General features: G+C 65.7%; 83 protein-coding genes and 1 tRNA gene. 30 read left to right on the forward strand and 54 right to left on the reverse strand.

Annotated elements, in window-relative coordinates; translation table 11 throughout:
• Nucleotides 1–146 precede the first annotated feature (146 nt).
• The 5 genes from RMO51_RS20630 (at nt 147) to RMO51_RS20650 (ending at nt 6,530) form a co-directional block, all read left to right on the forward strand.
• Nucleotides 147–2,462, forward strand: a complete 2,316-nt coding sequence (locus RMO51_RS20630; RefSeq protein ID WP_310397871.1) for a glycosyltransferase — start codon at nt 147–149, stop codon at nt 2,460–2,462.
• Nucleotides 2,459–3,460, forward strand: a complete 1,002-nt coding sequence (locus RMO51_RS20635; protein WP_310397872.1) for a glycosyltransferase family 4 protein — start codon at nt 2,459–2,461, stop codon at nt 3,458–3,460. Before RMO51_RS20630 ends, RMO51_RS20635 begins: the two co-directional genes overlap by 4 nt.
• Nucleotides 3,461–3,644: 184 nt before the next feature.
• The gene (locus RMO51_RS20640; protein ID WP_310397873.1) at nt 3,645–5,516 is read left to right on the forward strand and encodes a DUF4209 domain-containing protein; all 1,872 of its coding nucleotides are present in this window, start codon (nt 3,645–3,647) and stop codon (nt 5,514–5,516) included.
• Nucleotides 5,497–6,066, forward strand: coding sequence for a hypothetical protein (locus tag RMO51_RS20645; protein WP_310397874.1), 570 nt, complete (start codon nt 5,497–5,499; stop codon nt 6,064–6,066). Before RMO51_RS20640 ends, RMO51_RS20645 begins: the two co-directional genes overlap by 20 nt.
• Nucleotides 6,063–6,530, forward strand: coding sequence for a hypothetical protein (locus tag RMO51_RS20650; RefSeq protein WP_310397875.1), 468 nt, complete (start codon nt 6,063–6,065; stop codon nt 6,528–6,530). Before RMO51_RS20645 ends, RMO51_RS20650 begins: the two co-directional genes overlap by 4 nt.
• Nucleotides 6,531–6,625: 95 nt before the next feature.
• Here the strand turns inward: RMO51_RS20650 and RMO51_RS20655 are convergent, their stop codons facing one another.
• The 5 genes from RMO51_RS20655 to RMO51_RS20675 form a co-directional block, all read right to left on the reverse strand.
• Nucleotides 6,626–8,134: a glycoside hydrolase family 130 protein gene (locus RMO51_RS20655; protein WP_310397876.1), complete on the reverse strand. Its 1,509-nt coding sequence runs from the start codon at nt 8,132–8,134 to the stop codon at nt 6,626–6,628.
• A 219-nt stretch (nt 8,135–8,353) separates the two neighbouring features.
• Entirely contained in the window at nt 8,354–9,271 is a 918-nt protein-coding gene (locus tag RMO51_RS20660) for a universal stress protein (RefSeq protein WP_310397877.1), read from the reverse strand.
• A gap of 147 nt (nt 9,272–9,418) precedes the next feature.
• The gene (locus RMO51_RS20665; RefSeq protein ID WP_310397878.1) at nt 9,419–9,853 is read right to left on the reverse strand and encodes a BLUF domain-containing protein; all 435 of its coding nucleotides are present in this window, start codon (nt 9,851–9,853) and stop codon (nt 9,419–9,421) included.
• A gap of 237 nt (nt 9,854–10,090) precedes the next feature.
• Entirely contained in the window at nt 10,091–10,369 is a 279-nt protein-coding gene (locus RMO51_RS20670; protein WP_310397879.1) for a hypothetical protein, read from the reverse strand.
• Nucleotides 10,370–11,192: 823 nt separating this feature from the next.
• Complete coding sequence (locus RMO51_RS20675; RefSeq protein WP_310397880.1) at nt 11,193–11,555, reverse strand: hypothetical protein; 363 nt, start codon at nt 11,553–11,555, stop codon at nt 11,193–11,195.
• Between the two features lie 740 nt (nt 11,556–12,295).
• On the opposite strand from RMO51_RS20675, the gene RMO51_RS20680 reads away from it, so the two are divergent.
• On the forward strand, nt 12,296–13,177 hold the full coding sequence (locus RMO51_RS20680) for a phage integrase SAM-like domain-containing protein (RefSeq protein ID WP_310397954.1): 882 nt from the start codon (nt 12,296–12,298) through the stop codon (nt 13,175–13,177).
• 162 nt (nt 13,178–13,339) lie between these two features.
• Here RMO51_RS20680 and RMO51_RS20685 read toward each other — a convergent pair whose 3' ends face one another.
• From RMO51_RS20685 to RMO51_RS20715, 7 genes are all read right to left on the reverse strand, one after another.
• On the reverse strand, nt 13,340–16,957 hold the full coding sequence (locus tag RMO51_RS20685; protein ID WP_310397881.1) for a hypothetical protein: 3,618 nt from the start codon (nt 16,955–16,957) through the stop codon (nt 13,340–13,342).
• Nucleotides 16,958–17,058: 101 nt separating this feature from the next.
• Nucleotides 17,059–17,703 (reverse strand): HlyD family efflux transporter periplasmic adaptor subunit, encoded by a 645-nt coding sequence (locus RMO51_RS20690; RefSeq protein WP_310397882.1) that lies wholly within the window; start codon nt 17,701–17,703, stop codon nt 17,059–17,061.
• 156 nt (nt 17,704–17,859) lie between these two features.
• Nucleotides 17,860–18,309, reverse strand: a complete 450-nt coding sequence (locus tag RMO51_RS20695) for a nuclear transport factor 2 family protein (RefSeq protein WP_310397883.1) — start codon at nt 18,307–18,309, stop codon at nt 17,860–17,862.
• 412 nt (nt 18,310–18,721) lie between these two features.
• Nucleotides 18,722–19,390: an NAD(P)-binding domain-containing protein gene (locus RMO51_RS20700; protein ID WP_310397884.1), complete on the reverse strand. Its 669-nt coding sequence runs from the start codon at nt 19,388–19,390 to the stop codon at nt 18,722–18,724.
• A 40-nt stretch (nt 19,391–19,430) separates the two neighbouring features.
• Nucleotides 19,431–19,892: a hypothetical protein gene (locus RMO51_RS20705; protein ID WP_310397885.1), complete on the reverse strand. Its 462-nt coding sequence runs from the start codon at nt 19,890–19,892 to the stop codon at nt 19,431–19,433.
• 56 nt (nt 19,893–19,948) lie between these two features.
• A complete protein-coding gene (locus RMO51_RS20710; protein WP_310397886.1) occupies nt 19,949–20,221 on the reverse strand; it encodes an alpha/beta fold hydrolase in 273 nt (90 codons plus the stop codon).
• 154 nt (nt 20,222–20,375) lie between these two features.
• A complete protein-coding gene (locus RMO51_RS20715; RefSeq protein WP_310397887.1) occupies nt 20,376–20,807 on the reverse strand; it encodes a nuclear transport factor 2 family protein in 432 nt (143 codons plus the stop codon).
• 69 nt (nt 20,808–20,876) lie between these two features.
• Between RMO51_RS20715 and RMO51_RS20720 the strand changes: the two genes are divergently transcribed.
• Nucleotides 20,877–21,059: a hypothetical protein gene (locus RMO51_RS20720; protein ID WP_310397888.1), complete on the forward strand. Its 183-nt coding sequence runs from the start codon at nt 20,877–20,879 to the stop codon at nt 21,057–21,059.
• Between the two features lie 19 nt (nt 21,060–21,078).
• Here RMO51_RS20720 and RMO51_RS20725 read toward each other — a convergent pair whose 3' ends face one another.
• The 3 genes from RMO51_RS20725 to RMO51_RS20735 form a co-directional block, all read right to left on the reverse strand.
• Nucleotides 21,079–21,222, reverse strand: coding sequence for a hypothetical protein (locus RMO51_RS20725; RefSeq protein WP_310397889.1), 144 nt, complete (start codon nt 21,220–21,222; stop codon nt 21,079–21,081).
• Between the two features lie 353 nt (nt 21,223–21,575).
• Nucleotides 21,576–22,475, reverse strand: coding sequence for an SDR family NAD(P)-dependent oxidoreductase (locus RMO51_RS20730; protein WP_310397890.1), 900 nt, complete (start codon nt 22,473–22,475; stop codon nt 21,576–21,578).
• 184 nt (nt 22,476–22,659) lie between these two features.
• Nucleotides 22,660–23,373 (reverse strand): SDR family oxidoreductase, encoded by a 714-nt coding sequence (locus tag RMO51_RS20735; protein ID WP_310397891.1) that lies wholly within the window; start codon nt 23,371–23,373, stop codon nt 22,660–22,662.
• A gap of 543 nt (nt 23,374–23,916) precedes the next feature.
• Between RMO51_RS20735 and RMO51_RS20740 the strand changes: the two genes are divergently transcribed.
• Nucleotides 23,917–24,312, forward strand: a complete 396-nt coding sequence (locus RMO51_RS20740) for a hypothetical protein (RefSeq protein ID WP_310397892.1) — start codon at nt 23,917–23,919, stop codon at nt 24,310–24,312.
• Nucleotides 24,313–24,339: 27 nt separating this feature from the next.
• Here RMO51_RS20740 and RMO51_RS20745 read toward each other — a convergent pair whose 3' ends face one another.
• From RMO51_RS20745 to RMO51_RS20805, 13 genes are all read right to left on the reverse strand, one after another.
• Nucleotides 24,340–25,242, reverse strand: a complete 903-nt coding sequence (locus RMO51_RS20745) for a DUF4249 domain-containing protein (RefSeq protein ID WP_310397894.1) — start codon at nt 25,240–25,242, stop codon at nt 24,340–24,342.
• A gap of 210 nt (nt 25,243–25,452) precedes the next feature.
• Entirely contained in the window at nt 25,453–27,819 is a 2,367-nt protein-coding gene (locus tag RMO51_RS20750; RefSeq protein ID WP_310397895.1) for a TonB-dependent receptor, read from the reverse strand.
• Nucleotides 27,820–27,885: 66 nt separating this feature from the next.
• Complete coding sequence (locus RMO51_RS20755; protein WP_310397896.1) at nt 27,886–28,722, reverse strand: DUF4386 family protein; 837 nt, start codon at nt 28,720–28,722, stop codon at nt 27,886–27,888.
• A gap of 21 nt (nt 28,723–28,743) precedes the next feature.
• Entirely contained in the window at nt 28,744–29,385 is a 642-nt protein-coding gene (locus tag RMO51_RS20760; RefSeq protein ID WP_310397897.1) for a hypothetical protein, read from the reverse strand.
• 131 nt (nt 29,386–29,516) lie between these two features.
• Nucleotides 29,517–30,167 (reverse strand): hypothetical protein, encoded by a 651-nt coding sequence (locus RMO51_RS20765; protein WP_310397899.1) that lies wholly within the window; start codon nt 30,165–30,167, stop codon nt 29,517–29,519.
• 118 nt (nt 30,168–30,285) lie between these two features.
• Nucleotides 30,286–30,879, reverse strand: a complete 594-nt coding sequence (locus RMO51_RS20770; RefSeq protein WP_310397900.1) for a Crp/Fnr family transcriptional regulator — start codon at nt 30,877–30,879, stop codon at nt 30,286–30,288.
• 163 nt (nt 30,880–31,042) lie between these two features.
• Nucleotides 31,043–31,432, reverse strand: coding sequence for a hypothetical protein (locus RMO51_RS20775; protein WP_310397901.1), 390 nt, complete (start codon nt 31,430–31,432; stop codon nt 31,043–31,045).
• Nucleotides 31,433–31,627: 195 nt separating this feature from the next.
• Nucleotides 31,628–34,861 (reverse strand): multidrug efflux RND transporter permease subunit, encoded by a 3,234-nt coding sequence (locus tag RMO51_RS20780; RefSeq protein WP_310397902.1) that lies wholly within the window; start codon nt 34,859–34,861, stop codon nt 31,628–31,630.
• A gap of 24 nt (nt 34,862–34,885) precedes the next feature.
• Entirely contained in the window at nt 34,886–36,046 is a 1,161-nt protein-coding gene (locus tag RMO51_RS20785; RefSeq protein ID WP_310397903.1) for an efflux RND transporter periplasmic adaptor subunit, read from the reverse strand.
• A 12-nt stretch (nt 36,047–36,058) separates the two neighbouring features.
• On the reverse strand, nt 36,059–37,363 hold the full coding sequence (locus RMO51_RS20790; RefSeq protein ID WP_310397904.1) for a TolC family protein: 1,305 nt from the start codon (nt 37,361–37,363) through the stop codon (nt 36,059–36,061).
• A gap of 65 nt (nt 37,364–37,428) precedes the next feature.
• Nucleotides 37,429–38,238, reverse strand: a complete 810-nt coding sequence (locus RMO51_RS20795) for a cyclic nucleotide-binding domain-containing protein (protein WP_310397905.1) — start codon at nt 38,236–38,238, stop codon at nt 37,429–37,431.
• A gap of 108 nt (nt 38,239–38,346) precedes the next feature.
• Complete coding sequence (locus RMO51_RS20800) at nt 38,347–39,018, reverse strand: superoxide dismutase (protein WP_310397906.1); 672 nt, start codon at nt 39,016–39,018, stop codon at nt 38,347–38,349.
• 56 nt (nt 39,019–39,074) lie between these two features.
• The gene (locus RMO51_RS20805) at nt 39,075–39,341 is read right to left on the reverse strand and encodes an acyl carrier protein (RefSeq protein WP_310397907.1); all 267 of its coding nucleotides are present in this window, start codon (nt 39,339–39,341) and stop codon (nt 39,075–39,077) included.
• Between the two features lie 478 nt (nt 39,342–39,819).
• Here RMO51_RS20805 and RMO51_RS20810 point away from each other — a divergent pair, with 478 nt between their 5' ends.
• Nucleotides 39,820–44,706, forward strand: coding sequence for a sigma 54-interacting transcriptional regulator (locus tag RMO51_RS20810; RefSeq protein WP_310397908.1), 4,887 nt, complete (start codon nt 39,820–39,822; stop codon nt 44,704–44,706).
• 257 nt (nt 44,707–44,963) lie between these two features.
• On the opposite strand, the gene RMO51_RS20815 is transcribed toward RMO51_RS20810, so the two are convergent.
• The 15 genes from RMO51_RS20815 to RMO51_RS20885 form a co-directional block, all read right to left on the reverse strand.
• Nucleotides 44,964–45,467 carry a DoxX family protein gene (locus RMO51_RS20815; protein ID WP_310397909.1) on the reverse strand — a complete coding sequence of 168 codons (504 nt, stop codon included), beginning with the start codon at nt 45,465–45,467 and terminating at the stop codon, nt 44,964–44,966.
• Between the two features lie 37 nt (nt 45,468–45,504).
• Nucleotides 45,505–45,858, reverse strand: a complete 354-nt coding sequence (locus RMO51_RS20820; protein WP_310397910.1) for a nuclear transport factor 2 family protein — start codon at nt 45,856–45,858, stop codon at nt 45,505–45,507.
• 101 nt (nt 45,859–45,959) lie between these two features.
• The gene (locus tag RMO51_RS20825) at nt 45,960–46,565 is read right to left on the reverse strand and encodes a Crp/Fnr family transcriptional regulator (RefSeq protein ID WP_310397911.1); all 606 of its coding nucleotides are present in this window, start codon (nt 46,563–46,565) and stop codon (nt 45,960–45,962) included.
• A gap of 264 nt (nt 46,566–46,829) precedes the next feature.
• The gene (locus RMO51_RS20830) at nt 46,830–48,236 is read right to left on the reverse strand and encodes an alginate export family protein (RefSeq protein ID WP_310397912.1); all 1,407 of its coding nucleotides are present in this window, start codon (nt 48,234–48,236) and stop codon (nt 46,830–46,832) included.
• A complete protein-coding gene (locus RMO51_RS20835; protein ID WP_310397913.1) occupies nt 48,233–48,985 on the reverse strand; it encodes an SCO family protein in 753 nt (250 codons plus the stop codon). The genes RMO51_RS20830 and RMO51_RS20835 overlap by 4 nt, the downstream gene beginning before the upstream one ends.
• Before the next feature lie 29 nt (nt 48,986–49,014).
• Nucleotides 49,015–50,448 (reverse strand): tyrosinase family protein, encoded by a 1,434-nt coding sequence (locus RMO51_RS20840; protein WP_310397914.1) that lies wholly within the window; start codon nt 50,446–50,448, stop codon nt 49,015–49,017.
• A gap of 49 nt (nt 50,449–50,497) precedes the next feature.
• Nucleotides 50,498–51,016: an ester cyclase gene (locus RMO51_RS20845; protein ID WP_310397915.1), complete on the reverse strand. Its 519-nt coding sequence runs from the start codon at nt 51,014–51,016 to the stop codon at nt 50,498–50,500.
• 87 nt (nt 51,017–51,103) lie between these two features.
• Nucleotides 51,104–51,817, reverse strand: coding sequence for a hydrolase (locus RMO51_RS20850; RefSeq protein WP_310397916.1), 714 nt, complete (start codon nt 51,815–51,817; stop codon nt 51,104–51,106).
• A 63-nt stretch (nt 51,818–51,880) separates the two neighbouring features.
• On the reverse strand, nt 51,881–52,324 hold the full coding sequence (locus tag RMO51_RS20855; protein WP_310397917.1) for a DMT family transporter: 444 nt from the start codon (nt 52,322–52,324) through the stop codon (nt 51,881–51,883).
• A gap of 42 nt (nt 52,325–52,366) precedes the next feature.
• Entirely contained in the window at nt 52,367–52,822 is a 456-nt protein-coding gene (locus RMO51_RS20860) for a DoxX family protein (RefSeq protein ID WP_310397918.1), read from the reverse strand.
• Nucleotides 52,823–52,862: 40 nt separating this feature from the next.
• A complete protein-coding gene (locus RMO51_RS20865; protein ID WP_310397919.1) occupies nt 52,863–54,887 on the reverse strand; it encodes an amidohydrolase in 2,025 nt (674 codons plus the stop codon).
• 350 nt (nt 54,888–55,237) lie between these two features.
• On the reverse strand, nt 55,238–56,140 hold the full coding sequence (locus RMO51_RS20870; RefSeq protein ID WP_310397920.1) for a hypothetical protein: 903 nt from the start codon (nt 56,138–56,140) through the stop codon (nt 55,238–55,240).
• Nucleotides 56,141–56,148: 8 nt separating this feature from the next.
• Nucleotides 56,149–57,093, reverse strand: coding sequence for a DEAD/DEAH box helicase family protein (locus RMO51_RS20875; protein ID WP_310397921.1), 945 nt, complete (start codon nt 57,091–57,093; stop codon nt 56,149–56,151).
• Between the two features lie 112 nt (nt 57,094–57,205).
• Nucleotides 57,206–57,370: a hypothetical protein gene (locus tag RMO51_RS20880; protein ID WP_310397922.1), complete on the reverse strand. Its 165-nt coding sequence runs from the start codon at nt 57,368–57,370 to the stop codon at nt 57,206–57,208.
• Between the two features lie 359 nt (nt 57,371–57,729).
• Nucleotides 57,730–57,801, reverse strand: a tRNA-Glu gene (locus RMO51_RS20885).
• Nucleotides 57,802–58,103: 302 nt separating this feature from the next.
• Between RMO51_RS20885 and gap the strand changes: the two genes are divergently transcribed.
• The 3 genes from gap (at nt 58,104) to RMO51_RS20900 (ending at nt 60,616) form a co-directional block, all read left to right on the forward strand.
• On the forward strand, nt 58,104–59,111 hold the full coding sequence (gene gap / locus RMO51_RS20890) for a type I glyceraldehyde-3-phosphate dehydrogenase (RefSeq protein ID WP_310397923.1): 1,008 nt from the start codon (nt 58,104–58,106) through the stop codon (nt 59,109–59,111).
• Between the two features lie 181 nt (nt 59,112–59,292).
• On the forward strand, nt 59,293–60,162 hold the full coding sequence (locus RMO51_RS20895; protein ID WP_310397924.1) for a diacylglycerol kinase family lipid kinase: 870 nt from the start codon (nt 59,293–59,295) through the stop codon (nt 60,160–60,162).
• 118 nt (nt 60,163–60,280) lie between these two features.
• Complete coding sequence (locus RMO51_RS20900; RefSeq protein WP_310397925.1) at nt 60,281–60,616, forward strand: translation initiation factor; 336 nt, start codon at nt 60,281–60,283, stop codon at nt 60,614–60,616.
• A 201-nt stretch (nt 60,617–60,817) separates the two neighbouring features.
• Here RMO51_RS20900 and kdsB read toward each other — a convergent pair whose 3' ends face one another.
• The gene (gene kdsB / locus RMO51_RS20905) at nt 60,818–61,576 is read right to left on the reverse strand and encodes a 3-deoxy-manno-octulosonate cytidylyltransferase (RefSeq protein ID WP_310397926.1); all 759 of its coding nucleotides are present in this window, start codon (nt 61,574–61,576) and stop codon (nt 60,818–60,820) included.
• Nucleotides 61,577–61,758: 182 nt separating this feature from the next.
• Here kdsB and RMO51_RS20910 point away from each other — a divergent pair, with 182 nt between their 5' ends.
• The 6 genes from RMO51_RS20910 to RMO51_RS20935 all read left to right on the forward strand — a co-directional run bounded on the left by RMO51_RS20910 (nt 61,759) and on the right by RMO51_RS20935 (nt 72,345).
• Complete coding sequence (locus RMO51_RS20910; RefSeq protein ID WP_310397927.1) at nt 61,759–62,754, forward strand: LysM peptidoglycan-binding domain-containing protein; 996 nt, start codon at nt 61,759–61,761, stop codon at nt 62,752–62,754.
• 24 nt (nt 62,755–62,778) lie between these two features.
• Complete coding sequence (locus tag RMO51_RS20915) at nt 62,779–63,579, forward strand: TIGR02757 family protein (protein WP_310397928.1); 801 nt, start codon at nt 62,779–62,781, stop codon at nt 63,577–63,579.
• Between the two features lie 152 nt (nt 63,580–63,731).
• On the forward strand, nt 63,732–66,173 hold the full coding sequence (locus RMO51_RS20920; protein WP_310397929.1) for an endonuclease MutS2: 2,442 nt from the start codon (nt 63,732–63,734) through the stop codon (nt 66,171–66,173).
• A 389-nt stretch (nt 66,174–66,562) separates the two neighbouring features.
• On the forward strand, nt 66,563–69,535 hold the full coding sequence (locus tag RMO51_RS20925) for a S8 family serine peptidase (RefSeq protein WP_310397930.1): 2,973 nt from the start codon (nt 66,563–66,565) through the stop codon (nt 69,533–69,535).
• Nucleotides 69,536–69,567: 32 nt separating this feature from the next.
• On the forward strand, nt 69,568–71,253 hold the full coding sequence (locus RMO51_RS20930) for a hypothetical protein (protein WP_310397931.1): 1,686 nt from the start codon (nt 69,568–69,570) through the stop codon (nt 71,251–71,253).
• 165 nt (nt 71,254–71,418) lie between these two features.
• Nucleotides 71,419–72,345: a hypothetical protein gene (locus RMO51_RS20935; protein WP_310397932.1), complete on the forward strand. Its 927-nt coding sequence runs from the start codon at nt 71,419–71,421 to the stop codon at nt 72,343–72,345.
• Nucleotides 72,346–72,436: 91 nt separating this feature from the next.
• On the opposite strand, the gene RMO51_RS20940 is transcribed toward RMO51_RS20935, so the two are convergent.
• The 3 genes from RMO51_RS20940 to murB form a co-directional block, all read right to left on the reverse strand.
• Entirely contained in the window at nt 72,437–74,806 is a 2,370-nt protein-coding gene (locus RMO51_RS20940; RefSeq protein WP_310397933.1) for a phospholipase D-like domain-containing protein, read from the reverse strand.
• 121 nt (nt 74,807–74,927) lie between these two features.
• On the reverse strand, nt 74,928–75,899 hold the full coding sequence (locus RMO51_RS20945) for a fibronectin type III domain-containing protein (RefSeq protein WP_310397934.1): 972 nt from the start codon (nt 75,897–75,899) through the stop codon (nt 74,928–74,930).
• 121 nt (nt 75,900–76,020) lie between these two features.
• Nucleotides 76,021–77,076 carry a UDP-N-acetylmuramate dehydrogenase gene (gene murB / locus RMO51_RS20950; protein ID WP_310397935.1) on the reverse strand — a complete coding sequence of 352 codons (1,056 nt, stop codon included), beginning with the start codon at nt 77,074–77,076 and terminating at the stop codon, nt 76,021–76,023.
• A gap of 115 nt (nt 77,077–77,191) precedes the next feature.
• Between murB and RMO51_RS20955 the strand changes: the two genes are divergently transcribed.
• Nucleotides 77,192–77,647 carry an NUDIX domain-containing protein gene (locus RMO51_RS20955; RefSeq protein ID WP_310397936.1) on the forward strand — a complete coding sequence of 152 codons (456 nt, stop codon included), beginning with the start codon at nt 77,192–77,194 and terminating at the stop codon, nt 77,645–77,647.
• Between the two features lie 18 nt (nt 77,648–77,665).
• Here the strand turns inward: RMO51_RS20955 and RMO51_RS20960 are convergent, their stop codons facing one another.
• Nucleotides 77,666–79,069, reverse strand: a complete 1,404-nt coding sequence (locus RMO51_RS20960) for a sugar MFS transporter (protein WP_310397937.1) — start codon at nt 79,067–79,069, stop codon at nt 77,666–77,668.
• A gap of 125 nt (nt 79,070–79,194) precedes the next feature.
• Between RMO51_RS20960 and RMO51_RS20965 the strand changes: the two genes are divergently transcribed.
• The 4 genes from RMO51_RS20965 (at nt 79,195) to RMO51_RS20980 (ending at nt 85,401) form a co-directional block, all read left to right on the forward strand.
• Nucleotides 79,195–80,433 (forward strand): THUMP domain-containing protein, encoded by a 1,239-nt coding sequence (locus RMO51_RS20965; protein WP_310397938.1) that lies wholly within the window; start codon nt 79,195–79,197, stop codon nt 80,431–80,433.
• A gap of 127 nt (nt 80,434–80,560) precedes the next feature.
• Nucleotides 80,561–83,290 (forward strand): DNA helicase RecQ, encoded by a 2,730-nt coding sequence (gene recQ, locus RMO51_RS20970; RefSeq protein ID WP_310397939.1) that lies wholly within the window; start codon nt 80,561–80,563, stop codon nt 83,288–83,290.
• Nucleotides 83,291–83,719: 429 nt separating this feature from the next.
• Nucleotides 83,720–84,547, forward strand: a complete 828-nt coding sequence (locus RMO51_RS20975; protein ID WP_310397940.1) for a LexA family transcriptional regulator — start codon at nt 83,720–83,722, stop codon at nt 84,545–84,547.
• Nucleotides 84,548–84,678: 131 nt separating this feature from the next.
• Nucleotides 84,679–85,401, forward strand: coding sequence for a pirin family protein (locus tag RMO51_RS20980; RefSeq protein WP_310397941.1), 723 nt, complete (start codon nt 84,679–84,681; stop codon nt 85,399–85,401).
• Nucleotides 85,402–85,523: 122 nt separating this feature from the next.
• Here RMO51_RS20980 and RMO51_RS20985 read toward each other — a convergent pair whose 3' ends face one another.
• Nucleotides 85,524–86,429, reverse strand: coding sequence for a hypothetical protein (locus tag RMO51_RS20985; RefSeq protein ID WP_310397942.1), 906 nt, complete (start codon nt 86,427–86,429; stop codon nt 85,524–85,526).
• A 219-nt stretch (nt 86,430–86,648) separates the two neighbouring features.
• Between RMO51_RS20985 and RMO51_RS20990 the strand changes: the two genes are divergently transcribed.
• Both RMO51_RS20990 and RMO51_RS20995 read left to right on the forward strand, forming a co-directional pair.
• Nucleotides 86,649–87,623 carry a fasciclin domain-containing protein gene (locus RMO51_RS20990; RefSeq protein ID WP_310397943.1) on the forward strand — a complete coding sequence of 325 codons (975 nt, stop codon included), beginning with the start codon at nt 86,649–86,651 and terminating at the stop codon, nt 87,621–87,623.
• Between the two features lie 97 nt (nt 87,624–87,720).
• Nucleotides 87,721–89,301, forward strand: coding sequence for an alpha/beta fold hydrolase (locus RMO51_RS20995; protein WP_310397944.1), 1,581 nt, complete (start codon nt 87,721–87,723; stop codon nt 89,299–89,301).
• Between the two features lie 193 nt (nt 89,302–89,494).
• Here RMO51_RS20995 and RMO51_RS21000 read toward each other — a convergent pair whose 3' ends face one another.
• On the reverse strand, nt 89,495–90,436 hold the full coding sequence (locus tag RMO51_RS21000) for a zinc-dependent peptidase (protein ID WP_310397945.1): 942 nt from the start codon (nt 90,434–90,436) through the stop codon (nt 89,495–89,497).
• Between the two features lie 174 nt (nt 90,437–90,610).
• On the opposite strand from RMO51_RS21000, the gene RMO51_RS21005 reads away from it, so the two are divergent.
• The 4 genes from RMO51_RS21005 to RMO51_RS21020 all read left to right on the forward strand — a co-directional run bounded on the left by RMO51_RS21005 (nt 90,611) and on the right by RMO51_RS21020 (nt 97,404).
• Nucleotides 90,611–90,949 carry a hypothetical protein gene (locus tag RMO51_RS21005; RefSeq protein ID WP_310397955.1) on the forward strand — a complete coding sequence of 113 codons (339 nt, stop codon included), beginning with the start codon at nt 90,611–90,613 and terminating at the stop codon, nt 90,947–90,949.
• A gap of 438 nt (nt 90,950–91,387) precedes the next feature.
• Nucleotides 91,388–92,620 carry a hypothetical protein gene (locus tag RMO51_RS21010; protein ID WP_310397946.1) on the forward strand — a complete coding sequence of 411 codons (1,233 nt, stop codon included), beginning with the start codon at nt 91,388–91,390 and terminating at the stop codon, nt 92,618–92,620.
• A 362-nt stretch (nt 92,621–92,982) separates the two neighbouring features.
• A complete protein-coding gene (locus RMO51_RS21015; RefSeq protein WP_310397947.1) occupies nt 92,983–94,680 on the forward strand; it encodes a T9SS type A sorting domain-containing protein in 1,698 nt (565 codons plus the stop codon).
• Between the two features lie 129 nt (nt 94,681–94,809).
• Nucleotides 94,810–97,404, forward strand: coding sequence for a T9SS type A sorting domain-containing protein (locus RMO51_RS21020; RefSeq protein ID WP_310397948.1), 2,595 nt, complete (start codon nt 94,810–94,812; stop codon nt 97,402–97,404).
• A 684-nt stretch (nt 97,405–98,088) separates the two neighbouring features.
• Here RMO51_RS21020 and RMO51_RS21025 read toward each other — a convergent pair.
• From RMO51_RS21025 to RMO51_RS21035, 3 genes are all read right to left on the reverse strand, one after another.
• Entirely contained in the window at nt 98,089–98,451 is a 363-nt protein-coding gene (locus tag RMO51_RS21025) for a protein tyrosine phosphatase (protein WP_310397949.1), read from the reverse strand.
• Nucleotides 98,451–99,902: a DEAD/DEAH box helicase gene (locus tag RMO51_RS21030; RefSeq protein WP_310397950.1), complete on the reverse strand. Its 1,452-nt coding sequence runs from the start codon at nt 99,900–99,902 to the stop codon at nt 98,451–98,453. The genes RMO51_RS21025 and RMO51_RS21030 overlap by 1 nt, the downstream gene beginning before the upstream one ends.
• Before the next feature lie 91 nt (nt 99,903–99,993).
• Entirely contained in the window at nt 99,994–100,947 is a 954-nt protein-coding gene (locus tag RMO51_RS21035) for a YihY/virulence factor BrkB family protein (protein ID WP_310397951.1), read from the reverse strand.
• A gap of 106 nt (nt 100,948–101,053) precedes the next feature.
• On the opposite strand from RMO51_RS21035, the gene RMO51_RS21040 reads away from it, so the two are divergent.
• On the forward strand, nt 101,054–101,605 hold the full coding sequence (locus RMO51_RS21040) for a DUF2062 domain-containing protein (RefSeq protein ID WP_310397952.1): 552 nt from the start codon (nt 101,054–101,056) through the stop codon (nt 101,603–101,605).
• Here RMO51_RS21040 and RMO51_RS21045 read toward each other — a convergent pair.
• On the reverse strand, nt 101,582–101,840 hold a 259-nt coding region (locus RMO51_RS21045), incomplete at its 5' end, for a hypothetical protein (protein WP_310397953.1). The two genes, RMO51_RS21040 and RMO51_RS21045, sit on opposite strands and share 24 nt — an antisense overlap.

Genomic DNA, 101,840 nt, shown 5'->3' on the forward strand with positions numbered 1-101,840 from the left:
GTTGGGGTACTACCCCCTTCCCCGTTTTGTAATTAAATTTTAACGTTTGGGGTTTTGGATCGCCCGGGCTCGGCTGGACGTCCTTCTACTTTCTGACGGGTTTCTAACGGGCCAGTTCAGCGGACATTCACCCCCTAAAACGCAACATGAAAGTCGCCTATATCTCCACCTACCTGCCCCGCGAGTGCGGCATTGCCACCTTCAACAGCAACGTGGTGCAGGCCATTCTGACCAACCTGCAGCGGCAAGGCCAGAGCCGGCAGGCCAGCGGGTTTGGGGTGGCGCTGAACGACTCGGACCGGCTGGACGCGTACGAATACCCCGAGGACGTGCGGTTCGTCATCCGGCAGGAGCGGCAGAAAGACTACGTGCAGGCCGCCAACTTCCTCAACACCAGCGACGCCGACGTGTGCCTGCTCGAGCACGAGTTTGGCATCTTCGGGGGCGAGAGCGGCATCTACCTGCTGCCGCTGCTGCACCGGCTCGAAAAGCCGCTGGTGACGGTGCTGCACACCATTCTGCGGGAGCCCTCGCACACCCAGAAAATCATCATCCAGGAAATTGCCCGCCGCTCGGCCCGGCTCATTGTCATGAGCCTCCGGGGCATCGACTTTCTGACGGACATCTACGACATCGCGCCCGAGAAAATTCAGCTCATCGAGCACGGCGTGCCCGATTTGGAAGCGCCCGCCGTGAACCCACTGCTGCGCGTGTCGCCCTTTCGGGGCCGGCGGGTGCTGTTCAGCTTTGGGCTGCTGAGTCGTAATAAGGGGCTGGAAACGGTCATCCGGGCGCTGCCGGCCATCGTGGCCCGGCACCCGGACGTGGTGTACGTGGTGCTGGGCAACACCCACCCCGGCGTGGTGCGCCACTCCGGCGAGGAGTACCGCGAGCAGCTCCGGCTGCTGGCCCTGCAGCTGGGCGTGGACCGCCACCTGGTGTTCATCAACAAGTTCGTGGTCGAGGCCGAGTTGATGCACTACCTGTCGGCCGCCGCCCTCTACATCACGCCCTACACCAACGAGGCGCAGATTACCAGCGGCACGCTCTCCTACGCCGTGGGCGCGGGCGCGGCCGTGGTGTCCACGCCCTATTGGCACGCCCAGGAGCTGCTGGCCGAGGGCCGGGGCCGCCTGTTTCCTTTCAAAGACGCGGGGGCTCTGGCCGAAACCGTGAACGAGCTGCTGAGCGAGCCCGCGCAACTGGCCGCGCTGCGGCGCAAGGCCTACGAGTACGGCCGCCACCTGCGCTGGCCCACCATCGGGGCGGAGTTTCTGCTCGTGCTGGAACACGCCCGGGCCGCGGCCGCAACCGCCGGGCTGCCGCCCCGCCCCCTGGTGGACCCGGAAATCATGCCCGAGTTTAGCCTGGCCCACGTGCGCCGCCTCACCGACGACACCGGCATCGTGCAGCACGCCAAGTACGGCATCCCCAACCTGAAGGAAGGCTATTGCCTCGACGACAACGCCCGGGCCCTGACCATGGCCCTGATGGCCTACCAACAGCACAAAAGCCAGGAAGCGCTGGACCTGCTGCCCATCTACCTGAGCTACCTCCACTACATGCAGCGCGACGACGGCAACTTCCGCAACTTCCTCAGCTTCCGCCGCGAATACCTGGACGACATCGGCTCCGAGGACTCGTTCGGGCGCACGGTGTGGTCCCTGGGCTTTCTCATCCACTGCGCCCCCAACAACTCGTACCGGGAATTTGCCCGGGAGCTGTTCTGCCGCTCCGTGCCCCATTTCCGGCAGCTGACTCACCTGCGGGGCCAGGCCAACACCATGATTGGCCTGGCCTACTATCTCAAAACCCACCCCGACGACGAAGGCATGCTGGCGGAGCTAAATCTGCTGACAGCCAATTTGCTGCGGGCCTACGCCGCGCACGACGGCCCCGACTGGCACTGGTTCGAGGAAAAGCTGACCTACGACAACGCCATTCTGCCGCTGGCCTTGCTGCACGCCAGCGAGGTGAGTGGCGACGAAGCCGCCCGGCGCGTGGCGCTGGAGTCGCTGCGCTTTCTGGAAGGGCTGAGCTTCCGGGGCGGGCTGCTGAGCCCGGTGGGGAATGAGGGCTGGTACCACCGGGGGCAGGCGGGCGAGGTGCCGCTGTTCGACCAGCAGGCCATCGAAACCATGGCCATGGTGCTGCTGTATTTTCAAGCCTACCGGGCCACCCACGAGCCGGCCTTCATCGGGCGGATGTTCGTGAGCTACCAGTGGTTTCTGGGCGAGAACATCCTGCGCGTGCCCCTCTACGACCAGGAAACCAAGGGCTGCTGCGACGGCCTCCAGCCAACCGCCCTCAACCGCAACCAGGGGGCCGAAAGCACGCTGGCCTACCTCATTTCCCACCTCACGGTGCTCAACGCCCTGGCCCTGGAGCACGAGTACGACCCGGCCCGCTCGCAGGCCGCGCCCCGCGAGCCCGTGTCCCAGGAGCTGGTGCTGACCGCATGAAAGTGGCCGTGCTGGCCCCCGTGGCCTGGCGCAGTCCGCCCCGGCACTACGGGCCCTGGGAGCAGGTGGCGTCCAACGTGGCCGAGGGCCTGGTGGCCGCCGGCGTGGACGTGACCCTGTTCGCCACCGCCGACTCCGAAACGGCGGGCACGCTGGCCGCCGTGGTGGCGCGGGGCTACGAGGAAGACCGCACCCAGGACGCCAAGGTGCTCGAATGCCTGCACATCAGCCACCTGATGGAGCGGGCGGCCGAATTTGACCTCATCCACAACCACTTCGACTTTCTGCCGCTCACTTACTCGCGGCTGATTCGGACGCCCATGGTGACGACCATCCACGGGTTTTCGTCGGCGCGGATTCTGCCGGTGTACCAGAAGTACGCCGCCACCTCGGCCTACGTGTCCATCAGCCACGCCGACCGCCACCCCTCGCTGCCCTACGCCGCCACGGTGTACAACGGCCTGCGGGTGGCCGATTTCAGCTTCGTGGCCCAGCCCGACGACTACCTGCTGTTCCTGGGCCGCATTCACCCCGACAAGGGACCGTTCGAAGCCATCCAGATTGCCCGGCAGAGCGGCCGGCGGCTCCTGCTGGCCGGCATCGTGCAGGACCAGGCGTATTTCGACGAGTGTGTGCAACCGTATTTGAGCGACACCATCGAATTTTTGGGCCCTGTGGGGCCGGAGCGCCGCAACCTGCTGCTGGGCCACGCGGCCGCCCTGCTACACCCCATCCGGTTCGAGGAGCCGTTTGGGCTGAGCGTGGCCGAGGCCCAACTGTGCGGTACGCCGGTCATTGCCTTCCGCCGGGGCGCCATGCCGGAGTTGATTCAAGGCGGCCAGACGGGCTTTTTGGTCTCCAATGTAGGCGAAGCCGTGGCAGCGGTAGGGCAGCTGGAGCAGCTTGACCGTGCTGCCTGCCGAGCGTGGGCGGCGGCCAGCTTTTCGCAGGAGAAAATGGTGGCCGACTACCTGGCGGTGTACCGGCGGGTGGTGTAGATTTTGTCAGTACAACCTCTTGACACAGTGATTTAAAGACCGTCTTCACTATAAATGTGCAGATTTACACGCTGAACAACTGGCCACATTAAGCTTTCTGCACACTCTTATTCTGAGCCATGTTATGCGCAACAGCTTGCATCCGTAACTTCAAGCTGCTCTCCGGTTAACTTTGGTCACTCTTATGCCCGATACACTCGCCAGCTATTTAGTCGCCTTGGATGCTGCCTCCGTGACTGCCTTGCAGAACCGGGATATTGTAGCCGAATTTGGGCAACTGGCCCAACAGTTGGAAGCCGGCCCCGACCCGGAAGCCGCCCGGCCCGCGCGCATAGAACAAGAGGTGTTAGCGGCCAGCAAGAGTCTGGACGATAAAATCAGCTTCCATATTTCGGGGATGCGGCAGGATGCACAAGGCAATGAAGAGTCCTTCGGCTGGCCTGATACCTCCGGATATGGTGAGGCAGAGTATACGTACCTCAAACACCGGTTTCAGGCCACGGGCAACCTGTACCTAAAAAGTGAATACGGCCTGTTCCTGTACCTGCGTAAGCAGGCAGGCCGGCCGGAGGAAGTAGCGGCCCTGGTGCAGGTTCTGTTCGAGCTAAGCCAACAGTATTTCACGCTGGAAGCCACTGAGGATGCTTCCAAGCACTACGTTTTGTACGCGGTGCAGACCCTGGCACTGGCTTTTCGCATCGCCACCAGCCGCCAGCGCGACCCGGCCGTTGCGACTTTTTTGCCGGTCTTGGTTGACTATATCGTCGCCACGCAACAGCGCTGGAACGCGAGCCGGACGGGTACGCCCATGCTGTTGGGTACGTTTACCAGCCTGGTAGCGGAACAACTCACGTTGTTTCAGGAGGCCGGTCGGCTGCCCGATTTCCTGGCCAGGAACCGGCAGTTGATAGACGAACTGAGTGCTTCGTACCGGTACGGCGCGATGGAACTCGCGCAAGCAACGGCCAACGTAGCCCGGCAGGCCAAGCTGGATGCCCGGCCCTGGCAGCTGCTCGTGGCCGAGCTGTACGAGAAGCTGGCTGAGGAGGCTGAGGCTTCTGGTAACTCCGCCGCCGTTTCGTTCACGCAACAGGGCTTGCGCCTGTACCAGGAACTCGGCGAGGCAGTCGCCGTGGAGCGGCTCAACCGGCGCTACCAACAACTTCGCACTTCCTTTGGGCTGAATACCGTTGTCACGGAGGTGCCCGCAGCGCATGCCCGCGCCCAGGCCGCAGAGATTCAGCAGCAGGTGGCGCAAAGTACGGAGGCGCAGATAGTGCTGCTCGTTGCCGCAACGCCCATGTTTGCCACCATCCAGTCGGTCCGAGATTACGAAGAGACGGCAGCGAAGTCTTTTGCTGATTTCTTTCCTACCACCGTGGAGGATAAGCACGGCAACCCAGTACAGATTTTTGCCACCGAGGAGGAAAAACAGCAGTTCCGCATACTTAATGCGTATGGCATGCTGGGACAACTTGGCACCCAAACCCTTGTTCAGCTGATGTTGGCGGCGTACAAAGCCGGCAAGCTGAACCAGTCCGGCGTAATGGCCTACCTGGCCGACAGCTGGTTGGGCCAGCCTCGTCCGGTGCGGGAACATGGCGTCACCAGCCTCACGCATCCATTACGGCTGCTGGAATCCGGCATCCGCATCATCTTCCAGGAGCTGAACCGCTGGCGCGAAGGCGAAACCGATGACCCGGATTTTATCGCGGCCATTGACTCCTTGGTCTTGAAGGTGGAATACATCCTGCGTTACATGTGCGACCTGCTGGGAATAGCAACCTTCCGCCCCAAAAAGGATGGCATCGTCCATGAAAAACTGCTCGAGGAACTGCTGCGGGACCTGACGCCGCACCTTGACCCGGAGGATTTATTTTTCGTCCGGTTTCATCTGCACGAAAAGGCCGGGCAAAACCTGCGTAATCGGGTTGCCCACGGGCTACTCGATGATAACGAGTACGGGGTAGAGAAGGCGTTTCTCATTTTGTCGGTGCTGCTGAAGCTTGCCAGCTACGAATTCAAACCCAGAGAATATGTCACCGACAATCAATAGCCCCAACCCGATAAAACGCAAGACGGGGGGCGGGGCCATCCGCCCGCTAAGCCTCGCCTATGCTGACGTGCTGGAACGCCAGGCAATGCGGCGTAATGTTGCCTACCCGGTGCAGTATTTTGACGTGCGGGGTGCCGGCCTTCCGGAATTGCCCTCAGAATCGCCGCCTAATGTCGCTTTCCTCCTCCAGCGGGAGTTAGCCAAGCTCCGCGCTTTTGAGCAACTTCTTCCCAATTGGGATTCCTACGGCGCGCCGGCTATTCAGGCGGCGGCGGTACAAAGCGCCACCGAGTTGGTGCAAGACCCGCTCTTTGTGAAGCTACTGCCCTACCATCATCCAAGATTAGCCGCTTTTCCGTTGCGCAACGGCGGTATTCAGCTTGATTTAAACGGCGGAAAGGCACCCCTGGAAATAGAAATATCTCCGGATGGCGAACGGGAATTTACCCTATTTGGCCCGGATGACGAAGTCATTTGGGAAAAGCCTACGCTGGCAATGGCCATCGAGTTGTATCACGACTTTTCCCCTGTTCTACTGGGCGTGGCATGAGTTACCACATTACCGAAGCAAACTCCCTTATTCGTCGGGTGCCCGAGCTTCCCTCGCACGTAGAACAAGACGGGGCGGGTGCTTTTATCCGCGATGCCGCTGGCCGTCCGCAACTCACCAGCACGGTATTCAAATACAGTCCCAAGGGGGCGGGTGACGGTGTATCGGTGGATGTGCTGGAAATTTGGTTAGGGCTTGTTCCCTACGAGCAGGCGTTGGCCCGAGCGGCCTTTAACCTCGTGACGAGGACGGGCGCTGGCCACCTGGCGGCCATTCTGCCTGCTGTGGTACCGCTCGGCTTGGGCCTGCTATGCGTGCATGACCCAGTGGCTGAAACGGAGGATTTACCCGCCAACCCCGCCCATGCGCTCATTCAGGGGGAAATAACCAAGAGCTTAGCCCGTAGGCTGGCTAAGGCCTGCCAGCTTGTCGAACGCCCGAACACTGCTTCAGCACTCGTGTGAAATTAAGCCCACTGAGAGGACTCGGTTGTGTAGCATTTCACGTTTGCTGAACGGTTGGATAATTTCAAAAAAGCCGAGAATCTCCTGAAAACCGCTTACGACACAGCTGCCACCAGCGGCGCCGCCGGAGCCGCCACCGCCGAGCACTCGTCCAGGAGCTTTTCCAGCAGCCGCTTCAAGTCCACGGTTACGAACGAGGAGCAGTAGTCGGACAGGCCGTAGGGAATGACCAGCTTGCCGTTGTGGATGATGGAGCCGCAGGAATAGAGCACGTTGGGCACGTAGCCTTCGCGCTCCTCCTTGTTGGGAATGAGCAGGGGCTCGCTCAGGCGGCCGATTTCCACGGCTGGGTCGTTCAGGTCCAGCAGGCTCACGCCCAAGCAGTAGCGGCGCATGGGGCCCACGCCGTGGGTGATGACCAGCCAGCCCTCGCTCGTTTCGATGGGCGGGCCGCAGTTGCCAATCTGAATGAATTCCCAGGGGCTTTGAGGCTCCTGAATCTGCACCGCGTGCTCCCAAAGGGTCAGGTGGTCGGAGAACATGAGGTAGTTGCGCCAGCCGTCGATGCGCGAGAGCATGGCGTAGCGGCCGTTCACCTTGCGTGGGAACAGCGCCAGGTTTTTGTTGTGGGCGCCGGCGCCGTGCAACGGCATGCCCCGGAAGGTGTAAAAGTCGCGGGTCATGAGCAGCTTGGGCGCGATGCCGAGCCCGTCGTAGGCCGTGTAGGTGGCGTAGTACACGATGCTGCCGTCGTCTTCCACGAAGCGCACGAACCGGGCGTCTTCCATGCCCTTGCGCTCAAAGTCGGACACCGGAAACAGCACCCGGTCCGAGAGGTCGGTGTCCAGCGAAAACGTCAGCTCGTAGTAGGTGTCGGCCAGCCACAGCACCTGGTCGTAGCCGCTTTTCAGGGCGGCGTCGGGTTGGGCGGCCTGGGCTTCGAGCACCACTTTCTGAAACTGGTTGTACTCGAACCGGTCGGCGAGCCGGGCGGCGACTTCGGCCACCGCTGCCGCGGGGAGGCGGGCGGCGAAGTCCTGCGCGAAAAACGCCTCCTTGGTGTACACCGCGCTGCGGACCGTTTCGGCCTCGTCGATGTAGTTGCCGGCCGGCAGCACGTGGATGTTGGCGTCCTGGTCGAGCACGGCCCGGCGAAAGACGATGGACGAAATGTGGCCTTCGCCCACCGCCCGGAAGCTGACGATGATGCGCTTCTGGCCCGCTTCCAGCTCCGACTGGTCGGGGTCTTCCACGATGGACGGGTTGAAAAAGGCCGCCGACTCGATGGAGTACTCGTGGGTGAAGTAAGAGCCCAGCAGCAGCTTGCGGTAGGGCGCGGTTTTCTCGAAATCCAGCCCCAGCGCCGGAAACAGCTCCTGCAGCCGGGCACAATGGCGGTTGAGCACCCGGGTGATGTTGCGGTGGCGCTTGGAGTACTCCTGCAAAATGGGCGATATGGTGCTGAACACCTCTTCCTCGCTCAGCGCCATCACGCGGCCGATGACGTGCCGGGCCCGCTCTTCGCCGTAGAAAAAAAAGCGGGCAATGACCCGCTTCATGTCCGGGTACACCTTTACGGCGGCTCTCTCAATGGTTAAGCGCATGGAATTTAAGTAAAAGAATACGAAAAAATGGCTGTAAATGGTTAGCCAGCGGCCCGCCCCGGGGCGTTTAGAAGCTGTTTAAGTTAGTAAAAACGGTCATGCTGAGCTTGTCGAAGCATATCGCCCGCATCGTTGAACGAACCAAACGAAGCGGGCGAGATGCTTCGACAAGCTCAGCATGACGTTCAAACATGATTTTTAGCTAACTTAAACAGCTTCTTAGGAAGCCGGGGCCAAGCCGTTGAGCAGGGCCGTGGCGTTCTGAACCGCAGTATCGAAGCCGGTGCCTCCCCCGCTGGGCACCTCGGCGGCCACGGGTAGCACCAGCACCGGCACGGGGCAGCGCGCCAGCAGCTGGGCCGTCACGCTGCGGTGAAACAGCTCGCCCACGTAGCTGCGCTGGCGGGCCAGCACCACCACCAGGTCGGCCTGGAGGTCCTGCACTGCGGCCAGTAGGCCCTCAGCGCAATCGTCGTGCTCGTAGCCGCGCAGCTCCGGCACGGGCCGCCCGTCCACGAGGCTACTGGCTTGCACGGCCCGCAGGGCCAGGGCGCAGCCTTCGTCGTCCTCGGCGCGGCTCGACACGTGCGCCACGAACACTTCGGCACCGGGCAGAGCCAGCAGCGGGCGCAGGGCCTGTACTTCGGCGGCCAGCGCGAAGGACTCCCGGTCGGCGGCAATCAGGATGCGGCGGGGCGGGTGGTCGGTGGGGGCGTTGGGCGCCACCACCAGCAGCGGGTAGTTGCCGGCGCGCAGTATCTCGGCGCAGGCCGTGACCAGGTCGGCGGCGGCGGGGCGGGCCCCGTCGGGCTGGCTGAGCACGAACAGGGCCGGCTGGTAGCGGCGGGCCAGGTCCTGGGCCACGGCCGGCAGCAGGTCGGTGGCCACTTCCACGGTGGCTACGGTGCGCAGGCCCTCGGCCTGCTGGTAGAGCATGGCCGCCGTATCGGTCTGGTGTCCCAGCTCCTCCTGCTCGTAACTCTGGGCGACGCGGTCGTTGGGGTCAAAGAGCGCGGCGCGGTTGACGTGCAGCAGCACCAGCCGGCCATCCACGGCCTGGGCCAGGGTGTCGGCGTACTGAATGGCGCAGCGGGCGGGCGGGTAGAAACCCGCGAAGACAATCAGGCTAAGGGACATGGGGCAAGGCGTTTGGCCCGGCGAAACCGGGGGGTGTGCATTAGTCAGAAGCTAAGGAGCTATTCCCCGGCGCGCAGTTCGCGGATGTTGCGTCAGGTGGTGAGTTTGTAAGTAGGTCCAGGGGCTAAGAAGGCCGCGGCCAGCCCGTTATCGAATGGTTTTGGTGCCCACAAAATCCAACAGTTGCTTCATCAGCTCGGGGCGAATGCTGGGTTGGGTGCTGGGGCGGGCCGAGGGGGGCAGGGCATTGCTTTGCAGCAGGGCGTTGATATCCTTGGCCTGCGCGATGCGGCAGCCCATGTCCCACTTGGTGAAGCTGCGTTCCGCGCAGCGGCCCTCCCCGAGGACCTGGCAGTGATAATGCCGCGGGTCGGACCGAATGTGCTCGTAATAGAGCTGCCGCACGTCGGCCTCCTCGCCTTCCAGCACTTGCAAAAAGCGGCCGTCGGGCGCGTGCAGCAGCACGCCCGTGACGAGCAGCTGCCGGTTATGGGCGCGGGCCTGCTTCAGCAGTTGGGCCAGCTCCGGGGCGGTGAGCGGCACCAGGGCCCGGCTTTGGTATACAAGATGATACAGGCTCATGGCAAGGACTAAGAAAACGGTACGACAAGCTCCCGCCCAAATGCGCCGGGCATGTGCCGGACCGGAGGGAAGCTGGCAGGAGCAACCTGGGGCAATGACCAGTTGCTCAACGCAATGGCGGCGAGCCGATGCCCCGCGCGGGCAAGGCATCGGTCAGGACCTTGATGACGGATTTCCTGGCAAAACACGGGAACGGAGCAGGGAGAAATGGCCGGTCCGGCGGCCACCAGTTGCGGGCTAGTGCGCCAGGGCGGCCCGAATTTTCAGAAATTCATCAATGCTGTTTTGGTCGATGACGCCGCGGAAGCGCTGGTTTTCCAGCACCGGGTAAAAGGGGTTGAGCGTGCGTTGGGCGTGGTCGCACACCCCGCTCAGGCCCGCGCCGATGGCCACCGTTTCAAACTCCCGGCTCATCACCTCGGCCACGGGCACGGCCGCCCGGCTGGCCCGCAACGACCCAATTGTCAGCAGGCGGGTCATCGTTTGAGGTCGGCGAATGCGTTTGAGAGAAGCCATTTGAAAGAAGTTAAAAGTTGAGAGGTAGAAGCTAAAACAACACTCGCAAGCGTCTTAGCTTTTAACTGAAGTGACAATTCGGGTTAATATACGCTTATCTTTGGCAACGGCACTCCATACAAAAGGCGGCCTTGACCGTTCGGCAACGCGAGCAGACTTAATAAGCGGTGGCCGCCAAGACCAAGGACCAGCAGCTACCGGCACTTGGCCCGGCGCCACGGCGGGAGCTTGCCCACGATTCAACGCTGGGCGCGGCGTTCCGACGGGCAGAAGCGCCGCGGGGCGTTCCCCGGGCGCCGTGCCCGCACGCCGGCTTGTGGGGTGGCCGTCCTCGACTACCCCGTCCAACAGCTTGGCTAAGGCCCCGTGCGCATCGCCCGCGAACTGCGCCCGCGCTTTGCCCAGCCCCATCGCGGCGCGGCGCTGGCCATCCCGCAAGCCCACAGGCTGACGCGCCCGGCCGGCCCTAAAAAGCCCCACCCGCTGCCGGTGGGCCACCACCGGGCCCAGATGGACGGGCAGTTCCCGCCCAAACTGCCCGTCCATCTGGGCTCTGACCACAAGCTCTCGGTCATCCACCGGGCCGCTCGCCTCACGTGTAGTGAGATTCACAACAACCAGGACGGCGCCACCCTGGCCCAGGTGCTGGGCCGGGCCCAGCAGCAGCGGCCCCTCTTCTGGGTCGTGGTCACCAACAATCACACGGTCTTTACGAGGAAGTACACGGCCCACCCGCAGCGTCTGACGGCGTTTGCCCGCCAGTGCCAGGCCCTGGGCATTGCCTACGCGCTCATTCCCAAAGGCCAGCCCCGGTGCAACGGCTTCATCGAGCGCAGCAACCGCACCGACAAGGCCGAAGGTCTCGCCCGCCCAGCGCCGCTTTGCCGACAACGAGGGGCGCCGCTACTGCCAACGCCTGTGGGAAATGGGCTACAACCACGACCGCCCGCAGCTTGCGCCACCACGCCAGCACATTCCCCGCCATCAGTTTCAGCAAGTCATTGGCTTCCTCGGCCAGCGGATAGGAGGTCCGAAACTTCTGCTTGTCGGCGTTCCAGTCGGCCGGCTTGCACTTTTCACCGGCGGCACATTTCAGGCGGGCACCGTCAAAGTAGACCACCAGATGCACCGGGCAACGCCCGGCAGCATCTTTCTTGTCGCTTCGCAATACAAATTGGGTAACCATACAGGGGGGCGTAAGGGGGGAGTCCCTCGGATGGGGAACCCCCGGTTTCGCGTCGGGAACCACCGTGCGGGCCCAACGCAAAAAACCCGGAAAACTGCTTTCACGACGTGAGAAGCGGTTTTCCGGGCCTTCCGGTTGTGGTGTATTGTAGTCCGTAGGGGAATAATACCAATACCCCTGAGCCGATTAAGTTATGGCAGGCGTGAGTGCTAAAATACGTCATAAGAGCCCATATAGGCCGTTTTGTGAATAATTGGTCTGAAGTTGTACTGGACACTCAGTTGCCTCTTACGGAATTCTTGTACCCTATTCTGTACCCTGAATTCAATTTCTCTGTATCTTGAACTCTCAATTAATCAGTTCCGCATATGGCGACGGTTTCCTTTCAGTTGAAGGAGCCTAACGGTGAGAAGCCCACGGCAATCTTTATTTGGTTCAACCCTAAGAATGGAAGTGACCGAATTCGCATCTATACGGGAGACAAGATACGGCCAAACTAGTGGGAGGGAGGAGATGAGCAACGGGCTAAGACACCGAGACTGGGCGCTGATACACAACGTAATAAAGCAATTAACGCCAACAACGAGCGCATGCGGAACCGGCTGCTCGATTACTGGCAGGAATGCTGGGCTGCTGGCACCCTACCCACGGCCGAGTAGCTTCGGGCGGTTGTCGAACCAGAAACCCCTGCTGCTCCTGCGCCCGAACGTCCCCGGCCTCTTTCTGATTTCGCTACCTATCTGGAACGGATGGTAAAAAAGAACAGCCCTAACACTGTACGTTCCCATCGCACCACGTGTAGTCATTTGTCCATATTTTCTGCAAAGCTCCGTCGCACGTTGGAATACACAGACTTCACTCGGGAGTGGAAAAACTACTTCGCTGAATACCTAGCCGAAGAAGTATGCTTGGCCGATAGTAGTGTTAACAAGCAGCTGAAAATTCTGAAGGAGTTCCTAGCAGATGCTGCTGACCATGGACGGACCCCACGAATTGATATAAAGGGGTGGAACTGGAAATTTGCAGAGCTCGAAGTTCTGGCGCTGACAGTTGCCGAGATGGCACGCCTCGAAGCGTTGGAGGGTTTACCGTCTTATCTCGAAAATGCCCGGGGGCTTTGGTTACTGATAGCATATACGGGCTTGCGCTATTGCGACGCTATGTCGCTCAAGCCCGAGCACGACAAAGGTGACGTCCTGCAGCTTGTTCCAAAGAAAACCACTGACATAGCGGCGACGATTTATGTGCGCAAACCAGCACGAATGTTGTTGAATCGGTTATGGAAAGGCGATTTGCGTCCGATAAGCAACCCCAAGCTCAACGAGTACATCAAAAAAGTTTGCGAACAAGCCGGGATTGATGAGCTAACGGAGCAAATATCTTATTACTCTCAAACCAGCCGCCCCAAGAGGAAGCCCGTGAAAAAGTACTTGCGCATTACCTGTCATTCGGCCCGGCGTACGTTCACCACACTTTCATTCGCCAAGAAAATACCACTGGAGCTGATAATGCAAGCCACCGGGCACGTCAACGCCAAAACCACCCTGCGATACAATCAGAATACGGTAGCCCCTCAAGTAGAGGTTTCCCGTGTGGCTTGGGGTGAAGATGAGGCAGTTTAGAAAGAATATCAGCCGTGCCGGATGTCTTCACAGACAATACTCTGCCGGGTGAGGCGGAGCACAGCCAACCATGGTTTAGCTTGCTATCCAAAAAACGATTACAGCACAGCGGCCGATGCTGTTGCCAACTCTAAGCATCAGATTCAAGCTCCTCTGTATTGGCTAAAAGAAGAACCCCAGCCGAGCCATCGGTAGGGTGTCTTCCCGGGAGAATCCCAGCATGGCCGATAGGACGACCTGCTGAAACGGCGCTAGCCAAATGCCCCCGCCGTAGCCGCGGTGCCAGGTGCGAGAGGTTTCAGCCGGCACCCAGACCCGGCCCACGTCGTGGAAGGCCAGCAGGCCGTAGGTGGCCGGAAACAGGTAGCTGCGAAACTGGCCCACCTGCACCCGCACTTCGGCGTTGTTGTAGGCCCGCTGGCGGCCGGCGAAGCGGGTACGCCGGTAGCCGCGCAAGTTGGCGAGTCCATCGAGCGTGGCGGCCTGAAAAAATTCGAAGTCGCGGCTCAGCACGGCGGCCCCGCCGAAGCGGGTGGCCAGCGTGAGGCGCAGCGGAAAGTGTAGGCTGCGGTAGAGCGCCAGCTCGGAGCTCAGCAACGTGAGCGGGCGCGCCGCGGCGTTAAGGGCGCGAAAGGCCGTGAAATCAGTGCGCCAGGTGAGCCCGTGGGGCAGCAAGAGCGGGTCGGCGCGCCGGTCGTAGGCCACGCGGGCGGTGGCGCCGCCGTACTGCTTTAGCTCGAAGAGCTCGGCCGGGCGCACGCGCGGGTCGGTGACGCGCGCGAGAAAGCGGTTCGCGGTGTTTTCCACGTCTACGGCCTGGTAGGCGGGGCCCGCGCCCAGTTGCCAGTGGTCGTCGAGGCGGCGCTGCACTTGCGCCTCTGCGCCCAAGTGACGGAAGCGCACCCGGTAGTCGCGAATGTTTTCGCGGGCGTCATAAGGCGTGTCGTTGCCCAAGCCGAAAAAGTTGCGCACGTAGTTGGGCGCCTGCACGTCGGCCGCCAGCACAAGGTCCAGCGGGCCCAGCACGTGGGTCAGTTGCGCCTGGTAGGCGAAGCTGAACGCGCCGGTGGCCAGGGCCACGTTGCCGGTGAGGCGGTGGGTGGCCGCCCAGGGCTCCTTGCGAAAACCCGGCCGGCGCGCCAGCACGCCCACGCCCACGAACACGCCGTCGTCGAGGTTGAAGGCCAGCGGGTAGAGCGGGCCCGTGTAATCGTAGCGGAAGCCGGTGCGGTTGTAGGCATTGCCCCCAGCGGCAGAACTGGTCAGCGCGCGGGCGTTGAGGCCAGCGGCCAGCTGCACCCCGCCGGGCTCGTCGTAAACCAGGGTTTTACGGCCGTGGTGCCGGTCGCTGGGTCCGTTCGTGACGCTGTCCGCGCCCGCTCCACCGATGATGCGCACGCGCATTTCGCCCCACCCTTCCGTTCCGAGCAGCCGAAAAACGTCGGCGCCGCCCTGGCCAAATAAGCGTACTTCCCGGGTTTCGTCCGTGCGGAAGACCCGCTGATAGAGCGCGGGGCCGCGCTGGCCGGGGTCTGCGAGCGCAAACACCGTGACCCGGGTGCGGTCGGGCCCCAGGCGCTCCACGGTGAAGGTTTCCGCCTGGTTGCTGCCCACGACGTCGACCTCGCGGGCCAGAAAGTGGTAGTATTCGCGGGCCCATTCCGGTAGCCGGTCGCGGTGCGCCTTCAGCTTGGCCAGGATGGTGGGACCCGAAAGCTGCCGCACGGCCCCCGGCAGCCGGCTCACGGCGCGGGCCAGGACGGAGTCAGGCAGGCTGGCGCGCACCGAATCCGCAATGGCCAGCCAGTCGGCCTGGCTCAGCGCAGTCAAGAAAGAGCGGTCGAAGTGGCGGGCCTGGAAGTTGAAGGTCCTGACGTTGCGAAAATCGTAGGCGAAGCCCTGGAACTTGGGCAGGGTCCAGTCGGTGCTGACCTGGCGCGGCAAAAAGCCCTGGTTGACGAAATAGGCCTGGTCGCGGTCGCGCGGGGCGGCCCGGAACAGGCGGCCCCCGTTGGGCAGGCGGTAAGCCAGCCAGCGCCACTGGTCGTCGTGCCGGTCCCAGTCGGCCAGCAGCAGGTCCAGCAGGCGGGCGCGCAGCACCTGGCGCTGGTCCACGCGGTGGCGGGGGTCGGCCCGCAGCTGGTCGAGCACGTCCTGGGTGCTGTACGCCTTGGGCTGGGGCGCCCCCCGGAAGGCCGCGGGGGAGAAGGGGTCGCGAGTTTCCAGCACGGCCAGGGTGCCCGCGAAGGCCCGGCGGTAGGGACCCAGGCGCGAGTCGTCGGGCACGAGCACGATTTGCGGGCGGGTGTGCGGCACGCCTGCGGCTTCGGCCAGCACCGGCACCGTGAGGGCGGCGTAGGGGTGCGAGGCCGAAATCTGGTCCTGCACCACATCGGCGGCCAACGTGCGCCGCAAAAACGGGGGCACAGCCCGGTCCACTTCCTTGCTCACCGAGCGCAGCACGTACTCCCGGCCGTCGGGCGCGCGCAGGCGCAGCGACTTGGTCTGGAGCCCGCCGCCGCGCTTCACCGGCACAAGCCCGCCATGGGCCCGGCCCAAATCAAGGACCGGCACCCGGACCGGCTGGGCCCACTCGGCGCGGTAGTTTTGGCCCAGCAACCAGGTTTTCAGCCGCCCGGCCCGGTACTGTTCGCCGGCTTTGACCACGGCACTGTCGGGGCCCCGGTCGTCAGTATTCGCGGTGGGGAGCGGGCGCAGGGCCGCGGTGGGCTCGACCCAGCCCTGGCGGTAGAGCACCTGGCCGTTGGCGCTGCGCAGCGTCAGCATCACGCTGTCGGCCGTGCTGTAGTCGAGGCGGCCAAAGCCCACGGTGCGGGTGGCGAACAGGGCCGAGCGGCGCGGGGTCCGCCCCCCGGCCGTGGCCCCGGCGCCGCTCACCACGTAGTGCCGGCCGGGGGCCGGTTCGAGGTACTGCAGGCTGGTTTCGTGCCCGCCCGCGTAGGTGAGGTGGGGAAACCGGTCGAGCACGCCGAGCAGGGACCGGCGCAGCAGGCGGTTGCGGGGGTTGGGCAGGGCGGCCTTCCAGAAGCGGTATCCCGCGCTGTGCAGCGGGTGGTGCCCGGCCACCAGAATGTGCTTGTCCTGGTTGCGGCCCAGCACGTCGTCGAGCTGCACCACCACAGCCGCCGGGTCGCGGGCGTCGCAGGCCGACTCCTCGGCGGGCTTGTCCCAGGCGTGCAGCCACCATTGGGTGTCGAGCACGACCAGGGCGTGGGTAGCATCGAGGGCAATTTCCGTGGGGCCGGGACAGCCGCCCGCGGGTGCGAGAATGGCGCCGGGCACGGCAGCCCGAATGTACGCTTCCTGCTCGCGCACGCGCGCCCACCCGCGCGGGCCGCCGTTCTGCCACTCGGCCCCGCCCGGCACTACCACCACCCGGCCGGGAAACTCGCGCAGGGTCCTCAGCAGCGGGCGCAGCACCAGCTCCGCCGCCGCCCGGCCCGGCTCCTGCGCGGTGGGCAGGCCGCTGGCCGGCAAGTAGTCGCCGAGGACGACCAGCACGCTGCCGGGCCCGGCGGCCCGGGCCTGGTCCAGCAGGGCCGGCCCCGCGGCCAGGGCCGGGCCCGGCGCCGCGTGCCCCGTGCCGCCCAGCAGGAAAACCGACAGTGGCGCGGATGCGGACGCCTGCGCGGTGGCTCCCTGGGCCAGCCCGCCCAGTAAGGTGGCCAGTGTCACGCGCCGCGCCGCCAGGCGGCCAAATCGGCAGCCCCCCGCGGCCCGGGCCGCCAGGCCGCGCCCCAGGCAGCAAAGGGCTGTCACAAGAGAGACAAGATGAGTCAGCATTATCCTGAAGACAGTGTAGTTAACCAGCCTCAGCCTCAGCCGCAACTGGCATTATTACCCGGCGAGCCGTGGCCCGGCTAACGGGCGGGTGTTTTCGTGGCCACTGCGCCCGTCGCCGCTGGACGGGGCAGCGGGGTCCGGTCCACGCAGACCCGTTCGCCGAGGCGAAAGGGGGCGCCGGCCGCGAGTCGGACTTCCAAGGCCCCTAGTGGTGCGCCGATGGCCACCGAGTTCACCACTCCTGTCACCACGCGGGCCGGGCGGCTGGCGACCCACACCCGCACCGAGTCGCCGGGCCGGACGCGGCCCCGGGAATCTGCGGAGGTAATGCTCACGGCCAGGGTACGGTAGCGGGAGATTGTGGTCACCAGGGTAGTGGGCGTCAGGTACTGGCCCACCGCCAGGCGGCGGCTGCCCAAAAAGCCGTCGCGCGGGGCCAGCACGAAGTTGTAGTTGTAGAGCTTGGCCAGCACATCACCTTGATGTACATACTCGCCGCCCGTGAAGTAGAGCTTGCGCACTCGTCCGCGCGTCCCGGCCCGCAGGGGCTGTTCGCCCCCGGCCCCGACAAGGCCGGCGCTGGTGAGCAGCAGCGAATCCGGAACGCTGCTAGTTGGTACGGCCCCCCGGGTGGCTACGGTCGCGCGTGGCGGGCGGGTGCCCCACCAGCCACCCAGCAGGAGCAAGCCCAGGACGGCCACGGCGAGTAAGGTTTTTTTCATGGTTGAGGCGGTTTGTCTTAAGCCTTGGTTTGAGCACCGTCTTCGGGGACGTGGTCGGCCAAGTTCTGCTTTACCATGCCCTGGTATGTCGACGCTGCCGTTGGGGGATTCGGAAGGGCAGCTTTTTCGGTCCGGGCGCTGGTAGCAGCGAGGCCTTCACCGAACTTTAAACGCCGACCCAGTGAGGGGTTTTTGGTCCAGATACAGGACTTGGTAGTCTCGCTTCTTGAAGAGCCAGGTGCCGTCCACGCGCACCAGCTCGTCGGAGTAGCGCGCGAGGTTGTAGTTGCTGTTGGTGCCGTCGGGCCGGGCGCGGGCTATTTCGTTGACGTAGAAGTTGGCCGTGGCCGTGTCGCCGGTCACGGTGATGGCCGCGCTGGTGGAGAGCTGCACGAAAAAGTCCCAGGAGCCCAGCAAATGGGTGAAGGCAACCAGCACCTGCTCCCGCCCCCGAAAGTGCTGGTTGATGGGCGGGCCGATGAGCCATTCGGCGTCCGGCGTCCAGAGGGAGGCGAACAGGCCGGCGTCCACGCGGTTGGCGGCGTCGGCGTAGTGGTCGGCCAGGCGCCGGATTTCAAACTCGGCGAGCATTTGGGTTACGTCCATAACAGTGCGCTAAGAGTAGGGTGGCAAATCAGATTTTATTCTGGCAAGGGAGCTGCCGCCGGGACCGACAGCCCCGGTAACGCCCCGTTGATTTTATGGCCTTGCCCGGCAGGTGGGCGCGGCCGGGGCAGGCGTTTGGGAATTGGGGCAGCGCCCCAGGTAACGGGTGAAGAAAGGCCGGGAGACTACGCCGCCGCGTGGTGTAAGCGTCCGTCCAGTCGACCAGCACCCCGATTTCTGCGAGCAGCAGGTCGGCCAACACGACTGCCCAGAAGTGGATTTCGCGAGCCGCCCTCGCCCACGAGGGCTGCGCAAAGGCGCTGATTTTTACGCGGTGGTCGGGCACCGGGGCAGCGGGAGAGCAGATAAAAGCGAGCATGGCAAACCGGCCGGGGCCGTGGTTTAATCGGGGTTATTGGGGCGGGGTGGTCGGTGGCACCTCGTGCAGCACCCGCAGGCCCGCCAGCGGAAACAGCCCGGTCACGACCGCCAGTTGCACCCAGCTCGTGGCCAGGGTTTCCAGCACCCGCGCGTGCACCAGCGGCCCGGCATCTTGGGGCTGGTAGCCACACTCGGCGATGAGAGCGGCCGCCTGCGCGTTGGCGGCCGGGTGGTCGCCGCAGTAAAATACGGAGGGCGTCTCGCCGCCCAGCTGGCGCGAGGGGGCTTGCAGCACCTCGGCAAACGTGGTGTTGAAGGCTTCCACCACCTGGGCGCCGGGCAGGCGGCGTGCGATTTCCTCAGCCACCGACTCGGTGCGGGGGCTGGGCAGGCCGGTGGTCTGGCCGCTGAAATCGGGCCGCAGGCCGCTCACGCAGGTCAGCAGCACTTTGCCCGCGAAGGCCGGGGCCTCGGCCAGCACTTCGTCGAGGGAAGGGTAGGGCACGGCCAGCAGGAGCACCTCGCCGAAGGCGACGGCCTCGGCCACGGTGCCGGCCCGCGCCTGGGGCAGGCCGGCGGCCAGCGCCTGCAGCTGCCGGGGGTCGCGGGCGTAGCTGAGCAGCACCCGGTGGCCGGCGGCGGCCCAGAGCCGGGCCAGGGCCGCGCCCATGTTGCCGGCTCCAATAATTCCAATGTTCATAAAAAGGGAGAGAGGGTAAGGTGATTGTTTAAGTGCCGGCTCATTGCTTGAACCACTGCGGGTCCACGAAGCCGAAGTACTCGCGCATGCCCACCAGCTCCCCGCCCGCGACTTCAAAGGCCAGCACGTTGTAGCCCCGGTAAGGGTAGCCGCCGGCCACCTCGCCCGCCGAGTCGAACTGGTAGAGAAACGTGTTGTCATTGGCCGTAACCACCACGTTGGTGAACGCGAGGCGGTTGGGCTTCTGCTCCCGCTCTGCGACGAGGCCGCGGAGCTTCTGCGCGGCCTCGGGGCCGGCGAAGCGCCCCAGCAGCGGGTGCGAAAACGTGCGGTACGACGGCCCCAGCAGCGCCCGAAAAGCGGCGTAGTTGCCGGTGGCCTCGCCGGCGGCCCAGGCCGCAAACGCGCGGTCGGCCACGGCGCGGGGGGTAGGAGGGGCCGTCGAACCAGGATTGGCAACGGCCGCCAGTAGCAAGCCGGTGAGCAGGGTGGGGAGGAGCATGTGGGTTGGTGGGTGAGGAGGGGTTTTGGAAAGAGTTGAGAGTTAAAAGTGGAGAGTTAAAAGTTAGAATTCAAGCCGCGTAAGTCTTCCACCAAGGCGAGCCCGTCGTAACCCGACGCGGGCTTTTCCGAGTCGCCGTAGCCGCGCATGTCGGGCACCAGCACCCGGTGGTGGGCGGCCAGCCGGGGCGCCACGTGCCGCCAGGTGTAGGAGGTACCCAGCCAGCCGTGCACCAGCACCACGGTGGGGCCGGTGCCAGCCGAGCGGTGGTGCAGCTTCACGCCGCCGTTCACGTAAGCCCGGGCGTGGTCGAAGTCAGAAAAATTCATGGGGTTTAGAGAAGATGGTTGCGAGCCAATGAAACTGTTGGGCAGGTCGCGCTGAACTCAACGACGCGTTGCGCCGCGCGCAACCCAAGCACCACGGCTCCCGATTGCCTAAGTAGCCGGGAACCCTACGAGCGGCGGCCTGGCGGCTGGTCAGCTAGCCGCCCGCCAGCACGGCTAAATCCTGGTCGACGTGCAGCACGCGGCGGGTAAATTTCCACTGCCCGTTGAAGCGGCGCAGGGTGTCCTGGCAGGTGGTGGTGGCAATGATGCTGCGCTGCTGCCGGTTCAGGATAGTCAGGTAGCAGAACATGGTGGCTTCGTCGCCCCGCACCTCAATGTCGCAGTTGTTGATGAGGTGCCTGGTGCCCCCCATGGCCCGGGTCTGCTCCACGAAGCTGGCCACCCAGGCGCGGTAGGCCTCTCGGTTATCGTAGTTGCCGAAGGGGCTTTCGAACTGCATCTCATCGGCCCAGGTGGCCATGTGTGCGTCCACGTCGCCCGCGTCAAAAGCGTTTTCGAAGCGGTGCACCAGCTGCTGGATAGCCAGCTTGTCGGCCACCACATCCTGCAAATCAGTAGTAAGCATGGGAGGGAAATGTTAAAGTGAAAAAAGGGTATTTGACTAGATTTTCCGAACTGCTGCCGGGGATGAGCCGTGTCGAACGGCCCACGAAAAGGCGGGCAGGGCGCCCATTTCCTGGCCCACCACGTGCACCGGGCCGGCCGCGGCTGCGCCAACGGCTGGCGCAGGTCTTCCACCAGCGTGAGCCCGTTGTGGCCCGGCGCGGGTTTTTCTAAGTCGCCGCAGCCGCACACGTCGGGCACCAGCATCCGGTAGTGGGCCGCCCGCCGGGGCGTCATGTGCCGCCGGGTGTGCGAGCGTGCACCAGCCAGCCGTGCACCAGCACCACGAGCGGGGCGCCGGATTGCCCGCCGATGCGCTGGTGCAGCCGCACGCCGTTGACAAAGGCCCGGCCGTGCTCAAACGTCTCGAATTTCATTAAGATGGGATTTGGGGAGTGGAAGGAGGACTTAAAACGCCTTGCCAAAGCCGGTGCCAGCTTATTTGGTTTGCCCGCTTGCATGCGGTAAGCTGCTCATTTCAGATGCCAGCGGTTTTTTACCTTTTTGGCAAGGGGAATAGCCTGGCAGTGGGGGCCAGGTGCTACTCTGATATATTGGAGTTCTGGCCGGGGGTCTCCCATATGTCCCAGCGGCCCTATTTTTCGAACGTTGGCGGCGCGGCGCCAAGGCAGCAAAACGGGAAAAGGAATTTTGAGAAATGGGCAGAACCCTGCCCAAGGCAATGGTTTCGCCGAACCCCACCCTTGTTTTTGCCAGCGCATTTCATCCATTAATTCGTCGCGGGCGCTTCCACAGCCGGGGTCAGCAGGTGCGTCAGGCCCATCCAGTTGAAGAGCGCGGCCTGCATCTCCGCTTGCAATTGGTTTATTTGCTCAATCTGCGGGAAAGGACTTTGGACCGTCACGCGCAGCGGCCGGGAGCCCACGGGGGCCGCCATAATCTGCGCCACTGCCTCGGCCACCGTGTGCGGGTCGCCGGCGCGCGTGGCGTCGGGGGTGAGGTAGGCCTGCCGGATGTACTCCCAGGTGGGCGCGCCGTACTGGTCAATCACGGCCTGGTCGGCGGACTGGTACTGGGGCGCTTTGTGCTTCATCTCGGTCAGGATATCGAAGGGCTCGACGATGCTGAACTCCACGCCAAACGGGGCCAGTTCGTATTTGAAAGCTTCCGTCGCGGCATCCAGGGCCCACTTGGTGGCCAGGTTGGGGCCGCCGTAGGGCAACACGAATCGGGCCTGCAAAGACGAGAGCGTCACCACCAGGCCCCGCTGCTGCTGCCGCATCAGGGGCAGCACGGCCTTCAGGGTGCGGATGCAGCCGAAGAAGTTGGTGTCGAAGTAGTGCTGCCACTGCTTCATGGTAAAGGCTTCCATCATGCCCGGTCCCCAAATCCCGGCGTTGTTGACGAGCACATCCAGCTGCCCCTCCCGCTGCCGGATGACTTCCACGGCTGCCGCCACCGAGGCGTCGCTGGTCACGTCCAGTTCGAGGGGAACAATGGCCAGGTGGTTGGCCTCCGCAAATTCGCGGAGCGCGGCGGCGTGGGGCCGGTTGCGCCCTGGCAGCTCACGCATGGAAGCGTAAACCGTGGCGCCGGCCTGGGCCAGGCGCTGCGCGGTGAGAAAGCCAATGCCGGTGCTGCTGCCGGTAATTAAAACGACGTGCTTCATCTGAAGAGGTGGATTACTGAAAAAAGTGGAGGTGGATTTTCAGAAATTGATAGAGTAGCGCAATCCCAAGGCCCACCGCCGCCGCCGTTGGGTCGCAAGCAATAAGTCGCTCCAATGCTGGACGGGGAAGCGCGCAATAAGAAATGCCCGAAGTCCGGCCTCAGAAAAAACTGTTTCAACCCGTTTACTGAACCACGGTGGCCATGTGCAGGGCCTGAATCGCCGGGGTTTGGTCCTTGTGTTGGGCGGCCAGCAGCTCGGCTACTTTGCCGGCCACTTGCGCCGATGTGACCTGGCCGGCCTGCGTGGCGGCCTCGTGGCGAGTGGCCACCCGGCTGTGAATGAGCAGGGAGTGAATGCTGACCGCACTCTTCGCGTGCTCGGCCAGCAGGCCCTTGGTCATCATCAGTTGCGCGGCGGCCATCATCGACATGTAGGTAAGGCCGGGGTACACGTGCTCGGCCGCGCCCCCGTTTATCATCACGTAGTGCCCGGCATCGCGGGCCAGCAGCTCGGGCAGCAGCACCTTGGCCGTCATGAAGTGCGCCGTCAGGTAGTTGTTGACCACGTCGAGCCAGTCGTTTTCGCTCAGCGTGAGCAAGGGCTGGTAGAGCTGCCGGCCGTTGAGGGCCGCCACTATGCCGTCGAGGCCGCCCGCCTGGGTCAGGACTTGGTCGCGCAGGGTTTCGGCCCCGGCCAGCGTGCTCACGTCGGCCACCACCGGCAGGAGCCGGCCCGGCGCCCCAGCGCAGTAGTCCTGCAAGCGGGTCAGGTGCTCGGCCCCGCGCGAGGGCACGACCACGGTGGCCCCGGCCAGCAACAAGGTTTTGACGATTTCCTCGCCAATGCCGCCGGTGCCACCGGCCACAACCAATACTTTGTTGGCAAACTCGCTCATGGCAAAAAGGAGAAAAGGAGGTGGGGTGAAGCGTCGGTTATCAAGTTTGAGAAGGGTCTTCAGCAGCTGCGCGCTGACTGCGCGCACTGAGCGGCTCTGGCGCCGGAGCAAGCGCGGCCGTATCAGCTGTAAGGGCCTGCCAGCAGCGCTGCGCAAGCCACCGGCCAAAATAGTGGCCCGCCCCGCCGCTGCCTGTAAAGTGGCCCCAGTTCCCGGAATTCGGGCAGTTGGGCGGGTTGCCGCCCGTGGGAAGTACGGCCGGTCCGTGGGAAACTCCGGCCGGTCGGAAGGACCCGGCAATCAATCTGATATCTCGGAGTCGTGCTTACATGAAAGGCTTGCTTGAAAAGGGGGGCGTTGCCCGGTTAGGGCGGTAGTAGGGCAGCGGTACCGAATACTCATTGCCGGCGCAGTTGCGACAATCCGGCGCACAGCTCATTTGCAATAACTTAGACAACCCAGGCAGCCAACCGAATGCCCAATTCCAAACCTATGGCAGGCCCATCCTGCGGGTGAGGCCAGCTACCCAAACCAACCCACGTCATGAAACTGCTGCTTCTTTTTCTGTTACACGTTGTCGGCAGCCACCTCGCCGCCGCGCAAAAGACCGCCGGGGCCGCGGCTGATTCGGCGGTGATTACGGTGTTTCTCAAGCACCAGCAGGACAAGAACCTGAAGCAGCTGCAGGAGATTCAGGAGAAGAACGGCTTTTGGGAGGTGTTTCCGCCTAAGGAAGCCCGGGTCGTGTCGTGGTACGTGATGATGGGCATCGGTCAGGTGGTGACGCTCAAAGTGGCCGCCAAGGACGTGCGGGCGCTGAATCTGGCCGTGGAAAACGGGGCCTGGGGGGCCTTCACCACCGAGTTCTACCCCACCTACGACTTCGTGCCGATTTGGCGCGAGACCCTGCGCAAGCGCAGGTCCGCCGAGAAGAGGTAGCGGTTGGCGCTTGGTGCTCGACTGCGGCTACCGCACCACCAGTTGCCGCCGGTCGTAGTTGAGTACCGTGAACACGCCCAGCCCGCCCTGCACCGTGCTGCGGATGGCGGACGGCTGCGCAAACGGGTTGCCGTTGGCGTTGATGGCCTCGCCGGTGGAAGCCCGGAACTGGTAGTAGGCCGCGTCGAAGTGGAAGAGCGTGGCAATGAGGGTGTCGCCGGCCACGAAGTCGTAGCCGGTGCCCAGCGTGAAGGGCCGCCCGTCGTTGAACCGGTCCTGCACGTCGTAGTCGACCTCGGCCAGGGTGCGGACGCTGGACTTGTGCACCAGCAGGCGGTAGTAGTCGCCCACGCCGGGCGGGTCGCGGAAATTGGTCAGGAAGTAGGCCTTGCGGTTGGCCGGGCTCAGGTTGTTGAACTCGTACTCCACCGAGTCGATGGGGACGCGCGTGGGCGCGGTGGCCGTGCCCGTGACGGTGCGCCCGCGCTGGTCGCGCACTTCCAGGGCGAAGGTGGCCCCGGGCGGGGCCACCAGGGCCGGGCCGCCGCCGTGGGTGTAAAACCGGTTGGTCGACGCGTCCACGCCCGGCTGAAAGGGCAGGTCGCGCCGGCTGCCGTCGGGCAGAATCAGGGTGGCCGTCACGTCGGTGGGCAGCAGCACGCGCTGGCCGTTGGGCAGGGCGAAGGCCTGGCTGCCGGCGGGCGCGGGCTGGTTGTTGTTCAGGTAGGGCACCGACTCAGTGACGGCCAGGCGCGGCACCTGCCCGTCTTCGAGGTAGCACTCGGTCACGAGCTGGGGCGGGTAGTTGGGCAGCGGCACGTTCACGTCGTTTTGCAGCGCGCCGCAGCCGGCCAGGAGCAGGGCTAGGAGCAGTCCCAGGGCCAAAGTTGCTTTCGGGCGGCCGGGAGTTTTGGATTTCAAGGGCTTCATGAGGCAAGCGGGATAAAGCGCGGAGGTTAGATAGTTGGCCAGGCGCTAGGGACCTCACCCCCGGCCCCTCTCCCGCGGAGAGGGGAGCCACGGCGGCGCGGCCGTCTGCAATCGTCAGGCTCCCCTCTCCGCGGGAGAGGGGCCCGCCCCGCAGGGGTCTCGTGAGGTTGACGCCAGGTGGCGAAGCACACCAAAGAAAACGGCATCCACCTAAAAGTGAAAATTATACGTCACCGACGGAATTACCGGGAACAGCGACACCTGCTGGGCTTTGAAATCCACGATTTGCTCGTTGGCGTCGCGCACCGTATCAAAGAAGATGAAGTAGGCGTTGCGGCGGTTGTAGGCGTTGTACACGCTGAAGGTCAGGTCTGACTCGCTGAAGAGGCGGGTGGGTTTGAGCTTCCACACCAGGCCCAGGTCGAGGCGGTGGTAGGGGATGAGGCGGTAGGTGTTGCGGTCGGGGTACACGGGCACGGCCTGCGGCTCGGTACCGCCCACGTCCTGGTAGGCGAAGCGGCCCAGTGGTAGGGTGGTGGGCGCCCCGCTCGCGTACACGAAGCTGGCCGTCAGGCTCACCCGCTCCGTCAGGTTGTGGATGAGCACGGCCGTCAGGTTGTGGCGGCGGTCGTAGCTGGGGAAGTAGGCCTCGCCCCGGTTGATGCCCGTGGTGCCGCGCTGGGGCGGAAACCGGCGCGTGGTCCAGGCCAGGGTGTAGCCCAGCCAGCCGGTGGTGCGGCCGGTTTTCTTCTCCAGGTACAGCTCGTTGCCGTAGCTCTGGCCCCGGCCAAACAGGAACTCGCCGTCCAGCTCCTCGTTCACGAACAGCTGGGCGCCGTCCTTGAAGTCAATCTGGTTGGTGCCCCACTTGTAGTATGCCTCGTCAGTGAGCAGAAACTTGCCGCCGCCCAGCAAAAAGCTCACGCCCGTGCTCACCTGCTGCGAGCGTTGGGGCTTCACGCTCAGCCGCGAAGGGTACCAGATGTCGGTGGGCAGCGTGGCCCCGGAGTTGGTCACCAAATGCACGTACTGGTACATCAGGGCGTAGTTGAGCTTGAACGAGGTGCGGTCGTTGAGCGCGTAGCGGGCGGCGGCGCGGGGCTCCAGCCCGGCGTAGCGGTCGGTGCCGCTCTGGAAGCCCGACAGGCGCAGGCCCCCTTCGAGTTGGAGCTTGTCCGAAGCCTTGAAGTTGTCGGACACGTACAGGCCGGCTTCCTCGCCGCGGTAGCGCACGTCGGCCCCGAAGCTTATCCGGTTGTCCTCGGAGCCGGCCTGCAGGCGGCCCACGCCGAAGCGGTGCTGCGTGACCACGGCCCCCAGCTTGAGGCTGTGCCGGTCATTGGGCAGCCAGTCCAGGTCCACCCGCCCGGTGTAGTCGCGGATGGTCGAGCCCAGGTTGAAGCTGAACTGGTCGAGCTTGTTGCCGAGCTGGTACTGGTAGTCGGTCACCGACACCGACGTGTTGGCAATCAGCTTGGGGGTGAAGGTGTGCTGCCAGCGCACCACGCCCAGCGTATTGCCCCAGTTGAAATCGAAGTTGAAGCTGTTGGGGCTGGCAAACCCGAACACGTCGCGGCCCAGGTAGCCGGTGGCGAACACCTCGTCCTTGTCGCCGAGGCGGTAGCTGGCCTTGGCGTTGAGGTCGTAGAAAAAGTAGTCGGGGATGGGGTCGTAGTTCTCGTCGCCGGCATTGCGCTCGTTGATGGCCCGGGTGAACACGTCGAAGTAGGTCCGGCGCACCGACACGATGAACGAGCCCTTGGCCGGGGTCCCCCCGGCGGCCCGGCCCAGCGGCCCCTCCACCGTGAGGCGCGAAGAAATGAGGCCCATGCCGCCCGTAACCCCGATTTTCTCCCGCGAGCCGGCCCGCAGCTTCACGTCCACCACTGACGAGAGCCGCCCGCCAAACTGCGCCGGGAAGCCCGACTTGTAGAGGTCCACGCTTTGCACGGCGTCGGAGTTGAACACCGAAAACAGCCCGAACAAGTGGTTGGGGTTGTAGACCAGCGCGTTGTCGACCAGCACCAGGTTCTGGTCCGACGAGCCCCCGCGCACGAACAGGCCGCTGGTGCCCTCGCCGCCGTTCTGCACCCCCGGCTTCAGCTGCAGGGTTTTCAGAATGTCGACTTCTCCAAACAGCGCCGGCAGCAGCTTGGCCTCGCGGATGCTGAGGCTTTCCACGCCCATCTGGGTCGATTTCAGCTTTTGCTCCAGGGTCACGCTGCCTTCCACCACCACTTCGCCCAGCTCGTTGCCGTCGGCGTTCAGGCCGAAATTCAGGCGCTGGTCGCGGGTCAGGTTCACGTCCCGCGTCACGGACTGGTACCCGATGAAGCTGACCACGACCTGGTGCCGGCCGGCCGGCAGTTCCAGGGAAAACACGCCCTGCTCGTCGGCCGCCACGCCGGTGCTCAGGGCGGGCACGGCCACCGACGCGCCCGGCAGGGCCTCACCGGCCGCCGTGCGCACGGTGCCGCTCAGCGCGTAGCGCGGGCCTTGCGCCCGGCCCGGCAGCGTCAGGAGCGTGAGGAGGACACAAAGCAGACTCAGAGAGCGCGGCAGGAAGAGGACGGACATGAAGACTTAAAAAACAGGGTGACGAAAAAGAGCGGCATTTATTTTAATCCGCGGAAGAAGTTTGGGTTAAGGTTGCCGGGGAGTTTGGGCCGGGGCCGGGGCCAGGCGCTCGGCCGGCCGCCGCAGCAGCCAGCCGGCCAGCCCGAGCACCCACCCCGTCCAAACCGTGTTGGCTACCAGGTTCAGCTGCGCGAACGCGGGGGCGTTGGGTCCCCCGAAATGTTCGCCCACGCTCAGGGCTAAGGCCAGGGCCAGCCCCAGGCCCGCGGCGGCCAGGCCAGTGGCCAGCCGGCTGCGGCCCCGGCCTTGCCAGACCAGCCCGGCCAGGCAGCCGGTCCAGGCGGCCATGGCCAAAAAGCCCAGGTGCTCGCCTACCGTCAGCCCGGCGTAGCGGTTCAGCAGGTCGTAGAGCAACGCTACCGCGCGCCGCGTGGTATCCGTGCCGTCGGGGGCGGCGTATTGCGCGCTCAGCAGCGGCACGGCAAACACCCAGCGGCTAAAGCCCAGGCTTTGCAGCAGGGCCGTGGCCAGCCCCAGGCCCGCCAGCAGGCGGCTGCCCAGGGGCCGGGCCGGGCCCGCCGCCGGGGCCAGGGCCCGCCGCAGCGCGTAGCTTAGCGGCACGTAGAGCAGGGCGGAGAGCACAAAGACGTAGTAGGCCGGCACAATGAACCCTTGCGAGGCGCGAAACAGGGGTAGGGCCACGGCGGCCGGCTCCCGCAGCACGGCGGGAAAGTGAAAATGGTGGCTCAGCACCGCCACGGGCACCGTCACCAGCACCGCTTCGAGCACCAGCAGGGCGGCGGCCAGCCGCGGCCAGAAGCGGGGGCCCACGGCCGGGACGGGGCCGGCGGCCGGCTGGTCGGCCAGGGCCGGCCAGCGGGGAGATTCAAGTTCGAGCTGCATGACGAGCGGCCGGAAACGGGCTTAGAAGCCCAGAATCACGTTCACGCCCACCTGCCCGCTGCGGAAGGTCGTGTCGCCCAACCCGTCCACGGTGCCGGAGCGTGAGGCCGATTCGAACTCGGTTTCCAGGCCCAGGCTAAAGCCTTTCAGCGGCACGGTGTAGCCGATGCCGCCCATGAGCGAGGTGCCCAGCGCGTACTGGTGGCGGTAGAAATTGGCTTCTTCGTCGAACCGCTTGGTGGTCATTTGCCCGAAGCCAGCGCTGCCCCGCACGTAGAGGCCGCGGCCGAACTGGCGGCTGAGCACGTAGTACTTGGCGGCCAGGGCCAGGTTGTAGTAGTTGAAGATGTAGTCGTCGCCGAAGTCGCCGGCCACCGGGGCGCCGAACGAGCCGGAGATGCGCGCGCCCACGCCCAGCCCGCGCCAGGCGGTGGGCGCCACGTAGAAGCCGGCCAGGATGTTGTTGCCGGTGCCGGGCTTGGAACTGCCGCCCAGGGCCTGGTTGAGCTTGGCGCGGGTGTCGCCGAAGTACAGCGTCTTATTGACGCCCACCCCAATTTCGGCGTACACGGGGCGTTTGGATTCCGCCTTTTGGGCGGTGGCGGTGGCGGCGTGCCCCAGCAGGGCGGCGGCCAGGGCGGCGGAGAAAAGCAGGTTTTTCATGGTAAGTAGGAAGCCGGGTTGGTTGGTTAAAGCTTCAGGACAAAGGTCCCGTGGGGGCCCGGGCGAAAACGATGACTTCGGTTAAGAAAAGAGGCGTGCCGGCAGCCTTCGGCGGGGGCCGCGGGCGCAGCTCAAAAGGTGAGGATGCCGTTTACCCCCACTTGGCCGCTGCGGAACACCTGGCCGTCGCCCACCCCCGAAATCGTGCCGTTGCGGCTGCCCGACTCAAACTCCCCTTCGAGGCTGATGCTCTTCGTTTTCAGCGGAAAGGTCCAGCCCAGGCTGCCAGTGAGCACCGAGCCAATGGCGAACTGGTGCAGGTAGGTTTCGGCCGGGTCGTTGAGCTGGTGTTTGGTGGTGAGCTGGCCGGTGCCCACGGTGGCGCGGGCGTAGAGCCCCCGGTTGAATTCCCGGCTGAGGGGGTAGTACTTGGCGCTCAGGCCCAGGTTGTAGTAGTTGAAGAAGTACTCGCCGCCCTGGTCGTCGGTGGTGCCGCCCCCGCCGGAAAATTTCAGCCGGGGGCCGAGGCCGAAGCCCTTCCAGCGCTCCGGCGCCACGTAAAAGCCCAGCAGCAGGTTGCCGGCGATGCCGGGCTCGAAGTCGTTGGCCCGGATGGCCTGGCGCAGCTTGGTGCGGATGTCGCCGAAAAACAGCGTCTGGCCGGCGCCAAAGCCGATTTCGCCGTACACGCTCGGCTGGCGCTCGGTTTGGGCCTGCGCCGCGGGAACCAGGCCCAGCAGCGAAACAGCGGCCAGGGCCGCAGCGAAAACGGGGGTTTTCATGGGGGGTGGCGAAGCGGGGTTGGTGAGGAAACGCTTCCCAACAAAGGTCCCGCGCCCCTTCCAGCCGAAACGATGACTTCGGTTAAGAAAACCGACCCCACCCCGCGCCGCCCGCCGCTCAGCCCCGCCCCCGAATCCGGCTCAAACTCTCGGGCTTGATGCCCAGATAAGTGGCAATGAGCCGCTGCGACACCCGCTGCACCAGTTCCGGCCGGTCGCGCACCAGCTGCTCGTAGCGCTCAGTGGGCGTTTGGTTGAGCAGGGCGGCGCTGCGGGCCCGGCTGCCGCGGTAGGCCTGCTCGGCCATGAGCCGGCCGAACCGTTCGAACACCGGCCGCTCCTCGTACAGCCGGTACAGGTCGGGGCGGGCCAGCAGCCAGAGCCGCGTGGGCTCGATGGCCTCGACGCTGACGCCGGCGGGCTTCTGGTCCAGGAAGCTGTCGTAGTCGGCGTACCAGCTGCCCTCGAAGAAGAACTGCCCGGTGCGTTCCTCGCCGTCCACGCTGTAGAAGTAGCGCAACCCGCCGCTTTCCACGTAGGCCACCTGCCGGCAGACCTCTCCTTCGTGCAGCAGCAGCGCCTTTTTTTCCAGGGTCAGGGGCTGCAACGCCGCCGTGAAAGCCGCGTAATCTTCGTTGGTGAGCGGAATCAGTGCCTTTAGCTGGGCGTGCAGGGCTTCGGGAGGGGACGGGGAAAGGGGGCCGGACGGCATGGGGGGCATCACAAAAGGAAAACGAGCGTGCCGGCCAGTGCCGTGGCCGCGCACGAAGCTCCTAAAGTAAGCAATTACCCCATCAGCCGGCCCCGGCGTACGTTCGGCCGCGCCGCGCCGGTGGGGCGCGCTTCATGTTATTGAGCCGTTCCGTTGCGGCCGCCTATTTGAACAGCACGTCCACGACTTCCGGGTTGCCCTCGTACACGCGGACCGCCAGGATGCGGGGCCCGTCGAAGATAAACTCTACCACGCGGTCGTAAACGTAATCGTGGCCGTCGCGCGTGGCTTGCTCCTGCACCAGAAACACGGCCCGGGTTGGGCTGCTGAACGAGTCGTATTCCTGGGCCAGCCGGTACGTGCCCGCCGTGATTTCCATCATGCGGCCGAAGGCGCCGAAAAAGGCGTCGCCCCCCAGGTACACGCCGCTCAGCTGGTTGTTGCCGGCCAGGGTCAGCGTCACTTGGTCGGATAGAAATTCTCCCGCCGCGGCCACGTCGCCGGAATAAGCAGCGGCCTGGTATTGATGAACTAAAGCAATGAGGTTGTCCATGAAAAAAAGGTGTGGTAATGATTGATTAGAGGGTTTGCAGCGGGCAATATTAGAGGGGTTTCGGAATCGGTGTATGGCGCGGCTGGGCTAACCTCACGAGACCCCTGCGGGGCGGGCCCCTCTCCCGCGGAGAGGGGAGCCAGATGACCGGTACATCAACCCCGAAACCGCGCTAAAAAGGACCAAAACGTACACTTAGGCCCCGTCGCCAGCGGCCGGGGTCGGCGAGTTTCCGGCGGCCTTTTCTTGCGCGGATTCCTCCGAGCCGGTCTGCTCCAGGGCGGCCAGCCGGGCTTTGCCGTACGCGAGGCGGGTGATGCCCACGAACAGGACCGGCACCACGAAAATGGCCAGCAGCGTGGCCGTCAGCATCCCGGCCGCCACCGTCCAGCCGATGGTTTGGCGCGACACGGCCCCCGCGCCCGAGGCGAAGGCCAGTGGCAGCACCCCCAGGATAAAGGCCAGCGAGGTCATGACGATGGGCCGCAGGCGCAGGCGCACGGCCTGGATGGTGGCCTCGAGCAGGGGCATGCCCGCGTCGAGGCGCTCCTTGGCGTATTCCACGATGAGGATGGCGTTTTTGGCCGCCAGGCCAATCAGGGTTATCATCCCGATTTGGGCGTACACGTTGTTGGTGAGCTGCGGCAGCAGGGTCAGCGCCCCGATGGCCCCGAAAATTCCCAGCGGCACCGACAGCAGGATGGAAAAGGGCACCGACCAGCTCTCGTACAGCGCCGCCAGCACCAGGAACACCAGCCCGATGGCCAGCCCGAAGATGACGAGCGTGCTGTTGCCGGCGCTTTTTTCTTCGCGGCTCAAACCCGAAAACGAGTAGCCGTACTCGGCGGGCAGCACCTGGGCCGCCACCTCCTCCAGCGCCGTTAGCGCCTGGCCCGAGCTGTAACCGGGCTTGGCGTCGCCGTTGAATTCGGCGGCCCGGAACAGGTTGTAGTGGGAGATGAGCGGCGCGTTTTCCACCACCCGGGTGGTGAGCAGCGTGTTGAGCGGCACCGGCTGGCCGGCCTGGTTCAGCGCCGTGTAGCGGCCCAGCGCCCCGATGTCGGCCCGGAAGCCGGTGTCGGCCTGGGCCACCACCCGGAAATTGCGGCCGTAGCGGGTGAAGTCGTTCACGTAGGTGCTGCCCAGGTAGGTGGCCACGGTGCTGAACACGCCGGTGAGCGGCACGCCCATGCGCTTGGCCTTTTGCCGGTCCACTACCACCTGGTAGCCGGGGGTTTGAGCCGTGAAAAAGGTGTAGGCCGCCGCAATTTCCGGCCGCTGGTTGGCGGCGGCGGCGAACTGGTTGACGACGGCCTCGAAGGCTTTGATGTCGCTGGAGCTCTGGCGCTGCTCGAGTATGAAGCTGAAACCGCCGGTGTTGCCCAGGCCCGGAATGGCGGGCGGCGCCACCACCACGATGTTGGCCCCGACCACGGCCCCGAACTCCTGCTGCATCCGGGCAATCACGCCGGCCTGCTTGAGCGACTCTTCCTGCCGTTCTTCCCAGGGCTTGAGCTGCACGAAAAAAGTGCCGCTGCTGGACTTAAACGAAAAATTGAGGGCGTTGAGCCCGCCCACGCCGGCGTAGTTCTGAATGCCCGGCACCCGGTTGGCCAGCACGGTGCCCATGCGGGCCATCACCGCGCGGGTGCGGGCACTGGACGCGCCGGGGGGCAGCTCCACGGCCACGAACAGCAGCCCCTGGTCTTCGCCCGGAATGAAGCCCGTGGGCTTGGCCCGGAACAGGTAAAACGTGGCCCCGTACACGCCCACCAGCACCAGCAGCACCGCCGGCGTCACGCCAATGGCGCGGCGCACCCCGCGGGCGTAGGCCCCGGCGGTGCGCTCAAACCAGCGGTTGAAGGCGCCGAACAGCCGGCCGACCACGCCCGGCTGCGGGGGCACTTGGCCGTCGTGGCCGGGCGTGGGCTTGAGGAGCAGCGTGCACAGGGCCGGGGTGAGCGACAGCGCCACGAAGGCCGAAATGACCACCGAAATGGCAATGGTGATGGCAAACTGCTGGTAGAGCCGCCCCGTGATGCCGGGAATGAAGCCCACCGGTACGAACACCGCCGCCAGCACCAGGGCCACGGCGATGACCGGGGCCGTAATTTCCGCCATCGCCTTGCGGGTGGCCTCGCGCACCGTCAGCCGGCCCTCGTCCAGGGACTGCTGCACGGCCTCGACCACCACAATGGCGTCGTCGACCACGATGCCAATGGCCAGCACGAAGCCAAACAGGGTGAGGGTGTTGATGGTGAAGCCCAGGGGAAGGAAGGCCACGAACGTGCCCACGATGGCCACCGGAATGGCCAGCACCGGGATGAGCGTGGCCCGCCAGCTCTGCAAAAAGAGGAACACGACCCCCGTGACCAGCAGCAGGGCAATGACCAGCGTCTCAATCACCTCGGCAATGGAAACCCGCACCACCGACACCGTCTCAAAGGGCACCGAATAGGCCACGTCGGGCGGGAAGCTTTTTTTCAACTCGTCCAGGGTCGCGTAGATGCCGTCGGCGGTGTCCAGGGCGTTGGAGCCGGGCGTCTGGTTGACGAGCAGAATGGTGGCCGGCTGCCCGTTCACGGTGGAAAGGCGGGCGTAGTCGAACTGCCCCAGCTCCAGCCGGGCCACGTCTTTGAGGTACACCACCGAGCCGTCCTCGGGCCGGGTGCGCACCACGATGTCGCCGAACTCCGCGGTTTCGCTCAGCCGCCCGTTCAGAAACACCGTGTACTCGAAGGCCTGGGAGCCGAACTGTGGGGTGGCGCCCACGGCCCCGGCCGCCACCTGTACGTTCTGCTCGCGCAGGGCGTCGGTGACTTGCGCGGCGCTCAGGCCCAGCTGGGCCAGCCGGTCGGGCCGCAACCACACCCGCATCGAGAAGTCCTGGCCGATGCTGGTCACGTCGCCCACGCCCGGCACCCGCAGCAGGGCGTCGCGCAGGTTGATGCTAGCGTAGTTGTCCAGGAAGCGGATGTCGTGGCTTTTCTTGGGCGAGTATAGGGCCAGGACCATCAGCACCGAGGAGTTGCGCTTCTTCACCGTCAGGCCCAGGCGCTTCACCTCGTCGGGCAGCGCGGGCGTGGCCACGCTCACCCGGTTCTGCACGTCAAGGGTGGCAATGTCGAGGTTGGTGCCCACTTCAAAGGTGACGTCGGTGGTCATGCGCCCGTCGTTGGTGGCGTTGGACTTGAGGTAGGCCATGCCCGGGGCGCCGTTAATCTGGCTTTCGATGGGCGTCACCACGGTTTGCTCCACGGTCTGGGCGTCGGCCCCGGTGAAGGCGCCGGCCACCTGCACCACCGGGGGCGTAATGTCGGGGTACTGGCTGATGGGCAGGTTGAGCAGGGCCACCGTGCCCATGAGCACGATGGCCACGGACACCACGATGGCCGTCACGGGCCGGTTGATAAAGACGTCGGAAATCATGCGTCGAAAAAGAAAAGAAGTGGGTTAGCGCCGCGGCGCGGCGCGGCCGGCCGCTGCCGCGTCCGGGGCCGTGGGGCGCACCACGACCCCGTCGCGCAGGTTCTGCACGCCGTCGCGCACGATGGTTTCTTCGCCCCGCAGCCCCTGGCGCACCACCACCGCCTCGCCCACGCGGGTGCCCAGGCGCACGGCCCGCCGGGCCACCCGGTTGCTGTCGCCTAGCACGTACACGTAGTACTCGCCCATCTGCTCGGTCACGGCCCGGAAGGGCACGGTGAGCTGGGGCCCGGTGTCGGCGTTGCGCACGCGCAGGGTGCCGGTCAGGCCGGGCCGCAGCTGCTGGCGGGGGTTGGCGAAGGCCACGCGGGCCCGCACCGTGCCGGTTTGCGCGTCGGCCGTGCGGTCGAGCACCGCCAGGCGTCCGGGCCGCGGGTACGCCTCCCCATCGGGCAGCACCAGCGTAAACACCGAGTCGCGGGCCGGGGGGGGCGTGCGAAGCAGTTCGCTCAGCCGGGGCAGCAGGGCGGCGTTCAGGGCCACTTCCACCGCCACCGGGTCGTCGGCCGACAGCGTGTTGAGCAGCGTGGCCCCCTGGGTGACCAGGGCGCCGCGCCGCACCTGCGAGAAGCCCACCGTGCCGGCAAACGGGGCCGTGAGCACGGCGCGCTGCACGTCGGTGCGCGCCGTGGTGAGCACCGCCCGGGCCGCCGCCACCTGCGAGGCCGCGTTGGCCAGGTCGGCGCGGGCGTAGTCCACGCGCTGGCGGGCCACGGCGTTGCGCTCGGCCAGGCGGTTGTAGCGCTCGGCGTCCTGGGCGGCCTTGGCGTGGTTGGTTTGGGCCACCTGCAGCTGCGACTGGGCCTGGCTCAGGCCGGCCTGGTAGCGGGTGGCGTCCACCTCGTAGAGGCGCTGGCCCCGGCGCACGCGCTGGCCGTCGCGCACGAAAATGCCGGTGACGTAGCCGCTGACTTCGGCCCGCAATTCCACTTCCTCCAGGGCCACCACCGTGCCTTCGTAGGCATCGTAAGCCACCACGGGGGCCCGGGCCACGCGCTGCACCACCACGGCCGCGGGCGGTGGGGCCGGCGGACCGGCGGCGGGACCCGTGGCCGGCCCGCCGCAGCCAGTCAGCAGAACTGCTCCGAGGCCCAGACGTTGAATCTTCGCAAGTAAAAAAGTAGGCACGACGGGTGGAGGTTAGAGGGTGAAGGAAATGCTGCCCAGCGCGCGCTGCACGTCGAGCTTGGCGGCCAGCACTTCGTAGAGGGAGTTGTAGTAGTTGAGCTGGGCCTGGCGCAGGTCGTCCTCGGCCACGATGACTTCGAGGTAGGCCTTGATGCCCTCGTCGTACTGCAGCTTGAGGATGCCGTAGGTGTCGCGGGCGTCGGCCACGTTGGCGCGCTGCAGCTCCAGGTCGTTGAGGGCGCTTTTGTAGGTGCCCAGGGCCAACTCGTACTCGGTGCTAATCTGGCCGCGGGTGTTTTGCAGGTCGAGCGCGAGGCGGTCCTGCTGCAGGCCGGCGAGCTTGCGGTTTTGCTGGCGCCGAAAGCCGGTGAACAGCGGCAGGGCCAGGTCAAGGCCGAGCTGCGAGGTGGGAAACGCCCGGCTGTAGAGGTCGCCCAGCCGCTCGTTCTGGTACACGCCCACGTAGTTCACGAAGCCCGAGAGCCGGGGCAGGAAGGCCAGGCGGTAGTAGTCCACGGTGAGCCGTTGCAGGCGCTGCCGGGTCTGGAGCTGCTGCACCTCGATGCGCTGCTCGTAGCGCAGCTGCTCGGTGGTGTCGAGCCGGGTTTCGGCGGCCAGCTGCAGGGTGTCGTAGGTCAGGGCCAGCGGGTTTTCCGGGGGCACGCCCATCAGCTGTTTGAGGGCCGCGTACTTGCCTTTCAGCGACTCGGCCGCGGCTCGGCGGGCGGAGTAGGCGTTGCGCACCGACACGGCGGCCCGCTTGTAGTCGGTGGCGTCCACCAGGCCCACGTCGAACTGCGCCCTAGTGTCCTGCTGCTGCTTTTCCTGGCGCCGGATGGCCTCGTCCAGCACCTTGAGCTGCTCGCCGGTGAGCAGGATGTTGTAAAATGCCTTGCTCACGTTCACCACGGCCTCGATGCGCCGGGCGGTGGTGTTCTGGCTGTTTTGCCGCCGCACGTCGCGCACGGAACGGGCCGCCAGCAGCACGTCGTTGCTGAACAGCACCTGGTCGGCCTGCAAGCCCAGATTGGACGTGTTTTTCAGGCCGATGCGGATGACCTGGGCCGGCGCGCTCAGGTCGGTAAAGTTGGGCAGCACGGCCACCGGCAGCTTGAAATTGCGGCGGTACGCGCCCGTGCCCTGCACCTGCGGCATCCAATCCGCGAGGGCCACGCGCAGGGTGCGCTCCCCAATCTGCTCGTCGAGCACGGCCTGCTGCACGAGCGGCTGGTTGCGCAGGGCGTAGTCCACGCACTGCCCCAGGGTGAGCTTCGCCGGCGGGGGGGCAGCCTGGGCCGGGGCCACGGCGGGCCGCAAGATTAGCGCGGCGAACAGCCAGCAGAGAGAGAGAGAGACGAGGTAGGATGAGCAGCACGGCGCGGTTAGGAAACGGTGAGGGGAAAAGCGGGCAGGGCCGTGGCTTCGAGCTGGTGCGCCCGGCAGTCCAGCGTCACGGCCAGCGCCAGCCAGCGCAGTACCTGGGCCGTCTGCGGAATTGGAATGCCTTCCGTCACGGCCGCCAGTTGCGGCACGCTGAGGCCCGCCTGATGCAGCTGCCGGGCCATTTTGGAGAGTTGGGTGAGCGGGACGCCGCGCTCCGCCAGCCAGGCCGGCAGGCGGTCGTCGGGTTCGGGCAGCGGGTCCGGCGCCGGCCCAAACGGGTGCTGCGCCAGGGCCGGGCCGGCCGGCGCGGGCAGCAATTCGCCCAGCAGCTGCTGGGTCAAGGTTTGAAGGCGGCGCAGGTCGCGCAGCAGGGGGCGGAGCGCGGCTTCCTGGTCGGCCCGTCGCACTTCGGCCAGGCGGCCTTGCATGTTAGTTAGCACCCGCCGGCGCACGTCCGGGAAGGCGCTGAACAACACCCAGAACAGGTCGGCGCTCAGCGCCAGCACCCGCGTGGGTTGGGTGGCCACGGCGCTGGCCAGGTGCCGCCCGCCGGCCAGCAGCGGCACCTCGCCGCCGCTCTCGCCCGGCCCAAACGAGCCGATGACCACGCGCTCCGTCTTGCGCTGCCGGAACAGTTCTACCCGGCCACTCAGAAACAGGTAAAAGCTGTCCGGCTCGTCGCCCTGCCTGAAGAGCAATTCACCCTCGGCTAGCGTGCGCACTTCCCCGCGCACGTAGCCGGCAATGCGGGTCGCGTCCAGGTCGGCCAAAATATCGATGCGTTGCAGTTCCGTAACCAGCGCGTTCATGGGTTGGTAAGTAGAAGGTTGACGGCCGGCCGTAGTCGCCCGGGAATGGAGTGTTTGTCAGCGCCGGCCGTGCAGCGGCGCGGCGGGCGCGGGCGGCACCGGTCGTCGTCAGGGCGTGTGGCTGGTGGCCTGGGCGTAGCGGTCCGCCACCACGCGCCAGTTTACTACCTGCCAAAATGCGGTCACGTATTCGGCCCGGCGGCTCTGGTACTGCAGGTAGTAGGCATGCTCGTACACGTCCAGCCCAAGCAGGGGCGTGCCCTGTTCGGCGGGTGGCACGGCCTCGTCGCCCATGAGCGGGTTGTCTTGCCAGAGGGTGACCGTGATGGCTAATTGGCCGCGGGCGTCGGCCATCAGCCATATCCAGCCGGCTTCATAACGCGTCAGCATAACTTCCCGAAACTGCTCCTGGAAAGCCGCCAGCCCGCCAAAGGCCGCCTGCAGGGCGGCTGCTAGCGGCCCTCTCGGAGTTCCACCCTGGCCGGTGGGGGCCAGGCACTCCCAGAACAGCGTGTGGTTGAAATGCGCGCCGGCGTTGTAGCGGACGGTCAGGCCAAAGCGGCCCGGGGCGCGCAGGAGTTCGCGTAAAGTGAGTTCGTTGGCTTCAGGATGGCCGGCCAGGGCGCGGTTGAGGTTATTGACATAGGCCTGGTGGTGCTTCTCGTGGTGAATGGTCATGGTCAGCCGGTCGATGGCCGGCTCCAGGGCGTGGGCGGCATAAGGCAGGGGCGGCAACTCGAAGGGCGCAACCTGAGCCAGCAGGTACAAGGGCAGGTTCATGGCGGCAACCGGTTGAAAGGGGGGAAGACTGCTTTGCGTGGGGGCAGCCGGGGGGCTTAAGTGGGCTTCAAGGCCCGCTGGGTGGGGGCCCGCGCGGCAAAGCCCACCAAGTCGCGCACGCTGTGGATGCCGGCGACTTCCACGTCGGGAATGCTGAAATTGAACCGGTCTTCCACGGCCAAAATCACTTCCAGCACCTCCAGCGAATCCAGCCCCAGGTCCGGGCCTAGGCCGGCCGCCGGGCTAACTTGAGCGGCCGTTAGCTGGCCCTGCACGCGAGCCACAATGCCGGCAATGCATAATTCAAGTTCCGAGTCAGTCATGGCGGAGCGGTGCGCCGACAAGGTTAGACGGCGAGCAGCACCCAGGCATATCCTGAATGGTGCCACAACGCGAATGGGCGCTCGGTTGCCCCATTTAGTGCCCCAAGACCCAGCAAATCAGGTTTGGCCGCTTTTACCCGGGAAGCGGGGAACTGCCCAGATTCCGGGATTTCGGAGTTGCCGCGGACGGGTCCCCAAATCCCGGAGCCCGCACTGGGTGGCGAGTGGGGAATTGTTGGTCTGAATCTGGGTAGTTGATAACCGTGGGTAGCCCGCAATCCCGCCCGCGTGATTGTTCTAAATAGCCTCTCGTCCGCTCCCTGCGGCCAGCGGCGCGCTAGACGGAGGCAACTCGGTCCCAGGGTACCTCCGATATATCGGTGGACTCGATACCTAGCTCCGATATATCAGGTTTTCTGCTGCTTTGTGCCTACCTTATGCTCCTCTCACCTGCTGCAAAATCGGTAATTTACTAAACATGAAAAAGCCTTCGTCCTCCGGCACTTCCACTTCGGCGCCGCCAAAAGCTTTAGGTAAGGAGCAAGCAACCCTCATTGGCCTGAGCCAGGTCATTGCCACGGTGCGCGACAAGCACGACCTGCTGCGCCTGCTGGTGAACAACCTCCGGCCCGTGCTGGGCTTTTATGACTGCGGCCTGTTCGTAGTAGACCCCGACGGACAGTACCACAGCGACTGGACCGTGCTGCTGCCCGAAGTGGACCCCTCGGCCGCCAACGTGGCGTTGCAGGCGGCCGGCCTGGGCCGACACCCGCATCCGGGCTCTATCATCGAAGCCAACATGCAGCGGGCAGCCGAAGGGGCTTTTATTATGGATTTCCGGCAGGAATACGAGCGGCATCCGACGTACCCATTTTTCCCCTTTGCCCTTGCCCATGGCTTTCGCGAGGCGCTGGTCGCCCTGCTCCAGGTGGGCGGCAAGCCAATCGGCGTGTTTTACGCCAACACTAAAAAAACCTCGTTTTTCAAGGCCACGCAGCTTCCTTTTTTTCAAGCCACTGCCGACCAAATAGCCGTGGCGGTGGCCAACATCCTGGCCAACGAGGAAATCCTGGCGCGGGAGCAGGAGAAAACGCAGCTGCTGGCCATCAGCGAGGCCATCGCCACCGTGCGGGGCAAAGAAGATTTGCTGCGGGTCATCATCGCCACCATCAAGCCGTTGCTCCCGTTCCACGACTGCGGCATTCTCATCGTTGACAAGGACCGGCAGCGATTCTACGATTTGGCGACCATTCATCCGCAGATTGACGGCTCGCCGGCCAATCAGCACTTGGCAGATGCCGGCTTTTACCGCACGGGGGGCTTGCCATACTCAGGCTCCTCCATGGAATGGCTGGTTGCCCAATTGGCCGCGACGAATGGCCCCCTGCTCTTTGATTTTCAAGCCGACCACAGCGCATTTACCGACGCGGAGCTGCTGCGCACGATAAAGGAACTCGGTCACGCGGAAGGATTGGCCGCGCTGCTCAAATCGGGAGGGGAGGTCTGCGGGTGTTTCATGGTGAACGCCATGCAGAGGGGCCAATTCAAGCCGGAACAATCCGCCTTGTTTCAAAACATCACCGACCAACTTTCCGTGGCCGTGGCCAACATCCTGGCCAATGAGGAAATCCTGGCCCGCGAAGAAGAGAAAACCAAGCTGCTGGAAATAACGGAGCTGATTGCCCAGGTTAAGGCCACTGACGACCTGCTGCGCCTCATCGTGGACAAGATTAAGCCGCTGTTTCGCTTTCACGACTGCGGCTTGTTCGTGGTGAGCGCCGACGGGCAAACCCACACCGACTTGGCGGCCGTGCTGCCCGACGTGAGCCCGAGCGCGTGGAACACGGCCATCGCCGCCGTATCAACCAATATTCCCCATTCTGGCTCCCTGGTGGAGTGGATGATGGCGACCATGGCCGACGCCAACAAACCCGTGCTTTTCGATTTTCAGGAGTTGGTGGCCCGGTTTCCCGACTACCCGCAGCTGGCCGGCACGGGCCTGTTGGAAATGGGCTACCGCGACTGCCTGGCGGTCAACCTCACGGTGCGCGGCCAGCTCCTGGGCTTCTTCTGCATCAATGCCCTGCAAAAAGACTACTTTCAGTCGGCTACGTTTCCCCTATTCCGAGCCATTGGGCACGCTGTCTCCATCGCCGTGGGGAACATCCTGGCCCATGAGGAAATTGTGGCGCGGGAGCGGGAGAAGGCCACGCTGCTCGAAATCACGGAAGAGTTGAGCCGCAGCACCCACCGCCGCGACGTATTGCAGGTGGTGTACGACCACCTGCGGCGGTTGCTGCCCTTCGACGGCTCGGGACTGTTCGTGGTCAACGAGGCCGCCGATTTTCACCAGTTGCTCATTCACTCCGACCAAGCGGGGGGCGACCCTACTTATCCCATTGGCACGGCGGCGGCTATGCCCTACCGTGGGTCGGCCGCCGAGTGGATGGCCCAGCGCGTGGCCGCCACCCCGCTCGCCGAGCTGATGCGCCGTTTTCCCGACCACCCGCACTACCCGGACCTGCAAGCCGCCGGCATCGTGGTGCTCCTGCACGGGCCCCTGACCAGCAACGGCCGCGTCATCGGGATGTTCTGCCTCAACGCCCGCCTTGCCAATACCTACACCCAGGAACATACCCGGCTGTTCCGGCACGTCACCGACCAGCTTTCGGTGGCGGTGGCCAATATTTTGGCCAATGAGGAATTGGTGGAGCAGACCCGGGAGATGGAGCTGCTCCTGAGCTTGAGCGAAGACATGGCCACCATCCGGGACCGGGAGGACTTGTGGCGGGTGATGACGGCGAAAATAAAACCGCTGATTCCTTTCGACGACGCTGTGGTGGCGTTATACACCGAGGGTGGAAAATGCTGTAATCACATGCTCACTGTGTCGCCGGCCGAGCGGGTCGGCAACGCGAATTATGCCAAGGTGGTCAATCAGAATGTTCCCATCGCCGGCACGCCGTACGAGTATTTCTTAACCAAGCCCAAGCACCACCTTTTTCCCATTGAGGAATTGGTGCCGGATTATGGTGACTCCCCCGGGGTGATGCTGATGCTGGAAACGGACCTGCGCTACACCTGGCACGTCAAGCTGAACTGGGCGGGGAAGACCATCGGGTTTGTGCATTTTCACTTCGCGCGGCAGGAGTCCGTCAACCACGTGCAGCACAGCTTGGTGAATTCCATTGCCGACCAGTTGGCCGTCGCCGCGGCCAACATCTTGGCCAACGAAGAAATTGTGGCGCGGGAAAAGGAAAAAGCCGAGCTGCTGGCCATCAGCGAGCAGCTGGCCACCATCCGCGACGAGCAGCAGCTGTTCGCCATGCTGTTTGAGCGCCTGGGGCCCGCCCTGCGCTTCGACGACGCGGTGCTCGCCCTCTACGACGAGGCGGGGGAACAGGTCTGCTACCTGCATCACGCCGAAGTGGCCGCGCTGGACCGCCAGCAGTCCGCCGCCTACCGCCAGCTGATGGGCCAGCCCCAGCCCGTGGCGGGCACGCCCTTCGCCGAATTTGCCGCCTACCCCGCGCCCCGCGTGGTGCCGCTGGCCGAAATGCAGGCGCGGTACCCCGCGTATCCCGGTGTGCGGGTAATGGAGGACTTTGGCCTGCGGGAGTCGGCCGTGCTGCCGCTGCGCTACGGCGGCCAGCTGCTGGGCGTGCTGCTGTTTCACTACCGGGAACCCGGCCAGTTCCGGGAAAGCCACATTCCGTTTTGCCGCAACCTCACCGACCAGGTGGCCGTGGCGCTGGCCAACATCCGGGCCACCAACGCGCTGGCCGGGCAGGCGCGCGAGAAGGCCCTGCAGGTGGCCGTGACCGAGGCCCTGCACCGCACCAACACCTGGGACAGCCGCCTGCTGGCCGTGGTCCGCACCCTGCAGGACTTCGTGCCCTTCGATTTCGCGGCCGTGGGGGTGCACCCGGCCCCGGTTCAGGGGGGCGTCTGCAACTTTCGCCGCGTGGGCTTCGACGAGTACCAAGTGCTGGACGCCGAGGCGCTGGCCCGCATCGGCGGCCTGCCCCTGGACAAACTCCAAGCCCTGCGCCGAGCGGCCCTGGAGCAGAACGCCCCCGGCCCGGCCCGGCGCCTGCTGGGCGCCGAGTACGTGGCCTTCAACCGCCAGCACCCGTTTCAGGCCCTGATAAGTCGGGCCTTCGCCCTGGAGAGCAAGCTCAAGGCCGTGGTGCCGCTGGCCCGGGGCTATTTTCTGTTCAGCTTTTCCAGCCGGCAACCCGACGTGTACACCGCCGCCCACGAGCGCCTGCTAGACAGCCTGACCGGCGTGTTCGCCGACACGGTGGAGAAGCTGCTGGCCTTCGACGAGATTGAGTTGCTCACCGAGCGCCTGGAGCTGGAGAAGGAGTATTTGGAGGAAGAAATTCAGAGCACCTACGACTTCACCGGCATCGTGGGCAAGGCGGCCACGCTGCAGGAGGCCTTCGAGCAGGCCAGCCGGGTGGCCGCCACCGACGCCACGGTGCTGCTGCTGGGCGAGACGGGCACCGGCAAGGAGCTGTTTGCCCGCGCCCTGCACCACGCCTCGCCCCGGCGCAACAAGCTCATGGTGAAGTTGAACTGCGCCGCCCTGCCCGCCCAGCTAGTCGAGAGCGAGCTATTTGGCCATGAGAAAGGTGCTTTCACGGGGGCGTTGGAACGCCGCATCGGCAAGTTTGAGCTGGCCGACGGTGGCACGCTGTTCCTCGACGAGGTGGGGGAGCTGCCGCTGGAAGTGCAGCCCAAGCTGCTGCGGGCGCTGCAGGAGCGGGAGTTCGAGCGGCTGGGCTCCAACAAAACCATCCGGGTGAACGTGCGCCTGGTGGCGGCCACCAACCGCAACCTGGAGGAGGAAGTGGCCGAGGGCCGCTTCCGGGCCGATTTTTACTACCGCCTGCACGTCTTTCCCCTGGTGCTGCCGCCGCTGCGCGAGCGCGACGGCGACGTGGACCTGCTGGTGCGCTACTTCCTGCAGAAGTTCGGGGCCCGCTACGGCCGGCCGGGGCGGACCTTCTCGGCCGAAGCCCTGCGCCAGATGCGGGCCTACGGCTGGCCCGGCAACGTGCGCGAGCTGGAACACTTGGTGGAGCAAGCCCTGCTCAGCAACCGCCCCACCGACCGGGAGCTCGGCCTGCCCCGGGCCCTGGCCCAGGCCGTGCGCCTGGCCCCGGCGTCGGCGGAAGCCCCCGTGCAAACCTGGCAAGACGCTGAGCGCGCCAACATCCTGGCGGCCCTGCGCCAGGCCGGGGGCCGGGTGCGCGGCCCCGGCGGCGCGGCCGAGCTGCTGTCCATCAACGCCAACACGCTCGACTCCCGCATCGCCAAGCTGGGCATCGTCAAGGCCTACAGCGCGCTGAATAATTAGACTGCTCAGCGCTTTGAATTTAACTCCATTACCTCGCTAAGACAGGCTGCGGGTATTATTTGCAAGCTGAAAAATTCGTTTGTAAACAGTCACTACCAACAAACTCTGGCAAGCCGCCAGCCTCACAATGGGGGGCTGGCGGCTTGCCAGAGTGACGTAGATTAGAGTAATCGAATAAGCTGAGTTAGCCTTAAGCTCAAGACTCTCACGGTAGCTTCAGCTACTCCCATTTTTTGATGGAAGTAACTGAACTCTAATCAGGCCTGTTGCTGCAATGCCGCGCTTTGCTGGCTCAGGGGCGCCGGCTGGCGCTCCGCCGGGCCCGCTTGCAGGAGTCCGTCCAGGGAGTAGCGGCCGCTGCCGTTGGCAATCAGGGCCAGCGCCAGGCCCAGCAGGAGCAGGAAGTACTCGTAGCCCTCGCCCTTCTGGGCGCCGAACCAGTTCATAAAGAAGCCGTGCTCCAGGTGCGAAGTGAAGACGATGCCCCCCACCAGCACGGCCAGCGCCGCCGCCCACAGGCGGCTGGCCCAGCCCAGAATCAGGCTCAGAGAGCCGAAGAACTCGATGATAATCACCAGTAAGCCCACCAGCCAGGGCAGGTGCATGGTGCCGGTGAAAAAATTCATGGTGCCGCCGAAGCCGAAGCCCCCGAACCAGCCGAGCAGCTTCTGGGCGCCGTGGGGCCACATCACCCCGCCCAGCGCGAGGCGGATTATCAGGCCCGTCCAGTCGGGGCGGGCGGCAAAAAGTTGAGTAAGCATGGGAAAGTGAAATAAAAGGGTTGGGAAGCGGCGGCGCTCAGCTGCCGTAGAAAAACTGCTCACGGATGATGAGGCCGTCCTGCCAGTGCTGCACCGACGCCTGCGTGTAGTTGCGTACGCCCCAGTCTTGATGCGTGTGGTCGTAGTGCCAGACCACGGTGCTCGCATCGTCGCCCACGGCCACGGCCTGCACCGCCGCCCCGCGGAACTCGGTGACGGCGTTGAAGAAGGCTATTTCGCGCTGGCGGTTGGCGTCTTTGCCCACGGTGGGGGCCTGCTCGTTTTCCTGCATCACCACGTCGGGGTGGTAGTAGCGCTCGAACGCCTCCAGGGCTTTGCCGTCGAGCACGAGGGCGTTGAGGTCTTCGATTTCTTCTCTTACATCTTGCATGGGTTTCGGGGTTGATTGGTACGGCAAATTTCTGCCGACCCCGCCCCGGCTTCCCATGAAGCAGTTCAAAAAAAGAGCTTAATCCAGTGCAAGTTGACGCCTCACAGCGAGGCCAGCACCTGCTTGCGCACCTTGCTCAAAAACTCGGGGGTGATGCCCAGGTAGGAGGCGATGTGCCGTTGGGGCAAGCGCTGTTCCAGCTGCGGGTACTTCAGCCGAAAGGCGCGGTAGCGGGCCTCGGCCGGCGCGCTGATGCCGGCCAGAATGCGCGCCTGCTGCGCCACGAAGGCATTTTGCAGCATTAGCCGGAAGTAGCGTTCGAGCTTGGGCACCCGCGCGTACAGGCTTTCCAGCGTGGGGTGGTCGAACTGCAGCAGCTCGCAGTCTTCCAGCGCCTCCACGTCGAGGGTGGCCGGGGCCTGGGTCAGAAAGCTGGCCAGGTCGGCAATCCACCAGCTTTCGACGGCAAACAGCACGTTGTGCTCAAAGCCGTTGGCGTCGGTGTAGTACGCCCGCAGGCAGCCCCGCACCACGAAGCTTTCGTAGAGGCACACGTCGCCGGCCTGCACCACGAACTGCCGGCGGCGCAGCCGGCGCGGGCGCACCGCGGCCGTGATGGCGGCGGCCTCGTCGGGGGTCAGGTCCAGGTACCGCGCCAGGCTCTGGAGCAGTGGCACAACGGAAATGGAGCCGTCAGAGGTTGTCATAACGCTTACGTAAACTCCTGAGCTGCAACGTTGACTCACGCATTTGCTCTGTGCCTGGCAGTTATTGGGAGTTGGGCTTGGCTCGGAGCGGCGTATCCGAAAGCAGGAATGATATCAAGAGAACGTCCCGCGGAGCGCAGTCGAAGCCTATTTCCCGCTTCATTGTAATAGTGCGGACGAAGCAAGGGCGAGGCTTCGACTGCGCTCCGCGGGACGGTCACCTTGATTTTTCGGTAGGGTCTTGGTCAACATTCCGCCAATCAGCTAAAAGCGCAATGTTAGGCGGGGGGCAAAGAAGGTGATGTCGCGCCCCGCGTCGGATTCGCGCAGGAACTGGCCGGCGGCAAAATAGGTCAGGAAGCCCTCGAAGGCCACGAAGTCGTTGAGGGCCCATTCTACCTCCAGGGTGTACTGGTAGCCGATGTGCCGCGACTGGGTTTCGTTGCCGGGGCGGGCCAGCACGTAGGGCGCCGTGTAGAGCGCGTCGGCGCGGCGGTGCCGCCAGAAGAAGTCGGCGTCCACGCTCACCCGCAGGGCGGGAAAGGGGCGCACGCCCACCAGCGGGTGCACGTCGACGAGGTTGGCGGGGCCGATAATGGCAATCTGGCTGAAGTAGGCGCCCTTGGGAAACAGCGGGTTGAAAGTTTGCAGGTGGTTATCGCCGGCGCGCTGGTCGCCGCTGATGATTTCGGCCTTCAAGTCCACAAACGGCCGCCAGCGAGGCCCACCCGTCCAGGCATAGCCCACATTAGCCGAGGCGGTGTAAGCCCGGATGCGCCGCTCGCCCAATTCGCCGAACTGATACACGCCCTCCAGGTTGTAGGCAAACGGGCCGCCGCCGCTCCACAGCCGGGTGCCCACCGAATGCCGGCGCTCGTCGCCCGCTCCTTCCTGGAATCGGGCCCGCTCGTTGCGCAGCCCGAGGTAGTACACGTCGAGGCTGGCGCGGGGCAGGGCCGGCAGCCGGTGCACGCTGTAAAAGCCCCAGAAGGCGCGCGTGGCATCGGCGTTATCGTCGAAGGGGCCGCGGTTGGTTTGCACGGGCCGGCTCAGAAATACGTCTACCTGGTGGGCCGGCAGCTGGTAGAAGGCCTTGACAGCGTCGAAGCTCTGGCGCACGTTGGGCCCCTCGCGCACCGATACCAGCCGGGAAGAGCCGTAAGCCAACTCTTGCCGGCCCACCCGCAGGGTGAGGGCCTGGTCGGGGGCGGTGGGCAGGGCCACGTCGAAAAAGGCCTGGTGCAGGTCCAGCCGGTCTTCGTCGGGGGGCTCCGGGCCCCCGGCCTTGCCCGGGGCAAGGCCGCTTTTGAGCTGCCCGAACACCCGCACGTGCGGTCCCAGGTGCAGGTCAGCGTGCAGCATGTAGCGCTGGAGCAGGTAGCCGCTGTTGTCTTCTGGACCCTCGCCCCAGTTGTTGTTGTTCACCAACTCGTACTGCTGCCGGATTTCGCCCCCGACGGACAGGTAGGCGCTGCGCTGGGCAGTAAGCGGGATAAACTTGAGCCTCTCCCAGGTTGTGCGGGTGGGAAATAGCGAGTCGGCGGCCAGGTAAGCGTAGTTTTCGCGGTAGCGCACCAGGTTGAAATCCGGGGCTCGGTGCTGCGCCCCAGCCGGCGCCCGCCCCGTTCCCAGCAGGAGCGCACCCACCAACAAGAAGCGAAAAGTTTTCATAAGTCCGGGGGCGGTTTCTGGGTAGTGACCAGCGAAAGTGACGCTTCGGCCGGCGCCTCAGCCAGCAGCCGCGCCACGTCGAGCAGCAGGCGGTCGGTTTCGGCGGGAACAAGTCCATCGTAGAGTCCGCGCAGGTAGCCGCGTCCATCTACCAGGGCCAGGGTGCCGCCGTGTGCCAGGCGGCCAGGCAGGTCACCCCCACTTTCCGCGACGGTGGCGTAGGCGCGGGCCAGTTGAAAAATCGTGTCGCGCGGCGCCATGACGAAGTGCCACGGCTGCCCTTCGCGCACCCCGAGCCGGGCGGCGTAGGCCCGCAGCACCGGCAGGGAATCGTGCGCAGGGTCGATGGTGTGTGAGAGCAGGGCCACCCGGCTATCGTGCCGGTAGCGCTGAAACACCCGCTGCAGTTGGCTTTGCATCCGGGGGCAGATGTTGGGGCATGTAGCAAAGAAGAAATCCGCCACGTACACCCGGCCCGCCAGTGAAGCCCGGGTGACGGGCTGCCCGTACTGATTTTGCAGGGCAAAAGACGGAATTTGGGCCACTACCGTATCGGGGGCCCGGCCGGGCCGGGGCTGCACGAGGCGCTCCCCGAGGTAGGGCAAACGGGGCATCGACTTGGTTTCGCCGGCGGGGCCGCTGCACCCGCCCAGCCAAAGCCCGGTTACGCCAGCGAGCAGCACCGTCTTGATGAATCGGTCGCCTTGGCGGCTGGCTACCGCCCGTCCACGATTGGATGGCTTGTTCATGGCAATGAAGAGCTGCTCAGGGTCAGAGGTTAGTCGTCGAGCTCCAGCCGGGCGTTGCGCAGCTGCACGGTTTGGGTGGGCAGCTTCTGGCCGTGCAGGGGCACCGGCACCACGCTCACGCGCACCGGGCGGCCCTGACGCACCAGCTCGGCCAGGGCCGGGCGCAGGGCCAACTGCATGGTCACCACCTTTTCCAGGCCGCGCACCGGGTCGGCCACGGGCAGGATGGTGAAGGTGCCCACGAAGTTTTCGCCGGCCGGTGCGGTGCGCAGGTCCACATTGGGCTGGTTGAGAAACACGCGAATGGTGAGCGGCACGGTGGGCAAGTCGTACCGGTTGAAGCGCAGGATGACGCGCCGGCGGCCCGAGGCCAGGGCGGCCGCCACTTCCTGGCGCTGGCCCTCCGGTACCCGCACCGGGGCCGAACCGGCGGCCGACGCCGCTTGGCTGGGCTCCGTGCTGCGGGCAATGGCGCCCGGCGTGGGCTGGGTAAAATCGAGGCTCTCGAACCGGTAGCCCATTGTTTCGGGGCTGACCGTGTCCTTCACTTTCACCTTGATGAGCTTGCCGGTTGGGTCGTAAAATCCAAACTCGTAGTTGAGCCACAGCGGGTCGGTGGGGTTCTGGTGGGCAGGGTCGGCGGCCAGCCAGGCGGCCCAGAGGCGGTCCACGTTGCCGTGGTGACCACCAAAAATAGGGTCGAGCGCCGCCGTGGGAAAGGCCCCCATGTTGCCGCCAATCCAGTTGTGGATGTTGTTGTGGAAGCTCTGCTCCACGATGCCCTCCACCTGCGGCACCCGGGGGTCGCGCTTCTCAAAGCCCCCGAAGGAACTGAACCGCGGCGCCTGCAGGGCGGCGTCCACGTCGATGAAGTCGGCCGGAATGGCCTCGCCCGGTGCCGCGTCGCGGGTCACGTCCAGCAGCGGGTTGTCGGCGCCGTAGTAGTGCGCCGGCATTTGGCGCCCGCGCTTGGTCCAGTCCCAGTAGGGCAGGGCCAGGGTGGGCTCGTTGATGGCGGCCTGCAACTGCTTTTCCAGGGCCCAGAGAAAAGCCCGGTGCCAGGGAAAGAACAGCCAGTTGTAGTGAATCTGGGTCTGGTAGTTGCTGGTGGTGCAGTAGAGCGAGTGCACGGTGCCGTTCATGAGCCAGCCCGTGGGGTCGAGCTGGTTGCGGTCGGAGCGTTTTTTCAGCACCTGCACCGCCTCCCGCAGCATGCGCAAATTCGGGTCGTCGGGGGCCATGGCCCCAATGTCGCGCCGGGTGACAATGCCGCCCGCCCGCGCCGCCGGCGGTCCGGGCGGCGGGGGGGCTTCGTCCCGGGCCGAGGGGCCGCAGCCCGCCAGGCTCGCCACGCCGGCGCCGGCCGTCAGCAGCCCCGTGCCCGCCAGCAGGCCCCGCCGCAAGAAGTCGCGCCGGCTGGGCTGGAGTGGGCGGTGGTCGTCGGAGGACGGGAAGAGTTTCATAGCCAACAGTTGAGCAGGGGCCGTCGCCGGCCGCGGATGGTCCCTCGTTCTAGGCCTCGGTATCCAACGGCAGATGGCCGATAACCTCTTCTTTGAGCACGGGATACATGATGAATTCAAAAGGAAAATTGGTGCCGCTGACAATGTTGCTCACCACCTTACCGTCCTTCAGGGTGAGGACGTGCACCTCCATCATCTCCACGATTTGGTTGGTGGCCGCGATGCCGTAGTAGTCTTTTTTGAAAGCCGCCACGGCCGTAAAGCGCACCACCACCTTGTCCTTGGTCGCAATCATTTCATCGAGGATGAATTGCCGGACGGGCCAGGCATCGGCGAATCCGGCGAAAATCTGCTTGTACTCGGCCAGGCCCTCGATGGGCCCCTGCGGCTTCAGCCCCGTCCACACGCGCACCGCGGGGTGGAGGCATTCGTCGAACACGGCCAAGTTGCCCTGGCCAATGCCTTCCTTCATGAAGCGCAGCACGAGGGCCCGGTTGCCTTTTCTCTCGGCTTTGGCTTGCTTCTTCTTTGCTTTCTTCGGGGTGATTTCCGGGTTGGGAGTCGTCATGGCGGTAAGTTGAGAAAGGTGAATTTTTTGCTTGAAACAGCTTCAAAAAGCAGAAAACCTGCTGCGCTCATCGGGCGGCCTTGGCCCCTAGCGGTGGGCTTGTTCGGCCACCTGGCCCAGGGCGCTTTCCGCCGCTTTTTCCGGCTGGGCCGCGGCCTGCTTGAGCATGGAGCCTGCGTAAATCATGCCCAGGCCGTAGCCGCCGGCGTGCTGGCTGGCGATTTCAAACACGCCGTTGTAGGCTTCCATCCGGGCCCAGTCGCGCTGCAGCTCCAGCAGGTACTGCAGCCAGGTGATGGGGCGAACGCCGGCCTGCACCATGCGCTGCACGGCCATGTTGTGGGCCTCCGCGCTCACGCCGCCGCAGGCGTCGGTCACCACGTACACCTCGTAGCCTTGCGCCAGGGCCGAGAGGGCCGGCATCACCACGCACACCTCGGTCCAGAGACCGGCCAGCACGAGCCGCTTGCGGCCGATTTCCTCCACGGCGCGCACCAGGTTCACGTCTTCCCAGGCGTTCATCGAGGTGCGGTCGATGGGCTTCTGGTCGGGAAATACCTCCTTGATTTCCGGGAAAATGGGGCCGCTGAACGTCTCTTCGTCCACGGTGGTGAGCACCACGGGCACGTTGAAAAGCTTGGCTGATTTGGCCAGGCCCGCCACGTTGTTGCGCAGCTCGGCAATGCCGATGGAATGGGTGGCAAAGCCCATCTGCGGCTCGTGGTCGATGAGGATGAGGGTGTGGTCGGTGGGGGTGAGCAGGCTGGCCGCCGGCACCGCCGTGGGGGTTTGGGGTTGCATGAGCAAGGGGAGGTTAGGTGAGGAAATGAGGCTTGCCCGTCGTCGGGCGGAGAAGGAACGGGTTCAGAATCGGCGGATGAGCAGCACGCCCACCACCAGCAGGGCCGCGCCCGCCAGCCGGCCCGCGCTCAGCGGCTTCACGGCCAGCCCGAGCAGGCCGAAGTGGTCGAGCAGCAGCGAAATCAGCATCTGCCCCCCGATGATGAGGGCAAACGTGAGCACGGCCCCCAGGCGGGGCACCAGCACCACCGTGGCCGTGACGTAAAAGGCGCCCAGCACGCCCGGCAGCCAGCCCCAGGCCGGCAGCTGGGCCACCTGGCCGAGGTCGCGCAGCGGCAGCCGCCGCACGGCCGAGTAGAGCATCAGCGCGGCGGCCCCCACCCCGAACGACCACAGGGCCGAGAACACCGGCTGGCCCAGCACCCGGCTCACCTGCGCGTTCAGGCCGGACTGCACGGGCAGCGCCACGCCGGCGGCGAGGGCCAATAAGTAAAGGAGCCATTGCATGAGCGAAGGGAGTTGAGCGGGGTTGGGTTGGATGGGGCACGCCTAGTAGCCCAGGTCTGGAGTGGGCTCCCGGAGCTTGCCGACCAGCCAGGCGTCCAGCGAATGGCGCCCGGGGCCCAGCACCAGCACCGCCAGCGCCATGATGGAGTACACCAGCGGCACGTCGCGCCCGTGCCAGTCGTCGGCGAGGTGCACCAGCAGCAGGCCCACCAGCGTGGTGCCGAGGATGAGCAGCGCCGCGGGCCGGGTGGCCAGCCCCAGCACCACCAGCGCCGCCCCCAGCACGTCGGACGCAATGGCAAAGGCCATGTTGGCCGGCCCGCCCAGCCCGAACGGGTCCGGGATGGACTGCACCTCCTCGGCGTAGTTGGCCATCTTTTCCCAGCCGTGCACGCGCAGCAGCGCCAGCCCGAACAGAACCCGGAACACGAGCAGGCCCCAGTCGAGCACGGCCGGCGAGGACTCGGGCGAGATAAAACGGCGGAGGAGGGTCAGCATGAGATAAACGAATTGAGCTTTTCGAGCGAAGCCGGCGGGGTTACTTTTTGGCGCCGCCCCAGCCGTTGTAGGTGGCGGCGGGCGACCAGGCTGGCACCACCGGCACGGCCTTAGGCGCGAACTGGGCGAAGGCGCCCGCCCCGTACACCACGCGCCCGTCCACCACTGTGAGCAGGGCCTCAATGGCGGGAATCTGGGCTTCGGGCACGGCGAAGTAGTCGGCCGAGAGCAGGGCCAGGTCGGCGTAGTACCCTTCCTGAATGCGGCCCTTCACCGCGTCCTCGCCCGTGAGGCGGGCGCTGCCGCTGGTGTAGAGCTGCAGGGCCGCGCGGCGGTCCAGCCGGTTCTCGGGCGGGTAGAGCACGGTGCCGCCCACCGTGCGGCCGCTCACCAGCCAGTGCAGCGCCACCCAGGGGTTGTAGCTGCTCACCCGCGTGGCGTCGGTGCCCAGGCCCACGGGCAGGCCCAGGGCCAGCATCTTCTTCACCGGCGGAGTAGCCGCCGCGGCGGCCTTGCCATACCGGGCCACAAAGGCTTCGCCCTGAAACGCCATGCGGTTCTGGATGGCAATGCCGCCGCCCAGCGCCTTGACGCGGGCCAGGTTGCGGTCGGAAATGGTTTCGGCGTGGTCAAAATACCAGCGCAGGCCGTTGAAAGGGGTGGCGCGGTTCAGGTCCTCCAGTACGCTCAGAAAGCGGGAGATGCTCTCGTCGTAAGTGGCATGCAGGCGGAAGGGCCAGCGCTTTTCGACCAGTACGGCCAGCACCTGCCGCAGCTCGGCTTCCATCTGGGCCGGCAGCTCGGGGCGGGTTTGCTCGAAGTTTTCAAAGTCGGCCGCCGAGGCGACCAAGTTTTCGCCCCCGCCGTCGAGGTAGTAGCGGTGGTTGTCTTCCTCCGCGGCTTGCGGGCCCCGGGGGTTGTTGGCCACCCACTGCACGTAATCCTGGTACTCGCGGCCGGCTTTTTGGGCAAACAAGTAGTAAGGAACGCGCAGCGTCAGCTGGCCGCGCCGGGCCAGGGTGTCGGCCACGGCGTAGTCTTCGGGGTAGGCCTGAAAGCCCCCGCCCGCGTCAATCGCGCTCGTCAGGCCGAAGCGGTTGAGGTCGCGCAGGAACTGCTGGGTGGAATTGAGCTGCTCCGTGAAGGTCAGGGCCGGGCTTTTGGCGTTGGTGGCGTAGAGCACCAAGGCGTTGGGCGTGGCCAGCAGCAGGCCGGTGGGCTCGCCGGCCGCGTCTTTTTCGATGGTGCCGCCGGGCGGGTTGGGCGAGTCGCGGGTGAAGCCGGCGGCCCGCAGCCCGGCCTTATTAAGCCAGGCCCGGCCGTAGAGGTGCAGAATAAAAATCGGTACGTCGGCCGAAATGGCGTTCAGCTCGGCCAGGGTGGGGTTGCGCTTCTCCGCAAACTGGTGCTCGCTCCAGCCGCCCACCACCTTCACCCACTGGCCCGCCGGGGTGCGCTGCACCTGCGCGCGCACCATGTCCAGGCCCTGGCGCAGGCTCTTCACGCCGTCCCAGCGCAGCTCGGTGTTGAAGAAGCGCCCCCCCCGAATCACGTGCAAGTGCGAGTCGTTGAGCCCGGGGATGAGCGTGCGCCCCTGTGCGTCCACCACGCGGGTATTCGGACCCTTCAAGCGCAGCACCTCGGCATCGGCGCCCACTTTGAGTAGCTTGCCCGCCCGCACGGCCACGGCCGTGGCCGTGGGCCGGGCCGGGTCCAGCGTCACCACCCGGGCCCGGTGAATGATGAGGTCGGCCACATTCGATGCGGGCACCTGGGCGTACCCGGCCGGCGCGAGGGCCAGCGCCGCCAGCAGCACGACTCCCAAGGCCGGCCGGCGGCGCGGCGCAGGTTGCCGCCTGGTCTTATTAGTCCATAAGGCTTTCAGCGCCAGCAACCAGGGGCCCGCTGCCAGCAGCACCCCAATCAGCCCAATAACCCATGCCAGTCCGCCGGGCAGCGCCCACCAACTCAGCATGAGCAGTCCCGTGCCGGGCAGCGACAAGCGCAACCAGTACGCAAAAGCATTTATCCGGGTGCCCATGAGGTGAAAGGTGACGAGGCGCATGGAAAGAATCCCAACCCTTGGCAGCGGGCCGGTGGCTAGCCGTTCGCAAGCCAGTTGCCAAAGTGCCACTTGCTTCACCTATCACTTAACAAACTGCTATAAAAGCCTGATTACAGGCTTTTATAATTAGGCCTGCAATTCCGTTACGGGCCGTTCGCCGACCCGTACATCCGGCAGGCCGTAGGTATTCACCGCTCAATCTGATATCTCGGATACCGGAGTTATCGAAATGACACGAGTGGTCGATGTTTCAATTAGAAAACGTTGACGCTTTCCCGCCGGGCACTTGTAGCTTTCCATCGGGACGTCGTAGAGAAAGTCCTGGATGTCTGACCTGCTAGAAGCCGAAGTCAGGGGAAAGGGGAACTGAGCCGTGATGTACTGGGCTTGAGCTTTGAATAAGGCATAATTGGGTCTGTTGGCGTAGCCCGCGTCGGCGAGCAACTTGCGTGGTGGGGGGCCTGCAGCCCGTGCTCAAGGCCGCGCAGCAACAGGGCAGGTGTAGGCCGTCGCGGCCATTCGCAAAATTGGCTTGCACGTGGCTGATGGCGCCTATTGTCGGGTTCGTGGTTAAGATGCAGAGGTAATTGAACCCGCGGGCTTTGCAGTGCAGTGCCCCAGCAGTTCGCGCAATGAGCCACCGGTGGGCGTGGGCATTTTGCTGGTGGGTTTCGTGATGGCGATGAACTCAGACAACCTGTTGGTGGCCCCGCCCGCTGGGTCTGCATGGCGGTGCGGTCGTCGGGCGTGAGCTGGTGGTTCGGCCGGGCCAGGCGGGTGGCCCGGCTGCGCAGTTGAGCGGGGTCGTGGTTGCCCTGGGCCACGGCGTGCAGCACCTTCTCGAAGCCCAGGCCGCCGGTGCGCGCCACGCTTTCGGTGTCCTTCCTCACCGAGCCGGTCGCGCCCACCGCGTCCACAATCACGAAGCGGGTTTTGGCGCCCGCGTCGCTGGTCACCTGCGTCAGGTCGGAGGGGCTGATGACCCGGGTGCCGCGGCCCTTCATCTGGTCGAAGTACACCCGGTTGCGCACGTCGCGCAGGAACAGCAGGCACTCCAGGGGCTTGATGTCGGTGCCGGTCGAAATCATGCCCCCTGTCACCGCCACCCGCGGGTTGAAGTCGTTGCGAAAGCGCTTAATCAGCTCGTTGCTCTTCTCCTCGGCCGCGTAGGTGATTTTCTTGCCGAACTCGTTGCTCTTGCCGAACACCTCGCGCACCAGGTCAACGATTTCGTCGGCGTGGTGGTCGCTCATGGCAAAAATCAGGGTCCCGGGTACGAGCGCGCGCGCCGGAAACAGGGTCTGAACAGGTTGGCCTTCCATTCTGCCAGTACCGTGCGAATCTGGTCGGGCGCCGTCACCGAGCGGTCGAGCTGGGTGGCGGAGTATACCCGTTCGTCGTCGAGCGTTTCCCAGCGGCGCGTGCGGGTCCGGCGCTCCATGCGCTTTGCCGAGCTGCCCTTTTCTACCCGCGAACCCCGCGCGGTTATCTCGGTCTGGATGCGGAATATGTCGGAGCCCGCGTTCATGCCGTCGACCACGGCGCGCTCGTGGCTGTATTTCATCGCCAGGTTCTGGTTGAAGCCGAAGGTCTGCTTGGCCGGTGTGGCCGTCAGGCCGATGAGGTGGGCGTCGAAGTACTCGAGCACCTGTTGCCACGCGTTGTAGGTGGAGCGGTGGCACTCGTCAATCACCACGAAGTCGTAATCCTCGAGCGGTAGGGCTGGATTGTAGGCCACCTCGCGGGGCTGCTGCGGCGCCTCGCCGTTCAGCTCGAAGCTCGACCGTTCCTCGTTACCCGCGTCGAACTCGGCCTCGCCCCGCAGTACCGAGTACAGGCGCTGGATGGTGCTGATGGTCACCTTGCTCACCGCGTCGAGCTGGTTGCTGGTCGGGTGCTGCACGGTGTAGAGTTCCGTGACCTTGGGCCCGTCGTCCGGCGCCGCGTACTGCCGAAACTCCTGCAACATCTGCTGCTCCGGGTTGCGCCGGTCCACCAGGAGCAGAACGCGCTTGGCCCCCGCAAGCTTGATGAGCCAGTAGATGAACGAGACCGCCGTAAACGTCTTGCCCGGGGCCGGTCGTCCTTCAAGCGCACATCTAAATTGCGCAGAGCCCCAATTTGGCACTCGCGCAGCCCATTGGTAGCCACCGCCGGCAGCAAGTGGAGCCGCGCCCGCGGCGTGCCGCCCAGCTGCCGGGTCCACTCGCGCAAGGCCTCGGCCGGTGAAAGCCGAACACCGCCCGCGAGCGCGGCTTCGGGTTGCGGGCGTCGGCGAAGCGGATTTCCTGCCCGTTGGCCTCGTAGTCGAAGGGCAGCTAGTCGGCCACCCGCTGGGCGTGTTTGGTGGCGCTGGCCTGGTAGCGGGCCGTCTGCCCGGCTACGGCCGTCAGCGAGGTGCCTACCTTTTTCGCTTCCACAATACCCACCAGCTTGTGGTCGACTAGCAAAGCGTAGTCGGGGCCGGGCGGGTACTCGCGCACGGCGATGCCTGCGGCAGCTCTTAAGGTTAATCTGCTTGTAGTCCTGCACGAGCCAGCCCGCCAGGGCCAGTTGGGCGTCGATGAGCTGGCGAGCGTGCTGTTCAGGGGTGAGTATGAAAAGATGAAGCGGCGGGAGAACTGCGAACATAGTTCATTGTCCGTACTGAGCCTTCTGGAGTCATCAAGTGAATCAGGAAGAAGGACCCGCTACCTTGTCATGCTCAGGGAGAAGGGGGGCGGGCGGTACGTTCAGTAGCATCACCAGCAATTCAGCCTGACCAAAAAATTTAGTTGGTGCCCCAGGGTGTACCCCAAGAATTAAAAAAGGCCCTATGCATTACGCAGAGGGCCTTTTTTAGTAGTCCGTAGGGGAATCGAACCCCTGTTGGTAGAATGAAAATCTACTGTCCTAACCCCTAGACGAACGGACCGTTTTGGATTTTGTGGTGCAAAGATACGGGGCGGGACTTTCAATGCAAGTCGGGAGGTGAAAAAAAGCGCTGCACGTGCGAAAGTGCGTTGTTTTCAGGCGCAAAAGATTTTTGGCTGGCGGCAAGTGCCGCCGATGGGGCCGCTTTGGCTTGCCACTCAAGAAGCGTACTGTTCGCAGAAAAACCACACCGGCCGGGCCCGGGCCCCGGCGTGAGCGAACCCGCGCCGGCCTGCTATCTTCGCCCCGCGTTTCAACCGGCTGCCAGCGTGGCAGTCGGCCACTCTTTTTCCCTGTTTTGCAATGGCAAAAATCAAAGTCGCCATCAACGGCTTCGGCCGCATTGGCCGCCTCACTTTCAAGTCGCTGCTGGGCCGCGACAACGTGGAAATCGTCGCCATCAACGACTTGACCGACAACAAGACGTTGGCCCACCTGCTGAAGTATGATTCCGTGCACGGCCGCTTCGACGGCACCATCAGCTACGACGAGGAGAGCCTGACCGTGAACGGCCAGCGCATCGCCGCCCTGGCCGAGCGCGACCCCAAGCTGCTGCCCTGGGGCACAATGGGCATCGACGTGGTGCTCGAATCCACCGGCCGCTTCGTGGACGAGGCCGGCGCGGGCCAGCACCTAACCGCCGGCTGCAAGAAAGTCGTGATTTCGGCCCCCGCCACCGGCAACATCCCCACCGTGGTGCTGGGCGTGAACGAGAACATCCTCACCGGCGCCGAAACCATCCTCAGCAACGCCAGCTGCACCACCAACTGCCTGGCCCCGATGGCCAAGGTGCTCGACGACGCCTTCGGCATCGAGAAGGGCTACATCACCACGGTGCACGCCTACACTTCCGACCAGAACCTGCAGGATGCCCCCCACAAGGACCTGCGCCGCGCCCGCGCCGCCGCCTACAGCATCATCCCGACCAGCACCGGCGCGGCCAAGGCCGTGGGCCTGGTGCTGCCCCACCTCAAGGGCAAGCTCGACGGCTTGGCCATGCGCGTGCCCATCCCCGATGGCTCGATGACCGACCTGACCGTTATCCTGAAAAAGGAGACCACGAAGGAGGCCATCAACGCCGCGATGAAGGCCGCCGCCGAGGGCCCGATGAAGGGCATCCTCGAATACACCGAGGACCCGCTCGTGAGCATCGACATCGTGGGCAACCCCCACAGCTGCGTCTTTGACTCGTCGCTGACCGCCGCCAACGGCACGCTGGTGAAGGTGATTGGCTGGTACGACAACGAATTCGGCTATTCTACCCGCACGGCCGACTTGATTCAGAAGCTCGGCGAGCAGATGAACGGCTAGGACCTGGCTCCGTAAGTAACGCCGCTTGCCTGGCCATTCGTGGCGGGTGGGCGGCGTTTTTTATGTGTAACAGCCAGCGGCCAGCGACCGTGTGGTGCGCTGCGGCGGCCGGTTTGGCCGGGGCGCCGGCAGCCTGCGTACACCTCTTACTCACTCGGCCAGCTCACGCTGGCCGACGCCCATGCCCAAAACCTGCTTTATCCTCAACCCCGCCGCCGGGCCCAGCCGCCGCCTCGATTTGCCGGGGCTGATTGCCCGGCATTTTGGGGCGTTGGAAGCCGATTACGAAATCCGACTGACCCAATTTGCCGGCCACGCCGTGGAGCTGGCCCGGCAGGCCGCCGCCGACGGGTTCCGGGTGGTGGTGGCCGTGGGCGGCGACGGCACCGTGAACGAAGTGGGCCGCGGCCTGCTGGGCACCGATGCCGCGCTGGGCATCGTGCCGCAAGGCTCGGGCAACGGGCTGGCCCGTCACCTGCACGTGCCGCTGGCCCTGCCGGCAGCGCTGCGGCGGCTGGCCAGGCCCAGCTTCAGCCGCATGGACGTGGGGGTGCTGAACGGCCACCCGTTTTTCTGCACGGCCGGGCTGGGGTTCGATGCGCACGTGAGCCGGCACTTTGCCGAAGCCGGCTCGCGGGGCGTGAGCACCTATCTGCGCGTGACGCTGCGCGAGTACCGCCGCTACCGGCCGGTGGCGGTGCGCGCCGACCTCAACGGCCAGGTGCTGGAAACGGACTGCTACGTGCTGGCCTTCGCCAACGCCTCGCAATACGGCAACAACGCCTACATCGCGCCGCGGGCCGACCTGCGCGACGGCCTGCTCGACGTGTGCCTGATTGACGCGCTGCCGCTGGGCCGGGCCCTGCGGGTGAGCCTGGGCATGGCCCTCGGCAACCTGCCCCAGACCCGGGCCGCCGAGTATTTTCAGGTGCCGCGGGGCTCGGTAGTGGCCCGGGCGCCCCTCGGCTTTCACGTCGACGGCGACTACCTGGGCGATGCCACCGAGTTTGCGGTGGAGCTGCTGCCTTTGGCGCTGGCCGTGGCGGTGTGAATTTCGTTGTCCGTTGTTCGTTGTCAGTTGTCAGGTCGTGCTGAAAAGCTGATTCTGTGAACCAGCAGCGAGCCACGAGCAACAAATAACTGGCAACGAACAACGAACAACGAAAATCATGAAGACAAACCGCACCGGGGTGGTGTACTCCACCGACCCTGAATTTTCTTATCAGACCGGCGAGCCCGCCGCCCCCGCCACGCTGCCGCCGCCGCAGCAGCAGCTGCGGGTGCAGCTCGACAAGAAGCAGCGCGGCGGCAAGCAGGTCACGCTCGTGACCGGGTTCGTGGGCACCGACGAGGATTTGCAAGCCCTGGGCAAGCTGCTCAAAACCAAGTGCGGCGTGGGCGGCAACGCCAAGGACGGCGAAGTACTGGTGCAGGGCGACTTCCGCGACAAGGTGCTGGAAGTGCTGCTCAAGGCCGGCTACAAGGCCAAAAAAGCCGGCGGGTGAACGCTGCGCTTAATGAAGAATGAGGAATGAAGAATGAGCAATGAGCAGTGCGCAAAAGGAACGTCATGCTGAGCGTAGCCGAAGCATCTCGCGTGCGGCAGTAACTCAATCGTGCAACGAAGCGCGCGAGATGTCTCGGCAAGCTCGACATGACGTTCCTTTTGCTCATTCCTCATTCCTCATTCCTCATTAAGCGCAGCGTCATTCCTCATTCCTCATCAGGCGCAGCCTTGCCCGGTCCACGTCCCCGGGCGTGTCGATGCCAAACGTGTCCAGCTCGGTTTCGACGCAGTGAATTTGAAAACCAGCTTCCAGCCAGCGGAGCTGCTCCAGGCTTTCGGCGGCTTCGAGGGGCGACACAGGCAGCTGCGTGAGTTGCTCCAGCACCTGCGGCCGGTAGGCGTAGAGGCCCAGGTGGCGCAGGTAGCGGTGGTGGGCCAGCCACTCGGCGGGCTCGCGGCCGCGCTGGTAGGGGAGGGGGTGGCGGCTGAAGTACAGGGCGTGGCCTTGCTGGCTGAGTACCACTTTCGGCAGGTGCGGGCTGAGCAGCTCTTCCGCCGATACCACGGGTTTGACCAGCGTGGCAATGTCGGGGGCCGTGGCCGCGTCGGCGAATAAATCGGCCAGGGCGTTGATTTGGGCGGGGTGAACGAAGGGCTCGTCGCCCTGGATGTTGACGATGCAGTGCACGTCGAGGGGCGAGCCCAGCTGCTGGAAGGCTTCCCAGAGCCGGTCGGTGCCGCTGGGGTGGTCGGGGCGGGTGAGCACGGCCTCGCCGCCAAACTCCTCCACGTGCCGGCGGATGCGCTCGTCGTCGGTGGCCACTACCACCCGGGCTAAGTTGGCCTGCCGGGCCTGGGCCACCACCCGCTGAATCATGCTGCGCCCGCCCAGGTCGACGAGTGGCTTGCCGGGCAGGCGGGTGGAAGCAAAACGGGCGGGAATGAGGCCAAGAACCATGGGAAGGAAGGAGCAGCAGCCGCGGAAGCGCGGGAGTTTTCGGATTCAAAGAACGGGAGCCCGGCGCGGCGGAAACAACCCGGAGCTAATTGCCCGCCGGTTTTTGCGTTATTTTGTCGTTGCTGGCCGCTGTGCCGGTTCCCCGGGCGGGGGCAGTGCGGATTTTGCAAGGCTTATTAAGTATGACTGTAATTCTTTCGTTGCTCACGCTGCTGGCCCTGGGCGGCCCGGGCCCCGGCAAAGCCGGCCTCTCGAGAAGCGCCCCCACGGACTCGATTGGCGTGGAAATGCGCGGCGGCCAGCGCTTCGTGAAGCACCGCGTGACCGCCGGCGAAACCCTGACCGCCCTCACGCGCCGCTACCGCGTGACCCTGGACCAGCTCACGGCCGCCAACCCGCAGATAAAAAATGGCCTGGGCATCGGGCAAATAGTGTTCGTGCCCCGGCCCGCCGGGGGGAAAGCCGCGGCGGCGCCCGCCATTGGCAAAGCGGCGCCGGTCGGTCCGGCGCCGGCCAACGGGGCCGCGCCCGCGCGCTACACCGTGGCGAAGGGCGAAACCCTGTTTGGCATTGCCCGCCGCTTTCAGCTCACGCCCGATGACCTCATCAAGCTGAACAAGCTGCCCGTCAGCGGGGCCGTGCGCGTGGGCCAGCAGTTGCTGCTCACGGCTGCCGAGGCCGGGGTGCCCGCCGCGGCAACGGCCGCGCCCAAGGCCGTGCCGGTGGTCGCGCGTCCTGCGGAAACAGAAGCCGCGGCGGCGGCCCCGGCTGTTAAAACGCCCGCCGCGCCGTCCCCCGACAAGCCCGCCGAAATTGCCACCGTGACGCCCGCGCCGCCGGCCGAAAAGGAGAAAGCCGAAGAACCCGCCAGCGAAGACCGCCCCGCTCCCAGCCGAGCCAGCGAGGTGCTGGCCCGCGTGGTGGAGTCCGGGCTGGGCGCGTCCATCGAGCGCAGCGTTACCGACAAGTACCTGGCGCTGCACAAAACGGCCCCCGTGGGCACCATCATGCAGGTCAAGAACAGCATGAACGGCCTGTCGGTCTACGTGCGCGTGATTGGCAAGCTGCCCAACACGGGCGAAAACAACAACATCCTGGTGCGCCTTTCGCCGCGGGCCGTGCAAAAGCTGGGCACGGCCGACGCCCGGTTCCGGGTCGAAACCAATTACGTGCCGTAGGTGGCCGGGAGCGCTAAAAAAGCCGTGCCGCCATCGGGTGCCCCGCCGGTGCGGCCGGTGCCCGACGCGGCCCGGCTGCGCGAGGTGCTGGAGGAGCGGTACGCCCGGTACAACCGCCCGGAGTTCATCGCGAACGACCCCATCCAGATTCCGCACCGCTTCCGGCGGCGGCAGGACGTGGAAATCAGCGCGCTGTTTGCCGCGCTGCTGGCCTGGGGGCAACGGCCCACCATCATCAGTAAGTGCAGTGAGTTGCTGCGCCGGATGGACGACGCCCCGCACCAGTTCATCACCCAGCACCGGGACGAGGATTTGAAGCGGCTGCTGGGCTTCTGCCACCGCACGTTTTGCGACACCGACCTGCTGTACTTCGTGCACTGGCTGCGCTGGTTTTACGAGCGGCACGAGACGCTGGAAGACGCTTTCTTGCAGGGCGCCACCCAGCGCGAGCGGCTCGAAAACTTCCACACCCTGTTCTTCAGGCTGCCCGAGGCCCCCGCCCGCACCCGCAAGCACGTGGCCACGCCGGCCCGCGGCTCGGCCTGCAAGCGAGTGAACATGTACCTGCGCTGGCTGGTACGCCGCGACGGCCGCGGGGTGGACTTCGGCCTCTGGACCCGGCTTTCTATGGCCGACCTCGTCATGCCCATCGACCTGCACGTGGAGCGGCAGGCCCGCCCGCTGGGCCTGCTCACCCGCCCGCGGGTGGACTGGCAGGCGGCCGAGGAGTTGACCGCGAACCTGCGCCTGCTCGACCCGCTGGACCCGGTGAAGTACGACTTTGCGCTGTTTGGGGCGGGAGTGGACGCAAAGAATGGCGGGTAACGAAACTCAAATACGTTGAAAAAGGCGGGGGACGGTTCCGGGGAAGGCAATACCGAATAGGTAAACAAGCGGTAATACCCGCGAATCTTTCCCGCCCCGCCTGCTGTTTATCTTCGCGTCCTATTCCCGTAGATACCGCTAAGCTCAACTACTTGCTGCTACCCCAACACTTCGAACAAAAAATCGGCTTCAGCACCCTGCGCGAGCAGCTGGAGGCCAATTGCCTCTCGGCCCTGGGCCGCCAGTACGTGGCCCGCATGGAGTTTCAGACCAGGCACGAGCCCCTGCTAAAGCTGCTGCAACAGGCCGACGAATTCGCCTACCTGCTGCGCGCCGGGGCCGACTTCCCGGCCGCGCATTACCACGATGCCAAGGTGCACCTCAAGCGCGCGGCCCTGCCGGGCGCCTACCTCGACGTGGCCGCGTTTTTTGAGGTGAAGATGAGCCTGCGCACCATTCGGCAGGCGCTAAGCTTTTTCTCGGACGCGCCCGAGGGCCTGTACCCCACGCTGCGCCTGCTGGGCATCGGCGTGCAGGTCGACCGCAACCTGCTGGCCAACCTGGACAAGGTGGTGGACGACGAAGGCCAGGTGCGCGACGACGCTTCGCCGCTGCTGCGCCAGATTCGGCAGGAGTTGATTGCGCGCCAGGGACAGTTGCGCAAGCAGATTGCCGGCATCCTGCGCCACGCCAAAACCGAGGGCTGGATTCCCGGCGACGCCGAGCCGACCATCCGCGGCGGGCGGCTGGTGCTGCCGGTTATTGCCGAGCACAAGCGCAAGGTGAAGGGCCTGATTCACGACGAGTCGGCCTCGGGCCAGACGGTGTTCATCGAGCCCGAAGCCGTATTCGAGCTCAACAACGACATCAAGGACCTCGACAACGCCTACCACCGCGAGCTGATTCGCATCCTCACGGCCCTGACCGACCAGCTGCGCCCGCACATCCCGGACCTGCGCAAGGCGTATGCTTACCTGGGGCTGATTGACTTCATCAGAGCGAAGGCAAGACTGGCCGTCACGCTGGATTGCCGCCTGCCGGTGCTGCACAACAAGCCGCTGCTGAAGTGGGTGAAAGTGCGCCACCCGCTGCTGCAGTTGGCCTTTGCTCAGCACAAGCGCGACAACGGCGACCCCCGCGAAGTGGTGCCGCTGGACCTGGAGCTGAACGCCGAGCAGCGCATCCTGGTCATTTCCGGCCCTAACGCGGGCGGCAAGTCGGTGAGCCTAAAAACCGTGGGCCTGGTGCAGTTCATGCTGCAAATGGGCCTGCTCATCCCGTGCGCCGACAACTCCGAAGCGGGCGTGTTCGAGGACATCTTTCTGGACATCGGCGACGAGCAGAGCCTGGAAAACGACCTGAGTACCTATTCCTCGCACTTGCTGGCCATGAAGCAGTTCCTGCTGCTGGCCGGCAAGAAAAGCCTGGTCCTGATTGACGAGTTCGGTACCGGCACCGAGCCCAGCCTGGGCGGCGCCATTGCCGAAGCCGTGCTCGACCAGCTCAACCAGGCCCGCGTGTACGGCGTCATCACCACGCACTACACCAACCTGAAAAACTTCGCCGAGCGCACCCCGCACCTGGTGAACGGCGCCATGCGCTACGACCCTGAGAAGCTGCAGCCCCTCTACCGCCTCGAAGTGGGCAAGCCGGGCTCGTCGTTTGCCATTGAAATTGCCCGCAAAATCGGCCTGCCGAAGGAAGTGGTGGAGCGTGCCACCCAGCTGGTGGGCAAGGACAAGATTCGCTACGACCGCCTGCTCGAAGGCCTGGAGAAAGAGAAGACCGAGCTGGAACAACGCACCGCCGAGGCCGCCAAAGCGGAAAAGCGCCTCAAGCGCGCCGCCCAGGAGTACACCGACCTCAAGCAGCACCTCGAAGACACCCGCCTCGAAACCCTGCGCACCGCCAAGCAGCAGGCCAAGGCCCTGCTGGTGAACACCAACCAGCAAATCGAGGCCACTATCGGCGAAATCCGGCGCGGGCAGGCCGACAAGGAAGTCAACAAGCAGGCCCGCGAGAAGCTCGACGCCTTCGTGCGCACCGAGCTGCAGATTGAGCCGCCCCAGCCCAAGGCCACCCGCGAGCGGGCCGTGGCCGGCGACCTTCAGCCCGGCGACAAAGTGGCCCTGTTTGGTCAGGAAGGCCACGGCGAGTTGGTGAGCGTGAAGGGCAAAACCGCCGAGGTCCTGTTCGGCGGCCTCAAAACGCTGGTGAAAATCAGCCAGCTCGAAAAGCTGGGCCGCGCCGAAATCCGCGAGCGGGAGCAGGCCGCCAAGGCCAAAAAATCCAAGCTCAGCGGCGGCAGCTCCGGCGGCAACGGCATCAACATCACCGACCGCATGGCCGGCTTCAGCCCCACGCTGGACCTGCGCGGCGAGCGCGCCGAAGACGCCCTCACCAAAACCATGAGCTTCGTCGACGACGCCGTGATGCTGGGGATGCCGGAGGTAAAGTTTCTGCACGGCCGCGGCAACGGCGTGCTCCGCCAGGTGGTGCGCGACTACCTGCGCCGCCAGCGCGCCGTGGCCAGCGTGGCCGACGAGCACGCCGACCGCGGCGGCGACGGCGTCACCATTGCGGTGCTGAAGTAAGGACCCGCTCCTGCCCCCGGGCGTTTTAAAGTAGTAAGGCGCGGAGCTTGGTGCGGGGCTCCGGCCCCGTGCCGGTTACTCCCCGGCCTCCGGCCGGCCCGGGCGCGCAACCCCGGGCGATGAGGCACCGCCCACGGGCGCGGCGATGCCCGTGCTGTGGGCCAGAGGCCCACGCGTAAGCGGCACGGGGCCGGAGCCCCGCGCCAGGTGGGTGCCGTTGGAAGCGGGGCAGCACGTGCGCTGACCTGGAAGCGGTACGGCAGAGCATTCAGTGCTGGCACTGATGCGGAAATTGGTTGGGTTTAATATATTTGATGGCATATATTTACCGCGAGATTGCGTCGGGCGTACCCGCCCGGTGCGGCCCTTGTCGGTAAACCCTACTCGCCATGTCCATCCTTCCCCCAGCTTGGGCCGCCATGCGGCGCTCGGCCGACCACTACGCCCAATTCGCCACCGAAATTGAGCGCATCGAGGGCGACATCGACCTGTTCCGCCAGGGACTGAAGCTGCTCACCGATATTTCGCCCGACCCCGAACGGGTGCAGGCCCGCCTGGAGCGGGAGCGGGACATGCTGCGCGGGGCCCCGCAGCCGCCCCGCCAGGCGCTGGAGCGCTCCATGGGGCAGCCCGACTACCAGGACGCCTGCGTGCTGCAGCGCATCGTGGGCTACAGCCGCTGCGTGGGCCGCATCGTGCTGGCCGGCGGCGAGTTCGGCACCGGCTGGCTGGTGGGCGAGGGCCTGCTCATCACCAACCACCACGTGCTGCCCAACCGCGCCGCCGCCGCCGGCGCGCACGTCACGATGGGCTACGAGCGCACGGAGGACAGCCAGCCCCAGCCCGGCGAAACGTTTCGACTGTTACCCGAAGAGTTTTTCCTGACGCCCCGCGAAACCCAGCCCGACGACCCGTACGAGGAGCTGGACTTCACGGTGGTGGCCGTGGAGCCGGCCAGCCAGCTGGGCAAGCCCCTGACCACCTACCGCCACGTCACCCTCGACGGCGGCCTGGGCAAGATTATTGAGGGCGAAAACTGCCTGGTGATTCAGCACCCGAATGGCGACTTCAAGAAAGTGGTGCTGCGCGACATCCGCCTGCTGAAGGTGACCGACCAGCCCGGCGCCGACCAGCACCTGTTCTACGAGAGCGACACCGAGCCGGGCTCCAGCGGCTCGATGGTGGTGGCCCTGGGCACGGGCGAAATCATTGCCCTGCACAACGCCGGCGTGCCCCGGCGCGACGCCCGCGGCAACTACCTCAAAAAGGACGGCTCTCTTTACCAGCCCGGTGACCGCGACGAGTCGATTGACTGGGTGGCCAACCAGGGCGTGCGCGTGAGCAAAATTGTGGAAGCGCTGGGCCTGCTGCCCCCCCAGGCCGGCCCAGAAACGCGGCGCCAGGCCCTGCTGGGGGGCTTGCTGCGCAAGAACACGCCCCTCAACCCCGCCCCTCTCCCGCCAGCCACGGATGCTCCTTTGCCGGCCCCTGCGGCCGTGGGCCCGCCCGCCCCGGCGGGCAGCCCGCGCGTGCCTTACCTGCTGCGGCTGGCCACGGGCCGGGTGGCCGCCGAATATGCCCGGCAGGCCGTGCTAAGCCATTTTCCGGCGGGGCAGCTCCGCTCGTTGGTGCCCGAAGAAAGCCGGTCGGCCCTGGCCGGCTACGTGGTGCTGGACCTGCCGGCCGGCGGTGACCCCTGGGCCGTGGCCGCGCAGCTCGAAACCATCGACGGGGTGATGGAAGCGGAGCCCGACCTGCCCCAGCGGACCACCTCGGGCCTGGCCGGCCAAGACCTGGCCGCCGCCCCGCGCGCGACCGAGGGCGGTTTTTTGGGCATTTGGGAGGACGGCCGCTCGAAGTGGAACGAGGAAAAATTCCTGCGCCACTGGGCCGGCAGCGTGCACCTGCGCGGCCTGGATTCCAACGTCTCCGCCGACTTGCAGCAGATTCGGGGGTGGAACCGCCGCGCCACCGGCTTCGACCGGCTGACCGCGCAGCACCTGGACGCCGCCGCCGTGGCCGCCCTTTCGGATTTGCGCATCGGGCAGTTCGATACTGGCTATTCGGACCACTCCAAGCTGCACGGGGGCTACGACCTCACGGCCGACTACGACCTGGTGGGCGACGATGCCGATGCCCGCGACGAGTTGGATTCGGGCGTGCTCAAGGCGCCGGGCCACGGCACCCGCACCGGCAGCGTGCTGGTGGGGGTGGCCGCCGCCGCGGGCATCGGCAACGGGCACGATGGCAACGCCGGCTTCCTGCGCACGGCGCCGCAGGGCGCGGCCGGGGTGCTACTCACGCCGTTCCGGGTGGCCAAATCCGTCATTCTCATCGACCGGGTCAGCGAGCTGGTGCGCGGCGTGCACATGGCCGTCGACAGCGGCTACCCGGTGCTCACCATGAGCATGGGCACGCTCGGCAACAGCGCCCTGGAGGCCGTGGCCCGCTACGCCTACGAGCGCGGCACCATCTGGTGCTGCGCCGCCGGCAACGAGGTCCGCTTCGTGATAGCGCCCGGCAAGTACCCCGGCGTGATTTGCGTGGCCGCCTCCAACGCCAACGACGGCCCCTGGGACGGCAGCTGCCGCGGGCCCGAGGTCGACATCACCGCCCCCGGCGAGGACGTGTACGTGCCCATCCTGACCGACGACGACGACGAGGACATGGCCTACGGCAGCGGCACCAGCTACGCCACGCCGCACGTGGCGGCGGCGGCGCTGCTCTGGCTGGCCCGGCACCAGCACGCCCTGGCCTACCCCGAGCCCTGGCAGCGCGTCGAGGCCTTTCGGTTTTGCCTGACCACCACGGCCCGGCCCGCCAGCCAGCTGCCGAAGGACCGGTACGGGGCCGGCATCCTGCAGGTGGATGCGCTGCTGCTGGCGCCCCTGCCCGCCGTGGACCAGCTGCGCCACGCCTACGCCGAGTCCCGCCGGCCGGGAATCGAGCGCGGGCCGGCCGAGCGCGAGCCGTTGGCGCTGCGGGAGCTCACCTACAAAACCTGGCAGCAGGTACTCGGGGCGGCGCCGGTGGCGGGCACGACGGGCCCCGGCGCCCGGGAGCTGCAAGGTTTTTCCGCTGGCCTGAGCCCCCACGCCCAGGTGGCGGCCCGCGTGCTCGAAAGCCAAAGCAGCCTGACCGGCCGGCCGCTGGCCCGCGAAAGCACCGCCGCCCCGGCGGCCAACGCCTACGAGCGCCTGCGGGCGTTGCAGGCGCTGCAAACCAGGAGCAAACCGACCTACACGGCGCCGCCCGTCGCGCCGCCGCCGGCGGGGCCGCCTTCCTCGCCCCCGCCGGCGGCTTCGCCCGCTAAATTGAGTAGGGCACCGGGCGGGAGCAAAAGTCGCCGAAAATCCTCTTGATTTTTCCTCCCGCAGCCGCAACCGAACCTGCCATGGCACCTTACTTTGATTTTCATTTTCACCCGCTGTTCAAGCAACTGCTGGTGGAATTCGACGACGCGAAGCGGCAGGACGACCGGTGGGCGCGCCCCATTCGCCTGCCGCTGCTGGGCAAGCTCGTTGATGCGCTGGCCGGCCGCATCCTCGAAAGCCAGGCGAGCGTGGACCAGGCACGGGCGGGCAACGTGCAGGTGGGCGTCGCCAATTTGATTGCCATTGAGTTTGTACTGGCCTCTGACCAGGGCAAGCTGGCCCTGCTCGACAGCCACCGGATAACCCCGCTCGACGAGCGGTTCTTCGAGTTCGTGCGCGAAGGCCAGGGCAGCTACGACGACCTGGTGGGCAAGGAGCTGAGCTTCTACGAGTGGGCGGCCCAGCACTTTGGGCAGCAGGTCAAGCTGCTTTCCCGCAAAACCAGCCGGGCCGTGGACGCCGGCAAGCTCAACCTGGTGCTGGCCCTGGAGGGCGGCCACGGCCTCAGCCGCCGGCGCATCGACGAAGTCTCGGGCCCCGGCGACCCGGCGGCGCGCGTCCGGGAGTACCGCGCGCACCCGACCCGGGACCTGTTCTACCTCACCCTCACCCATTTCAGCCACATCCGCGAGCAGCAGCTGTGTAGCCACGCCTACGCCTTCAAGCTGGTGAAGCAACTGGGCCAGACCCGGCCCCAGATGGCCGGCCTGCGCCAGCTGGGCAAGGACGTGGTGCGCGCCTGCCTGGACGTCGCGGCCCAGCAATTCCCCATCCTCATCGACGTGAAGCACATGAGCCTGCAAGCCCGGCTGGAGTTCTACGCCTACCGGCGGGTCCTGCTGGCGGGGGAAGTGGCCGGCTTTGTGGCGCCGGCCGCGGGCATTCCCATCCTGGCCAGCCACGTCGGGGTCACGGGCTTTCCGCTGGCCGAGCTCAAGGGCCGCCTCACCGAGTTTGGGGTGGAAGACGCGCTGGTGCCCTGCGTGCGGATGCGCACCCAGCGCCAGGAAGCCGGCCAGCTCAACGACCAGGAAAGCGTGTGGTTCAATTCCTGGACCCTGAACCTGCTCGACGAGGACATCGCCGAAATAGCCCGCAGCGGCGGCCTGCTCGGCCTGAGCCTGGACGCCCGCATCCTGGGTTTCGAGGGCGCCGCCAAGCGCCTGCTCAACCAGCTCGACCAATTCGCGCCCGACTACATGTCGCCGGCCGATTTCGCGGCGCTGTTTCCCGACCTGGCCCGCCGCCTGCCCCGGCTGCCCCCGCCCCCGGACGAGGCCGCCGACGGCCGCGAGCTGGCCGCCGCCGAGCTGGGCGAGGAGCTGTTCGGCACCAGCCGCCGGGAGCGCGAAATCATGCTTTTCTGCCTCAACGTGCTGCACGTGGTGGCCGTCATCAACGCCACGCCGGCCGCGGACGGGCAGCCGCTCGACGGCTGGACCTTCGTGTGCGTGGGCTCGGACTACGACGGGCTGATTGATTCCGTCAAGGCCTGCGCCCAGGCCGACAACCTGCCCGCCTTCGAGCGGGAGCTGCTGCGCGCCTTTCCGCGGGCCGAGCGCGCCTACCGGGCCGCCCGCCCCGGCCAGGCCCCGGTGCTCACGGCCGGCGGCGCGGCGTTTGACGAGCAAGCGTTTGGCAGCGGCCCCCTGCGCCAGCTGCTGTACGACAACGGCGCCAACTTCCTGGCCCGCTGGTGGGGGTGAGGCGGGCGCCGCCCGTTTGGGGTGGCGCCCGCCGTTGCTTGAGTGCGCTAGCCCGAGGCACTCAGCCGCGGAAGCTGGCCACGACCGGCGGCCGGAGTGCCCGCTCCGCCGCCTCTGCGCAGGGCATCAATGTTCATTTTTCACCAACTCTTACCTTCATTTCCCATGGCTACCGGCACTGTATTCGAAGTGGTTCCGCTTGAGCTGAACCTGCGTTCCAACACCATTGTGGAGCCCCGCTCCATTATTGCCCGGCTGCGGCAGGGCCAGCGGGTGCGCGCGCTGGTCCCCGGCCCCACCGCCGGCTGGCTGCGCGTGCAGGCCGACTTGCAGGGCACGGCGGTGGAAGGCTTCGTGAAAGCCTCGTTTCTGCGGGCCGTGGCCGGCTCCTCCAACGGGATGGGCGCCGCCCCGGCGGCGGTGCCCCACCTGCGCGCGGCCCGGCTCCCCAGCTCCGGCCCCATCCGCCGCAACCAGTCCGACGACGGCCCCCGGGTGTTCGACCTCACCGAGGCGCACCCCGGCCGCCCGGGCCCGGACGCCGAGAAGGCTGCGCAGCTCACCGACATCATTGCCTTTCTGCGGGTGAGCCGGTCGGCGCGCTACGCGGCCGCGGGCGGCAAAACCTACTGCAACATCTACGCCCACGACTACTGCCATTTGGCCGACACCTACCTGCCGCGGGTGTGGTGGACGCGCCGGGCCCTGCTGGCCCTGGCGGCGGGCGGAACCGTGCACCCCGCCTACGGCACCACCGTGGTGGAGCTCAACGCCAACAGCCTCTACAACTGGCTGGAAGAGTTCGGGGCCGACTTCGGCTGGCGCCGCGCCGTGGACCTGACGGCGGTGCAGGCCGCGGCCAACGCCGGGCAGGTGTGCATCGTGAGCGCGCAGCGGCGCGACCTGAACCGGCCGGGGCACATCTGCGCCGTGGTGCCCGAAACCGCCCAGCACCGGGCCGCCCGCCAGGCCGGCGGGGCCGTCACCACGCCGCTCATGAGCCAGGCCGGCGCCAGCAACTTCGAGTACGGCGGCCAGGTGTGGTGGCGCGCCGAACGGTTTGCCCGCCACGGGTTCTGGGTGCACGCTTAGGGGGTTGCGCCCGCAGTAATTGGATGAATAGCAACTAAAGAAGGCGGCCCCCATCCGGGAGCCGCCTTTTTTAGTTTTTTCAGGCAGACGGCTACTCCACCACCACCCGGCTCACCTGCACGGCTTCGGGGGTGGTGACCTGCACCAGGTACAGGCCGGCTTTCAGCGCCGTGGCGTCGATGGCCAGGTCGGTGCCGGTCAGGGGCTGGGTGCGCTCCAGCACCACGCGGCCGGTGGCGTCGCGCAGCACCACGCGGGCGGTGCGGGCCAAGGTGCTGGCCAAGTGCAGCCGGAAACTGCCGCGGGCGGGGTTGGGGTACACCTGCAGGGTGCTGGCCTGCACCGTGCCGGCGCGGGTGGCCAGCACGAGGCGGCAGGCCGCGATGCCCTGGTTCTGGGCGGCAATGCGGGCGGCGTACTCCTGGTAGTACTGGTTCGTGATGCGCGCGTCGTGGATGACGAGGGTATTTTCGTCGTTCTCGGTGTCGGCCGAGGCGGTCCAGTTGTGCGAGCCCACGAACACGGTCGGGTCCGACTGCGCGGCGCCGGCGTCCACAATCAGGGTTTTGTGGTGCATGATGCCCGGCTGGCGGTCGAGCAGGTAGCGCGGGCCCAGCCCGCCGCCGCGGATGGTGCGGAACACGAAGCCGGCCACGCCGCTGGTGTCGTTGGTGAGGCCGTCGGAGCAGGTGCCGATGCCGCGCTGGCTCACCTGGGTGCCCAGGACGCGGCCCACGTCGGTGCGCGTGACCAGCATCGAGAGCACGTGCAGGTCGAAGTCGGCCGTGCGGATGGTTTCGAGCAGGCGCGAGTTCACGTTGTCGGTCGGCGAAAACCAGGACTGCACCTGCTTGCCGCCAATGACGAGGTAATGCGGCGTGTTGTCGGTTTTGCGCGAGCCAAACAAGGGCGTGCCGGGCGTGGCCGTGGCGCTGCCCCACATCTCCTCAAACTCCATGGTGTACACCCGGGCCAGGCTCTGGTCCTGCACGGTCACCACGTTGTTGGGGTCGGTGGCGAGCTGGCCGGGGGTCCAGTTCGTCGAGCCGGTCCAGACCAGGGCCCGGGCCGTGCTGGCGGCGTCAATCACCACGAACTTGTTGTGCATGATGCTGGTGGTGTTGACGGCGGCGCCGGCCGGCCGGAACACGCGCGGAATGGCCGCCGTCAGCCCGGCGATGCTGAAGTTGGAGTTGTCGTCTTCGTAGATGACGCGCACCAGCACGCCCCGGGCGTGGGCCGCGTTCACGGCCGCCAGGATGGTGGGGCTGTTCCAGTTGTAAATCGTGATGTCGAGCGTCTGCTGGGCCCGGGCGATGTAGGCGGCCAGGGTGTCGGCAATGGCCCCGTTGGGCAGGTACACGGCGTTGTTGTTGGGCAGCGCGAGGCTGTTGTCCACGGTGCTGTTGAAGTACGTCTTCATGCGGCCCGAGGACAGCGAAGCGGTAATCATGGGCGTCACGCGCGACTCGGAACGGCCGGTGGCGTTCACCGATACGGCCTGCACGTAATACACCGTGGCGGGCTGCAAACCAGTGAGTGCCACGCTGTGCTGGGTGCCGGTGCCGGCGGCCGTCACGACGATGGGCTGGCCGGCGGGCGGCGTGCCGCCCGCCGCCACGGGCACCGTGGTGTAGCTCACCTGCGCGCTGCCGGCATTCTGGGTGCTGAAGCTCACCGTGAAGCCCGTGGTGCTGATGTCGGTGGGCACCGGCGCCGAGGTCAGGTTGGGCGTGGCGCCCTGCACGAAGTCGGCGTAGAGGCGCGGCAGGAGCTGGTAGCCGCGGGCGGTGGTGGTGGCGTTCGAATTGGGCGCCGCAAACTGGCTCAGAATGCCCACCGCGTCGAAGGTGCCCGTGGGCGAGGGCTTGCCGATGAGGCCGTCGGGGGTGTTACTGGCCGCGTTGATGTACAGCACGGTGGCCGCGTTGTTGTTGATGCGGTACGTGGTCGAGGCAAAGGACGTGACCGTTGCGCCGCCCGAGGTATTGACGGAGGTCAGCCCGTCGAAGCGCACCAGTTGCCCTTCGTAGGCTTCGGCAAAGGCGGGCGCGATGCCGCCGGCCGGAAACACCACCGGGGCGGGCAGCGGCCGGTTGCCGGCCAGCACCGTCAGGCTGGTCACGGGGTCGAGCTCAAGCAGGGAGTTGAAATTTTTCAAGTTGCCGGTCACCACGATGCTGTCGCCGGGCCGCACGGCCATCATGGCCGCTTGCACCGCCGCCGGCGAGCTCGTGCCCGCGTAGGCCGCGATGCCGGCCGTGCCGTCCTGCAGGTAGCGGATAATGCCCAGCTCGGGGCCGTTGGTCACCACGCCGCGCACGGTCACGGCCGCGCCGGCGGCGTTGTTGTTGGCGGGCGCCTGGGTTCGCGCCGCCGCGATGGAGACGGATGTTTGCGCCGCCACGGGCCGCCAGGTGGCCGCGCTCAGCAGCAGGGCCAACAGGGTAAACTTCTTCATAAAGAAAAGCAGGTTATGAAATGATTAAGTCCACAGAAAAAGCTAAGAGCCAGCCCACAAAGATGCTGAATTACAGCGAAAAAAGCCACGCCACCCCCGTTCCGCCGGGCTTGTCGGGCGCTTAATTCTTGGTGGCGGGGCGCGGGCGCTTGCCGCTGCCCGTGACGAACGGCACGGGGGCGGCCGTCTCGGTGCCGGCCGCGTTGCGCGAGCTAACCTCCACGTAGTAAGTGGTGCCCGGAATCAGGTTGTCGAGGGTGAGGCTGTGCTCGGTGGTTTCGGCGGCATCCACGCGGGTTTGCTTCAGCTCCTTGGCGTTGAGGCCGTAGCGGATGCGGGTGTCGCCCGCGTTCAGGGTCGAGTACACGACCGTGAAGCCGGTGGCGCTCACGTTCACGGGCACGGGCTCTTCGGTGAGGCGGGGCCGGCCGCCGCCGCGGACGAAATCGGTGGCCAGGCGCGGCAGCAGCTGGTAGCCGCCGGTGCCGCCGGGGGCGTATTGGCTCATCACCCCGCGCACGTCAAACGGCTCGGCGGTGGGGACCGTGGTGCCGATGAGGCCCTTGGCGCCGGTGCTGGTGGTGCCCACGCGCAGCAGGGCGCCCGCCGTGCCGTCGAGCAGGTAGTTGGCGTTGCCCCGCAGGACGCCGGCGGGCGTGGCGGCCGGGGTGAGCAGGCGCGTGACGCCGGTAATCTCGACGAGCCGGCCCTCGTTGGCCTCGGCAAACGCCGCGGCGGCCTCGCCCGCGGGCACGCGCAGGGCGCGCAGCCGCCGGCCCGTGGCAAGCTTGTGCACCGACTCCACGGGGTCCATTTCCAGCAGTCCGTTGTAGGTCTTGAGCTGGCCCGTCACCTGAACGCTGTCGCCGGCCTGCAGCTCGCCAAAACCCGGCACCTTGGCGGGCTGGGCGTAGATGGCCAGGCCGGCTTCGGCGTCCTGCACGTAGCGGATGTTGCCCAGCTCGGCCCCGTTCAGCACCACCGCCCGCACCGTGACGGTGCTGCCCGGGCCCAGGGCCCGCGCCGCCTTCACCGTCAGCACCGGGGGCGCACCGGCCAGCCAGCCGGCCAAAAGAAGTAAGGTTGTCGTCATCGTAAAATTGAAGTATTAGCCGACCGGCCTAACCGGAGCCAGTGCAAAGGTCGGAGTAAATTACGGATACTCACTGGCCTTCAGGTTATTAAATCACGACAAGGACGCCTGGGCTGCCTTATTACAAAATATTAACTTCCGGGTGAAGCTCGACCGCAAACTGCTGCCGTACGGAGGAAATTATTTCCTCGGCCAGCTGGCGCAGCTCGCCGCCCGTAGCGCCGCCGTGGTGCACCAGCACCAGGGCCTGGCGGTCGTGCACGCCGTGGGTGCCGGCGCCGGGGCCGCGGCGCAGCCCCTTCCAGCCGGCCCGCTCGATGAGCCAGGCGGCGGGCACTTTCACGCCGCCGGGCACGGGGTAGCCGGGCAGGTCGGGGTACTGGCTTTTGAGGTGGTCGAACTTGGCCTGGGACAGCTCGGGGTTTTTGAAGAACGAGCCCGCGTTGCCGACTTCGGCGGGGTCGGGCAGCTTGGCGCGGCGGATGTGCACCACGGCCCGGCTCACGTCCTGCGGCGTGGGCTCGCCCGCAATGCCGAGCTCAGCCAGGGTTTCGGCGAGGGCGCCGTAGCGCACGTTGGGCGCGTACCCGGCCGGGCGGACCGGGCGGTGCAGGCGCAGCACCACGGCCGTGACCACAAACTGGTCTTTGAGCACGTTCTTGAACACGCTTTCGCGGTAGCCGAAGCCGCACTCGCCGGCCGTGAACACGCGGCTTTCTCCGGTGGCGATGGCCACCGCTTCGAGGTGGTCGAAGGTGTCGCGCAGCTCGGCCCCGTAGGCGCCGATGTTCTGGAGCGGGGCCGCGCCCACCGTGCCGGGGATGAGCGACAGGTTTTCGATGCCGCTCAGGCCCTGGTCGAGGGCGTATTCCACCAGGCCGTGCCAGCTTTCGCCGGCCCCGGCCCGCACCAGAGCGGTGGCCGAGTCGCCGTCTTCGCTGACGATGTGCAGGCCGCGGATTTCATTTTTCAGCACCACGCCGGCGAAATCCTGGGTGAAGAGCAGGTTGGAGCCGCCGCCGAGGATGAGCTTGTCGGCCGCCCGCACCGCGGGCAGTTGCAACAACTGGCGCAGCTCGTCGGCCGAGGCGAAGCGGGCGAAGTAGCGGGCCCGCACGTCGAGGCCAAAGGTGTTGTAGGGGCGGAGGGAAACGTTTTCTTCGAGGGCGGGCATCATGGGGGCAAAGGTCGGGCAAAGCGGCGGTTGGTTTACTTCGGCTTGGTGGGTATGTTTAGGGGCTGGCTTGGCCCGGCCGGCGCGGGCTGGCCGTTTTGTTAACAGTTCCTACTTCATGTCGCCTTACCTCCGCCGCCTCCGGGAAAAGATTGGCCACGACCTGCTGCTCTTGCCTTCGGTTACGGTGCTGCTGTTCGATGCCGACCGCCGGGTGCTGCTGGCCCGGCACAGCGACGCCAACGTGTGGGTGGCCCCGGGCGGCATGGTGGAGCCCGACGAAACGCCGCAGGCCGCGGCCCGCCGGGAGGCGCGGGAAGAAATCGGCTGCGAGGTCGCCTTGCAGGGGATACTGGGCGTGTACGGGGGCCCCGAGTTCTTGGTCCGGTACCGCAACGGCGACAAAGTCAGCTGTGTGATGACCGTGTTCGAAGCCGCAATAACCGACGGCACGCCGCAACCGGACCACGCGGAAATCCTGGAGCTGCGCTACTTCACGTACGCCGAAACCCGGTCGCTGGCCTGCGCCCGCTGGCTGCCCGTGGTGCTGGCCGACGTGTACGGCCAGCCGTAGCCGCGGAACTTCCGGGGGCTACCGCACCCGGTAGCCGCTCAGCGCGTAGAACAGCAGGTACAGGTAACACAGCGCCGGCACCACGAACGCCACGCGCAGGCCGCCGCCGTGGGTGGCCAGCCAGCCCATGAGCGGCGGAATGAGCGCCCCGCCCACGATGGCCATAATCAGGTACGACGAGCCCTGTTTGGTGAAGGGCCCCAGCCCGGTGATAGCCAGCGGGAAAATGACGGGCCACATGATAGAATTCATCAGCCCGCAGAGCACGACGAGCCACAGGGCCGTTTCGCCGGTGCTCAGGACGCTGGCGCCCACCAGCGCCGCGCCGGCCGCGCACACCGCCACCAGCAGCGCCCGGTTGTGAAACCGGAGCAGCAGCGGAATGCCCACCAGCCGCCCTACCAGCGAGCCGAACCAGTACGACGACACCAGCACCGCGCCCACCGCCTTGGTGAAGCCGGCCGTGGTGTCGATGGGGGAGGGCTCCTGGCCGAACAGCACCAGCGCGTAGTTGGTGGCCACGTTCAGCCCCTGCACCAGGCTTTGGGTGAAGGCGGAAAGCTGTTGAATGCCCTGGCTTTCGCCGTAGCGAATCAGGAAAGAGCCTAAGCCGACTTCCACCCCCACGTAGACGAAAATGGCCCCGATGCCCAGCACGAGGTGCGGAAACCCCAGCGCCGAGGTGCGGCCCGCCGCCACGGGCCGCGCTGCGGCCGACGTTTCCTCGGGAATGCTTTCGATGTCGGGCAGCTTTACCAGAAAGAAAAACACGGCCGCCAGCACCCCCAAAAAAGCCGCCAGGCCCAGGTAAGGACCTTTGACCAGCTGGGATTCCTCGGCGAGCCGCGCCGCCAGGGGCAGCGCCGCCAGCCGGGCCTTGAGCGCCACCGAGCCGCCGAACAGCACCAGCCCGCCCACCAGCGGCGAGAGCGCCCCACCAAAGTTGTTGGCCACGCCCACGATGCTCACCCGCGCCGCCGCCCCGCGCGGGGCGCCCAGCACCGATACGTACGGATTGGCCGCCACTTGCAGCAGCGTAATGCCCGCGCCCAGCACGCTCAGGGCCGTGAGAAACAGCCCAAACGCCCGCGAATCAGCGGCCGGAATGAACAGCAGCGCGCCGCCGGCCATCACCAGCAAGCCCATCACGATGCCGCGCTGATAGCCCAGTTTCTTCAGCACCCAGCCGGCGGGCAGCGACATCAGGAAATACGCCCCGAAAAAGGCCGACTGCACGGCCGTGGACTGAAAATCGGTGAGCTGGCACACGTCCTTGAGGTAGGGCATGAGCACGTCATTGAAGTTGGTGACGGCGCCGAACAGGAAGAACAGGGTCGTCATCAGCACCATGGGCCCGGCGTAGGAGCGGGCGGGCGCGGTGGTGGCGGCAGGAGTGGCGGCGGAGAGGGGGGCGGTGGACATGAGTAGGGGCGGGGCTTGCCCCCGCCCGGCGTAAGGACGAGCCGTAAAGAACGACATTTGCCCTGCGAAAACAATTGCTTTCCGTTCGACGACGGGCGGGGGCAAGCCCCACCCCCTGCCTCAACATGCACCTCACCGCCACCACCCAGTTCGGCCTGGAAGAACTGCTCGCCGACGAGCTGTACGCCCTCGGGGCCGACATTACGCACGTCGGCTCGCGGGCCGTGGAGTTCCTCGGCGACCACCGCCTGCTCTACGAAGTGGCCCTGTGGAGCCGCCTCTCCATGCGCCTGCTGCGCCCCTTCGCCGCCTTCGCTGCCCCCGATGAAAAGGCGCTGTACCGCGAAGTCGGCCGCATCGACTGGCAGGACTTCATCGGTCCCGGCCAGACGTTCGCCATCACCTCGGTGGTGAACCGCTCTACCTTCGAGCATTCGCTCTTCGTGGCCCAGCTCACCAAGGACGCCATCGTGGACCAGTTCCGGGCCCGCACCGGTGAGCGGCCCAGCGTGGATACCCGCACGCCCGACGTGCGCCTGCACCTGCGCATGAGTGAGAACGAAGTCATCCTCAGCCTCGACGCGGCCGGCGACTCCCTGCACCGCCGGGGCTACCGCCAGCTCACCAACGAAGCGCCCCTGAACGAGGTGCTGGCCGCCGGCCTGGTCCTGCTCTCCGGCTGGGACGGCAAAAAGCCGCTTATCGACCCGATGTGCGGCTCGGCCACCATCCTCACCGAAGCCGGCCTGATTAGTCAGCGCATCGCGCCCGGCCTGTTCCACCAGGGCAAGTTTGGGTTTGAAAACTGGTACGACTTCGACCCTGCGCTCTGGAGCCAGGTGCGTGAGGAAGCCCGGGCCCAGCGCCTGGAAGAGCCCCAGGCCTACCTCGCCGGCTCCGACCTCGACCCCAAAACCATCGACATGGCCGCCGCCAACATCACCGCCGCCGGCCTGGAAGATTGCGTGCGCCTGTCCGTGCGCGACGTGAAGGACGCCGTGGCGCCGGCCAAACAGGAGCCCGGCGTGGTCCTCACCAACCCGCCCTACGGCGAGCGAATCGGGGAGGAGACGGAAATGGCCGCCTTGTATAAAATAATTGGCGACACGCTGAAGGCAGGCTTTCAGGGCTACGACGCCTTCGTGTTCACCGGCAACCTGGAAGCGGCGAAGAGCATCGGGCTGAAGGCCAAGCGCCGCACGCCGCTGTTCAACGGGCCGATTGACTGCCGGCTGCTAAAGTATGAGCTGTATGGGGGGAGCCGGCGGGCGTCGTCACCTCACCCCCCGGCCCCCTCTCCCGCGGAGAGGGGGAGTCACGGCGGCGCGGGCTCCGAAACGAACCTGGAGAAAGAGCAGAAGTAATGGTGAATTCCAGTAAGGTGAATTCCAACAAAAGAAGAAAACAAAAAATAACGCCAGGCTCCCCCTCTCCGCGGGAGAGGGGGTCGGGGGGTGAGGTGAACCGCCCGCGCCGCCCTACCTTACCCAAATGGAAGCCTCTCGCCCCGCTCCACCTGAACCCGAAGACGTTGTCAACTTCGTGTTCACTACCAAAGTAGAACCTTGGCGTAAGCATCTCAAGGCTTTTGCCCGCCAAAATCGCCGCAGTCCCACCGAGGCAGAAGCCATTCTATGGCAAGCGTTACGCAATTCAAAACTGGGTGTACGGTTCCGCCGCCAGCACGCCATCGAAAGCTATATCGTCGATTTCGTCTGCGTTGCCGCCAAGCTCACCATCGAGCTCGACGGCGAAATTCACCTCTCCTTTGAGCAGGCCGAATACGACGCCGGCCGTACCTTCACGCTAACGGAATTAGGCTACCGCGAGCTGCGTTTCAGCAACCGGCAAGTGCTAACCAGCTTGGACGAAGTCCTGGCCACCATCACCGAAAAACTACAAACCACGCCGCCTCCCAACGAGTCGTCCGGCTCCCCCTCTCCGCGGGAGAGGGGGCCGGGGGGTGAGGTGACCCATCCGAACATGCCCGAACTCACCGCCGCTCCGCCCGACCTGCTGCCCGCCGCCCGCCAGGCCCTGAAACGGTACTACGGCTACGACAACTTCCGCCCCATGCAGGGCGACATCATCCAGCACATCCTCAGCGGGAAAGACACCGTGGTGCTCATGCCCACCGGCGGCGGCAAGTCGGTCTGCTTTCAGATTCCGGCGGTGGTTTCGGAGGGTACCTGCATCGTCGTCTCGCCCCTCATCGCCCTGATGAAGGACCAGGTGGAGGCGCTGAAAGCCAACGGCATCGCGGCGGCCTACATCAACAGCAGCGTGGGCCAGAGCGAGGCCAACGACATTGCCCGCGCTACCGTGAGCGGCCACCTCAAGCTGCTCTACGTGTCGCCCGAGAAGCTGCTGAGCGACGGGTTTCTGCAGTTTCTGACGCGGGTCAACATCAGCCTGTTTGCCATCGACGAAGCGCACTGCATATCGAGTTGGGGCCACGACTTCCGGCCCGAGTACACCCAGCTCGGCCAGCTGCGGACGCACTTTCCGAGCACGCCCATCATCGCCCTCACGGCCACGGCCGACCGCCTCACGCAGCGCGACATCCGCACCCAGCTCAACCTCACCGAGCCTAAGGTCTTTCTCTCCAGCTTCGACCGGCCCAACATCAACCTGCTTGTGCGCCCCGGCCAGGACCGCATCAACTCGGTGCTCGACTACATCGGCCGCCACCCCCAGGACCCGGGCATCATCTACTGCCTCTCGCGCAAGACCTGCGAAACCATTTCTGCCAAGCTCGTCGCCAAGGGCGTGAAGGCCGCCCACTACCACGCCGGCCTCACGCCCAACCAGCGCAGCAAGGCCCAGGAAGCTTTTTTGCAGGACGACGTGCAGGTAATTGTCGCCACCATCGCCTTCGGCATGGGCATCGACAAGAGCAACGTACGCTGGGTGATGCACTACAACCTGCCCAAGAACATCGAGGGCTACTACCAGGAAATCGGCCGGGCCGGGCGCGACGGCGCGCCCAGCACCGCCATCCTGTTCTACAGCTTCGCCGACGTGATGCAGATGCGCGAGATGGTGACCAAGGACGTGCCCGCCCGCCAGGCCCAGCTCAACACCGCCAAGCTCGAGCGCATGCAGCAGTTCGCCGAAGCCGCCTCCTGCCGCCGCAAAATCCTGCTCAACTACTTCTCCGAAACCCTGGCCGAAGACTGCGGCAACTGCGACATCTGCCGCAACCCGCCCATTACCTTCGACGGCACCCTCATTGCCCAAAAAGCCCTCTCGGCCGTGGCCCGCAGCCGCGAGCGGGTGGCCATCAACCTGCTCATCGACGTGCTGCGCGGCATGCGCAACCAGGCGGTGCTGCAGGGCGGCTACGACCAAATCAAGACCTACGGCGCCGGCGCCGACCTGCCCTACCTCGACTGGTACAGCTACGTGCACCAGATGCTGAACGACGGCCTGTTCTACATCGCCTACGAGGAAGGCTACGCCCTCAAAATCACCGAGCGCGGCCACCAGGTGCTCAAGGGCCAGCTGACCCTGCCGCTCAGAAAGTTCCAGCCCGCGGAGAAGGCCGAGCGGCCCACCCGCGCCGGCAGAAAAGCCGCCAACGCCGCTTCGGCCGCCACCGCCGGCACCCCCGAAGCCCAACTGTTCGAGCAGCTGCGCAAGCTCCGCAAGCAGATTGCCGACGAGCAGGGCGTGCCGCCCTACGTGGTGTTCTCCGACGCCACGCTGCAGGAAATGGCGGCCGAGCGCCCCGTCAATCGCGTGGGCATGTTGGGCGTGTCGGGCGTGGGCATGAAGAAGTTCGAAACCTACGGCGAAGCCTTCATCAAGCTCATCCTGGAGCACGGCGGCGGGGCCGTGCCCTCCGACTCGGACAACATGTTCAGCGAGTCCCCGCGGCCCCGCCTGGCCACGGCCGCCGCCGGCCAGCCCGTGAGCGACTCCGAGGACGCCACCATCCAGCTCCACCACATGGGCCTCACGCCGGCGGACATCGCCGAGCGCCGCGGCCTGGCCCTGAGCACCGTCAAAACCCACCTCTACAACGCCTACGCCAAGGGCCGCGAGCTGCGCATCCACGACTTCGTGAGCGACGCCGAGCTGGCCGAAATCTTCACCGCCCGCGCCCAGCTCGGCGGCGACCCCCCGCTGCGCGACCTGTTCGACCACCTGCGCGAGCAGTACGACTACTTCCAGCTGCGCATGGCCGCGCTCTACCACAAGCGCCTGCGCGGGCAGTAGCCGGCAATAAAAGAGCTGCTAATCTGGCGTAAAGAGAATATTATTCTGAGCGCATCTTCTCGGAGCGCGTCTTCCCGTCATTGCCGAATGATTGGTGCTGCCTTGATACTGCGGTTTCCCAAACAGGACACGTCCGGCTCCCCCTCTCCGCGGGAGAGGGGGCTGGGGGGTGAGGCGAACGGGGAGGACGACCCGCCCATCGTGCAGCAAAAAGCTATTAAGACGCTTCGCCACGCGCCGCGTGAGGTTATTAGGCGTTCTGAGCAAGAAAGGCTACTGGCAAAGGTTTAGCACACAAGTAGCCCAACGCTAAAGTGGTAAGCAGAAATTTATTAGCTAAGTGAATTAGTAACTTCGCGCTTGCGTTGCTAACTTCACCAGCCGAATCCGCGTTGGAATCAGCGTTATCCTCGGCCGTCGCCCTGCTCCATGATTAACATCAACCTCAAGTTTTGCCGGCGCGAGCTGGCCCTCACCCAGGCCCAGATGGCCGACAAGCTCGGCATCAAACGCTCCCTGGTGGGCGCCTACGAAGAAGGCCGGGCCGAGCCCCGCCTCGCCACCCTCGTCAACATGGCCCGCCTGTTCGGCATCACGCTCGACCAGCTGGTGACCACCGACTTCAGCAAGAAGAAGAACACCAAGATTATCGGCTCGCTGCCCGCGCCCGACCCTGCGGCACCCGAATCCGACGACCCCACCGACCCGACCGGGGCCCCGGCGGGCGGCAAGCTCCGCATCCTGGCCCTGACCGTGGACCGCGACCAGAACGAGAACATCGAGCTGGTGCCCCAGAAAGCCGCCGCCGGCTACCTCAACGGCTACGCCGACCCCGAGTACCTGGAGGTGCTGCCCAAGTTCCGGCTGCCCATGCTCTCGCAAACGGGCACCTACCGGGCCTTCGAAATTGCCGGCGACTCCATGCTGCCCATCGCCAGCGGCACGGTCATCGTGGGCCGCTACGTGGAGGAATGGGCCAGCATCAAGGACGGCACGCCGTGCATTGTGGTGAGCAGCCGCGAGGGCATCGTGTTCAAGCGCCTCTTCAACAAGGTGCGCACCAACGCCATGTTCGTGCTGCATTCCGACAACCCCCACTTCTCGCCCTACGACCTCAACGTGGACGAGGTGCTGGAAATCTGGGAAGCCAAGAGCTACATCAGCAGCACCTTCCCCATTGCCGAGCTCTCGCTCGAGCGCGTGGCCAGCCTCGTGCTGGACCTGCAGCAGCAGGTGGCGCTGCTGAAAAAAGCCTAGCCGTTCGTCTGTTTTGGTAGCAGTCCGCAACGCCCTTCCGTTTCCCCGGGAGGGCGTTGCTGGTTTGGGGCGCTAACTTCCCCCGGAGCCCGCGCGTATGCGGGTAAACTCAACCCTCTCGTTTGCGCCCCATGCTCACTTACCTCTCCGCCGCCGACCGGCACCACGCCGCCCCCGCCGCCTGGCTCAGCAGCTACTTTCTGTTCTCGTTCGCCGACTACTTCGACCGCACCAACCTGCAGTTCGGCCCGTTGCGCGTGTTCAACGACGACAGCGTGGCCGCGCAGTCGGGCTTTCCGCAGCACCCGCATTCCGAAATGGAAATTGTGACGCTGGTGCTCGACGGCGAAATCACGCACGAGGACACGATGGGCAACAAAACCACCATCAAAGCCGGCGAAGTGCAGCGCATGACCGCCGGCACCGGCCTGGCCCACTCCGAGTTCAACCGCCAGGACAAGCCCCTGCACCTCTACCAGCTCTGGTTCGTGCCCGGCCAGAAGGGGCTGGCCCCCAGCTACGAGCAGAAGGACCTGGGCTTTCTGCGCGGCAGCAAAAACGAGCTGGTCCCGCTCGTGACCGGCCAAAAGGTGCTCGAAGACGTGGTGTACATGAACTCGAACACCACCATCTACTGGTCTAACCTGAGCGAGGACAAGGAAATTGAATTCAAGACCTTTCCCATCCGCCTGACTTTCATCTACGTGAAGGAAGGCATCATTTTCGTGAACGGCGCGGAGCTCGGCCCCAACGACCAGGCGCGCATGACCGACGACGACGTGGTGCACATCCGCGCCGCCAAGGACGCGCAGTTTATCCTCATTGACCTGCCCGCCGCCGAGGTCAATTACTAGCAAGCAACGCGGGCTGACTCAGCACATAAGCAGTCGCGCACGAGTAAACGCTTTGCCGCCCCGGTGGTGTGGCTCCCCCTCTCCGCAGCAGAGGGGGCCGGGGGGTGAGGTTGGGCTTCCGTTTAGAAATTATAGGAAACCCCGGCCGAATAGCCCGTCGCCTTGCCGATGTTGCGGCCGGACACGTAGGTGTTGGCGCCCAGGATTACGCCCGCGCCCTTGGCAATGGGCTGGTACAGGCTGCCGCCGAGCCGCACGAAGTTGACGCGGGTGGAGGGGAAAAAGCCGTTGAAGCCTTCCCCGGTAATATCGGTGCCCCCGTTGGACTCCTGAAACGAGGCAAAAGCCTCCAGGTAGGTTTTGGGGCCGGCGTAGCCAATCTTGGCTTCCCCGATGAGGGCGTGGGGCACTTGGCCGGTGCGCAGGCTGTACCCCACCTGCCCGGTAACGAAGACGCCGGAGCTGGTTTTGAGGTGCGCCACGCCCGCGGCCGTGTACTTGGTGGCGCGGTTGCCGATGGCAATGATGTAGCCGAGCCCGGTGTTCGTCTGGTAGTCGCTGAGCGGCGTGCTGACGCTCACAACGCCCAGCAGGTCCACGATGCTGCCGCCGATTTCGCGGGAGTAGGACTTGAACTTGAGCAGGGCCGTGGCGTCCTGCAGGCCCTGGCGGACGTTGGTGTAGCCGGCCGTGGAATACAGGGCGCTCAGGTCGTCAATCACCGTGCCGTTGGCCTGGCCCTTCGCCTGAATGTAGGGCAGGCTGAACACGGCGTCCATTTTGTCGGTGAGGCCGTAGGTGGCGTACAGGTTGAGCGAGTTGACGCGCACTTCCTGGAAAACCGGCACGGCGTCAATCTTGTCGGGCGCCAGAAACACGTCGTTGTAGCGCTCGGTGGTGCCCGAGAGCACCACCGAGCCGTGGCCCTTGCCGGCCATAAAGCCGCTCACCAGGCTTTGGGCCCGGACGGATGAAGCGGTGCCGGCAAGTAAAAGGGTGCCGATAAACAGGGCGGAAAATTGTTGCATGGACGAAAGGCTATTAACTGTAGGATAAGCGCAAAAAAATAGGATGAGAGGAGTAGAGGCGTAAGGGGCGCGCTACGGCGGAGCGATGGAAGAATTTACGGCCGGGTTTGGTCAAATGGATTTACCTTAGCGGAATCCAAAGGATGCGAAAACCCGTTTGTGTTCAGTCACTTTGGCCAAAGGTTCTCCCCGGCCCGACAAATCTAATATTTTAATTCAATGAAAATTTTTTCTGCCCTGACAACCGGCGCGTTGTTCCTTGGTTTTGTTGTATTGGGGAGTTGCGCCAAAAACACCGATGTTGACGCTTCCATCACCAACATCGCCGTCACAAACCCCGATTTTCAGGTGCTGGAAGACGCGGCCATTCGCGGCGACGTGGCCGTGCTGTTGGGCAATAAAAACCCGAACGACCCGGCCGGCAACTACACGGTGTTTGCGCCCACCAACGCGGCCTTTGCCCGCCTGGGCCTCAACTCGGCCACGGACCTGACGGCGCTAACGCAGCCGTTCCTACGGAATACGCTGTTTTACGCGGTGTTCAGCGGCTTGCTGCCGGGCAGTGCGCTCACGCCGGGCAGCGTTTCGCCGTCGGCCCTGGGCGCGCCGGGAACGCAGCGCCGCATCATCCAGCGCGCCGACGGCAGCCTGTACGTAAACGGCTCCAAAATTTTGAACCCCGACGTGCGCGCCGCCAATGGCCTCGTGCACTCCGTCGACAAAGTGCTGCTGGCCACCGGGGGCAACATTGTGCAGTCGGCGCAGGCCCTGCAATCGGGCCAGGTATTTGTCGCCCCCGAACTCACCTTTTTGGTGGAAGCGGTGATATACGCCGATTTGGTGACCGTGCTGTCGGGCCCGGGCCCCTTCACCGTATTTGCTCCCACCGACCAGGCGTTCAAAAACTTTAGCCCGCTCCTGACCAAACCGGCCGACATTCGCCTGCTGCCCAAGCAGACCGTGCAGAACCTGCTGCTGGGCCACGCCCTGTCGGGGGCCCAGTTCACCTCGGAGCTGCCCGAGGGCACCACCGTTACCTCGGCCGGGGGAACGTCCGTGACGTTGGGCAGCTTCAACAACGGGGTGCTGACGGTGCAGGGGGCCAACGGGACCGGTCCCGTTGCCAACATGGTGATTCCCGACGTGCAGTGCACCAACGGGGTGGTCCACGTCATCGACCGGGTTTTGCAATAGAATTAATTTGCAGCACCTGCAATATTTGTTGTTGCTACAACGGTCATGGTACGCGCCTTGTCCGCCAGCCTGCTGAGGCAGTGGGGCGGCATTAACTATGGTAAAAACACTTCCCCGCTTGGCGGGTAACTGGCTGCTTTGGGTGTGGCTGCTGCCGGGCATGGCCGCGGGGCAGGTGCTGCCCGCCGCCCCGGACACGGCCACGCGGGCGCCCCGGCCCGCAACTCCGGCGCCCGCGCCGGCCAGCCTGGCGGGGCTCTGGAAGGGGCCGCTGCCAATTCCGGGCGGCAGCCTGCCCATTCAGCTTACCATCCTGCAGCCGGGGGCCAACAAGCTCCTCGCCACCCTGGACCTGCCGGCTAAGCGCCTCAACCGCATTCCGGCCTCCGTCACCTTTCGGGGCGACACGCTGGTGTTCTACGCCGCCACGGCCGAGTGCCGCTTCGCCTGCGTGCCGAGCGCCGACGGACAGGAGCTGCGCGGCACCTGGACGCAGCCCGGGCTGCTGGTCCCCCTCGTCCTGCGCCGCGCCGCCGAGGGCGCGGCCCCGGCCGTTTCCGGCAGCCGGGCGGGCGCGGCCCCGGTTACTACCTACCACATCGAAACCGTGACCCTGACCAGCCAGCCCGGCGACGTGCGGCTGGTCGGCACGCTGAGCATTCCCGACGGCCCGGGGCCATTCCCCGCCGCCGCCCTGCTCTCCGACATGGGCCCCCACGACCGCGACGCGCGCCAGGGCGACTACCGCTTGTTTGCGGTGCTGGCCTCGGCGCTGGCCCGGCAGGGCATTGCCGTGCTGCGCCTCGACGACCGGGGCGTGGGCGAGTCCGGCGGCGCGGGGGCGCTCGCCACCACGGCCGACCTGGTGCGCGACGCCCAGGCCGCGCTCACCTACCTGCGGCTGCGGCCCAGCATCGACCCCTCCCGCACGGGCCTGATTGGCCACGGTGAGGGCGGTAACGTAGCCCTGCTGGCCGCGGCGCAGCCCCTGCCGCCGGCCTTCGTGGTGGCGCTGGCGGCCGCGGGGCTGCCGGGGCAAGAGCTGCTGGCCAACCAGCCCGAGCCCACGCCCACCCCGGCCGACACGGCCCGTGCGGGCGCGGCCCGCCGCCGGGCCAGCGCCGAGGTGCTAAGCCAGGCGGCCAAGCTCCGCAGCAGCGGCTCCAACGCCGCCCAGGTGGATACTTACCTCGCGCAGCAGCGCCTGAAGGCCAAGGTCGAGGAGCGCAAGCAGGCCGATGCCGCGCGCAAGTTTCGGCGGGCCATGCTGGAAATCGTGCGCCAAAATTCCGACGACGACCAGGCCCAGGCCATTGTGGTGAACATGCTGCGCCAGCGCTACCCGGACGGCGACCCCGCCGCTGCCCGGGCGCGGGCGGCCCAGCTTGTCACGCCCTGGTACCGCTACTACCTGCGGTTTGACCCGCAGCCCGGCCTGGCCGAAGTGCGGTGCCCGGTGCTGCTGCTACAGGGCACCGACGATGCCGAGGTGAACGCCGCCGCTAACCTCCTGGTCCTCGAAAAAGGCCTCAAGGGCAACAAGCGCGTCACGGCCCGCCGACTGCCGGGGGTCAACCACTTGTTTCAGGCCCCGACCGACGAGCCGGCCACGCCCGGCCTAGCGCCCGGGCTCGTGGACACGGTGCGGGACTGGGTGCTGCTGGAGGCGGAAGAGTAGCGGAAGCCTGCCAACACAGGCTCAGTTCAGCCGGGCCCCGCCGGCAGCCGCCTGCCGAAGCGCAGCCGGTTCAATCTGGAGCGGTTTTCCAGTCAGTGGTACACTGACCCGCCTGAGGACTGCTCTAACCGAATTGGGACGGCCGCCTCGACCAGCCCGACCGGACATTTTGGGCTTTGGTAGGAAGCGCCGGTTATGCCGCCTGCGCCTGGGTCAAATGGCAGTCCTTGTACTTCCGGCCGCTGCCGCAGGGGCACGGGTCGTTGCGGCCAAACTTGCGGCTGCCGCGCAAGGTCTTGAGCCACTGGCGCGGGTCGACGGCGAGGCGCAGGAAGCGTTTTTTGGGGTTTTGGCGGAAGGCGCGGCCGAGCAGCTCGTACAGCTCGGGGTGGTGCTCCTGCAGCTTCTCGGGCTTCTCGAAGAAGTACTCCGTCACGACGGCGAAGAACTCGGCTTCGTTGGTGGCGGCGTAGTCGTTGATTTCCGAGTGGCCGGCCCGGATGGCTTCGATTTCGCGCCGCACCACGGCGGCCCAGGGCCCGAGCAGCTCGGGCGGCAGGGCGGCTTTGGGCACCCCATCAATCACCCCGTCGGCTTCGTCGAGCAAGTGCGCAAACTCGTGGATGCCCACGTTCTGCCGGTCCAGCCCGTCGCGAAAGCCCTGCTCCAGCGAGGCCTTGGACAGGCGCATGTAGTGCTGATTCTGAAAGCCCTGCACCGAGCCGAGCAAAGTGCCCGGCAGCGGCTTCACCTCCTTAGTGGGGTCGTTGGCCAGCTGCCAGGCATCGGGCACGATGAGGACCTCGCCCAGGTTGCGGTACTCCCAGTCGGGAAACCCGAACACCGGAATCAGCGCGGCGGCGGCCACCAGCAGGCGCGTGGCGTCGTCCACCTCGGTTTGCACACCGGTGATGCGCGTGCTGGCTAGAAACACCTGCACCTGCCGCTCGAACCGCGCCTTGTCGGGCTTGGTCAGCGACAGGTAAAAGGCCACCCGCTCGGCCAGCACCTGCCGCCACGCGGCCGGGAATTCCTCGGCCAGCGCGGCCGTGCGGCGGCGGGCATCGGCCGTGGCGTAGCGGTAAAAGGCGTACACAACGGCGGCCAGCACGGCCGCGGAAATCAGGTAAGGCATGAGCCGCTAAACGCAGGGCTCCGCGCCGGGTTAGGGGCCGCCGCACCGGCCGCCATCAGCGCGGCCACAATAGCCCTGCGCCGGGGCCAACTCACGCGGTAGGGGGAGTGGAACACCGGCTTCCCATGGTCGGCGACGCTATTTGAGCGCGAAGCCACCATCCTGGGCGGCACAATCGAAGGCGCGCGGCGGGCTTTGGTGCGGGGCGTGACCTTCAACATCGCGGGCGGTACGCACCATACGTTCCGGGCGCGGGGCAAAGGATTTTGCCTACTCGACGGCCAGGCCGCCGCCATCTGGCTGCTGGCGCACGGGCCCGCCGTCCGGCAAGTGCTCATCGTGGACCTCGACGTGCACCAGGGCAACGGCACGGCGGCCATTATTCGGGCCGGGCCGCGGGTGTTCACCTTTTCATGCACGGCGCCCGCAACTACCCCGCCCGCAAAGAAGCGTCGGACCTGGACCTGGCTCTGCCCGACGGCACCGACACTGCCGCATACCTCCGGCTCCTGACGGCCGCCCTGCCCCGCTTGCTCGACGAAGTGCAGCCCGATTCTGTATTCTACCTGGCGGGCGTCGACGTGCGGGCCACCGACCAGTTGGAGCCACCTGGCCCTGACCCACGCCAGTGGCAGCCGGCGCGACGAGCGGGTGCTCGGCCTCTGCCACCGCCTGCCCGTGGTGGCGGGCACGGGGCTACTCCGAGCGCCTCAGTGACACTGTGGAAGCCCACGCCAGCACGTTTCGGGCCGCGTCGAATTTGTGCGGATGAGGGCGGGAGCCAGTGAAGCGCGGTGCCGACTCCCGGCAAAATGGGCCGCGGGGCACCACTGGTTGAGGGAATCCGACCGTTGGTTGAAATAATACCGGCGGGCGGTGGGGCCGGCGCGTGCTTTAGGCAACATCTCAAGCAGTTGTTCGGGTGAACAACACAAACTAACTTCTTAAACCATGAAGACACTTCACTCTCTTGGCGCCCTGGTGGCGCCCCCTGCCCGGGCGGTTACCGCCCGGAACACCCCTGCCTGGCGCTGGGGGCTCGCCCTGGCCCTGGTCGGAGCGCTGAGCCCGCCCGCGTTTGCCCAGACCACGTACAGCCAGTACCTGGAAATCAACGGCAATGACCCTACCCAGACCAATCAACAGGCTACGCTGATGTTGCACCACCACGGCGTTCTGGCGCACCAGCTCCGTTACACCGCCGGCACGCTTTACCTGGAGGGGGCCGGCAATGGGTACGGGACCAACAACGTCCCCAATTTCGTGGTGGGCGGCCGCCTCAACGCCGGCGCAATGGTCACCTCCTCGCACTACATCGGGTCCGCCCCCGGGGCGGGAACCGCGTTCACCGCGGTGGGCAACTGGGGCGGCGGCCCCACGCCCCCGCTGGCCAAAATCGTGGCCACGGACACCGGCGTGGGCGAGAGCGGCGTCGAGTTCAATCGCAAACGGGGCGCGCTCGACTTCGACTTGCTCAACGTACACTACCAAGGGCAAAGCCAGCTGCTGGTCAGAAACACCGGCAACATCGGTATTGGTACCAGTGACCCGGCTTCTCTGCTCGAAGCCCGGCGCGACGCGGCGGGCCAGGTCCAGCTCCTCACCCTCACCAACCGGGCCGCCACCTCGGCCGGCACCGGCACGGCCATCGCCTTCCGCGGCTACCGCGACGTGGACCCCAACTACGAGACCGGGCGCATCGCCCTGATGCACGTGGGGGGCACCGCCGGCGACGCGGCGCAGTTCGCCCACATGATTTTTTCGGTGCGGGGCTTCAACGACGGCCCGCCGCAGGAGCGGATGCGCATCACCCCGGGCGGCAACGTGCTCATTGCCAAGACCAGCCAAGCCAACGGCGTGTACAAGCTGGACGTGGGCGGCAGCGTGCGGGCCAACGAGGTGGTCGTCAATACGAACGGGGCGGACTTTGTGTTTGAGAAAGGGTACAACCTGATGCCGCTGCCGGCCGTGGAAGCCTACATCCGGGCCCACCACCACCTGCCCGAGGTGGCCTCGGCCGCCGACATGCAGGCCCGCGGGGCCGCCGTGGGCGAGGTGCAAACCAAGCTCTTGCAAAAAGTCGAGGAACTCACCCTGCACCTGATTGAGCAGAACAAGCGGCTGGACCGGCTGGAGGCCGAAAACCAGGCGCTGAAAACGGCCCAGCCCCACGAGGCCAAGTAAACACGGCGGCGTTTTTTCTGGCAGCCGCACGTCATTGCGGGTGCGCGCAACAAGGGGGGGCGCCTTGCGGGCAAACGGCAAGTACCGGACCGCGGGTTGCCCGACGGGCCTGACGTTTGGGGCCACCCCGCGCCTTGCGCCCCGCAATGACCTGCACCAGGAGCCTATTGCGGGTGCCCCAACACGGGGCAAAACAGGGCGTATGGCGAGTTTTCTTGCTGATAGCCATTTGGTTATAAGTCGCAACAATTCGCTTTACGCCATTCGGCGCGCCCGTGGGCCAAGGGCCCGCGCAGCCAGCGCTTGCTACCTGCCACCGGCGGGATAAGTCAACCTCATCACCCCCACACGCTCTAAACAGTATGGAACAGAAACTACAGACCAGGGGCGGGGCCGGCCGCGTGGGCCCGCTGCTGCGCATTGGGGCTGCCGCCCTGTGCGCGCTGCCGCTCGCCGGCTTTGCCCAAACTTGGACCGGAAGCTTCACCGGGTCCGCGCCTTCCACTTTCACGGCGGGCGCGTCGACCTTCACGACGTATGTGAGCAGCCCCTACTACGGCTCGGTAAGCGTCAGCACGGGCGGGCCAGCCTTGGGGGTGCCGTATACTAGTGGCACGGTGTCTTTTAACTTTTTCCCGCTGCTGTCCACGACCTACACCTACGCGCCGAGTCCGCCGCGCACCGGCGGCGCCTCGGTCAACGTGGTGGTGGTGCCGGTGCCGTTGATTTACGAATTTACGGCCTCGACTTACCACATTAGTAGTACAAACAAATGTTCTACCCTGAACTGGAGGGCCGTCAACGTGGACCACGCAAACATCCAGGTTCTGGGCGCGGTCGCCGTAGCCAGCGACGGCACCGCTAACGGCTCCCAGACGGTCTGCACGGATTACGGGCAGCGCTACATCCTCACGGTGTACAATGCCTTGGGTGTCAGCACAAGCGCCGAAGTAAATATTATGTACGACCAGCCGTATATACCGCCGCCGCCCTCGCTGCCGTACATCTCCTCGTTCACCAGCAACGCCAGCTCGGTCGTTGCCGGGTCGCCGGCGACGCTCGCCTGGACCACGGGCAACGCGTCCACCGTCGTGGTCGAGGGCATTGGCAACGTGAGCGCGTCGGGCACGCTGGCCGTATACCCGACCGCCACCACCACCTACAGGCTCACCGCGTACGGAGCGAACAACACGACGGCGACCAGCCAGGTCACGGTCGGGGTTAACGCTGCACCGCCGCAGCCGGCGCTGCCGTACATCTCCTCGTTCACCAGCAACGCCAGCTCGGTCATCGGCGGGTCGCCGGCGTTGCTCGCCTGGACCACAGGCAACGCGTCCACCGTCGTGGTTGAGGGCATTGGCAACGTGAGCGCGTCGGGCACGCTGGTCGTGTACCCGACCGCCACCACCACCTACAGGCTCACCGCGTACGGAGCGAACAACACAACGTCGGCCAGCCAGGTCACAGTGTCGGTGCTCCAGGATGGCGTTTTCGAAAACGTAACGGTTAACAGCGGGGAGGTCCGCCGGTTTGAGGCCACGGCGTCCACCCGAACCGGGGGGGGCGACGGCGCCCCTTTCATTGCCAAAGCCGGCTCCAGTACTTTTATTGCGGCCATTGGCAACGTCATCCTGGGGCCCGGCACGCGGCTCGAAGCAGGCACGAACACCCGGGCGTTTTCCTACTACAACTCCTACATCGCGGGCGGGGTCACTTACCGGCCGACGACGAGTGCGGACAAAAACCTCCTTGGCGGGCGCCCCGCCGGCGCCAACCAACACGCCCTGGAGGGGCCCGACCACCTGGGCCTGGACCAAAACACGCCCAATCCGTTCGGCGCCACCACCCTCATTCGCTACTCGCTCATGCAGCCGGCCCCGGTCAGCCTGCGGGTTTACGACCTGCTGGGCCGCGAGGTCGCCCAGCTCGTCAACGAAGCCAAGCCGATTGGCACCCACGAGGCCCGGTTCGACGCCGACGGCTTGCCGGGCGGGGTGTACCTGTACAGGTTGCAAGCCGGCAGCTACACGCAGACGAAGCGCATGATTCTCGTCAAATAACGCGCCGGCCGGCCGACCCCCAATGTAAGTGGGTGACCGGTCGGGTAGACGGCAGTTTCCGCCAAGGTTTCAACACGAAAAATACCGGGCCGCGCCACCAACCTCCAACGCCTACAACAGCCTTACCACATGAACATTTTCAACTCTTATTTGCAACAGGCGCCATCGGCCCGGCTGCCCCGCCGGTGGAATGCCGACGGGGCCTGGCACGCGGCGCGGGCGGGGTGCCTGGCGGTGGCGGTGCTGAGTGGCCTGCTGCCCCTGCCGCTGCGAGCGCAAAGCACCCCGTCCGCGCGGCGCGGGTACGTATCGGGCGCGGCGGCGTACGCGCCGAGCCAGGAGCAGGGCGCAACAGCGGGAGCCGCCGCGCGAACCGCGCCCCCCGTGCCGGCGGGGGGGGGCGGGGGGGCGGAAGCCACCCAAACCGTGCACCAAACCGTTAAAGTTTGCGCCGAAGGGACGCAGGCCTACTGGTTTGTCTACTGGATTCAAGTCACCCAAGGCAGTACGACCACCTACGTGAACGCCAGCGACATCAGCGTAGTGATTCGCGAGAAAGGCAGCGGCGGCAGCGACGACCGGTACGGCAAATTGGTGGAAGATGCCAACTTGCCCACGCCCAGTGCCGCCGCCGGGGTGCCGAGTTGGGCGTTGAAAAAGATGTGGTACAAAAACCCGCTGGACCCTGGGGTTATCCCCGAATCGTCGCAGTACACGCAACTTCACATCGATGCCTCGGCGCCCAACTACCCAGAGCCGGAGATTGTGACGATTCAGGTGTTTCGGGAGCCGGTGGTGTTCATTCACGGCCTTTTCGGAAGTGGTGAGGATTACGTAACGATGGCAAACGCGCTACTGGATGAATGGCCGTTTGAATTGACGTACGTGGCCAGTTACGAAGCAACCAATACCAAACCGTTCGTTCAAAATGCCAATGTTGTCGGTAGTGCCATTACCATCTGCATAAATAACGCGCGGGCCAGCGGATACGTGGTGGCAAAAGTGGCGGTGGTGAGCCACAGCATGGGCTGTGCGTTGACGAGGTGCTACATCCAAGGCAGTTGCGGGGCAAGCAACGACTTTGGCACCCGTAACGACATCAACCGGTGGATTCCGATGAACGGCGTCAACATGGGCACGCACATTAGCAAGGTGTTGCTGGATGGAAGGGTTTCCTTGGGCCCTGTGACGCTCCTTACAGGTAAAGATGTTTTCGACGGCGCCGTTGCCGACCTGGCCTTCGACAGCTATGCTTTTAATGGCGACAACAACGGCCTGAACGGTGGCGCACTCAATCGCAACATGAATAAAGCCCCCGTGCATGCCATCGCTGGCAACCGCCCGGCGTCATTTTCTAACCTCAATGAATCAGACAAATTCGCGGCGGCTGGCTTTATACGGTATCTTAGCCTGACGCAGGGCAAATCCACCACTGACTTGATCCTGGCTTTGTTCGATAATGAAGCCAACGACAACGCGGTTCCTTTCCGAAGCCAGACCGGCGGGTTGGCTCCGCAGTACTACACCGAGTTTGACAACCTGCAGCACGGTCTGGCGCTCAAAGATCAGCGGGTAATTGACGAGGTAAGGCGGCTACTAAAACTGAGCCCCACTGCCTCGGCGTTCTCCACAGGAGGGTTCAGTAAACCCAACCCCGCCTTTCGATACACCCTCCTGCCTGAATGTACCGACCCTTTGGTAACCACAGGCGGTGGCGAAGGCTGCCGCGCCTGGCCGTATGCGCTCCCCTCCTCAACTCCGCTGTTACAGCCGCCTTTTGCAGCTCCTGGGCTTAAATTGTCGAAAGGCTCTGGTGCGTCGGGCTCCGGTCAGCAGGTTGTGTCCGAAGCGGTGTCGCCCGGCCAGACCCTGTCCATTCCGGTCGGCGGGGCTTCGGACATCGTTTCGACGATTTGCGTGGCCCGCATTTCCACCGCTTCGGACCGGTCCTATTCCTTTGGAGACGGTCCTTACGGCGGGACGGCGCACACGTACTCCTTTGCCGTGCCGTCCGATGCCGTAGGTACCATTCTGGTGCAGGCCTGGGCGAAGCGCAACGACGGCAATTATTACCTCCGGGAAGCTTATTTCAACACCGTCAGCGGCACCAATCTGTCGCAGGATATCAACCTGACGAACACCACCATTGCCTCAAGTAACGACCAGCCGTTCTACGCGGCGCGCCAATCCATTGCCACTTCCGGTTTCACGGTCAATAATCACTGTTACGCGCAATTGACGGCGGGTACGCAAATCCGGCTCTCGCCTGGCACCACGGTTCAGGCCGGTGGAGCACTTCATGTCTCCATTCAACCCGACCTGGCCACCGCGCCGGTGGTCACCCTTGCCCCCGGGCCGAGCCGCCCGGCGTCGGCCCCCGCGGGTTGGGCCACCACGACTCAGCAGGCGTTGGCCGCGCGACAAGCTGCCCTGCCGGCCGAGTACGGCCTGGAGCAAAACTACCCCAACCCGTTTGGCGCCGTCACCACGATTGGGTATGTTTTGCCGCAGCCGAGCACCGTGAGCCTGCGGGTGTGCGACATGTTCGGGCGGGTGGTGGCCACGCTGGCCACGAACGAGCCCCAGGCGGCGGGCCAGCACACCGCGACGTTCGACGCGGGGCGGCTGGCAAACGGCATCTATTTTTACACGCTGCGAGCGACGGCGGCAATGGGCGCGCCCGGCAGCCTAGTGCAGACCAAGCGGATGACCGTGGTCAAATAGCCGGTGGGTCCCGCCTCCCGCCGCCTTCCCGACGGGGAGCCGGCCAGATTATCTGCCTGGCATTGGAGTGAATGGTCCAGAAGCGCCGCTGGGTGCCGCGGGCAGCCCAGGCGGAAGCCCTGCCCATTCCCGCCCGGTGTGGGAGCCCTGGGGGAGTGGGGGTATGCGCGACGATGGGGCCGGCACTGGCGTTTAAGAAGCTGTTTGAATTAAAATTGAAGGTCGTCTAAACGATGTGGAAACGCCACACGTTGCGTTTCGTCGTTGCACGAAGTGGGCGTACGGCGCGGTTGACGGGACGCAACCTGTAGCGGCTCTACGCCTTAGAGCCAGCTCAAATAGTTTCTAGCGCGGTTTCCTAGTCCCGGTACGGGTTGTCCGGTTCCCCTCTCTTTGGGAACGGGGCCCACCCCGCAGGGAGGCCCGGACGATAAGCCGGGCGGCATGACATACCCCTTGCCGGAAACCGCCGTAACCAGGTTGCAGGCCTGCGAGGCCGCCCCGCGGGCATGGCTACGCATGCAGGTTAATTAACCCGCACTCTCTGTTCAGCACGCGCCATGGCCTCTGCACTCAGACCATGGCGCGGGCCCCGGAGACACCCGAGAGACACGGCGGCTGGCGCTGCGGTGCCAAGCTACTTTATGGTACATGGTACGCGCGAGCCGTTGGTGGTTTATCAATTCAAACCTGCTTTGAATTGGAGCCCGCACCCAAATGCGCCGCCAGCTTTTCCCAGAGTAATGCCACTAGCGCAGGGTCCTCAAACCGGTATTTATCGAGAATGCGCAGTACGACGAGGGGCTTGCCAACCAGTTCGGCCGCGAACTTCTCCCGCAGCCGGTCGGCGTGGCGGCGCTCCATCACGAAGACGGCCTCGGCCCAGCCCAGGTGGCCGGCCGTTACGCGCACTCTTGCGCCCGGCTCGGTGCCGGCCGAGCGCGCCTCGTAGTGCGGGTGGCCGTCAAAAAGCCGCTCGGCGGTGAGGCTGCGCCATTTGTTCTGGCTACAGACGAATAGCAGCTTGCGCGGGCTGGCTGCGGGCATTAGCGCACCAGGGCCACCTTCACCTTTTTGCCCTTCACCTTGGCGCCCTGCATCCGGGCCAGTACCTCTTCCGCCACGGCTTCGGGCACGGCCACGAAGCTGTGGTGGTCGAATACTTCGATGCGGCCCACGGCTTCCCGCTCCAGCTCGCCCACGCTCACGAAGGCCCCCACCAGGTCGCCGGCGCTGATTTTTTCGCGCTTGCCGGCCGAAACGTGCAGGGTGACGGTGGCGGGCCGCGGCGGCTTGGGGGCGGCCGTGGGCAGGGCCGGCGGGCGCAGGCCGGCCCACTGCACGGAGCTGGCCGCGGGCCAGTTCTGAATTTTCTGCTGCTCGTGGGGCGTCACGAGGAGGTGGGCGGTGCCCACGGCCCCGGCCCGGGCCGTGCGGCCGGCGCGGTGTTGGAAGGTTTCGGCCTCGTGGGGCGGGTCGAATTGCACCACGGTGCCCAACTCGCTCACGTCGAGGCCGCGGGCGGCCACGTCGGTAGCCACCAGCACGGTGGCCGAGCCGTTGCGCAGCTTCATCATGGACTTGTCGCGCTCGGGTTGCAGCATTTTGCCGTGCAGGGCCTCGGCGGCCAGGCCCCGGCCGCGCAGGAAGCGGGTCAGCTCCTCCACCCGGTCGCGGGTGTTGGCGAAGACCAGGGAGCTGCCGGCGTTGGGCTGGGTGACGAGGTGGTAAAGGGCGGCGGGCTTCTGGTCGGCGGCGCCCACCACGTGGCCGCGCAGCACCAGGCTCGCGGGCAGGGTGCTGGCGTTGGCGCCCCCGGCGTTCATCACCCGGGGGCGGGTGAGGTACTCGCGCACCAGGGCCAGCACCTTGTCGGGCATGGTGGCCGAGAAGAGCAGCGTCTGGCGGCGCACCGGCAGCCGGCTGATGATGGTGGCCATTTCCTCCTGAAAGCCCAGCTCCAGCAGCTTGTCGGCCTCGTCTAGCACCAGCACTTTCAGCTTGTTGGGGATGATGGTGCGGCGTTCGAGGTGGTCGAGCATACGGCCGGGGGTGGCCACCACCACGTGGGGCGTCTGCTGTAGGCCCTTCACTTCCTCGCGCATGGCGTGGCCGCCGTAGTAGCCGGCCACCCGCAGGTTGGGCACGTGCTTGCCCAGGCTTTTGAGGGCGTCGCGCACTTGCAGAACCAGCTCGCGGGCGGGCACCAGCACCACGGCCTGCACCGTGGCCGAAGTAGCGTCGACCTGCTGCAACACCGCCAGGCCGTAAGCAGCCGTTTTGCCCGAGCCAGTGGGCGCTTGCCCGGCCACGTCCTGCCCGTCGAGGGCGGGGGCCAGCACCAGCTGCTGCACGGCGGTGGGCTGGGTGAAGTTGAGCTCAGCCACGCCTGCCAGCAGGGCGGGGGAGAGGGCAAAGTCGGCGAATTGCAGGTCGGGCTTGGCTACGAAAGGAGCGGCGGCGGCGGCGCCAGGGGCGGGGGAGTCAGGGGTGTGCACCGCGCAAAGGTAAACGCTTCGCTTAATGAGGAATGAAGAATGAAGAATGAGGAATTGGCAAACGGGGCCTAAATTCCTCATTCTTCATTCCTCATTCTTCACTAAGCGCAGCGTCCGCCACGTTCACCAGCTTGTAGCGCACGGCCGACTTTTTGGGCCGGATGTCCAGCCCGATGCGGTGGGCGTAGGCCTTGGTGAAGGCCGCGCCGAAATAGAATATCATGGCGCAGTAGAACACGAAGAGCAGCACCAGCACCAGGCTCGACGCCGGGCCGTACACCGGGCCCAGGTCCTGCGCCACCAGCAACTGGCCCAGCACCACCTCGCCCAGGCTGATGAGCAGGGCCGTGAGCGCCGCCCCGCGCGTGACGGCCCGCCAGGGCACCCGGGCCAGGCTCAGGGTGCGAAACGTGACGCCGAACCACGCCGCCAGAATCAGCCAGGCGATGAGGGCGTTGAGCCCGCGGACCACGTAGTAGGCAAAGGTAGCGTCGAAGTCGCGGATGCTTTCGGCAAACAGGCCCAGGGCGGCGTCGGTGGCGAAGGCCAGCAGCGAGAGCCCCGCCGTGGCCAGCAGGATGCCCGCCGAGCGCAGCCGCTCTTGCACCGCTTGCAAAAACTTCCCCGCGCCGCGCTTGGGCCGGATTTGCCACAGCTGGTTGAGCGAGTGCTGGATGATGGTGAAGAGCGTGGTGGCCACGAACACCAGGAACGCGAAGCCGGCCCAGGTCACCAGCCGGCTGCGCTGAGGGTCGGCCACGTTCATCACAATCTGGGCCACCAGCCCGGCCGCCGACGCCCCCACCAGGTTGCTGACCTTGCCCAGGAGCATGAGCCGCACCATCGAGGAGGGGTAGAGCGAGCTGAGCAGCTGTACGAGGATGATGAGGATGGGCGGCAGCGCAAACGACGTGAAGAAGGCCGTGGCCGCCCCCAGCCGCAGCGGGTCGTTGGCGCTGAGCTCGCGGGCGGCGCGGCGCAGCAGGATGGGCAGCTCGCGCCACCAGGGCCCGGGCAGCTCGGCCAGGGATGCTAACTTTGTCATAACGCCCGGAAGGCAACATTTTGAATCGCAGCCGTATGAGGAGGGCGTCCTCCGCGAAGGTACGGGGCGCCGGGTGGCCCGGCGCGCGGTCCTCCAGCTTCTCCCCATGCCCTCCCCCGACCCTTCGCCGCCCCCCCTCGTCGTGCCCGCCGCCGCGCCGCCGCGCTCCTGGCTGCGCCGCCGCCTGCTCGACCCCCTGCTCGACCTGCTCAAAGCCGGCCTCTCGCCCGAGAAGCTGGCCCTGACCGTGGCGCTCGGGGTGGCCTTCGGCCTTGTGCCCACCTTCGGCATCACCACCCTGGTGAGCGTGGCCACGGCCCTGCGCCTGCGCCTCAACGTGGCGGCCATGCAGCTCGTGGCCCATCTCATGAGCGCCTTTCAGCTGGCCATGCTCATTCCCTTTCTGCGGGGCGGGGCCACCATCATGGGCCAGGGCGAGCGGGTGGCCGGCCTCACCGTCAAGAGCCTGCGCGCCCTCATCGACCACGAGGGCTGGGGGGCCGTGGGCCAGTTGCTGTGGCGCGCCCAGGTCGGGGCCCTGCTGCTGTGGGCCGTGGCGGCGGTTCCGCTGGTGGCCGTCGTCTACTTCACCATGCGCGAAGTGTTCCGGCGCGTGCAGGTTCGGCAGAATCAGTTAACAACGAGCAGTGAGCAGTGAGCAATGAGCAGTGAGCAGAAAGAACGTCATGTCGAGCTTGCCGAGACATCTCGCTTGGGGAAGTAACTCAATCGTGCAACGAAGCGAGCGAGATGTCTCGGCGGATGCGCGCTGCGCGGGCGCCGTCGCCAGCAGGTGTTGCAGGCCGCGGTCGATCGCCCAGGTCAGGTTCACCGCCGTTGGCCGCGCCTGCTTCAGTTGCCGAGCAGCGGCGCGCAGGGCGTCGTCGCTGGCC

The sequence above is a fragment of the Hymenobacter sp. genome, from assembly GCF_031398885.1.
Classification (GTDB): domain Bacteria; phylum Bacteroidota; class Bacteroidia; order Cytophagales; family Hymenobacteraceae; genus Hymenobacter.

Coding starts and splice junctions, on each gene's coding strand:
- RMO51_RS20630 (WP_310397871.1), top strand. CDS start 147: ATGAAAGTCGCCTATATCTCCACCTACCTGCCCCGCGAGTGCGGCATT.
- RMO51_RS20855 (WP_310397917.1), bottom strand. CDS start 52,324: ATGCAATGGCTCCTTTACTTATTGGCCCTCGCCGCCGGCGTGGCGCTG.
- RMO51_RS20775 (WP_310397901.1), bottom strand. CDS start 31,432: ATGGACAACCTCATTGCTTTAGTTCATCAATACCAGGCCGCTGCTTAT.
- RMO51_RS20700 (WP_310397884.1), bottom strand. CDS start 19,390: ATGAACATTGGAATTATTGGAGCCGGCAACATGGGCGCGGCCCTGGCC.
- RMO51_RS20815 (WP_310397909.1), bottom strand. CDS start 45,467: ATGCTTACTCAACTTTTTGCCGCCCGCCCCGACTGGACGGGCCTGATA.
- RMO51_RS20715 (WP_310397887.1), bottom strand. CDS start 20,807: ATGCTTACTACTGATTTGCAGGATGTGGTGGCCGACAAGCTGGCTATC.
- RMO51_RS20805 (WP_310397907.1), bottom strand. CDS start 39,341: ATGACTGACTCGGAACTTGAATTATGCATTGCCGGCATTGTGGCTCGC.
- RMO51_RS20820 (WP_310397910.1), bottom strand. CDS start 45,858: ATGCAAGATGTAAGAGAAGAAATCGAAGACCTCAACGCCCTCGTGCTC.
- RMO51_RS21025 (WP_310397949.1), bottom strand. CDS start 98,451: ATGCCCGCAGCCAGCCCGCGCAAGCTGCTATTCGTCTGTAGCCAGAAC.
- RMO51_RS20830 (WP_310397912.1), bottom strand. CDS start 48,236: ATGAAAACTTTTCGCTTCTTGTTGGTGGGTGCGCTCCTGCTGGGAACG.
- RMO51_RS20995 (WP_310397944.1), top strand. CDS start 87,721: ATGGTAAAAACACTTCCCCGCTTGGCGGGTAACTGGCTGCTTTGGGTG.
- RMO51_RS20705 (WP_310397885.1), bottom strand. CDS start 19,892: ATGCTCCTCCCCACCCTGCTCACCGGCTTGCTACTGGCGGCCGTTGCC.
- RMO51_RS20900 (WP_310397925.1), top strand. CDS start 60,281: ATGAAGACAAACCGCACCGGGGTGGTGTACTCCACCGACCCTGAATTT.
- RMO51_RS20930 (WP_310397931.1), top strand. CDS start 69,568: ATGGCACCTTACTTTGATTTTCATTTTCACCCGCTGTTCAAGCAACTG.
- RMO51_RS20845 (WP_310397915.1), bottom strand. CDS start 51,016: ATGACGACTCCCAACCCGGAAATCACCCCGAAGAAAGCAAAGAAGAAG.
- RMO51_RS20740 (WP_310397892.1), top strand. CDS start 23,917: ATGAAACTGCTGCTTCTTTTTCTGTTACACGTTGTCGGCAGCCACCTC.
- RMO51_RS20750 (WP_310397895.1), bottom strand. CDS start 27,819: ATGTCCGTCCTCTTCCTGCCGCGCTCTCTGAGTCTGCTTTGTGTCCTC.
- kdsB (WP_310397926.1), bottom strand. CDS start 61,576: ATGGTTCTTGGCCTCATTCCCGCCCGTTTTGCTTCCACCCGCCTGCCC.
- RMO51_RS20745 (WP_310397894.1), bottom strand. CDS start 25,242: ATGAAGCCCTTGAAATCCAAAACTCCCGGCCGCCCGAAAGCAACTTTG.
- RMO51_RS20985 (WP_310397942.1), bottom strand. CDS start 86,429: ATGCAACAATTTTCCGCCCTGTTTATCGGCACCCTTTTACTTGCCGGC.
- gap (WP_310397923.1), top strand. CDS start 58,104: ATGGCAAAAATCAAAGTCGCCATCAACGGCTTCGGCCGCATTGGCCGC.
- RMO51_RS20780 (WP_310397902.1), bottom strand. CDS start 34,861: ATGATTTCCGACGTCTTTATCAACCGGCCCGTGACGGCCATCGTGGTG.
- RMO51_RS20965 (WP_310397938.1), top strand. CDS start 79,195: ATGCACCTCACCGCCACCACCCAGTTCGGCCTGGAAGAACTGCTCGCC.
- RMO51_RS20910 (WP_310397927.1), top strand. CDS start 61,759: ATGACTGTAATTCTTTCGTTGCTCACGCTGCTGGCCCTGGGCGGCCCG.
- RMO51_RS20725 (WP_310397889.1), bottom strand. CDS start 21,222: ATGAAATTCGAGACGTTTGAGCACGGCCGGGCCTTTGTCAACGGCGTG.
- RMO51_RS21040 (WP_310397952.1), top strand. CDS start 101,054: ATGCCCTCCCCCGACCCTTCGCCGCCCCCCCTCGTCGTGCCCGCCGCC.
- RMO51_RS20640 (WP_310397873.1), top strand. CDS start 3,645: ATGCCCGATACACTCGCCAGCTATTTAGTCGCCTTGGATGCTGCCTCC.
- RMO51_RS21035 (WP_310397951.1), bottom strand. CDS start 100,947: ATGACAAAGTTAGCATCCCTGGCCGAGCTGCCCGGGCCCTGGTGGCGC.
- RMO51_RS21015 (WP_310397947.1), top strand. CDS start 92,983: ATGGAACAGAAACTACAGACCAGGGGCGGGGCCGGCCGCGTGGGCCCG.
- RMO51_RS20850 (WP_310397916.1), bottom strand. CDS start 51,817: ATGCAACCCCAAACCCCCACGGCGGTGCCGGCGGCCAGCCTGCTCACC.
- RMO51_RS20935 (WP_310397932.1), top strand. CDS start 71,419: ATGGCTACCGGCACTGTATTCGAAGTGGTTCCGCTTGAGCTGAACCTG.
- RMO51_RS20735 (WP_310397891.1), bottom strand. CDS start 23,373: ATGAGCGAGTTTGCCAACAAAGTATTGGTTGTGGCCGGTGGCACCGGC.
- RMO51_RS20795 (WP_310397905.1), bottom strand. CDS start 38,238: ATGAACGCGCTGGTTACGGAACTGCAACGCATCGATATTTTGGCCGAC.
- RMO51_RS20665 (WP_310397878.1), bottom strand. CDS start 9,853: ATGAGCCTGTATCATCTTGTATACCAAAGCCGGGCCCTGGTGCCGCTC.
- RMO51_RS20865 (WP_310397919.1), bottom strand. CDS start 54,887: ATGCGCCTCGTCACCTTTCACCTCATGGGCACCCGGATAAATGCTTTT.
- RMO51_RS20760 (WP_310397897.1), bottom strand. CDS start 29,385: ATGAAAAACCTGCTTTTCTCCGCCGCCCTGGCCGCCGCCCTGCTGGGG.
- murB (WP_310397935.1), bottom strand. CDS start 77,076: ATGATGCCCGCCCTCGAAGAAAACGTTTCCCTCCGCCCCTACAACACC.
- RMO51_RS20770 (WP_310397900.1), bottom strand. CDS start 30,879: ATGCCGTCCGGCCCCCTTTCCCCGTCCCCTCCCGAAGCCCTGCACGCC.
- RMO51_RS20825 (WP_310397911.1), bottom strand. CDS start 46,565: ATGACAACCTCTGACGGCTCCATTTCCGTTGTGCCACTGCTCCAGAGC.
- RMO51_RS20670 (WP_310397879.1), bottom strand. CDS start 10,369: ATGGCTTCTCTCAAACGCATTCGCCGACCTCAAACGATGACCCGCCTG.
- RMO51_RS20835 (WP_310397913.1), bottom strand. CDS start 48,985: ATGAACAAGCCATCCAATCGTGGACGGGCGGTAGCCAGCCGCCAAGGC.
- RMO51_RS20990 (WP_310397943.1), top strand. CDS start 86,649: ATGAAAATTTTTTCTGCCCTGACAACCGGCGCGTTGTTCCTTGGTTTT.
- RMO51_RS20690 (WP_310397882.1), bottom strand. CDS start 17,703: ATGAAAAAAACCTTACTCGCCGTGGCCGTCCTGGGCTTGCTCCTGCTG.
- RMO51_RS20840 (WP_310397914.1), bottom strand. CDS start 50,448: ATGAAACTCTTCCCGTCCTCCGACGACCACCGCCCACTCCAGCCCAGC.
- RMO51_RS20710 (WP_310397886.1), bottom strand. CDS start 20,221: ATGAATTTTTCTGACTTCGACCACGCCCGGGCTTACGTGAACGGCGGC.
- RMO51_RS20675 (WP_310397880.1), bottom strand. CDS start 11,555: ATGGTTACCCAATTTGTATTGCGAAGCGACAAGAAAGATGCTGCCGGG.
- RMO51_RS20755 (WP_310397896.1), bottom strand. CDS start 28,722: ATGCAGCTCGAACTTGAATCTCCCCGCTGGCCGGCCCTGGCCGACCAG.
- RMO51_RS20945 (WP_310397934.1), bottom strand. CDS start 75,899: ATGACGACAACCTTACTTCTTTTGGCCGGCTGGCTGGCCGGTGCGCCC.
- RMO51_RS20730 (WP_310397890.1), bottom strand. CDS start 22,475: ATGAAGCACGTCGTTTTAATTACCGGCAGCAGCACCGGCATTGGCTTT.
- RMO51_RS20870 (WP_310397920.1), bottom strand. CDS start 56,140: ATGAGCGACCACCACGCCGACGAAATCGTTGACCTGGTGCGCGAGGTG.
- RMO51_RS20765 (WP_310397899.1), bottom strand. CDS start 30,167: ATGAAAACCCCCGTTTTCGCTGCGGCCCTGGCCGCTGTTTCGCTGCTG.
- RMO51_RS21000 (WP_310397945.1), bottom strand. CDS start 90,436: ATGCCTTACCTGATTTCCGCGGCCGTGCTGGCCGCCGTTGTGTACGCC.
- RMO51_RS20960 (WP_310397937.1), bottom strand. CDS start 79,069: ATGTCCACCGCCCCCCTCTCCGCCGCCACTCCTGCCGCCACCACCGCG.
- RMO51_RS20800 (WP_310397906.1), bottom strand. CDS start 39,018: ATGAACCTGCCCTTGTACCTGCTGGCTCAGGTTGCGCCCTTCGAGTTG.
- RMO51_RS20645 (WP_310397874.1), top strand. CDS start 5,497: ATGTCACCGACAATCAATAGCCCCAACCCGATAAAACGCAAGACGGGG.
- RMO51_RS20695 (WP_310397883.1), bottom strand. CDS start 18,309: ATGGACGTAACCCAAATGCTCGCCGAGTTTGAAATCCGGCGCCTGGCC.
- RMO51_RS20925 (WP_310397930.1), top strand. CDS start 66,563: ATGTCCATCCTTCCCCCAGCTTGGGCCGCCATGCGGCGCTCGGCCGAC.
- RMO51_RS20940 (WP_310397933.1), bottom strand. CDS start 74,806: ATGAAGAAGTTTACCCTGTTGGCCCTGCTGCTGAGCGCGGCCACCTGG.
- RMO51_RS20655 (WP_310397876.1), bottom strand. CDS start 8,134: ATGCGCTTAACCATTGAGAGAGCCGCCGTAAAGGTGTACCCGGACATG.
- RMO51_RS21010 (WP_310397946.1), top strand. CDS start 91,388: ATGAAGACACTTCACTCTCTTGGCGCCCTGGTGGCGCCCCCTGCCCGG.
- RMO51_RS20980 (WP_310397941.1), top strand. CDS start 84,679: ATGCTCACTTACCTCTCCGCCGCCGACCGGCACCACGCCGCCCCCGCC.
- RMO51_RS20955 (WP_310397936.1), top strand. CDS start 77,192: ATGTCGCCTTACCTCCGCCGCCTCCGGGAAAAGATTGGCCACGACCTG.
- recQ (WP_310397939.1), top strand. CDS start 80,561: ATGGAAGCCTCTCGCCCCGCTCCACCTGAACCCGAAGACGTTGTCAAC.
- RMO51_RS20810 (WP_310397908.1), top strand. CDS start 39,820: ATGAAAAAGCCTTCGTCCTCCGGCACTTCCACTTCGGCGCCGCCAAAA.
- RMO51_RS20860 (WP_310397918.1), bottom strand. CDS start 52,822: ATGCTGACCCTCCTCCGCCGTTTTATCTCGCCCGAGTCCTCGCCGGCC.
- RMO51_RS20650 (WP_310397875.1), top strand. CDS start 6,063: ATGAGTTACCACATTACCGAAGCAAACTCCCTTATTCGTCGGGTGCCC.
- RMO51_RS20635 (WP_310397872.1), top strand. CDS start 2,459: ATGAAAGTGGCCGTGCTGGCCCCCGTGGCCTGGCGCAGTCCGCCCCGG.
- RMO51_RS20975 (WP_310397940.1), top strand. CDS start 83,720: ATGATTAACATCAACCTCAAGTTTTGCCGGCGCGAGCTGGCCCTCACC.
- RMO51_RS20660 (WP_310397877.1), bottom strand. CDS start 9,271: ATGTCCCTTAGCCTGATTGTCTTCGCGGGTTTCTACCCGCCCGCCCGC.
- RMO51_RS20895 (WP_310397924.1), top strand. CDS start 59,293: ATGCCCAAAACCTGCTTTATCCTCAACCCCGCCGCCGGGCCCAGCCGC.
- RMO51_RS21020 (WP_310397948.1), top strand. CDS start 94,810: ATGAACATTTTCAACTCTTATTTGCAACAGGCGCCATCGGCCCGGCTG.